This is a genomic window from Paenibacillus sp. 1-8 (genome assembly GCF_056316205.1).
This window is the reverse complement of the sequence record NZ_CM149995.1, coordinates 627,843-743,185: the sequence shown is the minus strand read 5'-3', so window position 1 is coordinate 743,185 and position 115,343 is coordinate 627,843. Positions and strand designations below refer to the sequence as shown.

General features: G+C 46.7%; 106 protein-coding genes, 1 tRNA gene, 5 pseudogenes and 2 CRISPR repeat arrays (1 of these 114 only partly in view). Of the genes and pseudogenes, 36 read left to right on the top strand and 76 right to left on the bottom strand.

What is annotated here, in order from left to right:
• On the bottom strand, nt 1–555 hold the 5' portion of the coding sequence (locus AC0WRU_RS03435; protein WP_476127222.1) for a recombinase family protein. 36 nt of this gene lie to the left of the window's left edge; 555 of the gene's 591 nt are visible here — the first part of the coding sequence; its start codon is at nt 553–555; its stop codon lies beyond the left edge, outside the window.
• A 505-nt stretch (nt 556–1,060) separates the two neighbouring features.
• On the opposite strand from AC0WRU_RS03435, the gene AC0WRU_RS03430 reads away from it, so the two are divergent.
• Both AC0WRU_RS03430 and AC0WRU_RS03425 read left to right on the top strand, forming a co-directional pair.
• Nucleotides 1,061–2,395: a flagellin N-terminal helical domain-containing protein gene (locus AC0WRU_RS03430; protein WP_476127221.1), complete on the top strand. Its 1,335-nt coding sequence runs from the start codon at nt 1,061–1,063 to the stop codon at nt 2,393–2,395.
• Nucleotides 2,396–2,754: 359 nt separating this feature from the next.
• On the top strand, nt 2,755–4,215 hold the full coding sequence (locus tag AC0WRU_RS03425; RefSeq protein WP_476127220.1) for a hypothetical protein: 1,461 nt from the start codon (nt 2,755–2,757) through the stop codon (nt 4,213–4,215).
• Between the two features lie 201 nt (nt 4,216–4,416).
• On the opposite strand, the gene AC0WRU_RS03420 is transcribed toward AC0WRU_RS03425, so the two are convergent.
• The gene (locus AC0WRU_RS03420) at nt 4,417–5,685 is read right to left on the bottom strand and encodes a hypothetical protein (RefSeq protein ID WP_476127219.1); all 1,269 of its coding nucleotides are present in this window, start codon (nt 5,683–5,685) and stop codon (nt 4,417–4,419) included.
• Nucleotides 5,686–6,030: 345 nt separating this feature from the next.
• On the bottom strand, nt 6,031–6,585 hold the full coding sequence (locus AC0WRU_RS03415) for an NUMOD4 motif-containing HNH endonuclease (protein WP_476127218.1): 555 nt from the start codon (nt 6,583–6,585) through the stop codon (nt 6,031–6,033).
• A 489-nt stretch (nt 6,586–7,074) separates the two neighbouring features.
• Between AC0WRU_RS03415 and AC0WRU_RS03410 the strand changes: the two genes are divergently transcribed.
• Nucleotides 7,075–8,907, top strand: coding sequence for a recombinase family protein (locus AC0WRU_RS03410; protein ID WP_476128551.1), 1,833 nt, complete (start codon nt 7,075–7,077; stop codon nt 8,905–8,907).
• 795 nt (nt 8,908–9,702) lie between these two features.
• Here the strand turns inward: AC0WRU_RS03410 and AC0WRU_RS03405 are convergent.
• The 6 genes from AC0WRU_RS03405 to AC0WRU_RS03380 form a co-directional block, all read right to left on the bottom strand.
• Nucleotides 9,703–10,104 (bottom strand): transposase, encoded by a 402-nt coding sequence (locus AC0WRU_RS03405; protein ID WP_476127217.1) that lies wholly within the window; start codon nt 10,102–10,104, stop codon nt 9,703–9,705.
• 309 nt (nt 10,105–10,413) lie between these two features.
• Complete coding sequence (locus AC0WRU_RS03400; protein ID WP_476127216.1) at nt 10,414–11,742, bottom strand: ABC transporter permease; 1,329 nt, start codon at nt 11,740–11,742, stop codon at nt 10,414–10,416.
• Nucleotides 11,735–12,637, bottom strand: coding sequence for an ABC transporter ATP-binding protein (locus tag AC0WRU_RS03395; RefSeq protein WP_444954370.1), 903 nt, complete (start codon nt 12,635–12,637; stop codon nt 11,735–11,737). The genes AC0WRU_RS03400 and AC0WRU_RS03395 overlap by 8 nt, the downstream gene beginning before the upstream one ends.
• Nucleotides 12,634–13,542 (bottom strand): ATP-binding cassette domain-containing protein, encoded by a 909-nt coding sequence (locus tag AC0WRU_RS03390; RefSeq protein WP_049827284.1) that lies wholly within the window; start codon nt 13,540–13,542, stop codon nt 12,634–12,636. The genes AC0WRU_RS03395 and AC0WRU_RS03390 overlap by 4 nt, the downstream gene beginning before the upstream one ends.
• Before the next feature lie 26 nt (nt 13,543–13,568).
• A complete protein-coding gene (locus AC0WRU_RS03385; RefSeq protein WP_025682738.1) occupies nt 13,569–13,970 on the bottom strand; it encodes a GntR family transcriptional regulator in 402 nt (133 codons plus the stop codon).
• A 41-nt stretch (nt 13,971–14,011) separates the two neighbouring features.
• Complete coding sequence (locus tag AC0WRU_RS03380) at nt 14,012–14,731, bottom strand: hypothetical protein (RefSeq protein ID WP_476127215.1); 720 nt, start codon at nt 14,729–14,731, stop codon at nt 14,012–14,014.
• Nucleotides 14,732–14,966: 235 nt separating this feature from the next.
• Between AC0WRU_RS03380 and AC0WRU_RS03375 the strand changes: the two genes are divergently transcribed.
• On the top strand, nt 14,967–15,194 hold the full coding sequence (locus AC0WRU_RS03375) for a DUF1858 domain-containing protein (RefSeq protein WP_476127214.1): 228 nt from the start codon (nt 14,967–14,969) through the stop codon (nt 15,192–15,194).
• Nucleotides 15,195–15,208: 14 nt separating this feature from the next.
• Complete coding sequence (locus AC0WRU_RS03370; protein ID WP_476127213.1) at nt 15,209–16,468, top strand: DUF438 domain-containing protein; 1,260 nt, start codon at nt 15,209–15,211, stop codon at nt 16,466–16,468.
• 116 nt (nt 16,469–16,584) lie between these two features.
• Here AC0WRU_RS03370 and AC0WRU_RS03365 read toward each other — a convergent pair whose 3' ends face one another.
• On the bottom strand, nt 16,585–17,094 hold the full coding sequence (locus AC0WRU_RS03365; RefSeq protein WP_476127211.1) for an N-acetyltransferase family protein: 510 nt from the start codon (nt 17,092–17,094) through the stop codon (nt 16,585–16,587).
• A gap of 145 nt (nt 17,095–17,239) precedes the next feature.
• Between AC0WRU_RS03365 and AC0WRU_RS03360 the strand changes: the two genes are divergently transcribed.
• Nucleotides 17,240–18,526, top strand: a complete 1,287-nt coding sequence (locus tag AC0WRU_RS03360) for a hypothetical protein (RefSeq protein WP_476127210.1) — start codon at nt 17,240–17,242, stop codon at nt 18,524–18,526.
• 70 nt (nt 18,527–18,596) lie between these two features.
• On the opposite strand, the gene map is transcribed toward AC0WRU_RS03360, so the two are convergent.
• Entirely contained in the window at nt 18,597–19,346 is a 750-nt protein-coding gene (gene map / locus AC0WRU_RS03355) for a type I methionyl aminopeptidase (RefSeq protein ID WP_025682732.1), read from the bottom strand.
• Nucleotides 19,347–19,485: 139 nt separating this feature from the next.
• Entirely contained in the window at nt 19,486–19,674 is a 189-nt protein-coding gene (locus AC0WRU_RS03350) for a hypothetical protein (RefSeq protein WP_007428354.1), read from the bottom strand.
• Between the two features lie 419 nt (nt 19,675–20,093).
• Between AC0WRU_RS03350 and AC0WRU_RS03345 the strand changes: the two genes are divergently transcribed.
• The 3 genes from AC0WRU_RS03345 to AC0WRU_RS03335 all read left to right on the top strand — a co-directional run bounded on the left by AC0WRU_RS03345 (nt 20,094) and on the right by AC0WRU_RS03335 (nt 22,292).
• Nucleotides 20,094–21,263, top strand: a complete 1,170-nt coding sequence (locus AC0WRU_RS03345; RefSeq protein ID WP_476127209.1) for an MGDG synthase family glycosyltransferase — start codon at nt 20,094–20,096, stop codon at nt 21,261–21,263.
• Nucleotides 21,264–21,293: 30 nt separating this feature from the next.
• A complete protein-coding gene (locus AC0WRU_RS03340) occupies nt 21,294–21,575 on the top strand; it encodes a transposase (RefSeq protein WP_476127208.1) in 282 nt (93 codons plus the stop codon).
• Between the two features lie 378 nt (nt 21,576–21,953).
• Entirely contained in the window at nt 21,954–22,292 is a 339-nt protein-coding gene (locus tag AC0WRU_RS03335) for a DUF4870 domain-containing protein (protein ID WP_025682727.1), read from the top strand.
• A gap of 147 nt (nt 22,293–22,439) precedes the next feature.
• On the opposite strand, the gene AC0WRU_RS03330 is transcribed toward AC0WRU_RS03335, so the two are convergent.
• Nucleotides 22,440–23,051, bottom strand: coding sequence for a hypothetical protein (locus AC0WRU_RS03330; RefSeq protein ID WP_476127207.1), 612 nt, complete (start codon nt 23,049–23,051; stop codon nt 22,440–22,442).
• A gap of 137 nt (nt 23,052–23,188) precedes the next feature.
• Here AC0WRU_RS03330 and AC0WRU_RS03325 point away from each other — a divergent pair, with 137 nt between their 5' ends.
• On the top strand, nt 23,189–23,509 hold the full coding sequence (locus tag AC0WRU_RS03325) for a hypothetical protein (RefSeq protein WP_476127206.1): 321 nt from the start codon (nt 23,189–23,191) through the stop codon (nt 23,507–23,509).
• Between the two features lie 40 nt (nt 23,510–23,549).
• Nucleotides 23,550–23,957, top strand: coding sequence for a hypothetical protein (locus tag AC0WRU_RS03320; RefSeq protein ID WP_476127205.1), 408 nt, complete (start codon nt 23,550–23,552; stop codon nt 23,955–23,957).
• Between the two features lie 88 nt (nt 23,958–24,045).
• On the opposite strand, the gene AC0WRU_RS03315 is transcribed toward AC0WRU_RS03320, so the two are convergent.
• Entirely contained in the window at nt 24,046–24,975 is a 930-nt protein-coding gene (locus tag AC0WRU_RS03315) for a sigma-70 family RNA polymerase sigma factor (protein WP_476127204.1), read from the bottom strand.
• A gap of 19 nt (nt 24,976–24,994) precedes the next feature.
• Nucleotides 24,995–25,438 (bottom strand): carboxymuconolactone decarboxylase family protein, encoded by a 444-nt coding sequence (locus AC0WRU_RS03310; RefSeq protein ID WP_476127203.1) that lies wholly within the window; start codon nt 25,436–25,438, stop codon nt 24,995–24,997.
• A 150-nt stretch (nt 25,439–25,588) separates the two neighbouring features.
• Between AC0WRU_RS03310 and mscL the strand changes: the two genes are divergently transcribed.
• Nucleotides 25,589–26,083, top strand: coding sequence for a large conductance mechanosensitive channel protein MscL (gene mscL / locus AC0WRU_RS03305; RefSeq protein WP_476127202.1), 495 nt, complete (start codon nt 25,589–25,591; stop codon nt 26,081–26,083).
• A gap of 107 nt (nt 26,084–26,190) precedes the next feature.
• On the opposite strand, the gene AC0WRU_RS03300 is transcribed toward mscL, so the two are convergent.
• Both AC0WRU_RS03300 and AC0WRU_RS03295 read right to left on the bottom strand, forming a co-directional pair.
• Nucleotides 26,191–26,892 carry a histidine phosphatase family protein gene (locus tag AC0WRU_RS03300; protein ID WP_025682723.1) on the bottom strand — a complete coding sequence of 234 codons (702 nt, stop codon included), beginning with the start codon at nt 26,890–26,892 and terminating at the stop codon, nt 26,191–26,193.
• A 48-nt stretch (nt 26,893–26,940) separates the two neighbouring features.
• Nucleotides 26,941–27,234, bottom strand: coding sequence for a hypothetical protein (locus tag AC0WRU_RS03295; RefSeq protein WP_025682722.1), 294 nt, complete (start codon nt 27,232–27,234; stop codon nt 26,941–26,943).
• Between the two features lie 172 nt (nt 27,235–27,406).
• On the opposite strand from AC0WRU_RS03295, the gene AC0WRU_RS03290 reads away from it, so the two are divergent.
• Entirely contained in the window at nt 27,407–28,039 is a 633-nt protein-coding gene (locus tag AC0WRU_RS03290; RefSeq protein WP_476127201.1) for an NUDIX hydrolase, read from the top strand.
• An 8-nt stretch (nt 28,040–28,047) separates the two neighbouring features.
• Here AC0WRU_RS03290 and AC0WRU_RS03285 read toward each other — a convergent pair whose 3' ends face one another.
• The gene (locus tag AC0WRU_RS03285; RefSeq protein ID WP_476128550.1) at nt 28,048–28,836 is read right to left on the bottom strand and encodes a TrmB family transcriptional regulator; all 789 of its coding nucleotides are present in this window, start codon (nt 28,834–28,836) and stop codon (nt 28,048–28,050) included.
• A 65-nt stretch (nt 28,837–28,901) separates the two neighbouring features.
• The gene (locus AC0WRU_RS03280; RefSeq protein ID WP_476128549.1) at nt 28,902–29,756 is read right to left on the bottom strand and encodes a zinc ribbon domain-containing protein; all 855 of its coding nucleotides are present in this window, start codon (nt 29,754–29,756) and stop codon (nt 28,902–28,904) included.
• A 309-nt stretch (nt 29,757–30,065) separates the two neighbouring features.
• On the opposite strand from AC0WRU_RS03280, the gene AC0WRU_RS03275 reads away from it, so the two are divergent.
• Both AC0WRU_RS03275 and AC0WRU_RS03270 read left to right on the top strand, forming a co-directional pair.
• Nucleotides 30,066–32,495, top strand: coding sequence for a UvrD-helicase domain-containing protein (locus AC0WRU_RS03275; protein WP_476127200.1), 2,430 nt, complete (start codon nt 30,066–30,068; stop codon nt 32,493–32,495).
• Nucleotides 32,496–32,784: 289 nt separating this feature from the next.
• Nucleotides 32,785–33,291: a hypothetical protein gene (locus AC0WRU_RS03270; RefSeq protein ID WP_476127199.1), complete on the top strand. Its 507-nt coding sequence runs from the start codon at nt 32,785–32,787 to the stop codon at nt 33,289–33,291.
• On the opposite strand, the gene AC0WRU_RS03265 is transcribed toward AC0WRU_RS03270, so the two are convergent.
• Genes AC0WRU_RS03265 through AC0WRU_RS03255 form a run of 3 tightly spaced genes read right to left on the bottom strand, consistent with a single transcriptional unit; the run spans nt 33,292 to nt 34,429 of the window.
• A complete protein-coding gene (locus AC0WRU_RS03265; RefSeq protein WP_476127198.1) occupies nt 33,292–33,717 on the bottom strand; it encodes an SDR family NAD(P)-dependent oxidoreductase in 426 nt (141 codons plus the stop codon). It abuts the gene before it with no gap.
• A complete protein-coding gene (locus tag AC0WRU_RS03260; RefSeq protein ID WP_476127197.1) occupies nt 33,711–33,962 on the bottom strand; it encodes an SDR family NAD(P)-dependent oxidoreductase in 252 nt (83 codons plus the stop codon). The genes AC0WRU_RS03265 and AC0WRU_RS03260 overlap by 7 nt, the downstream gene beginning before the upstream one ends.
• 5 nt (nt 33,963–33,967) lie before the next feature.
• Nucleotides 33,968–34,429 carry an S-ribosylhomocysteine lyase gene (locus AC0WRU_RS03255; RefSeq protein ID WP_476127195.1) on the bottom strand — a complete coding sequence of 154 codons (462 nt, stop codon included), beginning with the start codon at nt 34,427–34,429 and terminating at the stop codon, nt 33,968–33,970.
• Between the two features lie 276 nt (nt 34,430–34,705).
• Here AC0WRU_RS03255 and AC0WRU_RS03250 point away from each other — a divergent pair, with 276 nt between their 5' ends.
• Nucleotides 34,706–35,500, top strand: a complete 795-nt coding sequence (locus AC0WRU_RS03250; RefSeq protein WP_476127194.1) for a GTP pyrophosphokinase — start codon at nt 34,706–34,708, stop codon at nt 35,498–35,500.
• 166 nt (nt 35,501–35,666) lie between these two features.
• Here the strand turns inward: AC0WRU_RS03250 and thrS are convergent, their stop codons facing one another.
• Nucleotides 35,667–37,580: a threonine--tRNA ligase gene (gene thrS / locus AC0WRU_RS03245; RefSeq protein WP_476127193.1), complete on the bottom strand. Its 1,914-nt coding sequence runs from the start codon at nt 37,578–37,580 to the stop codon at nt 35,667–35,669.
• Between the two features lie 516 nt (nt 37,581–38,096).
• On the opposite strand from thrS, the gene AC0WRU_RS03240 reads away from it, so the two are divergent.
• A complete protein-coding gene (locus AC0WRU_RS03240; RefSeq protein ID WP_476127192.1) occupies nt 38,097–38,651 on the top strand; it encodes a TetR/AcrR family transcriptional regulator in 555 nt (184 codons plus the stop codon).
• 12 nt (nt 38,652–38,663) lie between these two features.
• The gene (locus AC0WRU_RS03235) at nt 38,664–39,098 is read left to right on the top strand and encodes a DUF3995 domain-containing protein (RefSeq protein WP_476127191.1); all 435 of its coding nucleotides are present in this window, start codon (nt 38,664–38,666) and stop codon (nt 39,096–39,098) included.
• 2 nt (nt 39,099–39,100) lie between these two features.
• Here the strand turns inward: AC0WRU_RS03235 and AC0WRU_RS03230 are convergent, their stop codons facing one another.
• Nucleotides 39,101–40,252: a glycosyltransferase family 2 protein gene (locus AC0WRU_RS03230; protein ID WP_476127190.1), complete on the bottom strand. Its 1,152-nt coding sequence runs from the start codon at nt 40,250–40,252 to the stop codon at nt 39,101–39,103.
• A 180-nt stretch (nt 40,253–40,432) separates the two neighbouring features.
• Complete coding sequence (locus AC0WRU_RS03225; protein ID WP_025685891.1) at nt 40,433–40,855, bottom strand: MarR family winged helix-turn-helix transcriptional regulator; 423 nt, start codon at nt 40,853–40,855, stop codon at nt 40,433–40,435.
• 164 nt (nt 40,856–41,019) lie between these two features.
• On the opposite strand from AC0WRU_RS03225, the gene AC0WRU_RS03220 reads away from it, so the two are divergent.
• Together AC0WRU_RS03220 and AC0WRU_RS03215 are read left to right on the top strand one after the other, a co-directional pair.
• A complete protein-coding gene (locus AC0WRU_RS03220) occupies nt 41,020–42,489 on the top strand; it encodes an MFS transporter (RefSeq protein ID WP_476127189.1) in 1,470 nt (489 codons plus the stop codon).
• Nucleotides 42,490–42,574: 85 nt separating this feature from the next.
• Nucleotides 42,575–43,075 carry an NAD(+) diphosphatase gene (locus AC0WRU_RS03215; protein ID WP_476127188.1) on the top strand — a complete coding sequence of 167 codons (501 nt, stop codon included), beginning with the start codon at nt 42,575–42,577 and terminating at the stop codon, nt 43,073–43,075.
• Nucleotides 43,076–43,181: 106 nt separating this feature from the next.
• Here the strand turns inward: AC0WRU_RS03215 and AC0WRU_RS03210 are convergent, their stop codons facing one another.
• The 9 genes from AC0WRU_RS03210 to AC0WRU_RS03170 form a co-directional block, all read right to left on the bottom strand.
• The gene (locus AC0WRU_RS03210; RefSeq protein ID WP_476127187.1) at nt 43,182–44,258 is read right to left on the bottom strand and encodes a Gfo/Idh/MocA family protein; all 1,077 of its coding nucleotides are present in this window, start codon (nt 44,256–44,258) and stop codon (nt 43,182–43,184) included.
• A 228-nt stretch (nt 44,259–44,486) separates the two neighbouring features.
• Entirely contained in the window at nt 44,487–44,900 is a 414-nt protein-coding gene (locus AC0WRU_RS03205) for a DUF350 domain-containing protein (RefSeq protein ID WP_476127186.1), read from the bottom strand.
• A gap of 152 nt (nt 44,901–45,052) precedes the next feature.
• Nucleotides 45,053–46,465, bottom strand: coding sequence for a glutathionylspermidine synthase family protein (locus tag AC0WRU_RS03200; protein ID WP_476127185.1), 1,413 nt, complete (start codon nt 46,463–46,465; stop codon nt 45,053–45,055).
• A gap of 1 nt (nt 46,466) precedes the next feature.
• A complete protein-coding gene (locus AC0WRU_RS03195; RefSeq protein WP_476128548.1) occupies nt 46,467–46,796 on the bottom strand; it encodes a hypothetical protein in 330 nt (109 codons plus the stop codon).
• Complete coding sequence (locus AC0WRU_RS03190) at nt 46,796–47,203, bottom strand: hypothetical protein (RefSeq protein ID WP_245233434.1); 408 nt, start codon at nt 47,201–47,203, stop codon at nt 46,796–46,798. The genes AC0WRU_RS03195 and AC0WRU_RS03190 overlap by 1 nt, the downstream gene beginning before the upstream one ends.
• Before the next feature lie 251 nt (nt 47,204–47,454).
• The gene (locus AC0WRU_RS03185; protein ID WP_476127184.1) at nt 47,455–48,369 is read right to left on the bottom strand and encodes a M15 family metallopeptidase; all 915 of its coding nucleotides are present in this window, start codon (nt 48,367–48,369) and stop codon (nt 47,455–47,457) included.
• A 146-nt stretch (nt 48,370–48,515) separates the two neighbouring features.
• On the bottom strand, nt 48,516–49,235 hold the full coding sequence (locus AC0WRU_RS03180; protein ID WP_476127182.1) for a phosphoribosylglycinamide synthetase: 720 nt from the start codon (nt 49,233–49,235) through the stop codon (nt 48,516–48,518).
• A 20-nt stretch (nt 49,236–49,255) separates the two neighbouring features.
• Complete coding sequence (locus tag AC0WRU_RS03175; protein WP_476127180.1) at nt 49,256–52,381, bottom strand: DEAD/DEAH box helicase; 3,126 nt, start codon at nt 52,379–52,381, stop codon at nt 49,256–49,258.
• Between the two features lie 179 nt (nt 52,382–52,560).
• Nucleotides 52,561–53,514 carry a helix-turn-helix transcriptional regulator gene (locus AC0WRU_RS03170; protein ID WP_476127179.1) on the bottom strand — a complete coding sequence of 318 codons (954 nt, stop codon included), beginning with the start codon at nt 53,512–53,514 and terminating at the stop codon, nt 52,561–52,563.
• 105 nt (nt 53,515–53,619) lie between these two features.
• Between AC0WRU_RS03170 and AC0WRU_RS03165 the strand changes: the two genes are divergently transcribed.
• Nucleotides 53,620–54,162, top strand: coding sequence for a dihydrofolate reductase family protein (locus tag AC0WRU_RS03165; RefSeq protein ID WP_476127177.1), 543 nt, complete (start codon nt 53,620–53,622; stop codon nt 54,160–54,162).
• Between the two features lie 280 nt (nt 54,163–54,442).
• Here AC0WRU_RS03165 and AC0WRU_RS03160 read toward each other — a convergent pair whose 3' ends face one another.
• From AC0WRU_RS03160 to AC0WRU_RS03150, 3 genes are all read right to left on the bottom strand, one after another.
• Entirely contained in the window at nt 54,443–55,741 is a 1,299-nt protein-coding gene (locus AC0WRU_RS03160) for an ABC transporter substrate-binding protein (RefSeq protein WP_476127176.1), read from the bottom strand.
• Between the two features lie 222 nt (nt 55,742–55,963).
• On the bottom strand, nt 55,964–56,800 hold the full coding sequence (locus tag AC0WRU_RS03155; protein WP_476127175.1) for a carbohydrate ABC transporter permease: 837 nt from the start codon (nt 56,798–56,800) through the stop codon (nt 55,964–55,966).
• Nucleotides 56,801–57,682, bottom strand: coding sequence for a carbohydrate ABC transporter permease (locus AC0WRU_RS03150; RefSeq protein WP_476127174.1), 882 nt, complete (start codon nt 57,680–57,682; stop codon nt 56,801–56,803). It lies immediately after the preceding gene.
• Between the two features lie 207 nt (nt 57,683–57,889).
• Here AC0WRU_RS03150 and AC0WRU_RS03145 point away from each other — a divergent pair, with 207 nt between their 5' ends.
• Nucleotides 57,890–59,704 carry a sensor histidine kinase gene (locus tag AC0WRU_RS03145; protein ID WP_476127173.1) on the top strand — a complete coding sequence of 605 codons (1,815 nt, stop codon included), beginning with the start codon at nt 57,890–57,892 and terminating at the stop codon, nt 59,702–59,704.
• Between the two features lie 6 nt (nt 59,705–59,710).
• The gene (locus AC0WRU_RS03140) at nt 59,711–61,372 is read left to right on the top strand and encodes a response regulator (RefSeq protein ID WP_476127172.1); all 1,662 of its coding nucleotides are present in this window, start codon (nt 59,711–59,713) and stop codon (nt 61,370–61,372) included.
• Here the strand turns inward: AC0WRU_RS03140 and AC0WRU_RS03135 are convergent.
• The 3 genes from AC0WRU_RS03135 to AC0WRU_RS03125 form a co-directional block, all read right to left on the bottom strand.
• Nucleotides 61,302–61,889, bottom strand: a complete 588-nt coding sequence (locus AC0WRU_RS03135) for a GNAT family N-acetyltransferase (RefSeq protein ID WP_476127171.1) — start codon at nt 61,887–61,889, stop codon at nt 61,302–61,304. The genes AC0WRU_RS03140 and AC0WRU_RS03135 overlap by 71 nt on opposite strands.
• Before the next feature lie 110 nt (nt 61,890–61,999).
• Nucleotides 62,000–63,124, bottom strand: a complete 1,125-nt coding sequence (locus tag AC0WRU_RS03130; protein WP_476127170.1) for an NADH-dependent flavin oxidoreductase — start codon at nt 63,122–63,124, stop codon at nt 62,000–62,002.
• A gap of 243 nt (nt 63,125–63,367) precedes the next feature.
• Complete coding sequence (locus tag AC0WRU_RS03125) at nt 63,368–64,315, bottom strand: bile acid:sodium symporter family protein (protein WP_476127169.1); 948 nt, start codon at nt 64,313–64,315, stop codon at nt 63,368–63,370.
• 210 nt (nt 64,316–64,525) lie between these two features.
• On the opposite strand from AC0WRU_RS03125, the pseudogene AC0WRU_RS03120 reads away from it, so the two are divergent.
• Nucleotides 64,526–65,280: pseudogene (locus AC0WRU_RS03120) on the top strand (tryptophan-rich sensory protein).
• Nucleotides 65,281–65,369: 89 nt separating this feature from the next.
• Here the strand turns inward: AC0WRU_RS03120 and AC0WRU_RS03115 are convergent.
• The 9 genes from AC0WRU_RS03115 to AC0WRU_RS03075 all read right to left on the bottom strand — a co-directional run bounded on the left by AC0WRU_RS03115 (nt 65,370) and on the right by AC0WRU_RS03075 (nt 75,953).
• Nucleotides 65,370–65,750: a RidA family protein gene (locus tag AC0WRU_RS03115; RefSeq protein WP_014279543.1), complete on the bottom strand. Its 381-nt coding sequence runs from the start codon at nt 65,748–65,750 to the stop codon at nt 65,370–65,372.
• A gap of 133 nt (nt 65,751–65,883) precedes the next feature.
• A complete protein-coding gene (locus tag AC0WRU_RS03110) occupies nt 65,884–66,603 on the bottom strand; it encodes an NAD(P)H-binding protein (RefSeq protein ID WP_476127168.1) in 720 nt (239 codons plus the stop codon).
• A gap of 55 nt (nt 66,604–66,658) precedes the next feature.
• Nucleotides 66,659–68,104 carry an ATP-binding protein gene (locus AC0WRU_RS03105; RefSeq protein WP_476127167.1) on the bottom strand — a complete coding sequence of 482 codons (1,446 nt, stop codon included), beginning with the start codon at nt 68,102–68,104 and terminating at the stop codon, nt 66,659–66,661.
• Nucleotides 68,105–68,278: 174 nt separating this feature from the next.
• On the bottom strand, nt 68,279–69,781 hold the full coding sequence (locus AC0WRU_RS03100) for an HD-GYP domain-containing protein (RefSeq protein ID WP_476127166.1): 1,503 nt from the start codon (nt 69,779–69,781) through the stop codon (nt 68,279–68,281).
• A gap of 730 nt (nt 69,782–70,511) precedes the next feature.
• A complete protein-coding gene (locus AC0WRU_RS03095; RefSeq protein ID WP_025682570.1) occupies nt 70,512–70,820 on the bottom strand; it encodes a LexA family transcriptional regulator in 309 nt (102 codons plus the stop codon).
• Nucleotides 70,821–71,201: 381 nt separating this feature from the next.
• Complete coding sequence (locus tag AC0WRU_RS03090; protein ID WP_049827271.1) at nt 71,202–71,492, bottom strand: hypothetical protein; 291 nt, start codon at nt 71,490–71,492, stop codon at nt 71,202–71,204.
• 161 nt (nt 71,493–71,653) lie between these two features.
• A complete protein-coding gene (locus AC0WRU_RS03085) occupies nt 71,654–73,657 on the bottom strand; it encodes a CoA-disulfide reductase (protein WP_476127165.1) in 2,004 nt (667 codons plus the stop codon).
• Nucleotides 73,658–73,886: 229 nt separating this feature from the next.
• The gene (locus tag AC0WRU_RS03080) at nt 73,887–75,179 is read right to left on the bottom strand and encodes a homocysteine synthase (RefSeq protein WP_476127164.1); all 1,293 of its coding nucleotides are present in this window, start codon (nt 75,177–75,179) and stop codon (nt 73,887–73,889) included.
• Between the two features lie 135 nt (nt 75,180–75,314).
• On the bottom strand, nt 75,315–75,953 hold the full coding sequence (locus AC0WRU_RS03075; protein WP_476127163.1) for a flavin reductase family protein: 639 nt from the start codon (nt 75,951–75,953) through the stop codon (nt 75,315–75,317).
• A gap of 98 nt (nt 75,954–76,051) precedes the next feature.
• Between AC0WRU_RS03075 and AC0WRU_RS03070 the strand changes: the two genes are divergently transcribed.
• Nucleotides 76,052–76,759 carry an ArsR/SmtB family transcription factor gene (locus AC0WRU_RS03070; RefSeq protein WP_476127162.1) on the top strand — a complete coding sequence of 236 codons (708 nt, stop codon included), beginning with the start codon at nt 76,052–76,054 and terminating at the stop codon, nt 76,757–76,759.
• 4 nt (nt 76,760–76,763) lie between these two features.
• On the opposite strand, the gene AC0WRU_RS03065 is transcribed toward AC0WRU_RS03070, so the two are convergent.
• Nucleotides 76,764–77,537: a hypothetical protein gene (locus AC0WRU_RS03065; protein ID WP_476127161.1), complete on the bottom strand. Its 774-nt coding sequence runs from the start codon at nt 77,535–77,537 to the stop codon at nt 76,764–76,766.
• A 362-nt stretch (nt 77,538–77,899) separates the two neighbouring features.
• Here AC0WRU_RS03065 and AC0WRU_RS03060 point away from each other — a divergent pair.
• A pseudogene (locus AC0WRU_RS03060) lies at nt 77,900–78,184 on the top strand (DUF2278 family protein); the annotation flags it as partial.
• A gap of 265 nt (nt 78,185–78,449) precedes the next feature.
• On the opposite strand, the gene AC0WRU_RS03055 reads toward AC0WRU_RS03060, so the two are convergent.
• On the bottom strand, nt 78,450–79,265 hold the full coding sequence (locus AC0WRU_RS03055; protein ID WP_149096021.1) for a DUF2935 domain-containing protein: 816 nt from the start codon (nt 79,263–79,265) through the stop codon (nt 78,450–78,452).
• Between the two features lie 280 nt (nt 79,266–79,545).
• Entirely contained in the window at nt 79,546–79,749 is a 204-nt protein-coding gene (locus tag AC0WRU_RS03050; RefSeq protein ID WP_476127160.1) for a hypothetical protein, read from the bottom strand.
• 357 nt (nt 79,750–80,106) lie between these two features.
• Here AC0WRU_RS03050 and AC0WRU_RS03045 point away from each other — a divergent pair, with 357 nt between their 5' ends.
• Nucleotides 80,107–81,141, top strand: a complete 1,035-nt coding sequence (locus AC0WRU_RS03045) for an SPRY domain-containing protein (protein WP_476127159.1) — start codon at nt 80,107–80,109, stop codon at nt 81,139–81,141.
• Between the two features lie 702 nt (nt 81,142–81,843).
• On the opposite strand, the gene AC0WRU_RS03040 is transcribed toward AC0WRU_RS03045, so the two are convergent.
• On the bottom strand, nt 81,844–82,788 hold the full coding sequence (locus AC0WRU_RS03040; RefSeq protein ID WP_076294990.1) for an MBL fold metallo-hydrolase: 945 nt from the start codon (nt 82,786–82,788) through the stop codon (nt 81,844–81,846).
• A gap of 231 nt (nt 82,789–83,019) precedes the next feature.
• On the opposite strand from AC0WRU_RS03040, the gene AC0WRU_RS03035 reads away from it, so the two are divergent.
• Nucleotides 83,020–83,427 carry a MerR family transcriptional regulator gene (locus AC0WRU_RS03035; protein ID WP_023987566.1) on the top strand — a complete coding sequence of 136 codons (408 nt, stop codon included), beginning with the start codon at nt 83,020–83,022 and terminating at the stop codon, nt 83,425–83,427.
• A 170-nt stretch (nt 83,428–83,597) separates the two neighbouring features.
• Here AC0WRU_RS03035 and AC0WRU_RS03030 read toward each other — a convergent pair whose 3' ends face one another.
• Nucleotides 83,598–84,821 carry an IS110 family RNA-guided transposase gene (locus tag AC0WRU_RS03030; RefSeq protein ID WP_025684813.1) on the bottom strand — a complete coding sequence of 408 codons (1,224 nt, stop codon included), beginning with the start codon at nt 84,819–84,821 and terminating at the stop codon, nt 83,598–83,600.
• Nucleotides 84,822–85,199: 378 nt separating this feature from the next.
• Nucleotides 85,200–85,427, bottom strand: a pseudogene (locus tag AC0WRU_RS03025) (hypothetical protein).
• Between the two features lie 96 nt (nt 85,428–85,523).
• Between AC0WRU_RS03025 and AC0WRU_RS03020 the strand changes: the two are divergent.
• Nucleotides 85,524–86,644, top strand: a protein-coding gene (locus AC0WRU_RS03020) for an IS3 family transposase (RefSeq protein WP_476125681.1) whose coding sequence is annotated in 2 segments (ribosomal slippage) — nt 85,524–85,773 and nt 85,773–86,644 — 1,122 coding nt in all. Because the reading frame shifts where the segments join, the coding sequence is not laid out codon by codon here.
• A gap of 193 nt (nt 86,645–86,837) precedes the next feature.
• On the opposite strand, the gene AC0WRU_RS03015 is transcribed toward AC0WRU_RS03020, so the two are convergent.
• The 12 genes and pseudogenes from AC0WRU_RS03015 to AC0WRU_RS02960 all read right to left on the bottom strand — a co-directional run bounded on the left by AC0WRU_RS03015 (nt 86,838) and on the right by AC0WRU_RS02960 (nt 93,869).
• Entirely contained in the window at nt 86,838–88,256 is a 1,419-nt protein-coding gene (locus AC0WRU_RS03015; RefSeq protein ID WP_476127158.1) for a transcriptional regulator, read from the bottom strand.
• Between the two features lie 111 nt (nt 88,257–88,367).
• Nucleotides 88,368–88,496, bottom strand: coding sequence for a hypothetical protein (locus AC0WRU_RS03010; RefSeq protein WP_476127157.1), 129 nt, complete (start codon nt 88,494–88,496; stop codon nt 88,368–88,370).
• Nucleotides 88,497–88,574: 78 nt separating this feature from the next.
• A complete protein-coding gene (locus tag AC0WRU_RS03005; RefSeq protein WP_476127156.1) occupies nt 88,575–88,964 on the bottom strand; it encodes a M15 family metallopeptidase in 390 nt (129 codons plus the stop codon).
• 201 nt (nt 88,965–89,165) lie between these two features.
• Nucleotides 89,166–89,675 carry a hypothetical protein gene (locus tag AC0WRU_RS03000; RefSeq protein ID WP_476127155.1) on the bottom strand — a complete coding sequence of 170 codons (510 nt, stop codon included), beginning with the start codon at nt 89,673–89,675 and terminating at the stop codon, nt 89,166–89,168.
• A 178-nt stretch (nt 89,676–89,853) separates the two neighbouring features.
• Nucleotides 89,854–90,344 (bottom strand): annotated as a pseudogene (locus AC0WRU_RS02995) (Mom family adenine methylcarbamoylation protein).
• Nucleotides 90,337–90,780, bottom strand: a complete 444-nt coding sequence (locus AC0WRU_RS02990; protein ID WP_476127153.1) for a phage terminase small subunit-related protein — start codon at nt 90,778–90,780, stop codon at nt 90,337–90,339. Before AC0WRU_RS02990 ends, AC0WRU_RS02995 begins: the two are co-directional and overlap by 8 nt.
• A 66-nt stretch (nt 90,781–90,846) precedes the next feature.
• Nucleotides 90,847–91,344 (bottom strand): hypothetical protein, encoded by a 498-nt coding sequence (locus AC0WRU_RS02985; protein WP_476127152.1) that lies wholly within the window; start codon nt 91,342–91,344, stop codon nt 90,847–90,849.
• A 155-nt stretch (nt 91,345–91,499) separates the two neighbouring features.
• Nucleotides 91,500–92,000, bottom strand: a complete 501-nt coding sequence (locus AC0WRU_RS02980) for a hypothetical protein (protein ID WP_476127151.1) — start codon at nt 91,998–92,000, stop codon at nt 91,500–91,502.
• 145 nt (nt 92,001–92,145) lie between these two features.
• Complete coding sequence (locus tag AC0WRU_RS02975) at nt 92,146–92,364, bottom strand: hypothetical protein (RefSeq protein WP_476127150.1); 219 nt, start codon at nt 92,362–92,364, stop codon at nt 92,146–92,148.
• Nucleotides 92,365–92,470: 106 nt separating this feature from the next.
• Nucleotides 92,471–93,091 (bottom strand): annotated as a pseudogene (locus AC0WRU_RS02970) (Mom family adenine methylcarbamoylation protein).
• A 284-nt stretch (nt 93,092–93,375) separates the two neighbouring features.
• A tRNA-Thr gene (locus AC0WRU_RS02965) sits at nt 93,376–93,447 on the bottom strand.
• 74 nt (nt 93,448–93,521) lie between these two features.
• Nucleotides 93,522–93,869, bottom strand: coding sequence for an MTH1187 family thiamine-binding protein (locus AC0WRU_RS02960; RefSeq protein ID WP_476127149.1), 348 nt, complete (start codon nt 93,867–93,869; stop codon nt 93,522–93,524).
• Between the two features lie 629 nt (nt 93,870–94,498).
• On the opposite strand from AC0WRU_RS02960, the gene AC0WRU_RS02955 reads away from it, so the two are divergent.
• The 4 genes from AC0WRU_RS02955 to AC0WRU_RS02940 all read left to right on the top strand — a co-directional run bounded on the left by AC0WRU_RS02955 (nt 94,499) and on the right by AC0WRU_RS02940 (nt 99,666).
• Nucleotides 94,499–96,832: a ribonucleoside-diphosphate reductase subunit alpha gene (locus tag AC0WRU_RS02955; protein ID WP_025682771.1), complete on the top strand. Its 2,334-nt coding sequence runs from the start codon at nt 94,499–94,501 to the stop codon at nt 96,830–96,832.
• A 21-nt stretch (nt 96,833–96,853) separates the two neighbouring features.
• Nucleotides 96,854–97,885, top strand: a complete 1,032-nt coding sequence (locus AC0WRU_RS02950) for a ribonucleotide-diphosphate reductase subunit beta (protein WP_025682772.1) — start codon at nt 96,854–96,856, stop codon at nt 97,883–97,885.
• A 278-nt stretch (nt 97,886–98,163) separates the two neighbouring features.
• Nucleotides 98,164–99,438, top strand: a complete 1,275-nt coding sequence (locus AC0WRU_RS02945; RefSeq protein WP_049827285.1) for an oligosaccharide MFS transporter — start codon at nt 98,164–98,166, stop codon at nt 99,436–99,438.
• A gap of 90 nt (nt 99,439–99,528) precedes the next feature.
• Complete coding sequence (locus tag AC0WRU_RS02940) at nt 99,529–99,666, top strand: hypothetical protein (protein ID WP_476127148.1); 138 nt, start codon at nt 99,529–99,531, stop codon at nt 99,664–99,666.
• 238 nt (nt 99,667–99,904) lie between these two features.
• On the opposite strand, the gene AC0WRU_RS02935 is transcribed toward AC0WRU_RS02940, so the two are convergent.
• Complete coding sequence (locus tag AC0WRU_RS02935) at nt 99,905–100,741, bottom strand: HAD hydrolase-like protein (RefSeq protein ID WP_476127147.1); 837 nt, start codon at nt 100,739–100,741, stop codon at nt 99,905–99,907.
• Between the two features lie 177 nt (nt 100,742–100,918).
• On the opposite strand from AC0WRU_RS02935, the gene AC0WRU_RS02930 reads away from it, so the two are divergent.
• Nucleotides 100,919–101,428, top strand: coding sequence for a hypothetical protein (locus AC0WRU_RS02930; protein WP_476127146.1), 510 nt, complete (start codon nt 100,919–100,921; stop codon nt 101,426–101,428).
• Here the strand turns inward: AC0WRU_RS02930 and AC0WRU_RS02925 are convergent.
• The 3 genes from AC0WRU_RS02925 to AC0WRU_RS02915 all read right to left on the bottom strand — a co-directional run bounded on the left by AC0WRU_RS02925 (nt 101,412) and on the right by AC0WRU_RS02915 (nt 104,361).
• Nucleotides 101,412–103,160 carry an NAD(P)H-hydrate dehydratase gene (locus AC0WRU_RS02925; protein WP_476127145.1) on the bottom strand — a complete coding sequence of 583 codons (1,749 nt, stop codon included), beginning with the start codon at nt 103,158–103,160 and terminating at the stop codon, nt 101,412–101,414. The two genes, AC0WRU_RS02930 and AC0WRU_RS02925, sit on opposite strands and share 17 nt — an antisense overlap.
• Before the next feature lie 32 nt (nt 103,161–103,192).
• Nucleotides 103,193–103,825: an NAD(P)-dependent oxidoreductase gene (locus AC0WRU_RS02920; protein WP_476127144.1), complete on the bottom strand. Its 633-nt coding sequence runs from the start codon at nt 103,823–103,825 to the stop codon at nt 103,193–103,195.
• Nucleotides 103,826–103,887: 62 nt separating this feature from the next.
• Entirely contained in the window at nt 103,888–104,361 is a 474-nt protein-coding gene (locus AC0WRU_RS02915; protein ID WP_476127143.1) for a GNAT family N-acetyltransferase, read from the bottom strand.
• Nucleotides 104,362–104,505: 144 nt separating this feature from the next.
• On the opposite strand from AC0WRU_RS02915, the gene AC0WRU_RS02910 reads away from it, so the two are divergent.
• Together AC0WRU_RS02910 and AC0WRU_RS02905 are read left to right on the top strand one after the other, a co-directional pair.
• Nucleotides 104,506–105,474 carry a flagellar export protein FliJ gene (locus AC0WRU_RS02910; RefSeq protein ID WP_476127142.1) on the top strand — a complete coding sequence of 323 codons (969 nt, stop codon included), beginning with the start codon at nt 104,506–104,508 and terminating at the stop codon, nt 105,472–105,474.
• 273 nt (nt 105,475–105,747) lie between these two features.
• On the top strand, nt 105,748–106,704 hold the full coding sequence (locus tag AC0WRU_RS02905) for an ArsR/SmtB family transcription factor (RefSeq protein ID WP_025685811.1): 957 nt from the start codon (nt 105,748–105,750) through the stop codon (nt 106,702–106,704).
• 121 nt (nt 106,705–106,825) lie between these two features.
• On the opposite strand, the gene AC0WRU_RS02900 is transcribed toward AC0WRU_RS02905, so the two are convergent.
• The 5 genes from AC0WRU_RS02900 to AC0WRU_RS02880 all read right to left on the bottom strand — a co-directional run bounded on the left by AC0WRU_RS02900 (nt 106,826) and on the right by AC0WRU_RS02880 (nt 114,067).
• The gene (locus AC0WRU_RS02900; protein ID WP_476127141.1) at nt 106,826–107,884 is read right to left on the bottom strand and encodes a lactonase family protein; all 1,059 of its coding nucleotides are present in this window, start codon (nt 107,882–107,884) and stop codon (nt 106,826–106,828) included.
• 222 nt (nt 107,885–108,106) lie between these two features.
• Nucleotides 108,107–109,306: an MFS transporter gene (locus AC0WRU_RS02895; RefSeq protein WP_149096034.1), complete on the bottom strand. Its 1,200-nt coding sequence runs from the start codon at nt 109,304–109,306 to the stop codon at nt 108,107–108,109.
• A 236-nt stretch (nt 109,307–109,542) separates the two neighbouring features.
• A CRISPR array of direct repeats spans nt 109,543–109,979; the repeat unit is 32 nt; unit sequence ATTTCAATCCACGCACTCATATAGAGTGCGAC.
• Nucleotides 109,980–110,358: 379 nt separating this feature from the next.
• Nucleotides 110,359–111,543, bottom strand: coding sequence for an aminotransferase class I/II-fold pyridoxal phosphate-dependent enzyme (locus AC0WRU_RS02890; protein ID WP_476127139.1), 1,185 nt, complete (start codon nt 111,541–111,543; stop codon nt 110,359–110,361).
• 1 nt (nt 111,544) lies between these two features.
• Complete coding sequence (locus AC0WRU_RS02885) at nt 111,545–112,474, bottom strand: D-alanine--D-alanine ligase (protein ID WP_476128547.1); 930 nt, start codon at nt 112,472–112,474, stop codon at nt 111,545–111,547.
• 108 nt (nt 112,475–112,582) lie between these two features.
• Nucleotides 112,583–114,067 (bottom strand): aminotransferase-like domain-containing protein, encoded by a 1,485-nt coding sequence (locus AC0WRU_RS02880; RefSeq protein WP_476127138.1) that lies wholly within the window; start codon nt 114,065–114,067, stop codon nt 112,583–112,585.
• A 256-nt stretch (nt 114,068–114,323) separates the two neighbouring features.
• A CRISPR array of direct repeats spans nt 114,324–115,106; the repeat unit is 32 nt; unit sequence ATTTCAATCCACGCACTCATATAGAGTGCGAC.
• Between the last annotated feature and the right edge of the window lie 237 nt (nt 115,107–115,343).

The window sequence follows — 115,343 nt, the reverse complement described above, 5'->3', positions numbered from 1 at the left end:
AGCTTTAGGTATGCCAGTGGAATTAATAATTTCGCTTACTGTCAGTCCATTTGTCTCACGTTCAGCGTACAAATTCAAAGCGCGTTTGATGATGCTGGCATCCTTTGCAGGACGACCCATGTGAGTTCCTTTAGCTTTAGCTCGTTCTCTGCCTTCAGTTGTGCGGTCTATTATTAAGTCTCTCTCAAATTGTGCAAATGAGCCTAACATGTTAAACATTAGAGACTGCATAGGACTAGCCTTCTCAACAGCTTCAAAGAGTAGATTATCCTTTAAGAACTTCACATTGATACCTCTAGCAAGTAAGTCATTCACAATGTTGTTCAAGTCAATGATTGAGCGTGCTAGACGGTCTATCTTGGTTACTACAAGCGTATCACCTTCCGACATTGCATTTAATAGTTCCTTCAGTGCAGAACGCTTCTCTGTAGATGTTCCAGTCACTTGCTCATGATAGATGTTAGCACATCCTGCTTCTTTAAGAAGTTGCTTCTGAGTCTCTAGTCCATTGTCCTGCCCAACTGTAGATGTTCTAGCGTATCCGTACATTGTCATTGTGTATGCCCTCATTCGTCTAAATGTTTAAAACTTTTATACCTTTTATTTTAGACTATCTTTTGGACAACCACAAGTTCAAATGTTTATTACTTTTAGACTACTTTTACATTATGGCAAAAGTCGAAACTTTTAGACTACTTTGTAAGATTGTTCGTTTTCAACTAAAAGAAAAACCTCCTCATGATAAAGGGGCTAATTGAACTATCGTTCTTCCGCTAGCGTAATATCTTACCTGTCATCTATGATAAGATTCACCGTACAGTACCTAAAACAAAGTATTATTTGAATAGAAAATTCACATTTCAATTTAATTAAAATGACCACTTCAATTATGAGGTGGTCATTCTGACATTCTGTTATATAAATCAATCCCCATCTTTTCTAATTTTATCAAATAGTTCGAACCCCACATTTCTTTATAACCTTCTGCTTCAGCTAAATTAGTTGTTGTATACTTCTTTAAGTGGTATAATTTATAAAACATCATTCAAGGAGAATTTTTGTGATTATCAACCATAATATTTCTTCATTAAATACATTACATAAATTAAATAAAAACAACAAAAAAATAGCATCATCTATGGAAAAATTAGCTTCTGGATTACGAATTAACAAAGCCAGTGATGATTCAGCAGGATTAGCCATAAGTGAAAAGATGAAAGCCCAAATAAGAGGACTACAACAAGCTGAACGTAATATACAAGACGGGATATCTCTAATTCAAACTGCTGAGGGTGGTCTTTCTGATATTCAAGACCCTAACCTACTAAGACTACGGGAGTTGGCTATTCAGTCTGCCAATGATACTTTGACCAATGAAGATAGACAACAAATACAAGAAGAGGTTCAACAAATTAAAGAGGGTATTAATGAGATTGCTAATAATACTAAATTTAATGAAACTAACTTATTGAATACAGAAGGCACAACCATAACTACAACAACTACAACAACTGTAACTAACTTGGTACCTCAAACTGTAAGTATATTATCCACAGGGGCTGTCTATTACACTGAATTTCTACAAAATCCAACTGGAACTGAAATTTTTGGTCTTGGATATTTGCCACAAACAACTGGAGATGGAAGAATTGTTTTTACCTTTACAAATCCACCATCCAATCCAGATGATATATACACTCCTATTGGTGCAGATTTAAAAGAGACTTTAAATAATATTAAGAATACTTTCGAGTCTATTAAGTCTGGTTCTAGCGGAACATCGGCACAACAGAATACGATACTCTCAAAGAATATGAAGCTTCAAATATATGAAAATCATTTGGTTCTCATTGCGGATTCAAATATGGCATCTACAATTGGTGGAGGTGCAGGAGGAACAATTAATGGAGGACATTATTTCGGGACGGGAACTACTGCGCATATTAATTACAATTCCGAAGTTACTACAACCATTACTAATACGACGACGACGACAACTCCAGAGAGTATATTATTACAAATCGGTGCTAACTCTGGAGAATCATACTCACTTCAACTTACTGATGCTAGAACAAATGCACTTGGAATTGATAATATTGATCTTTCAACAAGACAAGGTGCGGAATCTGCAATATCAAAGATAGATAAGGCAATTGAAAAAGTTTCATCTGAGCGTGGTAAATTCGGTTCTTCTCAAAACAGGTTAGAACATGCATTTAATAATGCTTCCAATTATGAAATAAATCTAACTGCTTCTGAATCTCGTATTCGCGATGTGGATATGGCTAAAGAAATGATGGAATTAACTAAGAATCAAATATTATCTCAAGCTTCACAAGCTATGTTGGCTCAAACAAACCAACAACCACAAAATGTTTTACAACTATTAAAATAAGCAAATATCATTAGATGATTCTGCTTATTTTAATTTTGATTAACTCAATAAAACTTTATCCCAACCAGAAGCCCTAGGAGTCATTTTTAGGGCTGTCTGACCTTTAAATTAACACGCTATTAGATAGGCATTCTTGCGTCCTACATGGCGCATAAGAAAAGCCCAAGGATGCTTTCCTTGGGCTTTCTTGCTCTAGACTTTTAGAGAAAAAAATATTAATAAAGAGTAAGGTTTTGTAATTAAATATGTCCCCTTCAAGATAGCTAGAGAAGTTATTTATTCAATGTAATCTTACTTCTTAGGAGAAAGCATGATACCTTTATCTTGTTAGGCAAACACTTTATACGGAGGTAGTACATATGAGATTACAAATTGAAAAATGGGTAGATGAAACTAAACCTTTTAAGGAATCAGACTCAGCCAATGAATTGCTTAAAGAATCTGTACGTTGCTATAAAATTGGAGCATATAAGTCTGCTTTTATAATGTCTTATCTTTCATTTAAAATAACAATAAGATATAGAATTTTGGAGTGCAGTTATGGAAATGAGGTCGTTAAATCTAATCCAAAATTTTGGGAAGACGAAATTATTACAAACCTAGATCATGATGAAAAATGGGAAAAGTATTTAAACGACATAATAGATGCTTCATGCGCAAAAGGTAATAAAAAAGATATTGCTATTCTTCATTTTAAAAATGATGAACAAACCAGAACAGACTATAATTACTGGAAAAACATAAGAAATGAGTGTACTCACGCAAAAGGACAGATAACAATTGATAGTTCAACAGTTGAAGGTTTTTGGAATTATATGATTGATAATTTAAGTAAGTTTTATGTCCTTGGAGGTGAGGAATATTTAATTAGAGAATTGAAAGATTTGTATCAGTTCTATAGATATTCAGATATTGTTAAGCCAGAAAGAGTAAGAAGTCTAGTATTTGATGTAAGTGTAGTATATAAAAATAATTCAGAAGAATTTTTCAAAAAGTTCTTTCAAAAAATAGGGAATATAGAAATTGAAAAGTTGGTTAATGATACTAACTTGAACTTTTGGAAGGATATATTGGAAACTGAATACGAAAATGTTAGAAATGGACTTGTTAAAGTAATTTCAAATACAGAACGTCATTTCTTCAAATTTTATTATTATTTCCCACAGTTATTCGATATGTCCATCGCGCTCAATCCGAAGTTTGTAGTAGAAAAATTAGTATACTGGCTTGACACTAATTATATTCACAACTTTTACAACATTGAAAAAGTATTTTGGAATGCTCTTGTGAAGGTTTTAGAGAAGTACAATGGAAATATAGAGATTATAAATAAAATAGTAACGAAGAATAATATTAAGCTTGTCAAGTTTTTTGAGCCAGATGAAAGAAGCATGAGAGTACTCAATAACAACAATGTTTTCAAACATTATATTCTTAATGTGTCAGGGTGGTTCTTTCAGACTAGTTCTGACTCACAATATGAAAATTTCAAAAAATACTCTTCATCTGATTTTGATGATGTAGAATGTTGCTTCAACTATTTAGAATGGGATATCGATCGCATAAAAGAAATTAATTACGCTCTTCAAAGTTTAAAAATAAGTATGGATAGCAGAATTAATCATTATGCAATAACTAATGGCACTAATTTTAAATTAAGATGCCAGCGGATAATTTGTAGTAACAAAGATAAAATTAAAAATGTACCGAATGTCGATTTAAATGATTACAATGAAGTCTTGAAGATACTAAACAGTTGTAGGAGTGACCAAGATAGTTTAGACACTCTTTCTAATTCGGAACAGAACGAGTCAAATTAGACTATCATGAATTTGCGAAATATTGATATCAAAGTCTGATGAGTGAATATACATATCAGAACCAGAAGCCCTAGGAGTCATTCTTAGGGCTGTTTGTTTAACTTCTTATCATGGTTCTGTATACAGAGTTCGTTCCTTATACAGTCGTTCTATCGTCTTACACTCGAATGTATCTTAACCGACCATTCAGAAAACATAACTTTATATAATTACATCCTCTATTCGATTCAAAACATCATCAAACATGATTACTTTTGGATAATCATTCCCCTGCAACCCTAGCTTTTCTTTTAGAATCTTATTTGCTTTGACTATTTTCAAGCAATACTTATCTATGATTTCTGACAGGCAACGCTTTAGTTGTTCCTGCTTATATCGTTGCTGTCCTTTAAAATACAGCTTGACTTCATTATGCACTTGCGTTTCAGTTGTATAGCCTTGCTCTTTGATTAGATGTAACATCGTTTTTTCAAATTGCTTTGAAACAATATCGTTCAACTCATTAATCTCTTTATTTTTGTCTTGTGGAAATACTCTATTCGCTTCATCTAGTCCGAAACTTCTATAAATTCCTTCATAGCTTATTGTTTTTGATGTCATTCCATTGTCGATGAATTTCTTGCATTTTGTATCAATCACGCTTAACAGGTCGTAGGAGTAGCTTGGAATGCCATAGACTGTACTATGATACTGGTATCCATTAGCTTTCTGCCATTGTCTAAGGTTCTGTAACAAGTCTTCTGGAATACTTTCATTATCCAATTTGAGAATCAATTCAAGTAAACAAAACAGTCCCATTCTTCTGCTTGCTGTATCTGGTGACATTCGCAGGTGCTTTGCTATCTTCCTTATTGAATGATAGAACATGATGTGAGGGTTATCTCCGTTGGGTAAATTCTCTTTAATCATGTCAAACAGGATATACAAGTCTTTAATATAAGGCTTGATTACTTTGTAAAAATGAGGATACATCTTATCTAATTCGTTAGATTTCAATAATCTTTTGTTTGCATCAATTGTTCGTTTCATTTGCTTTTGTACATCTGTTTCAGTCAATTCAATCTTGTAGACTTGCATGAGAAAGTCCTCTGCTTCAACAATGCTACATTTTAGAAGCTTCTCGACAATCGTATTGATCGTCCCTAAGAATGGATGACTTTCGCTGTGACATTTATACATGAATTGTTTACTTTTGCTCACGAAGATGCTTGAACTATAATCAACATCATCATGGAATATGTCACAGAAGGCACCGCTTGGTGCTACACCTAAGAACTTTCTTAGGTCTTGGCTTTTGAGATAGTCGTTTACTTCGTACATGTTATACAAACAGATACTCTGTGATTGTATTTTAGCTTGTAATGATTCGATATTCTTATCAAGAATGTCTTGAATATTGTTAGTGTTTTTAGAGAGATTATCAAGTGTTAATGGATATTGGTCGGACATATTAGGTACCTTTTCAGGCATATGTATCATCTCCTTGTTTCTCTAGTAACTTATTATTTAAATCCTAATCACATGAGAGTGATTATTTGAAGGTTGAAGTTGTTGTTTTTGTATATATTTCATAGCGTTAATGGATATTGGTCGGACATATTAAGTACCTTTTTGAGTATTTCATATTAGCATTATCTTCAATTTCCGCAAAGGGTCAATAAGAAAACAATTTAAGGGCTATTTTTCGATCTATCTCCAACAAATCTCGATTGCATTTATTAGAGCCTTAAAACAAAAAAATCTCAGACATTGAACTAGTTGTTCAAGTCTGAGATTAAAGATGGTTCTACGTCACATCGTTGCCAATGATTATTTTTAACCAACTCGCTCAAATTCCCACTTACTATTGTTTGTTCTTCTTCCTTGCAGATCGTTGTTGATAATGTTCATTTTTACTCCAAGTTTCCTAGACGCTTCTATCTGCGATTCAAATTCTTGTCTCTCGCCTGTGTCGACGTGAGTAGCTACAACTGGTTTGTTATTCTTCTTTATTAGTCCATTTGCGTACGCATGAGCGATATTTTCACTTCGTGTAACCCATTCTAGGTTCTCTAGTTTATTATCTAGCTTGTCACAATTGATGTGATTAACTTGTGGCTTATTATGTGGATTGGGAATAAACGCCATCGCCACTAAGCGATGAACATAAACTTTCTTTGTAGGTTGACCCTTCTTACATAAATCAAGTTTTTCATAACCATTACGGCATACATGGGTCTTCATAATTTTCTCTTTGCGCCCTGTATTGTTACCTAAACTTTTTACAACTCCGTAGTTAGACACAATATACAGTCCTTCATAACCTACAACGTCTTGCCATTCTTCATTTACCTTCTGAAACTGCTTCTCGTTTACTTCTTCAATTTTCATTATAAACCATCTCCTATTTTCCGAATTTGTCAAGGAGAGAACGACAAATAACCCTTGCCACGACTGGCAAAGGTTGAATTAATCGAATTGTCCTTCTCTTTAAAAAATGGTATGTACCGTTTTCCATTTCACTCTTTAAAGAGTTTATAAAGACATTTTTTATATGTTTTTGGCAAATTAGATAAATTTAAGTTATTTATAGGATACAACGCACTTCATTTTAGAACCACCTATAATTGATTCTAGGCAACTTCGCTCCTAATATAGATTTTAACCCTTTAGGATCATCCCTAAGTCGCTTAAAATCGATATTAGAGCGTCTGAAGTTGCATCATGATGTTTCAGTTACCCATCAATACTATTTAAATATGCTAAATTCCTTAAAACTTCATTTTTTAAACCTTTTACAACACAATCAGTCTTCTCATACTATTAAAAATTCAATATAATTCCTATTATATAATCATGTTTATATAAAATAAGGAGGGGATTGAAATTCTAAGAGCAACTTTTTATGCAAGGGTAAGTTCTGATAGTGAAGAACAAAAGAACTCGATTGTTTCACAGGTTCAATACTTTAGTGAGATGATACAGTCCAATAACTATCAACCTGCTCTTGATTGCGGGATTTTTTGTAAAAGAGATGGAACAGCAGAGAACACTAATGGATACTATGTTGATGAGGGGTTTTCTGGTGCCAAGTCTGTAAAGTACAGAAAGGCTTTCCTTCAAATGATAAGAGACGCAAAAGCAAGAAAGTTTGATATTATCCTAATCAAGAATATCAGTCGTTTTGGTCGTAACGTCCAAGAGATATTAAAATTCATTGGTGATTTACGTGAAGTTGGTGTAGGCGTTTTCTTTGAAGATGTGAATATTAATACTTTAAACAGAACAGATGATGTTAAAATAACGATATTTTCTGCTCTAGCAGAAGAAGAGTCAAGAGCAAAAAGCGATGCCGTTCAGTTTGGTAAGCTACAGGGATATAAGAAGGGTATTTGGGGTGGGCGTGAGCCTTACGGATACAACATAAAAAAAGGTAAGTTAGTTATCAATGAGCAAGAAGCAACAATTGTAAAAGAAGTTTTTGACCTATATTTGAATCAAAGCATGGGGCTAAGAAATATCGCTAAATCGTTAAATGAACGTGGTATTCCAACAAAGAGCGGAAAGACAATCTTTGACCAAAGCCTAATTTCTAAAATGCTTAAAAATACTGTCTATGTAGGTGAAATACGCCTTCACAGAACGCAAAAGATAGACATAAACCGAAACATTGTTAAAGCCATTCCAAAGAAAGATCAAATTGTAACACATGATGAATCATTACGAATCATTGACGATGAAATATTTAGACTTGTTCAGTTAGAGAAAGAAAACCGTCTTGAAAAATTTGGGGATTTCAAATACAAAGATGCCATTATTCAGAATGATGAAGGCGAAATAGTATTACAAAAGGTGCGAACTATGGAAAGAGGAAATAGTCGTCACTCAAACAAACATTTGTTCTCCAACCTATTAAAATGCGGTAATTGTGGAGGTAGCTTACGCAGAAAGGTACAGAAGAACAAAAAAAATACATTTATCTATTGGTTCTGCCGTAACAATGATACTTTTGGCAAATCGAAGTGTAAATTTAGAAACCTTCAACATGAAGAAAAACTTATTCAATTTGTTAAGAGTGAAATTACAAATTACAAGAACAGCCCAAAAACATTTAATTATCACCTTAATTCCATGCTACAGACTAGGTTTAACAAGACTAATCTTGAAGAAAATATCTCTGCAATAAAGACAACAATTGATTTAATCAAAGAAGATAGGGAAGTCAACTTCAACCTATTTGCAAGAAAGAAAATTAATGAAAATGAATATGATGAAAGAAGCGAAAGAATAACCGACAAGTTATATGATGCCGAATCAAAGTTAAATAAACTTTTATACATTGAAGATGAAATTCTGAAGACAAAACTAAGATTTGAAGAATTTGCAAAAGCCTTGAATGATGTTGACTTAGACAATTTGACAAATGCAATATTAAGAAAATTTATTGACCGAATAGTTGCAACCACATTTGATGAACCTTTTGAAGAAGGCGTTGACTTTGGAGACAAACATACTTTAACTATTGAATTTAATTTCATGGGTGAGAAGCTAAACGAAATACGATCAGAAAATTCCAAGCACAGATATGCCAACACCATTCAAGATAATTCAGATAAGCTAATAGAAGAAACATTAGAGGAATGGGTAAAGTATGCTAATCGTGAACCAAACATATCAGATTTTGCAGACCTTGAATATGATGAACCTGAATAATACTATTAACAGAAATAAAATTCACAAACGCTCTTCATAAAGTAACTCCCATTAATCTTAACTACAATTTCATCATAAAATTCAATATGTCCTGTCTCTACTATGTCGAGAAAAGTGACGGTAACAGGTAAGTTAAAGTTCAAGTATCTAATCAAATCATCATGTGGTATAGGTCTAATTTTTCGTTTCATTTTTTCTTTCTCCTATTGTCCTATTTTATAAACATGGCTTGACTCACGTAAAAGGCTTCAATATGTCTTACCTATTCACGGATTGATGTATTCTCCATCTGACTGTCTGAGGAGATGCGCACATAGCCTACCCATTTCTTGCCCTTCGTTTCTTTCATGTACATGCCTCCTGTTTTTTGTAACACCATACGACCTTATGGAAGGCAATTACAACCCTCTTTATCCTTTTCACTGCTCGTTTACCATGATCGTGGTAAAACATTTTTTCATTTATTTTTGAATGACACAGCTTCAGTGGTAGTAAAAAGGAGCGAAACAAAGCGAATGCTCTGTCTGCTCCTGTCTTTATCTTTACAACCTGTTTTTTCTGGCTCGATCTAGAATCTCCATCACTGGTCTAACGATCCGTCGCTTTTCTGCTTCTTCATGTCGATGAGCTTGCCGTTCTCCCGAATGAGTGCCGCAACATTCATCTAAACTTTGGTGATGGCATCTTCAATCGCTCTGATCTCGGCAGGATTCGGCTTTTCCTTCTGTTCCTCCTGTTGGATGCGCCATAACATACGTCGGATACCAGGCCTGTTGATTAACTAATTATTGGAATCTAGGAATGAAAGATATCCTTCATATTCAAGGTACATAGAAGGTATCTCCAATGAGCAGAAAGCTTATTTAGCAAGAGCAGGCGCGCAAAATGAACAAACTCCAGTGCTTCATGCTTGGGAACACGAAGGCCTACGCGATCATACATTGTTTTTAACAGTACGTATACGATAAGCGCTGAGAACAACGGTCCATACACCGCATTTTCGGTGGTTCCAAACAGCGTTGGAATGTTCAAATGTTGCTTGATCCAGCGAAAAAACAGTTCAATCTGCCAACGAGCTTTATACATCAAAGCTATTTCTTCAGCTGTGATGTGCATGAGATTCGTCACCACGCGGATGTCATGACCGTGCCCATCCTCAAAAACCACCACAACGATCCAAACGCTCGATTTTACCATAGGCGCGATCTTGAACCAGTGTGTAGGAGGGATCGTCGAGGATCGTCGAGGACTTCACCCAGGTTTATGTATGTATAGGATAGATTAGTGATTTTGTTTACAGAAAGCACCAAAGCTGTGTTCAATGAAAAAAGGTAGGTTCGCAATTGAACCCACCCATTCGAAGAAATTACCTGTTATACTCACGGCATCCCAAACACAATCAGTAGTACCGCAGTAACAACATAAGCATATTTTGATTGTTTTGGTTCGTCATATCTCTACGTTCATTTATTCGGACACCACACAAAATCACAAAAATTTTAAAAACTAAATCTTGTAGGCCTTCATAGCCTTTCTTAGCTCTTTGAACGAAGGACGTTTGCCGTACATTAAGACGCCAGTACGGTAGATCTTGGCGGCCAGCCAACCGAACAACAAAATGGAGGCGACCAGAATACCAAGTGACAGCCAGATTTCCATTAGGCTCGCCCGTTCCAGCCCGATTCGTAACAACATAACGGTCGGAGAAAAGAACGGAATGTAACCGGCGACCTTGACGAAAATCGTATCAGGTGCGGCGATATTGAAGATACCGATATAAAAGGCTGCTAGTGACAGCACGGTAATCGGCATGATCGCCTGTCCCAACTCTTCCGTACGGCTAACAATAGAGCCGACAGCGGCGAACAATACCGCGTACAGAAAGTAGCCGAGGATGTAAAATACCAGACCATAGCCCAGCACTGCGATATTCAGTTGCGACAGATCCAGCCCGGCCGAGCTGAGGATAACGTTGTTATGCGGCAGCATAAGGTTGGCACATACAACGGCTGCAAAAGCAGCAATTTGCAGCAGGCCGACCAGGAAGATGCCAATAATTTTCCCGAACATCTGGGTCAACGGTGAAACGCTTGTGATGAGAATCTCCATGATACGTGAGCTTTTTTCCGATGTCACCTCTGAAGCAATCATATTCCCCGTCATCATGGAGGAGGTGAAGAATAAAATCATCAGTACATAGACTAAACCATAGTTAATCATAGAGGTCGCTTTTTCCTTTGTCCCCACAGCTCCCCCTGTCTCAGACGGACTGTCTACTTCCCTGCTATCCACCATTACAGGTGTGCTTATTTCACGAATTTGATCGCTGGTCAAGGTATTCACACCGATCATAGCCTTGACCTTTGCCTCCTGAAGCCCCGTTTGCAGCAATGTGATTACAGCCGGGGACGGCTCTTTTTCAACAGATACGTACTCTACCTTGGGAAAAGTATCTCCCGCTGCGGTAGGCCGCGCAAACTCCACATAGCCTTGCAGCTCCCCGTCTTTTAATGCTTGCTGCATTGCCGGCGTTTGTACGTTGTCATAACGTACCCAACTGGCTGCCGGGTTGGACTGCTCTTTGGTGAATCTCTCCAGTTGATCCGCAATCTCTGTTCGATTCCCGGCAATCAGTGCCAGTCGATGTTGCTCGGCTGCGGATTTCCCGGAGCCTCCTGCACCACCTGCCCCTTCTCCCTTAAACAAAGAAATCAAATACGGCAGATTCATGCCAAGAGTAATAAGCAAGGCCAGTACCAGCGTCGTAATGATAAAAGATTTGGTTCTCGCCTTCTGACGAAACGTAAAGCCGATCACCGTCCCCAGTCTATTCATGGGAATCACCCACCTCTCTTATGAAAATCTCGTTCAGCGTAGGTTCCTTAATCTCAAAATGCTCCACATCCGTTTGCCCCAACGCCGTTTGTAAAATCAACTTTGCCGCATCCGGCTGCTCAATATGCAGCATCCAGCCGCGATCCATAGGCTCTACACGGCGCACGCCGGGCAGCTGTTCCAGTCCGTTCACTTCACCTGTAGTGATGAGACGAACTTTTTCGCGTGGGTAACGGCCCTTAATCTCCTGCACACTTCCCTGCACAACTGTATTTGAACGATGCAAAATCGTAATATGGCGACACAGTTCCTCCACATGCTCCATGCGGTGGGTCGAGAATAAAATCGCAGCTCCATCGTCCCGCAGCTCCTTTACTGTCTCCTTAAGCAGCTCGACGTTCACCGGATCAAGCCCGCTGAAGGCCTCATCCAAAATGAGCAGCGTCGGGCGATGCACAACGGCAGCAATAAAACCCATTTTCTGCTGATTCCCCTTGGATAGCTCCTCAATCCGCTTATCGTAATATTCAGGCACTCCAAAGCGCTCCAGCCAGTAACGTAGACTTTTGTCCGCCTCCTTGGCCGACATTCCGCGCAGCCTACCCAAATAGTTGATTTGCTCACTCACCTTCACCTTGGGGTACAACCCGCGCTCCTCGGGCAAATAGCCCATCGTCCGCTGAAGCTCCTTGCTGTAGGGCTTGCCCTCATATTGAATGCTTCCCCCGTCAGGGTAAATCAGGCCAAGCACCATGCGCATCGTTGTCGTTTTGCCTGCTCCATTGCCTCCCAGCAGTCCGTAAATCTCCCCAGCGTTCACATTCAGCGAAATTCCGTTTACTGCCGTATGGTTCCCATATTGCTTCACGACCTCTTCCAATTGCAGTATACTCATGATTGCTCTGCCCCTCTCTTCTGCATGTATGTCTCTGCATCATCTGATAGCTGTCCCGCAGACCAATGTAGTAAAATATCATCCAGCTCCAAACGCCGCACACGGATGGGACGAATGCCCGCTTGCTCCAATATAGCGCTGGTTTCTCCCGCTGCTAACGTTACAATTCGCTGCAATCCGCCTTCGCTCTCCGTCTCTACAACACCCGGAAGTTCCGATGCCTCCTCTGGCGTGCCTTCAAACCACATTTCCTTGCTATTTTCGAGCAAATGGTCTTTTTCCAGCTTGCCGAGCAGCCTGCCATCATGCATCAGGACAATATAATCCGCCAAACGCTTGATCTCGTCGATGATATGAGTCGCAATAATGACCGTCGTTTTGCCGTTCTCCATACAATCCCGCAGCTCCTCCAGCATGATCTTCCAGGCAAAAGGGTCTAAACCCGACGAAGGCTCATCCAGCAGCAACAAACGAGGGTGAGGCGCCAAGGCAGCAGCCAGCTCAAACTTACGGCGCTCCCCCTTGGACATACGCGATAATTTCGTATGCTGAGGGACCTGGAATCGTTCCATTAGACGCTGAAAGCGTGTTTCATCCCAGCCGGGATACCACAAGGCTCGAAAAGCCGCTGCTGCTTCTGCCGTTAATCGATCTTCCTCACGAGTCGGCTGCTCCGGCATATACCCAACCCATTGTCGCGTATCTGCCGGCATACCGTCCGGATACGCTTGACCGAACCAACGAATTTCACCGGAATCCGGGTGAATAAGCTGAGTCAGCAGATGAATCAATGTACTTTTCCCTGATCCGTTATGTCCAGCCAAAGCGACCACATATCCCGGTTCAATGGTTAGATTAATCGGTCCAATTTCCCGGTTACCTCGGGTTTTATAGACTTGGCTCATCTCAATAATCGGTGTTTCCACGGGCGTCACTCCTTCACTTGGACTTCATACCTTCTTTTCACCATGTCTGCGAAAAGCTCCAACAATTCTTGTTCTGTCATCTGCACAGCGATGCCTGTGTCAATCGCCGTTTCCAACGCCTCGGTCACTGCTTTAAGGCGGTAACCTGAGCGCTTATCGTCCTCGACCAGAGCTACGAAGGTGCCCGTCCCCTGTCGGGTACGAAGCAAGCCCTCGTTCTCCAAATCCTGATAGACCCGCCGGACGGTGATGACGCTGCAGCGGAGCGTCCCCGCAAACTCGCGAATGGAGGGAAGCAGCGTTCCCGCTGCAATCTGTCCCGTTACGATGAGTGAACGAAGCTGCTTTTCAATCTGCGCATACAGCGGTTCCGCGCTATTCTCATCAATTTGCACTGGTATATTCACCTGCTTCTCCCCCCTTTATAGTTATCTTTATACACATACTGCTAAGCTAAATCCCGTTTCATGAGCTTACGCTGTGTCGCCCGATAGGACACCCACATGCCCAGAGCTCCTGCCAGCAGCGCTCCCCACATTACCGGAGACAACAGCTGCCATTCCCTGCTGTAAAATGCCGTTATCAATACCAGATTGGCCCCACATACTCGAACTATAATCGTAACTATCCCACAAATTAGCATGATGACAATGGATAGCCAAAAGTAGGCTTTTCCTTTTTTCAGAAATTCCAAATGAATATAAATGGCTTGAATCAGCATTCCGTAGCCTATCCAGGTAAGTGCAAACGATACAAAGAAACCTGTACCGGCATATACCCGAAACGTAGCTGACAACGTAAACAAGAGAGTAAAAAATATCACACTATTCGCAACAAACGCCAAAAGCGCCTGTTGAATTCGACTCATAATCACCGCATTCATCGGTATAGGCAAGGTGCGGAAAAAGGCTAGCATATGCGTATAGGAATCTTCCTGAAGATATTTAAAGGCACGGCGGTTATAAATGAATCCGAGAAACGGAATCAACACCAGCATGATAAAATCGGCTGCTGGACTCAAGTCTCCACGTTCACCCCATTGCACACTTACAGCAAAACTCATGGTAAATCCCAAATACGCAATAAACAGCAATGTCCACAGCATGACATATGGATTGTTGCGAAAATCCTGCCGGGTAATCTTCCATGCCTGCTTGATGATTGTCATTTTCTTATCCTGATCCCTTCTGCACTGCCTGTAATGACGACCTCGTTCTCTCTTCATACGAAGTTATTATTACAATAATCAGTGTTATTACTGTATATATCTTTATACACAGTATATAAACTGTGAATTACAACTGTCAACACCTGAATGTAAATTGTGCGTACAATCACAAAAGCTCGTCAGGACCTATGCTACTCTGTAAATGATAAACGTTCTCAATCTAGGGGATGAACAAATGGATAAGATACTGCACTGGGATGAGTCAATATTCAACCTTGTTAACCGTTATCCCGAAGTGAAGGACATTATGGTAGAACTGGGTTTTCACGATATCGCCAAGCCTGGCATGTTACAAACCGCAGGTAGTTTCATGACACTGTCCAAAGGTATTGCATTGAAAAAAGTAGCTATGGAAACCGTGCAACGGACATTTTTGCAGCATGGTTTTACTATTCAAACATAAAGGAGCTAACCATCATGAGCGAGCTAATTAACAACCGCGAACATACAGCACAGGAATTCACAGAACGTCAGCAAATATTAAAGGAAATTATAAAAGAATTACATGCCGGGAAAAGCGTGGAGGAAGTCAAAGCCCGTTTTGCAGAGGCTGTTGGCGGAGTAAGCGTGGCGGAAATTTCGGCTATGGAGCATGCATTGATGACCGAGGAGGGAATTCCCGTATCGGAAGTGCAGCGTCTTTGTTCCGTGCATACATCGATATTCAAGGGTTCCATTGAGGATATTCATCGTCCTTCAAGACCGGAGGAACAACCGGGACATCCCGTTCATACCTTCAAGCTGGAAAATCGGGAGATCGAACGACTAGTCAACTTTCAATTGTCATTGCACGCGGACCAATTTCAAAGGGATGACAGTCCCAAAATCATCTACAAGCTACTGGAAGATTTAAGTCTGCTGCTCGATCTCGATAAGCACTATAGCCGCAAAGAAAATTTGGTCTTTCCTTATCTAGAACGCTATGGGATTTTTGGTCCAACCAAGGTCATGTGGGGTGTGGACGACAGCATTCGTGCCGCGATCAAGGAGGCGAAGAGTCTGCTCGCCGAATATAACGGAGATCGTGAACAGATTGGGAAGGCGCTTGCCCATATCATGAGCGAAGTGAACGAAATGATATTCAAGGAAGAGAATATTTTGCTGCCGATGGCGCTGGATAAACTGACAGAGGATGAGTGGCTGAAAATAGCCCGGGAAAGCGAGGAAATCGGATTCTGCCTGACCGCTCCCGAGCGGGAATGGATACCTGAGCGGGCAGAGGAGCCTGTGGAAATGGATGAGCAACAGGAAGGAACATCAGGAACTCCCCAAGGCTTTGTGCGATTCGAGACGGGGATTGTGTCTGTGCAACAATTGGAACTGCTGTTGAATCATCTGCCCGTCGATCTGACCTTTATAGATGAAAATGATGTTGTTCGTTATTTCTCCCATGGTAAGGAACGGGTCTTCGCCCGCACGAAGGCCGTCATTGGTCGTACCGTACAGAATTGCCATCCGCCACAAAGCGTGCATGTCGTCGAGAAGCTGCTGGAGGATTTTAAAGCCGGGCGCAAGGATGCTGAGGATTTTTGGATACCGATAAAGGATAAATTCGTCTATATTCGCTACTTTGCAATCCGCGATTCAGAGGGACGCTACCTAGGGACACTGGAATTCACACAAAATATCGCGCCTATTCGTGCCCTGGAAGGACAAAAACGGATTTTATCCGAGTAATCATTATCCGCTACAAAAAGATTGCTCGCCGTATTCCTGTCGCCTCCAGCTAACATCAAAGGAGTCTTCCTCCACTTTACATGTAGAGAAAGACTCCTTTCCATTTGTACAGTCCGCTATTTATTTTCCCGCCCGTAAGCCACCATGTTCAGGTTTTTCTCACCCATTTTTATAAGATGCTGCTCTACTACAAGCTTGGCTCCCAGTTGCTCATAAAAATAGCGAGCCGGATTATCTGCTAACACCCAGACGATGACAGAGTGAATGTTCATACTGCTTAAATATTGAAGAAGACGCATGAATAATTGCTTTCCCCATCCTAGACTATGGTATTCTTTTAACACATAAATAGCAGTTACCTCTCCCTCATACGGGGGATATTCACCTGACTTTTCCGACCCTCCACTCACAAATCCGCTGATTTCCCCCTTCTCATTTTCAACCACATATACCTGATGATCATCTTCACTGGATATATTCGATTTCCACAACTCTGTTCTTTGCTCGTAGGAAAGTCGTTCCAGAACCTCTGCGGGTATGATATTTTTGTAGGTGGTTCTCCAGCAATCCACATGCACCTTGGCGATGCCTGCCGCATCTGATATCGTCGCTTCTCTGATCATCATGTTGGCCCCACTTCCATTTCCAATATTATGCTTTCTATTATACCGACGAGCCCAGTCTTGATCTATAATAAGAATTACCATTGTTTATGGAAGCTCGATGCAATGGCAATCTCTTTGCTCATCATTCATTACTGGAGGATTTGACTTGAATAAAATCATTTCATTCTACGTTCCGCTTGGCATCTCATCATTGATTGCGGCGCTGACTCATGTCATCGTCAATGCCGTGCTCGCACGCTCGGAGCATCCTTCGTTCACATTGAGTAGCTATGCGGTGGCAGTCAGCCTGTGCCTGCTGCTGGAAACTCCGTTAACTGCCGTACGACAGATGACCACGAAATTCGGATATGACCGCAAATCTGTTCGTTCCATCGGTATTTTATGTGCGTGTGTAGCGGCGGCTGTACTGGTTATCGGCTGGAGTATTGGTCTTACACCTGCTGGAAATCTGGTCTTTCAATATGTATTTGGCGTATCTCCGGCATTGATCGAACCCACCAAGAGTGTGTTTCAGGTGCTTACTTTACTGTACATATTAGTAGCCGTCCGCAACATCTATCAGGGGCTTATTATTAACAAGCACCGAACGGCCTGGATGACGTTCAGCTCGTCCATTCGTATTGTCGCGATGCTAATCGCATCCTGGTTTCTAATTCGTGCAGGCTGGACGAATGACGGACGTATTGGTGCTGCCATCTTTATTGCAGGTATCTTCATTGAACTGGTCGTTACCTTTTTGGAAGGCCGCGTTTTGAAAAAAAAGCTGCCGCCCGACAACGGCGAGCAAACCATCCACCGTGCAAGCCATCTGCTTCCTTTTTATCTCCCCTTGCTATATTCGGCGCTGGTGCTGGTTGTTCTGAATCCGTCCATACAGGCTGCGCTGAACAATACAACCGATCCATTATTGGCCGTAGCCTCCTTCTCTGTGGCTCTGCAAATCCTGAATCTGTTCGTCTGGTTTTGCAGTTCCCTGCATCAGATCGTCATTCAATTCTATACGAGCAAGCGTCGGGAGGTGCTGATATTTTTGAGCGTTCTGTCCGCACTGTCGCCGTTATTATTGCTGCTGCTGTCCTTTGAATTTGCAGGTGACCCTATTTTACGGAATGTGTTGGGACTGGAAGGGGAGCTACTGGTGGAAACGAGAGGATTGCTTCGCATACTTTCAATCTATGTTGCATTTTATCCATGGGTAGAATATTTCATCGGACGGTCGATATTGATCGGCAATACCAAACCTATTTTCATCGGCAGGCTGTTCTCCGTTTCTTTTGCGATTCTCGCGCTCATTTTATGCATCTCCTTTTTTCCGGGACTGGACGGACAGGTGGCAGGAATCGTTATGGCTGTTTCCTCACCCGTCGAATTAGGTATCTATCTGTGGCTATACCGGAAAATCTCTCTGAACACGATGAACGTGTCATCCTGAATAAAAAGCCTGCCAAGAGAGCCCCTTGCCCATGCCAGGCAAATTGGACTCCCTATGGCTGTACCGATCTTTATGCGGTCAAAATGTACGGGCCGTTCTTCGTGATCGCAATCGTGTGCTCATATTGTGCGCCCCAACTGCCGTCCGCCGAGGTGATGGTCCAGCCATCATCCCCCCACAATACAGCCCCCTCCGTTCCGAGGGTAAATACCGGCTCGATGGTAATCACCATCCCTTCGCGCAGCGGTAACCCCGTCCCGGCACGGCCATAGTGCAAAACATCCGGCGGCTCGTGCATCTGACGACCAATACCGTGCCCGATCAAGGGCTTCACGATGCCGTACCGCCGCCAGCCTGCCGCTTTTTCCACGGCGTGCCCAATGTCCCCCAGCGTCCTGCCCGGACGGGTGACTTCGATTCCGCGCACCAGTGCCTTATGCGTTTGCCGTAGCAGCCTCGCTACTGGGCGACTGACGTTACCTACTGCATAGGTCCAGCCCCGGTCGGCCAGCCAGCCGTCCTTATTGACGACAATGTCGATGGTCACAATGTCCCCGTCATGAAGTATCCGCTCCGAGGGAAAGCCGTGGCATACCACCTCGTTGACCGAAGCACAGGTGGCATAAGGAAAGCCCTTATAGCCTTTTTGCTCAGGCGTAGCTCCGCGCTTGCTCAAAAATTGCTCTACCCACGCATCAATTTCCAGCGTGGTCATTCCCGGAAGGATACGGCTCTCCAACGCACGATGGCAATCTGCCAAAATACGTCCGGCCTCCCTCATATAGCCGATTTCCTCCGGTGTCCGTATGGCTATCTCCAGTGGAATCCGCCTCCTTTACTCATACAATTTCACTAAATCTATCCCATTGTATGCAGAGCGGACACAAAAAAACCGTCTCCTCTGTGGATAGACGGTTTATAAAAGTCGTATTCCTATGTTTTGCGGGTCATTGAACCCTTTAAGATACTGAAGAATTTATGCGACCGAGTTCGTTTTCCACCACCATGGTCAACTCTTCCTCATACCCTCCTGTAATCCGGTATTTTCGCACATATTCCTTTACAAATTTTTTGGGATCCTTAGGCCGGAAAATTCGAGTCATTTCCCGCAGACTTTCCTTAACTTCATTGTGACCTTTCGTTGCCATGTAACTCCCTCCCAAAACGTTGAAAATAAGTGCTCCGTTGAAGAGAATGCCGAAAAGTATTGATGTCCTTATGCAGTGAAGTAGTATGTCTAATGCAGCTTAGGTCGGGAATGCCTTATGTAAGGCATGTACCTGACACTATTATTAACCGAATTTCTATTGGCTGAATCACTTCCCCATTATAACATATTCAGGTACAGCTTTCAGCTTTCCAGCAATTTTACATATATTTTACCCAAATTTTACGTTACACGTCATATCTGGATATCCCTTTTGACTGGTGCAGGACAGTATACTCTATTTATCGGCTTTTGGAGTGTATGTGTTTGGGGTAAAATAAATAAAATACAAGGAGAATGGATGGGAATGTTCCTGAAATGAGCTACATGTGCTTATTGAATAATAGGGGGCTAGACATAATGGAAGCCGCAGCACCAAAAATTTTAATATTGTATGCCAGCTACGGAGAAGGCCATGTGCAGGCCGCCCGGGCGATTATGGACAGTTTGCGAAGGCTCGGACGCTGCGAGGTTCAGTTACTCGACCTGATGGCTGAATCCCATCCCTGGTTGAACGGTTTAACCAAATTTGTCTATATGCAAAGCTTCAAAACCATTCCCGAGCTTTACGGTTGGGTCTATAACATAACCCGTGGAATGCAGGCAAAATCGGCCTTTGGCAGTGTGTTGCATTCCTTTGGGATGCGCCAGCTCGCGCTCACTCTGGAAAAGGAGATGCCTGAACTTGTCATACATACGTTCCCGCAGCTCGCTCTCCCGGCGTTACGTCGCAAATTGGGGTTGAAGCTGCCCATTGTGAACGTGGTTACAGACTTTGACCTGCACGGGCGCTGGCTGCATCCTGATATCGATCGCTACTATGTGGCAACCGAGGATATACAACAGGAAGCCGCACAGCGGGGAATCCCTCCCGAACGGATTGTCGCCACAGGGATTCCGATTCATGCTTCGTTTTATAAAAGGTTTGCCGAAGATACTGATCCAGAAGATGCTGATGTGGTTGAGGATTATCCAATTCCTCCGTCAGATCCGGGAACTACAACACTGCTTATCATGGCAGGTGCCTATGGCGTAATGTCCGGCATATTGGACATTTGTCGGCAATTAAGCTGTCTCCCGCAGCTGCGGCTACTGATCGTCTGCGGACGTAATCCGCAGCTAAAAGCCGAGTTGGATGCGCTGTATGCAGATCATCCCGGTATCCGCATCTTTGGATTCATCGACTATGTTCCCGCACTCATGCGTGCAAGCGATATGGTCATTACCAAGCCCGGCGGCATCACACTCTCGGAAAGCATCGCCTCTGGATTACCCATCCTTGTGTTCAAGCCTGTACCCGGTCAGGAGCTGAATAACGCCCTGTATCTGGAGCAAAAAGGAGCCGCTCGCATTGCCCGTAATACGCAAGAGCTAATTCAACTTTGCGTCGACCTGATCTCCAATCCCTCTCTCGCTATAGGAATGAAACAATCGATTGAGCAACTGCGCAAACCTCATCCGGCAGACCGAATTGCCGAGGATATTTTGCACCAGCTTGTGGATAAAACCCCTTCCATACGGACAAATTAACGAAGAATAAGCCAGACGGAGGGGATACCAATGGAACGCAAAGGAAAGGATTTGCTCCCGCTAACGGGTGAGAAGGTAGAAGTAGGCGGTATTTATGTCGATGAGGACGGACATGAGCAGCATTTACATCGGGGACAGCATTTTCCCTCTGATGTTGTTTTAGGCGATTCCGAGTGGAAAATGACCGAATACGCCTTTGACAATCATCATGACGGACGTACCGATGAACGACTTGTCCCCAAAAAGGATGACGAGGATAAAAAGGGTAAAATTACACATCCACGCCGTCGTTTACAACGCGGAGATCGTTAACACGGGGAAGAAAGGATCTGAATGAAATATCCACAGATAAGTATATCCTGTTGATATATTGTGCACAACTTGTGCATAAAGCGTGGGTATATTCTATGTTGTCTACAACTTGTGCACAAATTGTGTATAACAACTGTTTGTTTTGTGGATAAATATTATGAATCAGTGGATAAATTACGTACAACATGTGCAAAAACTGTGTATAACGTTGAAAAGGGCTGAGCGAAACCTACTCGTTCAGCTTTTTTCGTGTTTTTATTCACATGCTCGGCTTGAACTTTTTCTACCGAAGTTTGGCATAACCTTAATTCCTGTCCTCATACCCTGTATAGTACGGAGCTTGTGTATGAAAAACTTATAAAGGGGGATTCGCCTTACATGTCAGTCTATAAGTCTTCCACAGGAATGGATGAAAATATAGCGGCTGTCCTGTGCTACCTGTTTGCCTTCATTGGTGCACTGGCCTTTGTGTTGCTGGAAAAGAAAAGCAGATTCGTCCTGTTTCACGCGCTGCAATCTATTTTTCTGTTCGTAGCCCTCATGATCGGGCATGTGCTTGCAGGACTCATTCCGCTACTCGGCCCGCTGCTCGCTTCCCTGCTGACGCTGGCAGGCATCGCCTTATGGATCGTCCTGATCATTCATGCTGGACAAGGCAAGTGGCTCAAGCTTCCCTGGGTGGGCGATCTGGCCCTCCATCAAGCCCGGCAGTTGTGAGAGAAACCAAGTAATACCTTTTACAAATTGTTTGCATAACCCCTTCATCACACGAACCACGTAACACAAACAGCCGTGTCTCGGATAAGTCCAGATTTCGGCTGTTTCATTTAAAAACAACTATTAAATAGCTTAGGACAAGCTACTTCATTCAACCAGCCCCTGAACCATAACCAAGACTTCTTGACATTCCACTCTTTGTTTTATAATTTTTTTGATTTCCATACTTTTTAAAACATTGTTAATTGCAGCTTCTTTGCTCCCATTATTAAAGTAATATAATGCTAATTGATAGCAGAGATCTGAGCATCTACTCAGGTTAAAGCGTTCTTCATAATACTCGCTTCTTAGATATTCACGATCTTTTAATAATTGAATTTCATCTGAAAATTCTAATAACACGTCATCTATGGAAATTTGGTGTTTATTAGCTGCATCTACAATGGTTATTAAACCCGGTAAAATCTCTTGTATGTGTTTATCCTTAAGAAAGGAAGTATATGAAGGTAGTATTTCAGCGTTTCCTAACAACAAATGAAGAGTGTAACGGTTTGCCTCAGCCCACATGGTAAATTTAGCAACCTCTTTTTCTCCCACTTCACCTAAATTTTCAAACCAGCTTAGATCAGCGTAATTAGCAATAAGATCTAATGCTTTTTGGTACTTTCCCTGATTTTCCAGAGATACAGATGGCATAAGAAAACTATAACCGTAATAAACAACTAAATGACGTTCCGTTTGTAAAGGCTCATATTCCATCTTCTTTCTAGATTCAATCAATAAATTGAGAATAGATAAATAAATATGAATAATTTTTACATGGATATATTTACAATAACCATATTTTAAAATAATATATTATCTGTAGATAAAGAATGAGCAAAAGGAGAGTAAAAATGAATCCAATCAAAAACAAGTTATTTAAAACTATACTAACTGTCGCAATTGGTTTCTCTACTTTAGCTCCTACATACGCTTTCGCCTCAGAAAAAGAAGAGACTCCGCAATCCAAAGTCACTAGCACTGTACCCTTGACTAATGTAATTGACAACAACCCTCAATCTACTCAAGGAACTATAGAAACACAGGGGCTAAAGAAGGATGCCCTTGTTTTTGCACTTAGACATGGAGGTAAAGCCCTCGATGATCTTTTGGACTTTTTAGGCGTAAGCTCAAAAGAAGCCAAATATGTCCTTCAACAATCCATTAAAGAATAGGTGATATCTCCTGAAAAATACAGATGAGATGATTCAATTATTGAAATACCAAATAAAATTGATGAAAATGTTTATTGATGGGGATACATATCCCTATTTTATGTATTTACTTGATCATGATATTCATGAAGAACAATCTAGCATAATAAATGACATTCTAATTGTTTTAAATCATAGAATGAAGTCAGATTTAAGAGAATATATTAATGAAAATAGCGAGATGATCAAGAAATTAACGAGCAAGCTCAAACATTTTAATATCTCTAAAGAAAGTTTATTTTCAGAAAATCCACCCACTTTTAACGAATTCAAGGAATATACAGATCAAATTATGCCTGAACATGTTAATGCAAAGTACCTGCTAATCAGTCTTGAAAGACAATCCATGTTTAAAGACCTATCGACATTCTTACTTACTGATGCAGAAGATCATTTGTCCACTAATTAGCAAAAGGATCTGCCATTATTTAGCGGGCAGATCCTTTTTATTGAAATTATAATAGCCACAGACTACATAGCTTGTCGGCTTTTTCTGCTCATACACGAATATGCCTCAGCTTGTCCGGATTGATCATTAAGTAAAAATCCTGAATATGCTCCCCGTCCGGTGTCAGACTGATGCATAAGACCTCCCTCACTGTGCCTTCCTTCAGGAATACGAGCTGTACCTCACCATTGATGACGGCGCGGACCAGCTCTCTCTCCCGTAGTACGGTTAATACCCGGCGAGAGGTCAGCAGGGCGAGAACGCCTTTGCGCACGACCATGGGTCTCATCACCGTATGCACATTGCCTCCGCCATCTGCCACAAATGCGGGCTGTTCAGCTAGTAGCTCTAGCATAGCAGTCACATCGTAGGCGAGAAAGGCGGCTGTAAAAAGTTCCAGTACCTTTATTCTGGAAGGACTCATTATATTGCTGCTTACCGGACCGGTATGGGCAGATTCCTCGGAGGCGAGAAGACGGCGGGAGCGACTGAACAGTTGACGGCAGTTACTCTCTGTCTTTCCCAGTAATTCCGCGATCTCTTTATAATCATATTGAAAAGCTTCCCTGAGTACAAAAACAGCCCGTTCCATCGGCTTGAGCTGCTCCAGCAGAACCAGAAAAGCGTAAGATATCATATCTTTACGCTCCAACCAATCCGCTGGAAGATCTGAGCTCTCACCAAGCGGCTCCGGCAGCCACTGTCCAACATACGTCTCCCTTTGCTTACGGGCAGAATTCAGCAGATTCAGACACCGATTCATCGTCATTTTGGCTACATAGGCTTTGGGATTCTGTAAGTCATCCAGGGGCTTTTTCTTCAACTCGACAAAGCAGTCTTGAACTACATCCTCGGCATCCGTCACCGTCCCAAGCATTCGATAAGCAATGGCAAAAGAATATTTACGATATCTTTGATATAGCTCCTCCAGACTTAACGCTGCCGATTCTTGTCCAATTCCGTATTCTTTGCCAGTCAAAGTATGGCCTCCTGTTCGATTAAAGACTACCCGGATACATCCCCGTCGCAATAGCAATCCGGTTCCAACTGTTAATAACGTTAACCGCCATAATTAAATCCACATATTCTTCCTCACTAAAATGTTCTCTAACCCGATTATACAAATCCGTAGATACCCCTTGTTCAGAAATGCGGGCAACCGCTTCAGCTAATTCAAGCATAGCACGTTCTTTTTCCGTGAACAAAGGAACTTCCCGCCATAGGGCCAACTGCAAAATGTGATCACCATAATCCCCCAGTTTCAATAGATCCTTGGCATGCATGTCCAAACAATAAGAACACCCATTGATCTGGGATACTCTGATTTTCAGTAGTTCGTACAGCACCTTGTCTGTAAAACGTCCGAAAATATATTTTTCCATCTCCATCATCGCCTTAAACGTACTTGGACTCACTGCTCTGTAATTCAATCTTAAACTCACGATCATCGCCTCCATTATTGGTTTACACCTAGAAGACAAGTGAACATGTGATTTTGTGACAACATGCAATACATCAATTTGGAATTGCCCTCCACTGGCATAGCATGTATTATAAATAAATGATTTTATGAAAAGTAGGTGAGCACTCACATGAGCGGAAAAGGTTTCATTAATGAGTTTAAAGAATTCGCTGTACGGGGTAACGTGATCGATCTCGCGGTCGGTGTTATCATCGGTGGAGCGTTTGGCAAGATTGTCACTTCTGTAGTCAACGATATTATTATGCCTCCGATTGGTAAGCTTCTGGGCGGCATGAATTTTCCGGACTTATACGTAGCTTTAAGAACTGCCGAGCCTTTGAATGCTGACGGTACACGCATGACTTTGGCACAGGCCAAAGAAGCGGGAATCGCAGTTCTTGCCTATGGTCAGTTCATTAACGTCCTGCTGGACTTTATGATCGTGGCCTTCTGCGTATTCCTGCTGGTCAAAGGGATTAATATGCTCAAGCGTAAAGAGGAGGAAAAACCCCCTCAGGAAAAAACGACCAAGGAGTGCCCACACTGCCTGTCGGAAATTCCCAAGGCTGCAACCCGCTGTGCACACTGCACTTCCAAGCTGGAAGGGTACGTAGAAGCACGCTAACTGGTTGCAGCCGGGAAACGTCGGTCAAGAACCACACATATGACTACAAAAAGCGGCTTAGACGATGCAACGTCTAAGCCGCTTTGATTATAGTATTGAAGGCTTGATCAGCTAAAATTGGTGATGATGCCGCGGGGTCTGACGGGTAAGCCCTCTGCGTATAGATGGGAGACGTCACCGAAGCCGATGCAACGGGGAGTCGCCCACTCCTTGGAACGCTCATCAAACAAGATCGTGGTTACGGAGCTAGGCGGCATCCAGAAACCGGACCAGACCAGGGCCAGTGGCAGCTCCAACAGATGGGCAAGCCAGGTCAGTCCGAAGCCGCCATGGCAAAATACGGCCACCCGGTCCTCAGTATGCTTCAAAATCCGATATTTACCCCCAACCCGCTCAAAGCCTTGACGCTTCAAGAATTCATCGGAATGAAGCTTTAGCTGCTCGAACGTTTCAGGACTTTGCGTTCCCTGATAATAGGAAATCTCCTTCCAGGAGTCATGAGTTGGCAGAGGCACCTCGGAGCGAATCACTTCACCGGGTAAATCCCAATGAGAGAGACGGCCGTAGGGAGTTTCCTCCAGCTTCAAGCCCAACTCCTGCGTCCAGTGCTCTACTTCATGATTCATCCCGAGAGACTCGGCGGTGTAACGCATCGTATCCAGCGCACGCCCCATAGGAGAAGCATAAATACGGTCCAGTCCGTGACTGGACAGCCTTTTGGCCAATGCCTGAGCCTCTAAGTGCCCTTCCGGAGTTATGGTATTGTTCGGATAATCAGGATCTGCGTGCCGAATGATATACAATCTCATATTTCTTTTCTCCGTTCCTATGAAATGACAACAGGATAGCTTGATCCCTTAATGCTTATTCAGCAAGGTTTCCAGGATCGCACGTAAATCCCGGTCTTCCTGATAGACTTCCTCACCCGTATCCAGCTCAATAACCCGGATATATGTATAATTCGCTCTGGCATCGACTGGCTTGAAAATCAGTTCCTCCGGATTGTCCGGACGGACATCATAACCCATATTTTTAAACATATCCGTGATTTGCTCGATACCCGGCTTGCCTCCGCTTTCCAGCATAATCAGTCCGCGCAGCTCCTTGGGCTCTTCCGGATGCATGACCCGAAAATGTACGATACATTCCATTAAAATCGCTCCTTTCGATCTTATACCTATTTTATGGCGTAAATCTCCATGTTCCCAGCATACCCCAAACCCCATTTCACATTCCATAACCGCCTTCATATCGTCAGGACGGAAAACACGTTATACTGTAAAATAGACCTTTAACATCTGCTTATAATGAGGAGGAACCACGATGACTAGCGAGCTTCTGGACATCTATGACAATGAAGATAAGCCCCTTGGCACAGCTGCCCGCCAAGATGCACACGCCAAGGGATACTGGCACCATACCTTTCACTGCTGGCTGGCACGAGACACCTCAACAGGCCGCCGCTTGCTCTTTCAACAGCGCCAGGATACGAAGGACACCTTCCCCGGCTACTACGATATTACGGCAGCGGGCCATTTAACGGCAGGTGAAGATGTATCTCAGGCAGCGCGTGAGCTGGAGGAAGAACTCGGCATTCACGTTCCTTTTGCCTCATTGACACCGCTGATGACCGTTCGGCATGAGAGCAAAGGAACCGCACAGGGCATATCTTTTTGGGACCGCGAGGTCAGCTCGGTGTTTGGTTTACTGTCGAACCAGCCATTGGAGAACTATTGTCTCCAGCAAGAAGAAGTGGCCGGGCTGTACGATGCAGACCTCGAACAAGCACTTGCCCTCTTTGAAGGACGCATTCCTTTTCTCGAAGCCAATGGCATATCCTCGGGGCCGAACCCCGAACAGCATCGCCGCCTGATCACATCGGATCAATTCGTGCCTCATAAGGCCGGATACATTACATCTATATGCCAGGCTCTGATGGAACTTCCTGCTTTATAATTCTTATTTTATTCTCCAGCCGACATATATTTACCGATAATGCCCTCATACCGCCAGCCATACCGGGTCGACAGCTCGCTGCCCATGTCATGCTCCAGCTCATATAGAATCAGATCCTGGGCAAAATGATTCAGCAGCAGTCCTGTCATCACCGGGTGCTCGGTAATGAGCGCCTGTGTCGGGTAATTCTCTCCCCGCATGCCCAGCATGCACCAGCGCCGATCAATGACAAAAGAAAATTTGCGTCCCGCCGGCTCCTGTCCAGCCTCCTGAGACGCACGCGGCAGCCACGGTCCAAGCACACTTTCTCCGTTATCGCAGGACCATAGCAGACGTACACCCCGTTTTTCGGCTTTTTCCAGCTCTGTCCGCAGCAGTTCAGCTTCCTCACGCCACAAATCCAGCACAATCTCATGCTCCGCTCGTTCCAGCTCACGTGTCAGGCTTTCCAGCACATTCCGGTCGCCTTCCGCGTTATAAAAGGTCGGCTTGGTCGGCTCTGCTCTGGGCATTTCCTTCTCAACCGCACGCAGGGACTCCTGCAACTGCCCTTCAATCATCCGGGTCAGCTCACCCGACGGTAGCATACTGTAACGCACAGGTTCTCCCGCACTCGCCCTGAGATACCCCTGCCCGGCCAGACGCTGCAAAGCTGCGTATACGTTGGAGCGTGATGCACCCAGACGCTTGGCGACTTCATAGCCGGAGGCCGCATTTTGCCTCGATAGCTCGACCATAACCTTGGCTTCCATTTCCGTAAATCCCAGATTCCGCAGATGATGCAGCAAACGCTCCATATGTTCTGTTCCCCCTATGCTGCCCGGCGTTCTGTCCATGTCCTGCGGCAGCCTGTTCGGCTGCGTCAAATCTGTTCAGCTCCGCAACGCGGGCACCACTTGGAGCCTTTGGGCAGCTCGGCTGTGCAAATTTGGCATTTCACATTCTCGCGTACCTGCGCAGCCGGAGTTGCCGGCTTCTCTGCCTCGGAGTTGTTGGCCTTCCAGTACCGAATGCGCTCGTCCAATTCCTCCTGACGCTCCCGTTCACGTTCCAGCTCCTCCAGACGGCGATGCTCTTGCTCCAGCTCTTCCTGACGACGACGCTCCCACTCTTCATCGAATACCGCTTTTTCTTCCGGTGTAAAATCGGACACCGTATAGTTGCGTTCCAAGCTGGATGGTTCGTGTGTTTCATGCAGCTCATCCTGCTCCAATTCATGCCGATCATACGGCTCATGTTCTTCATAATTATTGTAGGCAGGCTCAGCACTCTTGGCTGGCTCCTCGTGCTTGCGCAGATCAAACGAATATACGCCTGTTGGCGCCTCTTCGCGCACGGCAGCCACTTGCTTGGAAGCAGCCTGTCCCTCATTCAGCTTACGTCCACATTTCGGGCAAAAGTTCGCATCCAACGGCACAACAGCTCCACAGGTGCATAAATGAGCATTTTTCAGCTCTGCAATTCTACCGCGCAGCTCGTCAATTTCATCCTGTAGCTCATCACAAGCGGTAGATAGCTGTGTCATTTCCTTTTCTGCCACCGACATATCGGATGCCCGGTAGCCTTCATAAAAAATTTGACCCATTCGCAAAAAATGAACATCCATTTCCTGCTGAATCGCTGTAATTTGTGAATTTATTTTACTAATCTCGACAGCATGCTGTGCCTTTTCTGTAGCGCGATTAGCGCCTTCCTTAATACGTTGAATCAGCTTCATCGTGATTTCCTCCCTATATCCAGCCGGATTTCCCCGTACCGTGCATATATCCAAGTTTTTTTCTGTTGGCAAGCCTCGAACTCCTGTATAATGGAATGCGGTCATATCGCCTTTTGAAAGGATGCAAGCATCCGCGGCAACGTTCTGACATTCTAACAATCTGTTCAGACCCGCATGCGTTTCAGCATATATTTCAGTCTATTGTCTTGTTCGCAAGGTCAGCTCATGCTGACTAGAACTCTATCATACCAAAAACTACCCCCATTTGTGAAAATGGAAGATTTTATAATCGAAAGGGGTTTCAGGATCATGGACCCAAATCCTGCTTTTTACCCCCGTCCTATCGGGGTTCCTTATTCAACGTCGAGCCCGCAGGCCCGCCGTGCTTCTATGGATACCAGCACAACGCTGGTATCTGACAGTGACCGCGACTCGGCTTATTTTCGCGCTTTGGAGAACGCGGGCATTCACTTGAACCGCCCGCAAATCCAGGCGGTCCGTCATGGTAAAGGTCCCCTACTGACACTAGCCGGGGCAGGCTGCGGCAAAACCACCGTGCTGGCCGCCCGTGCTGGCTACCTGATGGCGCTGCGGGATGTCCCTGCATCGTCTATCCTGCTCGTGACCTTCACCAGCAAGGCGGCTGCCGAAATGAAGCTGCGCATCGCAGGACTACCCGGTGTGCGCCCGGCTGCCGCACGTGCCGTCCAAGCACGTACCTTCCACTCGTTCGCTTTGGCGATGCTGCGGCATCGCGGCGTGCAGGATGAAGTATTCGGCGAAACGCAGGCGCAGCACACCGTTATGAAAATGATGCTGCGCCAGCTCGGGCTTAGCGAGGCGTTCCAGCCTGAAAGCCTGCTGTCCGCCCTCTCCGCATGGAAGGCGGAAGGGCGCAGCGCGGACGAGCTGCCGGAAACCGTACGCGAGGAATCGGATGCCAAGCGTGCCATGCTCGCTTATGAAGCTTGGAAACAGGAGCGCAATAAAATGGATTTTGACGATATTCTGCTGCGTGCCTCCGTTCTGCTGCGTGACCCGGATGTGCTTCAACCGCTTCAGCGGCGTTTTTCCCACATCATGGTCGATGAGTTTCAGGATACGAATGCCCTGCAATATGAAATGGTGCAGCGATTGGCTGCCCGTCACCGCAATCTGATGGTCGTCGGTGATGATGACCAGACGATCTATACCTTTAACGGGGCGCGTCAGGAATCCATTCTGGAGTTTGACAAGGTTTATAAGGATGCGAAGGTCATTACCCTGGATATTAATTACCGCAGCGATGCGCGGATCTTGGGGCTGGGCTCCAACATTGTCGCCAAAAACGTCCACCGACGCTCCAAGCGCCTTTCGGCTGCCGGACGTGAGGGCCTGCCCCCACAGTTTGCCACGCCATCCGGGCCGGAGGAAGAAGCGGCGCATATTGTTACACATCTGCTCGGACAGGTAGAGGAAGGTCAGCTTCGCTACCGGGATATCGCTATTTTGCACCGGACAGCCAGCGGAAGCCGTTCTATTTTTGAGCAATTAATCATGCGGGATGTACCGTTTATTCAGTATGGAGCCGGGGCGGTATTTTATGATCAATCCCTGATTCGCCCCTTGATGGATCACCTGCGTCTGTCGCTGAACCCTCGACGGATGGAATCCATTCCGAGTACCCTTGGGCCGCTGTATGTTTCCCGTGAAGCGGGGATGGAATGGATTATGCGCGAGGAAAAGCAGCAGGCTAAAAAATATCCGTTAATCCATCTCAGCCGCTGGGATCGGCTGCGCGACTTTCAGCGTGAACAGGTGAAGGAGCGTATCCGGCTGATTCGCAGCCTCACTACGATGAAGCCGACCTATGCCATTCAGGAAATGCGGCGCGTTTTCTATGATAAATATTTGGAAAGCGGCGATACGGGCGCGTGGACTCATTATAAGGAAACGATGCAGGAAAGTCTGGAGGAGCTGGAAACGGCGGCGAAGCGGTTTGACACGGTGGAGGCGTTCGTCAGCTTTGCGGACGAGCTTTCCGAGCGCCACCGTCAGATGGAATCGCTGCGCAGAGAGGAAGACAGCGATGCTGTCCGCCTTATGACGATCCACCGAGCCAAGGGACTGGAGTTCCCTTGCGTCTACTGGATCGGCGCAAGCGAAGGCATCCTGCCGCACAGCTCCGCGTTGCACAGCGAGCTGCCAGAGGATCGGCGGGCAGGCGCAGCCCCCGCAGCGGCCGTAGATAACGACGCGGCGCTGGAGGAAGAGCGCCGCCTCGCCTACGTGGCCGTCACCCGGGCGAAGGAGCTGCTGTACATCACCTCCCCCGCCTCCAACCACGGCAAGCCTGCCGCCGTGTCGCGCTTCTTGCTGGAAGCCTACGGGGTCACTCCCCCCGAGGCTTCCAAGCCGGAAACGCGGCGCACCAGCTTCGGCCAGCCGAAGGGTGCGCCCGGGCAAGGTAGCCGCGCCAGCAGCGGAACGAACGCGTCCGGCACGGCTACCCGCGTGAGCAGCAGGCCCGGACCGGGCAGTGGGCCAGCGCGGACGGCCTCGTCGGTGGCAAGTACACGGGAGGAGCCACGCATCAGCGTGCCCGTGTGGAAATGCACCGACGACGCCTGCAAGGCGTGGATGCGGCGCGATACGACAGGCGTCCGCCGAACGGCTTCGGCTGGAGCAGGCACGCCGCCGGTGTGCCCGCTCTGCTCATCCCCGATGACAGAGGGGACGCGCAGCATCCCAGCTAGATAAACACGAGGCAAATAGCCTATGCCGTTAAGGCAAGCGGTGATGGACGTAAAGTTTACTCTATGGTTGCCTTGCGATAATCTCAGAATAAAGTAGAGGGCGCTCGCTAGCTTCCTCTTCACCTTAAAGATGCCGCACATGCTGGGACATACAATAGAACGAAGGCATCATTCGATTGATGTCTTCGTTTTTTTACATAATTTTAAAAATAGAGTAAATTATTATAAAGGCATTGCAACTTTCTTCAACATAGGATTCATTATAGAAAGAGAAAGGATGTGTTAATCTAAATATGAACAAACCTGCTCAAATTATTTCTATTCTTATACTTTCTGCAAGTGTAAGTGTGTTTGCTGGTTGTGGAAAGCAGGAAACAACAGGTACCTCCATCAATGAAACAGTACCGACAACCTCAGAATCGGTCGTAAAAGAAGGACCAGATCAATCAGCTGCCCTGCAAAGCTTGGACGAAATCAAATGGAATGAAGTTAAAGACCCTCTGATTGGGGATGCCATGATAACAAAACTCAAATCGGCAATAGCCGCCTTCGTATCAAAAGATTTGGATCAATTCCATGCTGCGCTCGCTCCAAACGTTGGAACAGCTCACGATTATCTCTTCGATCATCCGGTGAAGTTTACTGGTATTGCCGAAGCTGTAAAAGAAAATGATCGGATATTGGTACCTGTTATAGGCGAACGGCTTAATAAAGAAGAAGGATACTCACCTGATATACGGTATACCTTCTATTTTGAAAAAAATAGAAATGGAGTATGGAAAATTGTTTCAATTGATTAATTAATTTTCATTCCATGCCAAGCAAAAAGGTGAGGATAAATTACTTACTCCACGTGGACTATACAAAACACGAATGACGCCCCCCTCAATCCGTTCTCGATGCTTCATCGGCGTTTCTACAATGCCGGGACACATCGCATTAACCAAAATATTTTGGGGCGCAAGCTCAATCTCCATAACCTTGGTTAATCCGAGAACCGCGTGCTTGGAGGCGCAATCCCCCCCCATCGCCTGATATCCATTTTTTCCAGCCTGCGAAGCGATTTGAATAATTCGTCCCGGCTTATGAGCGTTCACCATTTCTTTGGCAAACCGTTTGGACGTCACATATAATCCGGTTGAATTAATGGAAAATACCTTCTCCCAGTCTGCTAGCTCGCTATCAATGACATAGTCCATCGTGGAAGTGCGCGCACAGTTTACCAATATGTCAGGGACTCCCGTTTCACTGAACAGTACATTGCACATCTCTCAATATCGTCCGGCTTGGAAATGTCCAAATGAGTTTCAACCAACTGCGGATTGACCACTGGATACGGCTCTTCATAAGAAATATCAGCAGAAATCACTTTAGCCCCGCTTTTAATGAGTAGCTCCACAATTCCCTTACCTATACCTGACTTGCCGCCTGTCACTACCGCTGTCTGATGAGATAAGTCGATCGAAATCATAAATTTTAAAATACTCTTTCGAAAGGATCTCGGCTAATGCCAGCTTCCAATACAATTTTCACAAATTCCTGTGCTGAAAAAAGGGAGTGGTCCTTGTAGTTCCCGCATTCCAAAGGCGTAACAGCCGGAACCTCCGTGGTTTCCAGAATTCTTTTCAAGGTTTTTTCCAAAGCGACTGCAATTTCTTCAGGCTCATGTTCGTTCCATAGAATCAAATAGAACCCGGTTCTGCATCCCATCGGAGAAATATCAATAATCCCTTTAATTTCATCTCTTAAATACGTCGCCAACAAGTGTTCCAGCGTATGTACAGCGGCTGTTGGAATTGCATCTTCATTCGGCTGTAAAAATCTCAAGTCATACTTTTGAACTGTGCTTCCTTTTTCGTCATGCTCTACTCCGGCTGCTCTTACATAAGGAGCCTTTACAATCGTGTGATCTAATTGAAAACTTTCTACTTTTGCCATTTCACTCAACCTCTTTTTCTGTAATTTATATTTTTAATCTAATGACGGATACTCTACATTCGTGCTATTTTTTAAAAATTAAATGCTCCAAATCAGCATTTTGTAATTATACATCGGATTACTAGGTTTTACCACGAAAATTCTTGTTCCTATTTCTCCTTTCTTTGACCGTCTCTCCTTTGCCTCTAGGTTTTGACATAGTGTACAATATATACGGTAATGCATATTTACGAAATAGATCGAGGACATCGTAAGCCTCATTGAGGAGAATGCCCTGTGAATGAACCGGATTGGAAGCACTTGAATGCTGTCCCTTTGCCCTTACAGGAATTTCAGCTACAGCTGGAGCAAAACGGAGTTAACACCAAGCAACTGGAGGAATGGAGAAAAATCCCGGTCCTTTATCAGCTGGCTCTGGAGGAATTAAAGAACAAAATCAAGCTGATTCAGACGGAATGGAAGCTGTTGGACGGCTTTAGCCCGATTGAGCATATCAAGACCCGAATCAAAGAGCCTCACAGCATCGTGGAAAAGGTTCGGCGCAAAGGGTATGAAGTCACTCTCGATAATATATTGCGTGAAATTCATGATATCGCGGGAATGCGGGTCGTGTGTGCTTTTGTTAAAGATATTTACCGCCTGATGGATCATCTGCGTACACGGGAAGACATCCGTATTCTGGAGGTCAAGGACTATATTGACCAACCCAAGCCCAACGGCTATCAGAGCCTGCATGTCATTGTAGAAGTTCCCCTGATTCTGTTTGAAGGTACGCGCTGGATCAAGGCTGAAATTCAGCTTCGCACACTGGCCATGGATTTCTGGGCCAGTATGGAGCATATTTTGTACTATAAGTTCGATAAGAAAGTGCCTGAGCATGTCGTCAATGGGCTGTCCGAGGCTGCGCGTGCAACCTATGAGTTGGATCAGAAAATGCTAAAGCTGCGCGGCGAAATCTTGTCGCTCAGCGAGGATCAGGAAGAATCGTCTGTGCAACCGCCTGCGGCTTCAGCTCCAAAGACGCACGCTCCGCCCCCAGATCACGCCGTATCCCGGCCGCAGACCTGCTAGGGATTCACTACTATCTGGTAACTTGATTATTCGGTCAGGGCGACAACAGCCTTGGCTTAGCTCTGATAAAACCTATGTATTCAGTAATGAATGTACAAAAAAGAGCCATCAAAACCACGTTCATCATGGTTTTGATGGCTCTTTTGCTCATTTTTCCAATCGAATATTACTGCTTCTCACGGATCTCTGTGCTGATTTTCTCAACGATGTCCGCAATACTGAGTGATCCCAGATCGCCTTCGCCCCGTTTACGAACCGCTACAGTACCGGATGTTTTTTCATTTTCCCCGATAACGAACATATATGGAACCTTCTCCAATTGTGCCTCGCGGATTTTATAACCAAGCTTCTCATTACGAGTATCCACTTCGACGCGCAGACCTGCTTTCAGCAACGCATCCCGTATCTCATTGGCAGTCTCGATATAGTTCTCGGATACCGGCAGCAGCTTCGCATGTACAGGGGCCAGCCACATTGGGAATGCACCTGTAAAATGCTCAGTCAGGATGCCCATGAAGCGGTCAATCGAACCGTAGATGGCACGGTGAATAACGACTGGACGGTGCTTCTGGTTGTCCTCGCCCACATAAGTGAGTTCGAATTTCTCAGGCATTTGGAAGTCCAATTGGATCGTTCCGCACTGCCAGCTGCGTTTGAGCGCATCGAGAATGTGGAAGTCAATTTTCGGACCATAAAATGCTCCATCTCCCGCATTGATACGATAGCTGATACCCAGGTGATCCAGCACGTTTTGCAGAGCTTGTTCCGCTTGATCCCACAGCGCTGGCTCGCCCATAAAGTCATCTGGACGTGTGGACAGCTCCACTGTGAAGTCAAAGCCAAACACACTATACATTTCGTTAATCAGCTTGATTACATCTGTAATCTCTTGCTCAATCTGACTTGGAGTAACGAAAATATGCGCATCATCCTGACAGAATGTACGAACACGCATCATACCGTTCAATGCACCGGACAGCTCATGGCGATGCACTTGTCCAAATTCGGAAATCCGAATCGGCAGATCGCGGTAAGAATGAAGCTCATTTTTAAACACAAGCATATGCCCCGGGCAGTTCATCGGTTTCAAAGCAAATGTAGTTTCATCGACTTCGGAGAAGTACATGTTTTCCTTGTAATGCTCATAGTGTCCTGATTGCTCCCACAGACGGTTGTTCATCATCAGCGGTGTGCGTACTTCCTCATAGCCATGCAGGCGTTGTATTTCGCGCGAGTAATCCTCCAGCGCAGTACGGACAACCATACCTTTAGGCAGGTAGAACGGCATACCCGGTGCTTCCTCGGAGAACATGAACAGCTCCAGCTCTTTACCCAGCTTGCGATGGTCGCGTTTTTTCGCTTCTTCCAGCAAGTGTAGATGCTCGTCTAGCTGTGCTTTTTTCGGAAATGCAGTTCCGTAGATACGTTGCAGCATCTTGTTGTTGGAATCACCTCTCCAGTATGCGCCTGCTACACTCAGCAGTTTAAAAGCTTTAATGCGGCCTGTAGATGGCAAATGCGGCCCGCGACACAGGTCAAAAAATTCGCCCTGATCGTAGATCGTAATTTCCGCATCCTCTGGCAAATCACGAATCAGCTCCAGCTTCAACGGATCTTCCAGCTCTCCGAAAATACGAGTTGCTTCCTCACGGCTAACGACACGACGTGTAATCGGCAGATTTTCCTGTGCAATCTTCGTCATTTCCTTCTCGATCTTCGCCAAATCGTCAACGGACAACGGGTTTTCGATATCAATGTCATAGTAGAAGCCGCTGTCAATGACCGGGCCAATACCAAGCTTCACGTTTTTCTCGCCATAAATGCGTTTAAGGGCTTGTGCCAGCAAATGCGCTGTGCTGTGACGATAAATTTCCAGACCGTCCGCACTATCCAGCGTAATAATTTCAAGGTCGCTGTCCTGATCCAAAACGGTGTTCAGATCCACAGCCTTCCCATTCACTTTACCTGCGACTGCGTTCTTTTTCAGCCCGGAGCTGATCGAACCCGCCACGTCTGCGATCGTTACGCCCTGCTCGTACTCGCGTACGGCTCCATCCGGTAATTTCACTTGAATACTCACGATTAAAGCCTCCATTCAAATTGTAGGTTGCGTGCTATATATCAAAATTGAACGCAAAAAAAACGCCTCTCTCCCTCAAGGGACGAGTGCGTTCAGCTCGTGGTTCCACCCTAGTTCGGCCCGCTCCTGTGTGTACATTCATGTTCATTAAAACATGCTCATGCACGACAATGCGTGACCCTCCATTGGTATCCGTTAACGGGGATAAATCGGTAGGCGCTTACTGATGTCACTGTCACATTGCACAGCTACATGTTCAACGTCACGGCTACAAAGGGGTAACTTCACATGCGGTTGCCGGAAAAGCTCTCAGCCTCGTCTTTTCTCTCTGAACGGCCCTTCAAGGAAATCATGTCTTTGGTCAATGCCTTGAATATCACTATATGCTACAGCATTATAGATCAAATCCGCAGGTATTTCAAGTGGGCGTTTATGTACATCTATTTACATCACCCGAAAAGCTCTGTAATATAATATTCATCTAGACGATACCGTACAGAAAAAAATGAGGGAAAGATGCCTAAAATTATTGTCACAGAAGAGCAATGGATTCAGAAAGGAATCGAACGGTTTGAACAGGGCGGCATTGAGCAGCTCGTTATTGAAAAAATGGCCATTTCCTTAGGATGCAGCAAAAGCAGTTTTTATTGGTATTTTAGCAATCGCAGCAGCTATATTAGACAGATTGTTGAGACGTGGAAGGAACAGACAACACAACAGGTTATTGCATCGTCCATTGTCCATGCTACCGCAGACGAACGAATCAGAGACGTGCTGACTCGGATGTTCGGGACGACGAAACGAGGAGATTTCTTGTTTTATCTACGGAAACTGTCATTGAAGGATGATACGTATCACTCCATTCTGGATGAAGTGGAACAGATGAGAATTGAGTTTATGCAGCAGTTATTTATCCAAAAAGGGATGCAGCCAGAGAAAGCCTTTCGGACATCATGGATGTTGTACCATTATTACTTAGGGTGGTATGAACGCCACAAACAAGAGACGTTCAATGACGAAACGGTTCAGCAACATGTTCACATGATTTGGACGGAGTGGATTTCAATTTAAGGAGGATGTCACATGTTGGAGTTACTTACATGGGCAGTTGGCGGAATTCTTTTGGTACTGAGCGGCATGCATATATATTGGGCAGTTGGCGGGAAAAGAGGATCTAAGGCAGCGATCCCGAGCACAGGAACGGCTTTGCTCTTTGAGCCCTCTAAAACAGGTACAACGATTGTAGCCATTTTATTAGCTGTAGCAGCCTGGTTCGTCTTTGAACTGGGGGGAGTTAGGCGATTATTGTTTTTCGATTCCTTCTATTCCTACGGAGCAGGCTTGTTGTCGTGTTTGTTTATTTTACGTTCTATAGGTGATTTCAAATGGGTAGGGTTCTTCAAGAGAAAGAAAGGAACCGTTTTTGCAAAATGGGACAGTGTGCTCTATTCCCCCCTTTGTTTCCTTTTGGGAACAGCCATTTTAATGATTATGTTCTTGCGTGTTGACATCCAGTAATGCTACTCCACCAGCTTTTCAGACTTTAACACCATGTCTCGTAAAACCTGAGCGACTCGACTTTTTCGGCCCTCTGCATTCTTTTTTATCCATCGTAAAGATTTTTTATACGCATCGGTATGGTTTGGTTGAACGAACTGCTTGGCTGCCATTCGTAATGTTCTCCTCAACATCAGGGCTGACGAACGTGTTTTCTTGGATCGGCTTCCCCTGCGCAGTACCCGCAGCGTATTTTTGTAAGCCTCCAAATCCTGGGATGGAGGTACAAGGGCGAATAAATTTAGCGAGGAGTCATTGAATCCATAGGTTTCAAACATGATTTTCAGATTTTCCGTATTTAAAATGTTTCCTCTGAGGTAGGTTGGATGCTCCTGGTGATATCCGACCACCTCTTGGATGCAATAAAAAGGGATCTTCAATCGATGCAGCCTGTAGCCAAGATCCCAGTCTTCGAGTCCATAGAGTACAAATCGTTCATTGAAACCTCCAATACGAGTCAAATAGCTGCGTCTGATGGATACACAACGAGTAACTAGTAACATCCAGGGAGCTACATCCGTTTTGGCGAATTGCTTTTTGACATTGGGAGGAACTCTTGAGGGGATAATAACTTTTGACAATGCATCCGTTTGATGAAGGATATCTTCTGGCGTTATTAGCGGAATAATTTCATTCGCTGCTTCAAAATCCGCACTCCATAAGTTGGATTGTGTAAGTGCATTACGACATTGTTCCTTTTCCTCTGGGGAAAAGTCAGGGTAATAATGGGTATAAGCATCATCCCACGAGTGAGGGAAGCCTGAAAGCACGGCTTGGGGATATTTGCGGTGATAACGGCTCACAACTCTAATGAATTCAGGTAACAACAAAAAATCAGCATCGCAGAAGATGATATATAGCCCTTTCGCATGGCGCAGCCCCAAATTTCTAATGGCAGATCTACCACGTTGTTCCTTATGGAATACATATTGAAGTGCATAGGATGCCTGGAAGCCCTCGACCATTTCCTTTGTCCCGTCCGTAGAACCGTCATCAGCTACAATCACTTCGAATAAATGCTTCGGATACGTTTGTGTTTCAAATGAAGCGAGCGTGAGTAACAACTGCTGGGCTCGATTATAGGTTGGAATGATGATACTGTAGCGGATTGCCAATGTAATCCCCCCGACCATTTTTTTAGAAAACCCTTAAATAACATGAATGATAACAATATATTCAATGGCTTTAGCGTGGTCTGGTCAAACACCCTCTAAGGTTCGAAACAGGCTTGATCTTATTGGAGATGTATTTTTAAGCCGTACGGGGGGAACGGCCCATGATCTCACTGTATACCTTTATTCGCCCGAGTCTATACTAATCTTTTGCAGTAGGGTGATAAGAAGGTCTTCTTCCTCATCAGATAAATTATGGACGAGATCAGCATTAAACTCATCCATAATTCCTTGCAAAACAGGAGAAAATTCTAATGCCTTGACCGTTGGAGACAAAAGATAGGAACGGCGGTCATTCGGGTCCGGTTTCCGCTCAATGTAACCCGATTCCTCCAACTGTTTTACAGAGCGCGCAGTGGTTGCTTTGTCAAATTTGAGTTCATTCGTCAACTGTTCCTGTGTAATGCCCGGACGCTGCAAAATGAGCTTTAAAAAGCTGTGCTGACCACCACTGCCGATCCCATAAGGAGACAGTTTCTTGGACAGTATTTTTTGATTTCGCCGGTACAGGTGGGAAATCAGCTTTCCAATTGGTTTTTTTCTCATTAATTACACCCCAGTAGCTTAAAATGGAAAATTCGCAGGTAGAACCCAAGCAAATTCTACAACAATATGGTTGCGTACGCAACAAATTTACTATACACTAGAACTATTCATTTAGTTGCGCGTGCAACCAAACAATCATCGTCAACGATAAAGAGGTGCTTATCATGAGTTCAACTGCTACAACCGCCGCAACGTATCAGGAAAATACCGAAATTCAGAAGAAACGTTGGATGATTTTGATTGTATTGAATCTGTTTACGTTTATGTCCACGCTGGATGGAAGCATCGTTAATATTGCTCTCCCGGTGTTATCCCGTACGTTAAACTTACCCGTAGCACAGATTGAATGGGTTACAACTGCCTATTTGATGGCTATATGTACAGCTATTTTATTTTTTGGCAAGCTTGGAGATATGGTCGGCAAAATTAAAATATTCAAGATCGGCACGATCGTGTTCATCCTCGGCTCACTGCTGTGCGGTCTTAGTCATTCGTTGCCCATGCTGCTGATCTCCCGAATTATTCAGGCACTCGGAGCATCCATGACTATGGCCAACAGCCAAGGGATCGTCACGGATATCTTCCCTTCGACTGAACGGGGCAAAGCACTCGGCCTAATCGGAACCTTCGTTTCCCTCGGCAGTATCGCGGGACCCAGCTTGGGCGGCATTATCGTCTCTTCACTGGGCTGGCAATATATCTTCTGGGTCAATGTACCGATTGGTCTGGTGGCCGTTTTTCTCGGCTGGAAGCTGCTTCCAAAGGATCTGATCAAGGTGAAAGACAAGATCGACGTTCCCGGCAGTCTGGTGTTTGCGGTTTTTATCCTCGCTTTGTTCGCCGGATTGCTGCTGGGACAGCAGGTCGGATATGGAGACAGCCACATCGTTGCTCTGCTGGTGATTGCCGTGATTGCTTTTGCGGTGTTCCTTTGGGTGGAAATTCGCCGTCCACAGCCATTGTTGCAGCTCGCTTTATTCAAGAATCCGTTGTTCTCGCTCAGTATTCTGTGCGCTTTTCTCGTATTCGCTGCTAACTTCTGCTTTAATATCATTTCGCCTTTCTATGCGCAGAATATGCTGAACCTGTCGCCTTTTTATGCCGGGTTCCTGTTGATGCTGTTTCCAATCTCCATGGTTATCGTTGCCCCTCTCAGCGGTGCGCTTTCAGATAAAATCGGGTCTGAACTGCTCACCTTTGCCGGACTGGTAGTCATGGTAGTCGCCCAGATTGGCTTGGCTCGTCTCCATGCAGGCAGTCCCGTTCCGTTCGTGGGTCTGTGGATCGCTATGCTGGGTATCGGCAGTGGTTTATTCCAATCGCCGAACAACTCGCTGATCATGTCCAAGGTGCCCCGCACGCAGCTCGGCTCAGCCGGAAGCGTCAATTCACTGGTCCGTAATGTCGGTATGGTGGTAGGGATTACCTTAGCCACGTCGATCCTCTTTTATACCATGAGTAAAGAGGCCGGTTATCGGGTCACCGGATTGGTTCCGGGTCATCCGGAAATTTTTCTGGCAGGGATGCATGTGGTCTTTATGACTTCCGCGTCCATTTGTCTGGTGGCGGCACTGCTGACAGGCTGGCGGCTGATCGGGTCCAGACGGGCAAAGGTACAGGAGAAAAAGAAATAACGGATGTCAGAAGAACATAAACGCTCATAGACAGAACGGTTATGGTGGAAAACAATTTGAAAATGTGATATAAGGTGGCGCTTAGATGAAGTATTGCTATGAATGTGGAACAAAACTAATGGTGAAGGAGTGTGAAGGCGAAGGCCCTATTCCCTATTGCAATACATGTCAGGTCTTTCGGTTCCCGATATTCAGCACTGCAATTAGCACCGCTGTAATCAATCGGCAGAGAAATAGAGTGCTGCTCATACAGCAGTACAATATCAAGGATTTTATTTTGCTGGCTGGTTATGTGAACAAGGGCGAATCCGCCGAACAGACATTGGTGCGTGAGGTTATGGAAGAAGTGGGATTGCAAGTGGATGAGTATAAATATATGCGCAGCGAGTATTTTGACCGAACCCATACACTGATGCTGAATTTTGTATCCATTGTGAACGATGATAAGCTGGATGTTCTCAGCGCAGAGGTGGATCAAGCACGTTGGTTTACGCTGGATGAAGCCAAGCAGGTTATTTTGAAAAACAGCTTAGCCGAAGCCTTCCTGCTGAACATTATACAAAAGATTGAAGCCGGATTCATTTGAAGTGATTACAAGCGGCGGTACCGACGTCGGCACAGGTTAGCGCTGCCGTGGGATCGTCTCTTTTTTTGCTACAGATGAGGTCTATATTAGGGTTATTCGTATTGCCTTACACTTCTACAAGACGTCCGTTTTCTTTCCACGATTGCAGTATTTTCTCAAGCACCCACTGGTTTTTGTAACCATCCTCAAATACCGGAGCACGATCCACAGATTTCCCCCTTGCCAGTTCAACAAAGTCTCTATAGGCCGTATGATCATAGATTGCAGGGACAGCCCAAGTCTCGTATTCGGCATCCGGATGTTCCGGGTCACGCAGCACGATGCGTACATTTTCCGGGTTGTTAAGGCTGGCATGCAGCGTACCGAGTTCGCCATAGATATCGACTTCGATATCATGACGTTTGCCGATGGCATTTTTGTGCGTGATAAATGTCCCGACGGTATTATCGCCTACGATGCCATGGAAAGCAGCGAAGTCTTCCACATCCACTTTTACAGGCAGACCTGTGACCGGATCAGGCCGTTCGGGTGTGATCGTATGCAGCAGAGCTGCGACACTTTTAAATTCACCGACCAGAAAACGGGCCAGATCAATAATATGTGAGGCCGTATCACCTACCACTCCAGAACCTGCCTTGGCTAAATTATGGCGCCATGTATACGGATGCTGACGGTAAGGAGAGAAGCTATCCATCAGATAACGGAATTGAATGTTGTAGATTTTGCCCAGCTTTTGCTCATCCAGCAGTTGCTTGGTATATTGGAAGGCCGCACCGTAGCGATGCTTATAGTGAACCAGCAAAGGCACCGGATTCGCTGTATATAGCTTTTTCAACTGATCCGCTTCCTCCCATGTGAGAGTCAATGGTTTTTCTGCCAGTACAGCTTTGTGTTCTTCCAGCGCAATACGAATAATGTCAAAATGCACATCATTGGGTGTCAGTGACAGAATCGCATCTACCTCTGAGTCACGGATTAATGCTTCATAATGGGGGTACTGCTTGGAAGCAGGCAGCTCCAATTGCTCACCGATCAGGTGAAGGCGATTTTCATCCACATCACTAACGGCGACAATGGAAACCCCCGAGATGGTTTGTAGTGATCTAATGTGATATTCAGCGATACGGCCAAGACCGATGACACCCATATGAATGGGTTTGGTTGGGGAGATGGAGGTATTCATGTGTTCAGGCTTCCCTTCTCTTCAAATGGTTTAATATCTACAACAAATTCCTTTTTGCTATGCAGTATCACCCATAGCTTTGTAGAATAGTCTCGACAAAAGCGATCGTCGTAATCTTCAATTCAACAGACCGATGGCGGACAGTGAATTGTGTTTTCCCATACAAAAAAGGATCTGCATCCCGTTATCCGGTTTTGCAGATCCTTTGTATACCTTTTCTATATCGAGCTACATTAAAAATGTACCTACGACAAAAGCTACCCCGACAATGATCGAGCGCAGCAGTTGCGCCAGAGCCACATTGCCTTTGGCAATTTCCTCACTTACCTTGGTACGCGGTGTCACCAGATCAAAAATAATATACACCAGACACAGCACCACAATGCCCACAGCCGACCAAATCAGCATATCGAGCCATGAATGACTGCTGTAGGACACCATCCCCACAATAATACACAGACCTAGCAGCTTTGCCCCCATATAGATGCCTGCCGCCTCATTGCCGCGTGCAATTTCTTGATTATCGTTATAACGTGTCAGCAAGCTGAACACAAAATACCCTACGATTAAGATGGCAAACAGGATAAGCAGGCCGATGCCTACATTGCCCAATGCGTTGCCCAAGCTGATATGTGAGTCCAATCTTCTTCCTCCTTATGGATATTTATCAATGTGAATAGATATGTTCGAATAGATAAGCTGAGCTTAAAAGTTACCTATCGTGCCACTGCGCAGACGGATGGTGCTTCGCTTGTACAGCACCATCCGCCTACTCCGTTTTTATATTCATTTTTTCAAGTTCGACTTATATAGTTGTTAGCAGGGGGATTAGGAGATGCGGCGGGAATGGCGGCGGCGCAATAATAGGCCATATCGCCAGTTACCTTTTCCCCAATTCGGGGCAGAATGCCCGCAAAACGTCCGCCAATCACGAATACGCCTGTCAGCACGTAGCCGCGATACAGTCCTTCTTCGGTCTGCACCTCCGCGTCCTGCATCGGCCATAGCTGCTGATAAATCTTGGGCTGAGCTTCGTAATAGGCGGCAATATGTGCGGCCTCCTCCTGCTCTGGAGCTTCTTCAACCTCTACTATGACTTTGGCATCCGCCATTTCCACTTCGGTTTTGATATGCTCGATCAGGTGCGTCCCTTTGCCCTCCCGTCCCCATATACCCTTGGCTACATAAGGCTCTCCGGTCTGTATAAACAACGATGGTTCAAAATACGTGGGCAGCAGGTAGGTTCGTATGATCTCCAGCTCCCGGTCGTCGAACAGACGGAACCCGCAGAACTCGGGCGTCTGCTCATTGCGCTCATACAGTGACCATATGGTAGCGGTGAATCCCTTGCTCTGGGTAATGATATGCTGCGGCGGATTGATCAGTCCTATTTTCCCGTCCGCCACCATATCCATCAGCGCCTGCCCCACCTCCAGTCCTGTATCGTCCTCACGGTCTTCAATCAGATATTCCAGCGGATACAGGCGATAGAGAATGTGTATCTGCTCTCCCCGATGGTACAATCCTTCATTCGGAATAATCTCCAATTCTTCCAAGGGCGCATATGCCACTTCAAACCCGGCTTGTTCACACAAACGCATGATATATTTCGTATTCGTCTGATCCTCGATATGCCAGTCATAGCAGGTGAAATAGACCTTCATCCCTAATCCTTTGCCGCTATAAAAATGAATCAAATCCGTCATCGCGGACTGGATCGCCTCATCCATACCAGTCGACGGTCCATATAGCGCAGCAGTATCGTCCCCGGATGCTTTCAATCCTCTCAACAGCTCCAGCAGCTTTCCTTCGAGGTAGGCCACCTCGGGAATTCCAGTGGGGGTATCGGTGTTGTTCTCAATACACTTGATACCTGCTTCACTCACAATCCAGTCCTGACGGGTAATACCGTCCGGCGCAGCCTCCATACGCGCAGCACGCAGCAGACCCGGATGAATCCCCAGCCGTTCCACCAGATACTCATCTGGCATATAACGCTGGACGAATTGCTGTACCTTGCGATAAATGCTATGTACCGCCTCAGAAGCAGCCTGAAGCTCTGCCAGCTCTGTTTCCTGATAAAGCGTTAGCGCAGGTAGGCAATAGGGTTTGCCATACATACGATGGTACGGAATCCTGAGACTGATTTCACCTTTAAAAAGCTCGTCATGCTCATAGGGCAGTTGCTGAATGGTACGCATATTCATCTTAGCCCCCGGAATAAGATCCGCTACGCGAGCCGCTGCTGCCAAAACCGCTGTACGAGCTGGAGGACTTGCTCTTGCGGTAAGAGCTGGAAGAATGGCTGCTGTTATAGGAGGATGTTCCATAATAATAAGTCGAGCCGCCATAGGAATAACCGCTGCTGCCAGAATCCCGGCACGCTGTCTGCTCCGATACGGGAAGCTCATCGCAGTCATAATACTCATCGTCACCGCAACCCGTCAGAGCGGCTGGTACAGCCAGCATCAGGGCAAAGGCCGCCATCCGTGCACGAGAGCCGGGTCTGGATTTCACTTGCTCCCAAGAGTGCTCCATCACAGATCGACCTCCTTCACAAACAGATGCACCTTTTTCAGCTGCGGGTCCAGTACCGAATAAATAAACTCATACGTTTTGCCGCCCAGCACCGTATAATGGTCGAGCAAGCGTTGAGCAAGCTCCAGGGTAAATACCGAGCCTTCCCGTTGTTCCATCCTGCGAAATGCAGGTTCATGCCATTCCCAGTAAAACGCGCTGAACGAGGAAGCATAGCCGCCCTCACCTGCCAGCACGAGGTCCGTGATCGACGTACCGTAAGGCTTCGCACCTTCTCCTGTAAACTCGGTCACATAGACGGAATGTTCTGTATGATCCTCGCTCTCATTCGAGATATGCGCCCACAATCTGCCGTCGAGCCGTGTGGCATCTACAAGCTTGCGCAGAAACAGCTCATCTCCCGACACGGATTCCCGTATCAGGCTACGCAGTTCCTTTTGACTGTCTTCCGACCATTCGCGATACGTTAATGAATAATAAATGATGATTCCCTTCCCTTCCCTTCCTGCACGCTTCTGTGATGAGGCTGCTTGCGTTACGAATCAAAGCGCTGCTGTTGTCGTTCACTATACGAAATTCTACCGTGAAAAGGTTCATTTTGGAAGAAAAACACACCAAAAAGCCGCAATCCCCGGGATTACGGCTTTGTTCTCAGCTACTACAGCTTGATATTCTTCTCGTCAAAATATTCCTCCAGCGTCATTCCCTGCTTGGCTACATCCTCCGCAATGTCTACTCCCACATAACGGATATGCCAAGGCTCGTATACATAGCCGGTCGTATCTTCCTTGCCCTTCATATAACGAATAATAAATCCGTATTCCGGCGCATGCTTCTCCAGCCACTCGCCTTCCTTGGAGGCTCCGAAGGATTGCTCGAGCACATTGCCTACGCTTGGACTGGATACATCAATCGCCAATCCTGTCTGGTGCTCGCTTGTACCCGGTACAGCACTGACTTTCGAGGCGTATTCCTGCCCCTTTGTCTTCACATTGTTGTTAAAAATGGAAACCTGACGCTTATAGGAACGGTATCCCGATACAGCACGCAGCTCAATGCCGTCCTTCTTCGCACCGTCAAACAACTTCTCCAGCGCTTCTGCTGCTTCCTTACGCATATGCCGCTTCTCATGTGGACCTTCGAAGGAAAAAGGCACCTTCGGCTCCACCAGATCATCCGGGGCATAGCCTACAGGCAAGCTGCGCTTTTTGTTCACCACGACTGTATCAGACGTCGCGTTAGTGACGATCGCCGTACCACCATCTTCCTCCACCGTGGCTTGCAGCGCACTCCCGCTTCGCAGCGTCATCACGGGATCTGCCTGTTCGCTTCCTGTACCCGCCGGGGCTTGTCCAGTACCCGATTCAGTGCTACTATTGCTCGCATTATTCGACTGGGTAGCAGGCTGCACGTTCTCCTGCGTCGTCGGGGATGATTTCAGCGGCTGGCTTTCCTGTCCGCCCGAACCTCCCTGTTGGCACGCCGCCAACAACAGCCCCGGCAGAATCAGTCCCGGGATAAGCGCCTTGGTCCAGCGCTGAGGGGTTCGTTTCTGTTGCATATGTTGTTTCATGCGGGTATCTCCTCCAATATTACACTTGATGCATGGCTTGCTATAGTTTTCGTTTTCCTATTGTAACTAAACTTTCGACACTCTTCGAAGCTGTTATCCGGTTCGATGAAGCTGAATAGGCGCGAAAAAGAAAGGATAGCCCCTAATTATTGCGGAGTATGACGTTTTTTCGAAATTGTGACCCGGGCGCGCTCGGCTACACGCTCACGTATGAGCTTCAACGCCTCTTCCACACGGGGCAGTCCCGGCAGTAATGCCGTAATATCCGCTTCATTCACTGGAGCAAGCTTCTGCGGCAGGCGAATCTCAATAGCATGAAAGCCCGCGCCTGGACGGTGCAATGCTCCTTCGACGGCAGATTCAGCAATCCATTCGCTGATCGCCGCCGATCCGCTACGTGCGCCCTCTGACCGCGAGGTCGGCTCAAGCGCGGGAGATGCCCCCTGCACATGGGACAGTTCACCTGCCCAAGCGCTGAATACGAATTCCAGCAGCGCTTCGCGCGTCATGCCGATCAGCTCCAGACCGAGCAGCGGATCGCTTCCCAGCCCGACCTGGAGAGCCTTCCTGGCTTCTTCGGCGGCACCAACGCCGTCCTCCAGGCTGGATGTAGCCGTATCGGCTGCTGCCTGAACGACTTCATCCAGCGAGGGGCAGGCTTCCCCCTGCATAAAACGGTAAATGTCCCAAGGCTCCGCCTTTAGCTGCTCCAGCCATGCCGTTCGCTGTTCCGGGTTCAATACAGGCACGGAGCCCGTCCAGCGGACAGCCTGAGCAGTCGCCGAACCGTTTTTCGTTCCGTACCCCTCTACATCTGCCTCCCATTGACCGTCAGTTACCCGCAGCTTCACTCGCGGCCTTGTCATCGTCTTCATCCTTTCTGTGCTTACTCAATCCATATATCGTTTTGCAGCGCAATCAGACCGCGTAATTCATCGTCAGACATTTCCGTCAGCCAATGCTCACCAGAGCCGACAACCTGCTCGGAAAGCGCCTTTTTGCTCTCGATCAGCTCGTCGATCCGTTCCTCCAGCGTACCTTGGCAAATCAGCTTATGCACCTGCACGTTTCGGCTTTGACCGATGCGGAATACTCGGTCCGTCGCCTGATTTTCCACCGCAGGATTCCACCAGCGGTCATAGTGAATAACATGACTGGCACGCGTCAGATTCAAGCCGACGCCGCCTGCCCGCAAGGAAAGCACGAATATATTCGGCCCTTCCCCCTGCTGGAAATTGTGGACGATTTCGTCCCGTCTGGTTTTCGCCAGCCCCCCATGCAGGAAATACGGTTCTTCCCCGAAAATCCGGGCCAGCCGTGCTACCAGCAGCTCTCCCATAGACACATATTGGGTGAAAATCAGAGCGGATTCTCCATTCTCCCGAATAGTTTCCACCAGCTCCAGCAGCCGTTCCATTTTCCCCGAATTTTCGGTTTTTCCTGTGTCAGCGCGGCCCGGAATGATCAGACCCGGATGGTCACAAATTTGCTTCAGCTTGGTCAGCGAAGACAGGACAAGCCCCTTGCGGGCGATACCGATCTGCCCGTCTAGTGTCCCCATGAGTTGATCCACCACGCCGCGATACAATCCAGCCTGCTCCGGTGTCAGCACACAATATGATTTCAGTTCCAGCTTCTCCGGCAAATCCTTGCGTATATCCGGGTCGCTTTTGAGTCGACGCAGCATGAACGGCGAGACGAGACGAGACAGCTCGCGCAGCGCGGCCCCTCTTTCCTCTCCCGCGATACTGTAACGCTGACGGAACGAAGAAGAAGTGCCGAGATAACCCGGATTCAGAAATTGAAAAATGGACCACAGCTCACTCAGCCGGTTCTCCACTGGGGTACCCGTCATGGCAATCCGATGCGGTGCCGACAGCTTCATCACGCTCTGTGCCTGCTTTGTCCGTGCATTTTTAATATATTGCGCTTCATCCAGCACGATGGAGGACCAATAGACCGCAGATAAGTCACTGCCGTCCCGGCCCGCCAAATGGTAGGTCGTGAGGACGATATCATACTCGCGGACGCTTTCTTGAAATGTCTCCCCATGAAGTCGCTGGTTGCCGTGATGAATATACAGTGATAAATCCGGCGAAAAACGCTTCAACTCCCGCTGCCAGTTACCGAGCAGCGAGGTCGGACAGACGATCAGCGCCGGACGCTGATCCGCGGCCCCGATGCCGCCATCGAGCAGGCAGGTAATCACCTGAATTGTTTTACCGAGTCCCATGTCGTCTGCAAGGCAGACGCCGAAGCCCAACCCGCGCATGGCAGCCAGCCATTGGAAGCCGCGCTCCTGATAAGGACGTAATGCGCCATGCAGCGTCTTCGGTACAGGGCGCGGCTCCACAGAACGAAGCACGCCGCCCTCAACGAGAGAGGCCAGCAACCCGGCGGATTCCGCGCCGAAGATGGACAGGCCCTTCCATGAGGCCTCGCCTGCACCTTCATTTTCTGCGGCCAGATGCATCCACTCGGACAAGGTCATTTCACCGTCTTCGCCGCGCTTGATAAAACGCAGCACCTGACGTATTTCCTTCGGATCGACCTCAATCCATTCGCCTCCCAAACGTACATACGGCAAATTGGCCGCGACGATGCTTTCCAATTCCTCCACCGTCAAGGTCGTATCGCCCAGCACAGCCTCGGCATCAAAGGAAATCATACGGTTAATGCCGACCGTCGATGTGTCGGCAATCACGCCTTCCGGCGGTGCGCCTCGCTCCGCCGAACGCATTTTGAGCCGCAGGCCTGCGCGGCGGCGGCCCTCCCGGCTCCAGCGTGAAGGCATTTGCACGGTGGTGCCGTTCTTTTGCAGAGCGGGCACGGCTTCCGTCAGGAAGCGAAAGAACATCTCTGGCTCCAGCGTGAGGCCCTCGGGATAAGGGCGACTTAACGCTTCTTGCAGTATCGGCGCCGCTTCGGCCGCCTGTCCAAGCCGCAGCAGCAGCTGTGCCTGCACTTGGCGATACACGATGGTTCCACGCACCAGATCGCGCTCGGGATGCGCCCACAGCGCCAAAGCAGGCAGTCGCAACCCCGGCTCGGCATCACTTTCCACCCAAAAGGTAATACGCCATTCCTTCACATTCTCTTCCAGTGAAGGCTCCAGACGAAGGCACAGACGAACCTGCCCTTCGATCGGCTCCTGATCCTTCCGTTCCGTGACTGGCATTGCGCTTCCTTCAAGAGAGGACGCTTGAAGAACCAGTTCCTCCATCTCTGCGGGCGTTCCCTGAATCGCCACCGGGCGGGAACCTGTCAGCAGACTGTTCCACCACAGCTCCGCCAGCGGCGATCCTCCGCGCCGATACTCTGCGCGATAACGACCCAGCTCACGGTCTGATGCTGCCAACACCGCGGTCGTTTCCGCATGGATGACCGCACACAGGAAGGAATACAGCACGATCCCCGCTGCATCCTCCCGTGTTTCCGGCTCCTTGCCCGCGAAGACGGCGGGAGCCGCCATGCAGACGGCAGGCATCGCAGCAGCCAGCTCATGAAAGCGGCGAACGTCCTCTTCCAGACGCAGCCGGGGAATCCACACCCCAACCGCCGCCTCCGGGCCACGACGACGCGGTCCCGATGGACGCGCCTCTGTAAGCGATGGCGCAATTTCGCCCCGCTGCATCAGCTCCAGGGCAAAATAAGCGGCCTTTTGCCAATATTGCATTTCCTCGCCCAGCGTAACGCCCGATGCCGCACAGCCCTTCTCGTCCATGCGGGTCAGCAGCGCCATCGTCTCGCGCGGTTCCAGTGCCAAACCCTCCAATGTGCGCCCCAGCATGGAACGTCTTTTGCCACCTCTGCCCGCGGTTTCCACACGAGCAGTGTTCGGTATCCGTACCTCAGCAAGACGCAACGCAGCCTGCCGAAACGGCCGAAGGTCTCCCTTTAGCGTCAGCCTGCGGATCACACTGCTCCACGCATCAATACGTGGTTCCGACGTCTCACCAGAAAAGCAAAAAAACACATCTCCGAGCCATATTCCATAAAGCGGTTGATTCATATCTGTCTCCCGTCCAGCCTTTTGAATTATTACTCTTCATCATATACGAAAACGGGCTCTTTTCAAAACTTTATCGCAAAAATAAATGGAAACTCATAAGTTAATAACCTTTAATATTCATGTGGTTAACTATAAATATTCATGTGGTTAACTATAAATAAGAGACTCCATCTATAGGATCAATTATCTTTTTCTTCATCATCCGCATTATCATCTTTTAGATAAGGATTCAGGCTGTCTTGCAGCTGTTGCTTGACTCGCATACGCAGCTCTTTCGGGTATACAACCTCGGCCTCCGGCCCGTATTTTAACAGAAGTCGGGATACATATTTAAATTCTTCAGACGGAATATATCCCTGCCATTCCTGACCCTGCCCTTCCTGATGGGAGACATTCTGGAAGAGGGGATCTGATTCCGCCAGCCGGGCACCAAACGCGGTAAACTTTATTTTTGACGGAATTCCCGTACGAGAATCATCCGAAGCCATCCATTCCCGAAGTGTGGGAAGGCTGGGTAAGGTTTGTTCCAGCATCGTCATTGCGATTACCCGATCTGAACGGTACAGGATAATCCGGTCTTTGCTATGCGCTGGCATGTACCAGTATCCGTGATCAAAATATAGCCCAACCGGATATACTTCAGTCCACTTTTCCCCGGAAGCGGAGCGGTAATGCATCTTCACCTGGCGCTTATTCAACGCAGCCTCCAAAATGAGCGAGGTGTAGGGCGACTCTGCGTGAGTAGGCATCATGCGAAAAGAGATATAATCCTTCAATTGATCAATGCTGTCCCGTACATCCTGTGGAAGCCCGGCATAATAATGCTCGGATACATGCCTCCGAACCGATCCAAAAGGAATATCCGGAATGTCTTCCAGCAGTTGCAGCATGAGAAAAAGACCGAGGGCCTCGTCGCGGGCAAGATGAAGAGGCGGAAGAAGTCGATTGGGAAGCGCCCGGTACCCGCCATGAGGACCGGTTTCGGTATAAAGGGGTAACCCGGTCTGCTGCAAATAGTCAAGATCTCTTTGTATCGTCCTGACGGAGACGTCAAAACGCTCGGCAAGCTCACGTGCCGTATATTTTTTTCGGGAATCCAGTATCCTCATAAGAGCAATTCGGCGTTCGTTCATAAGGTACTCCTTGTTATCAAAATTTAAATGTATACGTCTGTTTAACTACGACAAAGTATGTCATAAATACATTGTAGCATAGGAGATAGAAAGGAGCGATGAACTATGAAGGATACAAAGCCACGCAACAAAATCGTGCTGTATATTGCCATGAGTCTCGACGGGTATATAGCGCTACCGGATGGCTCGGTGGACTGGCTGTATGATGTCAAAGGGGATGGCGGGGACAATGGATATGCAGACTTTTACGACACCGTAGGCACGGTGCTGATGGGCAGGTTAACGTATGAGGAGGTATTGAAGCTTTCAGATGATTTCCCTTATGCCGGCAAGCCGTGTTATGTACTCACCCGGTCATTAACAGAGCAACAGCAAGCCCCACATGTTACATTTACGGACGAAGCCCTGACTGAACTGGTTCCGCGTCTACAAGAACAATCGGAAGGTGCGGTATGGCTAGTCGGTGGAGGCCAGTTAGTTCAGGCCTTCATGCAAGCGGGACTGCTGGAGAAAGCTATCATTGCGATTATTCCTAAGGTACTCGGACGAGGAATACCGTTATTTCCAGAAGGAACGCTGCCAAGTACGTTTGAACTCAAAGAAATAGAACGCCGCGGGGACATTGCTCTGCTCCACTATCATATATAAGCCGAACTTGAAAAATGAACATAAAAACGGAGTAGGCGGAATGGTGCTGTACAAGCGAAGCGGTCGCTTTTGTCCCCGGATTTCTACCCTTATAAAGGACAATATTCAAGAAATCCGGGGGCGGTGGCGATGGGAAGCACCATCCGTCTGCGCAGTGGCACGATAGGCAGCTTTTAAGTGCAGCTTTTATATATATAATTTTGTTTACAGAAAAGCCTTCGTATTTCAGGATCATGCAATCTCCCTGACATACGAAGGCTTTATCACGTGCTTTTAATCATTATTTGGTCTTCAAATTATCCCACGTGCTCTGGAAATCCTCGAACAGCTTCCCGGCATCCGATTTACCCGCCACATAGGCTTGCATCTGACTGCCGAATTCCTGCTGCGCTCCTTCGGGATAGCGGCTAAAGAACCAGCCCAGCAGCTTGTTTTCCTTACTGTATTTCACCACTTCGGCACCCAATTGGCCCATATCGGCCTCTGACCCTTTTATGCTCTTGAACGCCGGAATGAATTTGAATTCCTTGGTGATATACTTTTTACCCTGCTCGGATGTCACCATCCAGTTTAAAAACTCCTTCGCCTCGGCTTTGACAGATGAATTTTTGTTAACCACCCAGTTGTTGGCGACTCCTACAAACATCTTATCTCCGGCTGCGACGTCTTCACCAATCGGCATAGGCAGAATTCCCAGATTCAGCTTCGGATTAATCCCGTCAATTTGTACCTGGGTCCAGTTCCCTTGCTGCATCATGGCGGCCTTGCCAGTAGCAAAATTCGTGACCTGAGTATTGTAATCGGTTGTCAGCGGTTTGGAGTTGCCATACTTGAGTGTCAGATCGAACAACTTAATCCACTCTGCGAATACAGCGTTGCCCGGGATTTTGGTCGTTCCATCATTCAGTCCCTTCACAAAGGCTGACGGGTCCGGCTGATTGGCAAATGCCACGTTCAGCAAATGATTCCCCAGCACCCAAAACTCCTGATATCCATTAGAAAAAGGGGTAATGCCTGCGGCTTGGAGCTTTTGGGCAGCCGCTTCCAGCTCGGACAGCGTTTTGGGTGTCTCCGTAATACCCGCCTTCTTGAACAAATCCTTGTTATAAATGAAGCCGTAGCCCTCCAGATTCATCGGCTGACCGTACAGCTTGCCGTCCTTGCTCATCGGCTCCTTGGCGACATCGACCACATCACCGACCCAAGGCTGATCAGACAAGTCCTCCAAATATTCCAGCCACGTATCCAGCTCGCGGTAGCCTCCCACGTTAAAAATATCTGGCTGCTCCCCGGAGGCAAACTTCGCCTTCAAGGCCGCCCCGTAGTCGCTACCTCCGCCCACTGTCTGAATATCGAGCTTGATTCCCGGATGGGACGCTTCATATTCCGCCTTCATGCGATTGAGCGCTTCTGCAATTTCCACCTTGAACTGAAAAATATGAATGGTCTTTTCCTTGGCTTCCTCTTTTCCTGCATTTTGTTCACCACCGCTACTGTTACAACCTGCCAGAACAAGTGCAAAAGCAGCGAGAAGCAGAATCAGAGCTTGGGCTTTCTTTTTAAAAGTATGCGTTTTCATAATCATGTTCCTTTCTATTCTAAATTCATATCAGATGAACTCGAAAAATTCATATGGAAACGGAGCAAACGGAATGGTGCTGAACAAGCGATAGCGCTCGCCTTTGTCTCTAGATTCCCACCTTTATTCGTTTATTCAGGGGAATCTGGAGACAACAGCGATGGTAAGCACCATCCGTTTGCGGAGTGGCACACCGTGTACAATTTCAGCTCATCGCCACACTCAGCCCTTGACTGAGCCAGCCATAATACCTTGAATAATATATTTTTGCATAGCCAGAAAGAATACGATTACTGGCAAGATGCCTAGTACCAGTGCAGGCAATGCCAAATCCCACTGCTTGGTGTATTGCCCGAAAAAGGCATAGGTCGCAATTGGAATCGTTCGCAGCTCCGCCTTTTGCAGCACAAGAGAAGGCAGCAGATAGTCATTCCAAATCCAGAGCGTATTCAAAATAATAACCGTTACCATCATCGGCAGCATCAACGGATATACAATGCGGAAAAACACACCGTAAGGCGTACAGCCGTCTACCGTAGCCGCCTCCTCCACCTCAACCGGTACGCCTTTAACAAACCCGTGAAAGAGAAAGATGGACATAGGCGCCCCGAATCCCAAATAACAGATAACCAGACCGCCGATGCTGTTCATTAAATCCAGCGTACTGACCACCTTGACCAAAGGAATCATCACAGATTGAAAAGGAATGACCATGGCAGCCACGAACAGGCTGAACAACACTCGATTATAACGCGTCGGATGCCGGACCATTCGGTAAGCAGCCATTGAACTGATCAGTACGAGCAGCAAATTACTGACCACCGTAACCACGAATGAATTCCATAAAGCTTCAGGAAAACGCGTAATGCTCCATGCTCTGGCGTAGTTGCTCCATACAAAGGTTTGTGGCCAGGCCGCAGAATCGGTGAGCAGGTCACCAAAGCTTTTGACCGAATTGACGAATAAAAAATAAAACGGGACGAGGAATAACAATGCGACGAGGATCATCACCAGCTCGGTCACCCATGTTCCGGCGTGGTAACGCTTGCTTGTTTCCATTTACGCCTCCACCTCCCGGCTTTTCGTCAAACGCACCTGAAGGCTCGTAACAAGCGCAACAATGATAAAGAATATGAGTGCCTTGGCCGTTCCCAGCCCATAACGATTATTCACAAACGCCTCATTATAAATATTGAGTGCGACCGACTCCGTGGAACCGAAGGGACCCCCTTTGGTCAGTGACAAATTAAGATCGAACATTTTAAACGACCACGAGATCGCCAGGAAAAGACATACCGTAACGGCAGGCATGATCAAAGGCAGTATAATCGTCCGCAATATTTGCATCCGGCTCGCTCCGTCAATTTCGGCTGCCTCCAGCATATCCCGGGGCACATTGGTCAGGGAAGAGATGTAGATAACCATCAAATATCCGGCGGTTTGCCAGATAAACACGATCACAATACCCCAGAAAGCCGTGATCTCATCTCCCAGCCAGGGCAGATTGAAGAAGGACAAGTCCGTACTCTCTCCAATCGCTGCAAATCCTTTGACGAAAATAAACTGCCAGATAAATCCCAGCAACAGCCCTCCAATCACATTGGGCATGAAAAAAATAGTCCTCAGCATATTTTTTGTTTTCAGCGGCTTGGTTAAAAAATACGCCAGCAGAAAACCAATCATATTCGCAGCCACCACTCCAATCACCGTAAAACGGATCGTAAACCAGAACGCTGTCCTAAACTTGTCATCATCCAGTAAAATGTGACTGAAATTATCCAATCCGACCCACTTCGCCTGATTAGCAACTCCATTCCACTCTGTAAAAGAATAGTACATTCCCAGCATGAAAGGGATTACAATAATGATAACGAAAAATAACGTCGACGGCCCTACGAAGATCCATTGCTGGAGCCATTGCGACGATTTGGCACGGTTCAAGCCGATCCCCCCTTTGTTGTCTGTTGGTGTCTGGAGCGCTCCTTACGGCTTCCTCATCAAGCAGCATGGACGCTTCGACCATTCGATTTGCGGTTCACATGTTCATTATGTCGAATAAACGCTCTGGAGAACACGCAAGATTGTGAACCATTCAGGGGGAAAATATTGACCTCCGGCTTGCCTTGAATCGTGAAAGGAGCTATCCGCATGAAATTCCACAGCATTCGTTCCCGCTTGATCTGGTTTCTGTTAATTGCGGTCACTCTGCCGCTGCTGCTGTCGATGACCATGACCTTCATTCTTACCAAGCAATCCTTGCGAGAGCAGGCCACACAAGAAAATGAACGGCTTATTTTTCAGGGAATTACGAATCTGGATAACTATTTACAGGGATTGAACCGCGCGTCCATTGGAGTCTATAATGATCCTCATTTCCTGCGCAACCTGGCTAAAATTCCGAATGATTACCGGGCCGTCGCCGAAATTTACACCACGCTGCAAACGATGATGAATGCTTCGTCAGGCATCGACCAGGTGTATTTGCACTCTTTTGAGGCCAGGCAATCTACGCTGATTACCAGCACGGTCCCTCTACGGGAATTCCGGCTGGCACCCTTTCCCGGCTCTATTCATTACGGCTCTTCCGGATTGTTCATCCAGCCTTCACATATGAAGCATTTGTACGGCTTTTCTGCGGTTTCCTATGCGGAGCACGACACACAGCGACAGGTATTCACACTCCATCGGGCGATTCGGAACATTCCTTCCTCAGAGACGCTTGGGGTACTTGCTATGGATGTTCGTCTGGAGCCGCTGCGCAGCATTTGCCGTCAATTGTACGATGCAGATACAGAGGAGCTGTTTTTGGTCGACCAGAACGGAACGATCATATATAGTGGACAGGAAGAGGCGATTGGAACACACTGGAAGGAATCCGACCTGCTTAATCGAATTTCTAAGGAAGGCGAGCACGGAGTCATTGAAGACGATACGGCATTGCAGGTGTATGGCAAGCTGGATGCCAGCCTGTCAGGCTGGACGCTCGTTAAGAAAATTCCTAATCGCACGCTTTATTTACGAGCCACCCGCCTAACCCAGATCAATGCAATCATTACAGGCGCAGCGTTGCTGCTCGTCATTGTCGCCACCTTGTGGATTTCCATCAAAATCACAGAGCCCGTCAAGCGACTGACCCTCTACATAAACCAGATTCAGTCCGGTCAACTGGATGTAGATATTCGGGCCATGAGCAATGATGAGATCGGAGTGCTGTCACGCCGCTTCAGACAGATGATGGATACGATCAACAACCTCATTTTACGGGAATACAAGCTCGAACTGGCGAACAAGACACATCAATTGAAAGCGCTTCAAGCACAGATTAATCCTCATTTTTTATACAATACGCTACAATCTATCGGAACGCTGGCTCTACAGCATGAGGTGCCGCGAATCTATTCCCTGCTCTCTTCCCTTGCCAAAATGCTGCGCTATAACATGCGGGATCATACGGTCGTTACACTCAAGGAAGAGGCCGAGCACGTAAAGCAATATCTTGATTTGCAAAAAGAACGCTTTGGCGAGCAACTAGAGATCACTTACCAGTGGGAAGATAGAGTCCTGGATGACCAGGTGCCCAAAATGATTCTCCAGCCATTAGTGGAAAATTACTTTAAACACGGTGCTGATCCGCGGCTGGGACATGGTGAAATTCGAATTGCAGGCTGCCGGATTCGGGAAGGAATCGTGAAGATTACAGTGGAAAATAACGGAACATCTATTCCACAGGCTGAGTTGGAGCAGCTCCAGCATATGCTGAAACGTCCGCTGAAAGCTTACGAGGAACCGGACACCAGCGAGCAGGACTCCATTGGTCTTCAGAATGTTCTATTGCGTATTCAGCTTCACTCAGAGGATGGTTCTAATACCCTGTGCGTAGACAATATTCTGCCTCATGGCGTTCGTTATACACTCGAAATTCGTACCGAAGCTCATACCGGAATTCATATTAAGGGAGAGTGACCTGTCATGAAAGTGCTGATTGTGGATGATGAAAAGCATGTGCGCCATGCCATTCGGATGCTTGTACATTGGGAGGCTTGCGGCGTGACCGAGGTCATTGAAGCCGAGTCGGGCGATCAGGCGATTGAGGTCATCACCGCCTTTTCGCCACCTGTTGTACTCACGGATATGCGGATGCCCGGCAAGGACGGGGTGGCCCTGATGGAGTGGATTCAGGTGAATTCCCCCGCGACCAGAGTCGTGGTGGTCAGCGGCTATGACGATTTTGAGCTGGTCCGGCAGGTCATCCGTCGGGGAGGCATGGACTATATTCTCAAGCCTGTGGACCCGGTGGAGATTAACGAGGCTTTAACCAAAGCCACTCAAGCCTGGCAGACAGCGGAGCAAGACAGGAACAGGCACACGATGCAGGCCATTGAGGTGAACCGGATGAGGCCGCACTATGCCGACAAGCTCCTGACCGAGCTGGTGTCCGGCACGGCGAATACCCATCTTTCCATCACGCCTTTACGTGAGGAACTGCATCTTCCTGCGGCTATTCATATGTGCAATGCAGCGGTGATGAGCACCACTCAACTGGATGCCGATATACTGGACAAATACAAAACGCGGCACACGCTTCTGGGCTTTTCCCTGATTAACATCTGCAACGAGTTTCTCGGGAATTCCCAAACCGGGATTGCGTTCCGTCATCTGGAGCGTATGGACGAAATTATTCTGCTGTATTGGGGCGAACCGTCCCGCTGGCCGCTGCTCTTGCAGGATATCCACACTGGGATAAGAACGGCGTTGCGGTGCTATATGCACATCGGAATCGGCTCTTTCGGTGCCTTTCCCGTGGCGGCGGCCACAGCCTATCAGGAAGCGCGGCAAGCATTGTGGAAACGGGATGTGCTGCAAGCCGCCGACTGGCTGCACCATAGCTCTCTTGTACGGCAAGCTGTGCGTCTTCCCCAGCTTCCCGAGATGGAGGAGGAGCTTCGGCTTAGTGCGCTCAGTTGCAACGCCCGTCGTGTAGCTGCGGCGGCTAGCCGCTGGATAGCAGCCGTAGCCGAGCTGCCTTCGGTTACGGCTGAGCAACTGGTCGGCTGGAATCAGGAGCTGGACTGGATGCTGGCCCGCTGGCTGAACGACAGACCCGGCGATGCGGCAGGGGAGGAACTGGCAGACGAGCACAGCTCCATCCCTGCCCTGCCGATTGATAACCGTGGCTTGCTATCCCTGAGTCTATGGCAGAAACAGGTCGAGAACCGACTGCTGGCAGCCGGTCAGGCCCTTACACCAAGCCATAGCCCAAGCAATCCTGTTATCCGTGATATCGCCCGCTATCTGGATGCTCACTACGACGAGGACATTTCCCTACAGGATATGGCGAGCCGTTTTTACCTCAGTCGGGAATATATTTCTCGTAAATTCAAGCAGGAATACGGCGTTAATCTGTCCGAGTATCTATGTCGAATCAGGATGGATAAAGCGAAGCTGCTACTTTTAAATAACAAGCTCCGCCTTCATCATATTGCCGGTATGGTTGGTTATCAGGACGAAAAATATTTTGGCAAGGTATTCAAAAAACTGGAGGGCGTCACGCCCGGCGAGTTCAGAAGGCGCCATTCTGTAGATCCTCAGCCGTTAACGCATACAGCACATGATCTTCCCAGACACCATTAATCTTCAAATAGTTTAGAGCCAGCCCTTCCCGGCGAAATCCGGCCTTTTCCATCACTCGATTGGATGGCGTATTTCTCGGCATAACCCCGGCCTGTATACGGTGCAATCCCAATTCATTGATGGCGTAACGTACAATATCATTTACTGCTGAGGTGGCGTAGCCTTGTCCGTGATGTGCAGGATCTACGAAGTACCCCAGATTCGCATTTTGAAAAGGGCCTCTGGCTACGCCCGATAGCTCCATTCTGCCGATCAGCTTGTCATTTTCCGGCAAATAAAGTCCAAACGTATATCCCTGCCCGGCTTGCGCAGCCTCAAGGCCGATGGAAATCAGGCGGGCCTGTTCTTCCAGTGTAAAGTAAATTTCGGGCCGTTCCGGCTCAAACGGCTTAAAAAAATCAAAATTTTCGCGTCTAATCTCCAATAATCGTTCTGCATCACTTACTTGCAAAAGCCGAATCTGTAGCCCCGGATGGGTGGAAGCGATCAAACTTGCGCTATTGGATTCATTTAACATTGTCATTGCCCTTCTTTCTCTGTTTTTCGTATGCAGGTATCTACAAGGCAGAAAAATACCCCGGGTGCATGGAAGCAACCCAGGGTACCCTCATCCATTTCATTCGAGATTTAGTCCGTAACAGGCAACCAGCCAGGAATTGTCGTCAGCGCCCCCCACAGGTAGTCAGGGATAACCAACTCCTGTTGAGCTTGCTTGGACAATGTCGTGCGGATCGTATCTTCAGTGCCGTGTTGCACCTTCTGAACCCATTGCGGTTCCATCAAGAGCGGACGTCCCAGTGAAACCAGCGGTACACCTGTCTCCAGTGCGCCGAGAGCTTCGTCAGGCGTATTCAGCGAGCCGACGCCCATGACAGGCACACGGTCGCCCACCTTTTCATGAATGATAACGGTACGGGATTGTTCTGCACTACGATCACGAATGGACCCGCCGAAGAAATGATTGACGGAAATGTGCAGGTAATCCAGCCCTTGATCCGCCAAGCGGTCTACGAGCACCAGCGTATCGTCCAATGTAATGCCCGGCGTATGTCCTTCCTCGGGAGATAAGCGATATCCGAAAATGAACGGCCGCTTCGCATGCTCTGCGATCACTTTCTTCACTTCATGAACAATCGCCAGCGGGAAGGTCAAGCGTTTCTCAAGGCTGCCTCCCCACTCATCGGTACGAAGATTGGAATGCGGGGAGAAGAACTGCTGCACCAGATATCCATTCGCTCCGTGAAGCTCCACACCGTCATAGCCCGCTTCAATTGCGCGGCGAGTAGCTTCGCCATAGGCACGGATAACGCGGTGAATATCGTCGGTAGTCATTTCACGCGGCACAGGTGCGCCTTCTTTTTCCTCAGCCACCGCGCTTGCGCTGATCGGCTGTCCGTCCGGTATCTGATCCGGTGGGCACAAACGACCGCCATGATAAATTTGCAGAATCGCTTTTGCACCCTCCTGATGAATCGTGTCAGCTAGACGGCTCAGGCTCGGAATCATTTCATCCTTGTCCGCACCAAACTCATTTACAAAGCCTTTACCATCTGGAGTCACGTACACGCAAGCTGTAATGACCGCACCTACACCGCCGGAACGTTCACGGTAGTAAGCCAGCTCCTGGTCACTGACTTCACCATTTTCATGAGACGCAAAGTTAGTCATCGGTGCCATCGTAATACGGTTTTTCAACGTAACGCCGGATGGCAGGGTAAAAGCTTCAAATAACGGTTTATATTTCGGATTCATTTCGGTACTCTCTCCTTTTATGTAAGTCAGATCAAAACGAATATGGGCTGTTACCATGCTGCCGAATACGAATTCAAGGCAACTTTACTCTTATGAAGCATGTGTAATATTGCTTACTTAAATACAGTGGTTATAATAACCACAGTATAATGATCTGCTCATATAAAGTCAAATTGTACCTTCTGATCCTCCCTAGACCATTCGGTGAGCCTGTACAATTGCAAGTGCCTGACAGCGTTTTAGCTATCTCCCTGCTGTGCTGTCCTTCTCTTCCCGATGGGAAAACCAGGTCGCAAGCAGCGAGCCGGAAATGTTGTGCCACACGCTGAAAATCGCACTCGGCACAGCGGCAATCGGATTAAAATGAGCCGCTGCCAGCGCAGCGCCCAGCCCGGAATTTTGCATCCCTGTTTCCAGCGTAACGGCTTTGCGTTTGGACAGATTCATTCCGAACAGCTTGGCAAACCAATACCCGAGCAGGAATCCGATGCCGTTATGCAAAATCACCACAGCAAAAATAATCGGGCCGGTTTCCAAAATCTTGCCTCTGCTGCCTGCGACTACAATAGCCACGATTAGCACAATAGCCAGCGTCGATACGAGCGGCAGTGCCTTGACACTTGCTTCAGCCTGTTTACGGAACAGCGATTTGACGATAACCCCCAGCACAATCGGTACAATAACTACGACGAGAATATCCATAATCAGCGACTTTGCATCAATATTCATCCACCGTCCAGCAAGCAGGCTGATCATGGCCGGGGTTGCCAGTGGCGCGATCAGCGTCGACACCGAAGCAATGGATACCCCCAGCGCCACGTCACCTTTAGATAAAAGGGTCATCACGTTGGACGCGGTGCCGCTCGGGCAACACCCTACCAAAATAACACCAACAGCAATATCTGGCGGTAGCTGCAATACCAGCGCTAACGCAAAAGCTAAAAACGGCATGATCAGATAATGCCCGACTACACCAATAGCCACATCAACCGGACGCCGGAATACTTCACGAAAATCAGCCGAGGACAGCGTCAACCCCATACCGAACATCACGATGCCCAGGAATAACTGTATGTATTCTTTCAGTCCTGTAAACGCCGCAGGAAAGAAAAATCCCAGACATGCAAATAAAAGTACCCAGATCGAAAAGGTTCCTCCTACGAACTTTCCTGCTTTTTCCAAACCATTCATCCCTCTTGTCTCCTCACTTCTAGTGGTTAAAATTTTTATCATCGACTACATATGACTGCATATACATACACCTTTTCAATAAAATATTTGTAGCATGAAGCTTTTTCCGGCAAGGACATATTTGGCAGCAATATGGGTATATTCATAGTAAAAGATTGTGACCAGTCGGTCATTCCACGGTTCATCATTCATTGAGGAGGAGATGCCCCTATGTCACGAAGCCATCCATTGAAATGGTGGAATATCATTGCGTTTATCGCTGTCATCGTCGTTAACATTCTGGCTTCCACACTTCCCATCGGCGGAAGAAGCACTGCTGCCGTATCCAATATGTATCCTACCCTGCTGACACCTGCGGGTTATGCCTTTTCCATCTGGTCGGTTATTTACTTGCTGCTTGCCTGCTTTATTGTGTATCAGGCCACATCGGCAGGACAAACCAAGACGACCGTTCAGTCTATCGGGATTTTCTTTATTTTAAGCTGTATCTTTAACATCATCTGGATTTTCTTGTGGCAGTATCTATATGTAGAGTTGTGTGTGATCGTCATTATCCTGTACTTGCTCTCTCTGGCTGTCGTGTATGTACGCACCCGTACGCCGCAACCAACCCTCGGGGAAATGTGGTTCGTCAAGCTGCCGTTCAGTCTAAACCTTGGCTGGGTATCCGTCGCTACCATCATCAATATCGCGGTGGCACTGGAAAAGAACGAGTGGACGGCTGGGGAATCAGCGATACCACATGGGCGATCATCGTCCTGTTCATTGGCACCATGCTTGCTATCATGGTCAGCTTTCCATATCGTGACAGCATTTATCCACTTGTGTTCGTGTGGGCTTATGTCGCCATCGCCATCAAGCATCCGAACAATGAAAACGTGCGGTTGGCTGCATTCATTCTGGCCGCGATCATTCTGGTGTACTCGCTGTGGCTGTTCTTTGCCCGTAACCGGGACCGGGACTAGAGGAATACCATCACACATACCGCACGCATAAAAGAACTTCCATTTCCACATCAAGTATGGGTTTTGGAAGTTCTTTTGTATTCCTTAGCCTATTCGCCTTTCAAGGCGATAACTTCAATCTCCACCAGTGCATCCTTCGGCAGACGAGCTACCTCCACCGCACTACGAGCTGGATACGGTTGTTCGAAGAAAGAGCTGTATACTTCATTTACGCTGACAAAGTCGTTCATATCTTTCAGGAATACGGTCGCTTTCACGACTTGGTTCAGGCTGCTTCCAGCCGCTTCCAGAATAGCTTGTACGTTGCTCAGGGACAGACGAGCCTGCTCCTGTACATCTTTTCCGAACTCACCTGTTGCCGGATTCAGTCCAAGCTGTCCTGAGGTGTAAATAAAACCGCCCGCCTCTACAGCTTGGCTATAGGGTCCGATAGCGCCGGGCGCTTTTTCAGTAGCAATTGTTTTTTTCATATGGATTGAATGCTCCTTTCTGATACTGGTTCTCCATATTATAGCACGGGAAGTCCAAAGCCACTATTCCGCATTAATGGATTACAGCATAACGGGTCCCCCCAAGACACCCTGTTATGGTTGTGCTTTAATTTTACACATTTTTATCGGCACCCGTTTCTGTGCCGGGTTCATCCTCACCGGGTGTCAGCTCAGCTCCGATGACCCGAATGATATCATTCGGATAAATATGTACGCCGCTCGCATGCGCGAGAGCAATTCGTACCATAGCCCGCGCGATCATCGAAGCCGGGATGGCGCGACAGGAAGCCAGTTTACCCGTCATCACGCGATCCAGCGCCTTCATGACGACAGCAGCCGCGGCTTCGCCAAAACGACGTTCCGGCCTCGTGCCCAAAATCAGCGACGGACGAAACAAATGCAACGCAGGCAAGCCAATAGCGGCAAGCGCCTCCTCAGCCTCGCCCTTTGTACGGTTGTAAAACACGCGCGAATCCGGGTCCGCTCCCATCGAGGAGATAGCGAGCATCTGCACCGCACCGGCCTCTTTGCCCAACCGGGCGGTCAGAACCGGATAGTCCAGATCCACCTGACGAAACAGCTCCTTGGAGCCAGCCTTTTTCATCGTCGTCCCAAGGCAGCAAAAAACATCATTAACCCCTTCGAAGGCGGACGCCGCTTCCTGCGGTTGCTCCCAGTCGATGAGTGCCTGCTCCAGCTTGGGATGCTTGATTTCCAGCGGACGTCTGCCCACAACCATGACGCGGCTGTATTCCTTTTGCACCAACAGCTCCCGTACAACATAACCCCCGACAAGCCCCGTTGCACCCACAACGACCGCTTTACGCTCCACGATAGACCTCCTTATGCCTGTAGCCTGTAGCGCACCTGCTCCTGCACTTGTATTACTAGGTTAATTTAAACGGCTGTTCGCCCGCCTCCCTGCTTACAGACGGACACATGGGCAGATACAGGGAAAAGGTGCTTCCCTTGCCCTCCTCACTCTCCAGACGTATAAAACCGCCCAACAAGCGGGATAAATCACGGCTGATCGACAGTCCCAGCCCGGTTCCTCCATATTTGCGGTTAATGGAACCGTTCGCCTGCTGGAATGCCTCAAAAATAACATGCTGCTGGAGCTTGGAAATACCGATGCCCGTATCTTTTACCGCGATTACAACCCAATCTCCCTCCTGCCCCTTTCGTTCCAGATGCTGACTGCTGATTTCCAGCAATACACGTCCCTCATGAGTGAACTTAAAGGCATTAGATAACAGGTTGCGCAAAATTTGCTGTACACGTTTGGGATCGGATCGAATTTCATCCGGTATATCGCCATGCTCGTTCAAGCAGAATTCAAGCTTCTTGTCCTTGGCAGTGACTTCAAAATGCATCATCATCACCTGCGCAATCTCGCGCACGCTGACCGACTCACTGACGATTTCCATCCGCCCCGCCTCGACTTTGGACAAGTCCAGAATGTCATTGATCAACTGGAGTAAATCATGCCCCGAGGCATAGATCAGCTCGCTGTACTGGTAAAGCTCGTCCTCATCCAGCTCTTTTCCCTGCTCGTTGATGATCTGAGCCAGATTAATAATGCTATTAAGTGGTGTGCGCAGCTCATGCGACATCGTTGCCATAAAATCCGATTTATATTGGGAAGCCACCATTAACTGTCTGGCCCGTTCTTCCAAAATGATTTTCGTCTTCTGTAACTCATCGCGTTGTTCCGATAATAGCTGATTCGCCTGCTTAATCTGATAATTACGCATCTGCTCCATCTGAAAATCACGTAAAATCAGCGCAAATAAAAAGCTGAGTACAATCCCAATAGGCAAAGTGAGAGGAACAACCTCCGCCACATAATAGCGCCATGGAATGACGCCTAAAAAGGCAATATTCAACGTATTTACGATATTAACCGCTAAAATAGTCACCGCTGCCTTAATAATCAGGCGGCACGTAGAACGGCGCATCCAATAGTTCAATCCGGCGCACAGCACGCCCAGGATGCTCATATTCAGAAAGCCGACCCACGCCGCCATATTCACACCGAAGGTAAATCTCGTAAGCCCGATCGCTACCCCGATAATAATAAGCGTATAGGAGCGGGGATACACCAACGCCGCGATAATCAACGGAACAAAGCGCAGGTCAAAAATAACCGTCTCACTAAAGTTAAAACCAAAGCAAGAGCTAACCCATCCACCAAATACCACCAGCAGTACCGAACTGATATATTTAAATCGCGAAGAGGTACGACTCAATCCATATTTATAAATTACGTTCGCCACATAGGCAACGGCAATCAGCATCCCCAGATTCATTAGAAACATCATTGAAAATTGCATGGACTCACACTCCCATTGCGCGAAAAATTGGATGCCAGGCCTATGCCGACCGCTTTTGCTTTTCTCGTATATCATAACATGAAGCTTCAGCTTTCGACATGTCAAAAGATGCGTACATCCCTATAAAAAAAAGCGAACCGCAACGGCTCGCTCTGGTGGATATGCAGTATAGGGTCAACTCATGATGCCTTTGTTCCGGCGCCATTCTTCGACAAATAATTCAGCAAAGTAAGGGTCCCACTGGGTCCCTTTTCCCTCTTCCAATATCATAACCGCTTTTTCTTTCTGCATACCCTTCCGGTATGGGCGGTCAGACGTCATCGCATCATACGCATCCGCTACCGCAATGATCCGGCCAAATAGCGGAATATCTTCCCCACGGAGCTGGTCTGGATATCCTTTGCCATCATAACGTTCATGGTGCGAACGCACGCCGGGCAAATAAGGGGCCATGGCATATGCTGGCTCCACCTGGCGGAGAATACTTTCTCCCATAACCGGGTGCATTTTAATCTGGTCAAATTCCTCGTCCGTCAGTTTACCATCCTTGAGCAGCACGGCATCGGCCACACCGATTTTACCGATATCATGCAGCAAGGCTGTTTTGCGCAGTAAATCGAGGTCCGTCTCGTTCAAACCTCCCTTTCGCCCAATGATCACCGAATATTCAGCCACACGCAAAGAATGCCCTGCGGTATAGGTATCTCTCGCATCCAGCGCTGCCGCCAAGGTGGCAAAATAGCTTTCCAATAGCTGACTGTTTTTGTCTTCCCGTTCCTTCAATCCCTCGACCATGATATTAAAGCCTTCAATCAGCTTCGCAAACTCGTCAGAGTACAAATCGCTAGCCTTATCGTTCAGGCAGCCTTCCTTCACTTCGTTCATCTTTTCCAGCAAATGGTGAATCGGCCGCTCAATCTCACGGGTTAACAGCCATCCTCCCAAATAAGCGAAGGCCACACCAAATAGTAAAATCGTGCCCGCCCATACCCAATAGGAGCTGGAAAGCGTCTCACCCAAATGTTCCAGCCGAATCTGCGTAGCCAGGCAAAACAAAAATAGCGGAAAAGCACCAATCAACGTTGCACTCAGCTGAAATTTGTGCCGGAGCGATAGTAATACCCGTCCCCGAAGCGATAGGTTAATTCCATATTTCTGATAAGTTCGGTCTCCAATTTCCACCAGCAACGGACGAATCGCCCTCATCGTCAGGAAAAATTCAATCATCGCGTGCATCGAAGCAACCAGACAAGCCCCTATACAGGCAATTCCCACATAATAGAAGGGCAGGGTGAGCTGTCTGGTATGAATCATCCATATGGCCATACCAGCCGCCGGGATGGAAAAACCGAGCAAATGCGGTCCCATAATACGTAACACAGACAGATTAGGCAGACGGTGAATCCGTATATACATCGCTTCTACATCCTCGAACGTCGTCCGCTTATCCAGAAAAAAGTGACGAACTGGTCCCAGATGCATCCTAAATACCAGCGTTTCGCAAGCAATCATAATAATACTGGAAAAAGCAATGATCTTCATAAGACCTAAAAATTCATAATGGGCTATATTTAACGTGGAAAATACAAAAATCGCGCCTACCAACAGAACAGCTATAAACGAACCTATAATATAGTTCAGGATAACATGCTGAATAAAATGCTTATAGATTGGCAAAATGCTACCCCTCTTTTCATCCGCACACTCACAAAACATCTTGTTTATTCAATATCGGAGTCCGGTCGGCAAAAGTTAACCTTCTTGCTTGAGCAATTTGCATAAATCCTATAGCGAATTTTAATCAACCATATATAGATTGAGAAATTGCAGCCTTGCATTTCAGAGTCGTTCTTGCTATACTATTAAAGTATGTATTAAACCCCATAGGATTCCGCGCAACAAGCTATTACTCCTAATCACCGCATGGAGCTTCTCCAAATTTTATGTATAACCCTAATGTAGAATTTTGAGCTTTTGCCGAAGATTTTCACATTCACACTGGCGCGGTCATCGGAGCCGCAAGGACGAAAGAGAGGTAGGGCTTTTGTCGTTTGGAAAATGAGCAGTGGAATCGGACTGCCCCTTATGAACATGCTGACCATATTATGAAAGGTAGCAGGGGTTGAATATATATTATGCCGTCGAACCATGAAGTTCGAGCAGGCAGTGCAGTTCACGCAAGCTGCACCCATCCTCCGGATGATCCCCGGGGGATTTTTAATGTACATAGGTATCTGTTAAGCACCATCGAAAGCATCTATAAACAAAAAAATGACCCCGCCAATACATCGGCAGGGCCTATAGCTTGATCAAAAAGGGGTTAATAGGGTCATTATAGTCCCCCTTTCTTAAAACTAAATGATATGCACCTTAAAAACTCATTAATTTTCCAGCTTGGTGTTCTACCCTAATAATTCGTCCAGTATTCCGTGCCGCCCTGCGGCGTGGTTGGCATAGTTGATCGCCCTGTTTCCGGGCGTGTGCCCCTTTCCGTCGAAGGCCGCTCCCACCCTTCCAGCAAGACCACATGCTGAGTACTGGAGTTATTTTCCCATGTAATATAACGCTCCTGTTCCATATGCCGCAAAGCGGCTGTAATCTCGCTGTCCCTTTTCCCCGTTTTGACGGTCAATTCCGTCATCGTCGGCATATGGCGATGCTGGGCAAAATAGTTATACAAAATCCGTAACAGCTTTCGTTCCAAATCAGGCAACATCGTCTTCCCCCCACTATAAAGAACATATGTTCCCATTATAACACATAAAAATGCACCCTCCTACTGGAAGGTGCATTACTAATCCTGTAAACCTCTTTTTGGAGCTCAGCTTTATTTTTTTCCAAACGCTCCACAACAGGTATCTTCTTGAGGTAAATCGGTACATGCTAATCAAATATGGTTAATACCAAATAAGAGACAGACCAAGGAGGGTATCGAATATGAAATTTCTATTGATCGTCATCATCGTCGTGCTGGTTGTTGTATTGTTCATGAGAAGACGCAGATAAACGAAGACATCCCGTATTGTTGAAAAAAGGATACAAAAAGGGCTTTCGGCAAAAGACCGAAAACCCTTTTTCATCTGAGGCTAAGGCTGAATTACGCCTTGTTTTTCTTGCTATATTTAATGAAAGCAATCACAATCGTCACAGCATATAGTATTCCGCTGACTACCCAGGTTGTTAAAAAAGCCATGCCCAAACCGACATTAGCCCCCATCGTCGGGTGCTGCATTGCAGTAAATACCGAGCCCTGCATCATAAATATTGTACAAAATAAAACAACAGGCGCCAGAATAATTGTGCTTGCCGTCTTACGAGTGCCTGAGACCGCAATTACGCTCAGCGCAGCAATCACCAAAATCACCCAATATATAATCGCTTCCCACATCAAAGTGCTCACCGTCCGATCTTTTTTCTATCCATTCGTAAACGTCCCTTCTATTGTAACAGACGTCACACAGTGAACCAAGCCATAATTTGAAATAAAAAGGGGTAAACCCTGCCGGACAGGATCGGCGCTGTCCTTCTGTATTATTTTACCATCACTAACTATTGGCTGTTAGCAGCAGGTGTTTTGCCAGAACCTTTGCGCACTATAGCCTTAACCTTGTCATGGGATACCCCCAAAGATTCCAGCGTATTCCCGGATTTGAGGCACCACGCCTCAATATCTCTCGCAAAACCGAAATCGGTTGCGGTAACCTCCAGCTTTTGTCCTTCTTCCAGTGCCTTAACAGCTTCATATACCTTGAGAATAGGACCCGGACATTGCAATCCACAGGCATCCAGCAGGGTTAGCTCTGTGTCGGGGTTTACGGCTTCTTCCGCAACTCTCGAAGGAACACCAGACCCGTCTTTAGCTTCCTCCTTCAATTCGCCCCCTGTAGGCAGATCATAATCAGAATCCCGTTCAGCCATAACTGAATACGTTTTGTAGCCACCATCAACGTTTCTCACCTGATAACCGTATTGGGTCAGCATTCGGGCCGCAATATAGCCCCGCAGGCCGACCTGGCAGGATACCGCGATCTCCAGATCACGAGGGATTTCTGACATCCGTTCTCTCAGCTCTGGCAAAGGAATATGGATAGAACCCGGAATGACTCCTGCCTGCAGCTCCACCTCATCCCTGACATCAATAATGACACCACCGTTGTGGTAAAAGTCATCGACTTCATGCCATTGTATCGTTTGAACCAGCCCATCCATGATATTCGAAGCCACATAACCAGCCATATTGACAGGATCTTTGGCCGAAGAATAAGGGGGAGCATAGGCAAGTTCGATATCAGCCAGCTCACGCACCTCCAAATGCCCACGCATGGCCGTCGCAATCACATCAATCCTTTTGTCTACTCCATCGGCTCCAATGGCCTGTGCCCCGTATATCATTCCCGTCTCCGGGTTAAAGAGCAGCTTCATGGAAATTGGCGATGCCCCGGGATAATAACCCGCATGCGAACTGGGATGAATATGAACAGCCTTATAGGGAACTCCCAGCCGTAGCAATGTTTTTTCGTTATTGCCTGTCGATGCTGCTGTCAAGGCAAAGGTCTTAATCACGGACGTGCCGAGCGCGCCATCATAAGAAATGGCCTGACCGTTCATATGATCCGCCACCAAGCGCCCCTGCCGATTGGCTCCCCAGGCCAGCGATACCATGGTCGCAAACCCGTGATTGCGGTCTTTGACCTGAATGGCGTCTCCTACCGCATAAATGGCCGGATCACTGGTTTGCAGTTGGGCGTTCACCTGAATAGCCCCGCGAAAACCAAGCTCCAATCCGCTTTGCTTGGCCAGTTCATTTTCGGGAACAACACCAATCGCCAGAATAACCAAATCCGTCTGAAGCACACCTCCCGAAGCTAAAAGGAGCCGTGTGCCCTGATCTGCAAAAGCCGCAACCCCTTCCTTTAAGCGCACCTCCACTCCGTTCAGCTTCATATGCTGTTCTACCAGTTTAGCCATTTCAGGATCTAGCGGATTAAGCAATTGTTCTCCCTGGTCGATAATCGTTACCGCAAGTCCACGCTCCCGCAGATTCTCAGCCATTTCCAGCCCAATAAATCCACCGCCGATTACAGTAGCATGTCGCGGTTTCTTTTCATCTACATATGCCTTAATCACGTCCGTATCAGGAATATTTCTTAGCGTAAATAGATTAGTAGCTTCGTTTAATCCGGGAATATCCGGTATCATCGGCTTGGCCCCTGGGGACAAAACCACCAAGTCGTACGGTTGCTCCCCCATTGTTCCTGTCATTACATCACGGAAGCGGATGAGCTTCTGCTCCCGGTCTATTTCTGTTACTTCGGTAAATACCCGTACATCTATATTAAAACGGTCTCGAATCCCTTGAGGTGTCTGGAGGAACAGCTTCTCCCGCGCACGGATCGTCTCGCCAATATAGTAAGGAAGTCCACAGTTTGCAAAAGAAACATGCTCTCCGCGTTCAAACATTATAATCTCGTCTTCCTCATTCCATCTACGCAATCTTGCCGCCGCAGAAGCTCCACCTGCTACCCCGCCAATAATAACTATTTTTCTGCTCATTTCTTCCTCTCCTCATATACCCTATGGGGTATAATATATACCTGTGTGGGTATATTGTCAACGCTATTTCTTCATGACATGGACGCAAAAAAGGCGGAGGTTGCCCCCCGCCTGATTAACCACAGACCGTAAACCAATCTGGGTTGGAAAAACCACTTACGGAATCCTGCACAAATGCTCTGTCATACTCGCCTTAACATGCCAACGCCGCTGGCCTCTGCTCACTTAACTACTGCTGGCTGGCCGCGATCGCCTGCTCCAAATCGTACAAAATATCGTCTATCGCTTCCGTCCCGACGGACAAACGCAACAGCTCTGGCTTGACTCCAGCAGCAACCTGTTCCTCCTCATTCAACTGTTGATGGGTTGTGCTCGCCGGATGAATGATCAGAGATTTGGAATCGCCCACATTCGCCAAATGGGAAAATAGCTTCACATTTTCAATCAGCTTGCTTCCCGCCTGACTGCCGCCTTTAATGCCGAAGGTCAGGATCGCCCCTTGCCCTTTCGGCAAGTATTTTTGGGCTAATTCGTAGGATGGATGGCTTGGCAATCCGGTGTAGCTGACCCATTCCACATCCTTGTGGCTTTCGAGATATTGCGCTACCTTCAAAGCATTCTGGCTATGTCTTTCCAGCCGCAGATGGAGTGTCTCCAGGCCCTGAAGCAGCAGCCATGAGTTGAACGGTGAAATAGCTGCTCCCAGGTCACGCAACAGTTGTACCCGCGCCTTGATAATATATGCAATAGGCCCTACCGCCTCGGTGTACACAACCCCGTGATAGCTCGGGTCCACCTCGGTCAGTCCAGGGAAACGGCCACTTGCTTTCCAGTCAAACTTGCCACTGTCCACGATCACCCCACCGATGGACGTACCGTGTCCGCCAATAAACTTCGTTGCAGAATGCACGACAATATCCGCTCCATATTCGATAGGACGCAATAAGTACGGGCTTGGGAACGTGTTATCCACAATCAACGGAATACCGTATTCATGCGCAATCGCTGCCACAGCTTCCACATCCAGCACATTGCCCTGCGGATTGCCAATCGTCTCGGCAAATAACGCCTTCGTTTTATCCGTAATGGCTTTGCGGAAGTTCTCCGGGTCATCCGAATCCACAAAATGCACCTTAATGCCCAGCTTCGGCAGCGTCGTGGAAAACAAATTATATGTACCGCCATACAGACTGGATGCCGACACAATTTCATCCCCTGCTCCCGCAATGTTCAGGATGGAAAAGGAAATGGCCGCTGCTCCCGAAGCCGTTGCCAACGCGCCAGCCCCTCCCTCCAGAGCTGCGATCCGCTGCTCGAACACATCCGTGGTCGGATTCATCATACGCGTATAAATGTTACCGAACTCTTTTAGCGAAAACAAATCAGCCGCATGCTCGGCATCCCGAAATCCAAACGAGGTGGTTTGATATAACGGAACGGCGCGGGCAAAGGTAGTAGGATCAATTTGTTGTCCGGCATGGACAGCGAGAGTTTCGAATGACAGCTTGCGTTCTTCTGACATGGTTTTTTCCTCCCTTGTTATACGTGCTGTAATGCGCAATCATGGATGATTTTTCAATCATTCTCGCATAAAAAGAACGATTTGGGAAGATAATTCTCATTATTCAGGTAGGAAATTATTAAATTTTCTAGAACATCAGGTTTCAGACCGGAAGGTTTTACCCAACTGCTCACCAAGGCCGAAATAATGACGGAAGTTATAGATGAGTGGGCTCCACTTTGTCGGATCAATGTGGTTATCACCGAGGATCATATCCTGATGAACATGCACCTGTACAGCTTGGGTTTCGACGATTGCAAAATAAGGAGAATGATCAGGAATCCGTACCTCCTTCACCTTGGCTTCGATTTGAATAGGACATTCCCTAATTCGAGCAGGCTTGACCACATTAGAGTCAATCGAAGTTAGTCCGCTAATCTCATACTTATCTTTCTGATAGGTAAAGCCATTTTGTTGCTTATCCTCGGGTACGGGATTTTTGCCCGTGTAGGGGGCCAACCGCTCCACATGCTCCCATAAGGCAGGTCCCGGAACGTTAATCACACATGCGGGATGCCGCTTCATATTTTCAAATGCTTTTCCGCCTATACCAATGCCTAATACCACACAATCCCCTAATGCCCATGAGGAGGAAATGGGACTAATATTGGTCGTTCCATCCTCATTCAGCGTGTTAAGTAATACCACAGGGGTTCCGTAATATAAAATGCTAGGGTTAATCGTTTTAACGTCTGGGCTGTGATTCATCTGATTTATTTGATTCATTTGGTCCATTATCCCTTCTCCTTCTGTTCAGATCTCCCTCCTTATTGTAGAATATAAATATTTCAATCTTCATCGAAGTATGGAATACAAAGGGGGATAACCACACAATGAGTGCCAAATCAAATGTAGCTATGATCGCTTCTCTCGTCAGCGAGCCTTCCCGCGCAGCCATCTTAACCGCCTTATTAGACGGCAGATTTCATACTGCAAGCGAGCTGGCCCATATGGCAGGCATCAAACCGCAAACCGCCAGCTTCCATTTGGCTAAAATGACCGAGGCTCAAGTCGTTACTGTGGAGAAACAAGGGCGCCACCGTTACTATGGCATTCAAAACCCCGAAGTTGCCCGGGTGATGGAGTCATTTTTATCCATAGCCCCGCCTGTTCCAATCAAGTCATTCAAACATGCCTCCGAAGACGAGGCCATACGTCAAGCAAGAACTTGCTACGATCATCTGGCAGGTCATCTAGGCGTACAGCTAACAGCTTCTCTCATTCAAAAAGATTACATTTCGGATGAGCGGGACAGGTTCTCTGTTACCGAAAAAGGGAGGGCGTTCTTTGCAGACTTCCAGATTGACCTTGAAGCAACGAAAAAAAAGCGCCGCTCCTTCTCGCATAAATGCATGGATTGGAGTGAACGACGCCACCATCTGGCTGGAGCCTTGGGGAACGCTCTTTTGGACAGATTATTCGAATTAAACTGGATTCAACGTCTGCCCAAAACCCGAGCGATCCACATTACAATAGACGGTGAAAGAGGTTTTAAAGAGGTGTTTTCGATAGAAATCATGAAGGATAACTCTGAATTGTAGTCCTTTACTGAGCGTATATCCGCTTACGTTGCTCTTCCACAAGCTGAGCCAGTTCAGGAGTAGCATATCCGGCAGGGTAGAAGGCTTTAGATTTGATATGATAGGCAAGATTTCTCGTTGATCCGTCTTTCATTTCAATCTGGAGATAGTAGCTATTCCCGGCCAAACTGTTGGTCTGCTTGTACATTTGGTCAAATGGAACGTAGTTCAGTTTAGGATAGGCTTCGGCAAATGTGGCAGTCGCCTGGGGTGTGAAATCTTTCAACTTGGTCCCGTCATTGCCGCTGACAAAGCGAACGACTGCTATTTTTCCCGAGATATCCAGCAAATCATTAATAGTCTTGGCGGAAGGGTTATGCGTCGCTTCATACAATATATCCCCAGCAAATAATCTGGCAGATTGGGCGTATCCTTTCACTTCATAGAGTTCTGTACCGATCTCCAGCAAAGTAGCATCCCCGTCCTTCATTACATAACCCGGGCAAGCATAATCTGCCATGCGATATAAAATTGCGCCAACTTTCTCCCCTTTGTGCAAGTTACTATTGTCGTTCTCATAGCTCGCCCTATAGGTAACGCCATTCCATTTTGCTAAAGATGCGTAATCAATAGTTACATTTGAACACTCTTTTTCGTGCTTATCCGATGGCCCCACTTGTGTGGATTCTACAGACGATTTTTCATGTTCCTCGTCCTTCGCTGGTGTACAGCCGGATAATAGTAACACTACGGTACAAGCTACTGCTATAGTTCGTCTAAACAACGTGAAGCTGTTCATTGATCATCCCCCCTGAATACTCAGACGGGTTCACATCCCGAATAGTTACTAACCACTGGACTGAGACAGCCATTGCAGCACACGGGAAGCACAAACAAAAGGTGTTTCCCTTCCCAGTAAATTTGGACAAAACTGGATTAAATAATAAATACAAATATAAGACACGCTAGAAAATGTAAAAAAATTAATCGCAAGGAGACTATAACAATGCCCATTAAATATGGCGTGCTAAAAGCAATTCCTAAAAAATCAAAATTAGGAAAACATAATCAGCATCTAGAAGTGCTCAAGAAGTATCGCATAGCAAAGAAAAGTTCAGATTAGCAATTAATATCCAATCACAAGCTTGACCGTCAGAAGTTCTTTATTTGATTGGCAAAAATTTTAATTCCTCGCAAATTACCCATCTGCAAGGTATGACAGAAGGCTTCACTGGAATCAATAAAAACAATCGGGAGATTGCATTGGATTATGTCAGGGGCGCTCTGTTTGATCCTAAACAAATGACACCACTCCCAAATATTAAACCTGGTCCCGACAACGATTTGTACGAAAAGTTAACAGACTATGTTCAAAAAGCCATTGATGAAGAAGCCGTTATATATGCTTATGTTCTTGGCTTTTCAATCTCAGTCATGGTGTACTAACGATGATACAGGTTATACACTTAAAGTATGTAGCCACGAGGAACATGAACAGCAAAACACTGTACATTCATAGTTGAAATTACGAATCGACGACAATATAAAACGATATCTACAAAGTAGATCGAGTGAGCATCCTTAAAAAAGATGCCCACTTCCCTCAGAAAATTTCATTTCCTGAAAACCTATGCATTCAAAAGGCCCCGTTGTTAAATGCCGACCTCTCATAACGTTTTAATTATTTATGCTACATAGCAGCGATTGCATATCAGTGCATGATTTCTTTCTTGTTCACCTTAACACCTGATAAAGATTGATCAAACATATCGAGTATAAAAAGGAACCTCTCAGCTTCACGAAATACATGATCGGCTAATAGAGGATGGATAATGCTCTTTATTCGGCACTCGTCGATTAAATCACGCGCTGTTTTCTTAAAATCACGCAAGGACTTAACAGAGACACGGTTTTCATCCACAAATTGACTTAGGAGTGGAGCGGTTTGTGACTGTGGCCGCATATGACTTAAATCAATCGCTTGAAACATCAGCGTATCGAAATCATTACTAAACTCTCTAGCTTGTTCAACCAGTTTACGTTCGGATGGATCAAGCAAATGGCCTATAAATTTTGCGTGATCGGCCATGATTTTTAGGAAAAATACATTTTCATCGATAATTGCATCGGGTAATGGTTCGAGCTTCCCTGAATTGAGTTCCTCTAAACGGTTTCTGAAATAATTCGCTTCCCGGCTCACATGATCTACCAGTAAAGGGAAATTGGTTTGTCCGGGAAGCTTGCATTGCAATATAAGGCCCAATACCATTCTCTTAAACGCCCAAATATTAGTCGCCGCATTCCGGACCTCCGTATTAAACTCTTTGATTGTGTGGGGGTCTGTATCGATATTAAAACCGTGTGATCTTCTCTCAATATCCTCAAAAATAGCGTAAAACTGATTGGCTTCTGTAATGAGTTGAGTATCTTCAGCTCTAAAACCTAACCCCAGAAAAAATGAATGCTCCTTCATGATCCTGGACCAAAATCGTATCTCATCTAATGAGCGTGCAACGAATGCATCCAAGCATATCCCTCCTCTATGTGAGCAAAAAAGCACTTACTTAGTCATATGGAATATGCCTTGTCATTATGTATATCGAATCCCACGTCTAATACTAATCTAATTCCGAGGTTGCCCTGTTGAGACTCGTATCCCTGTTCCCTTATGTAAGAGAAATATTCAGTAGTTCATCTAAAAGCTTCTCGCATAAAGAAAAACCCTACTGATACAAAATAACCCCATATTGGCTATAAACCGGCGGAGTTATTAGATCATCATCCTGGGTCTTCTCCTGATACAAGGTCTATTCGAAATTCAAGCTGTTCTCGCATAAAAATTTTACCCACTGTCTTAACTGATTCTGCTTAATCTCCTCTACTACTCCTCCATAATCCTCAAATGCCACACGTAATTCCTCATCAATGGATACAACGTATACATGCGCCTGGACCAAAGCAGTTCCAAACAGCTCCCTGTCTGTCTTCAATACTTTATATGTGTGTTTCACAACGATCACCTCAAATATTCCATTCTGTGAACCATATATGGATTCCTTCTGCCATAAACAATTTCTGTGTATGTTCCCCTGTTCCTTTCGAGATTCAATTAGATCTCTCCTTGGACTACTGTGATCCAATAGAGCATCAAGTGTCGTACCCTCGACCCACAGCATACAGAAAAATACAACCTAGTTTCATCCAATCAAATGACTAATGCCTTATACTTTCGACGACTTATGTTCCCCCGAAACAAATTAAAATTCCATAATAATACTCATATTTGAATATATATCATTTAATGTTTGGACAATTATCCCAATCTAATTCTATAATTCAGTTGTCACTACATATATTAGGAGGAAGTCATGAAAAATATCATATTCAAAAAACTAGGAACTATGATGTTAGCTCTACTCATTGGGGTTTCGGTGTTTTCATTGTTCCCTGCCGTTACAAAAGCTGAGACTACAAATGTAACTTGGAAAAACGGGTCTGTAGTAACTTCTCTTGGGAACGTAGGAGAAAGCGACAAAGCGACAGTTGGAAAAACAAAAGGAAAATGGTATTGGGAAGTGAAGGTTAGCTACAGTATTTCATTAGTAGGAATAACAGGTGAATCAGGCCCGAAATATCAAGCATACTACGGTTATAGTGGTCAAATTATAAATAACATTACATCAGACATACGAACCGCTTATGGCCCTACATTTGCTAAAAATGATGTTATCGGCATTGCTTTGGATTTAGATAACGATAGAATTGTTTGGTACAAGAATGGTATTTCTCTGGGAGCTAATTCCGTTAAACCTTCAGAACTAGAAGGATCACAGGTTTTCCCGATGGTTATGAATGGAACTGGTGGGATAATGAATTACGAAGCTAATTTTGGAGCAAGTGATTTTAAATATTCTGTACCAGAAGGCTTTTTACCTTATCAAGCTACGGGCGGATCTACAACACCTGATCCGTCTACAACACCTGATCCATCTACAAAGCCTGATCCATCTACAAAGCCTGATCCATCTACAACACCTGATCCATCTACAAAGCCTGATCCATCTACAAAGCCTGATCCATCTACAAAGCCTGATCCATCTACAAAGCCTGATCCATCTACAAAGCCTGATCCGTCGGATACAGATGGCACCTCCCAACCAACTGGTGACCGTGCAATTCTGACTGTAACGATGGACAATGGATTGAATAAGGAATTTGATCTGAGTAAAAAAGAACTGAGTGCCTTCATCGCTTGGTATGATGCTAAAGATGCTGGCAGAGGAGTTTCATTCTTTGCCATTGATAAGCACAATAATAACAAAGGTCCATTTAGCAATCGCAAAGACTACGTAATATTCAACAAAATCCTTACTTTCGAAGTAAGCGAATACTCAACTAAATAAACAGCAAGAAGGACTCTATCTGGCTATATGCCTTTGGAGTCCTATTTTACATTCACTAGACTAAAGGGTAGAAGATTGTCCAAAATCACGAATAAGCGCGGCTTCCAAAAAGCTTGGAAGCCGCGCTGTGCTTGAGTTTCATAGAATGCTGGTGAAGGGAATTGAATCCCCGGCCTACGCATTACGAGTGCGTTCCGGTACAGTTCCCGTTAGTACCCACATACCCCCAAAGTCTGTAATTATTGAATTACGTTCGCCCTAAGGCTCCTGAAATATTTATAAATAATCCGAAGCCGTTAGAAGTTTTGTTAGAAGAAAATAATTGAGGCAATAATACGAGACTGACGCCTAATGTTCACTAAATTATCCTTCTCCGTCTCCTACGAGCATAATGATTTTTTGATTGCGATCCCAGCCCTCCAGATGACGATATCCCGTAGTGTAGAATTATTCGCCCCCCTAAATATAGTTACCTTGCTCTAAAGCAAGCAACCTAACTTCTATGTCCTCTGTACATTTCCCCGTCTCTATCTCCAGCTCCTTAATAGAGGCAGACAACTGAAAGCTTGTAGACTGAACGGCGACGTTAAGCTAACGGGCAGACTGCCAATTACGTTTGAAAATACCCAAACGTGCTGCCGGGTTGACATTCAGAACTGGCCTTGTGAATCTGGTGGAGTTAAAGGGAGTGCTAGTTGTGTCTCATCTATTATTTTGAACAAGCATTGTATTGAAGAGCCAGCGAAAATTCCATCTGAAATACTGAGCTAGATGCCAATCTTCATAGCCATTTAATACACCTTCATTTAACCAGTAAGACTCTGGTTTTCCGCTCGTCGCAGCTTCAGACACATAAGCGATCGTTTTTTCTAAAAAGCGAATGACATCTAGGATTTTATCTGGAGTGGACACATCTCCATGCCCGGGAATGACAGTATCTACCTTCAGATCTCTTTGAATGCGTCTAAGGATGCGTATCCAAGCGTATGGATTACCGTATGGCATGACCGGAATCGTCTTGTTGGTTATTAAATCACCAGCAATCAAGGTTCGTTCTTCAGGCACGTAAATAACGGCATCGCTTAAAGAATGTCCGCCTCCGTAGGATAAAACTTCGACAGTGCGTTTTGCTCCTTTTATAACTAGTTTATCGTCAAAAGTTATCGTGGGTATCACTCTACGGAGGGAAGGGATAGCATCATACAGGGCTCTCTGCACGGAAAGATCATAGCCGATTTCGGTTAACATGTGCGGATTTTTTTCTTGTGAACGTACTTGATGTAGGCTATTTATTAACTTCTGAATGTTTTGTTGCATTAGATCAATATTCACTTTACCCATTTCAGATAGCAAATCTCTTGTCCAAACGGTAGATATAAAATCACTTTCCATGAATTCCTGATTGCCGTTGACATGATCTCCATGGAAATGAGTATTGATCACATATTTAATTGGTTTATTCGTTAATTGTTCTGCGGTTTGACGTAACAAAGCACCAGAATGCGGTAGGTTGGTTGTGTCCACAACAACGGTCAAATCCCCAATGTCAATAATTGCCGCATTCCCCAGCGAACCACTACCAGGTACCGAAATAGCACCCCAGATACCTTCCGCTGCTTGTTGAATCGTGAAATATTTGTTGTTCATTGTTTATGCCTCCATCAAAATAAGTTTGACACCATTTCCTTTTATCTTTAGGTTTTTTTATGTTTCATGTATATCAATTAGCAACTTTAGCTTACAAGTTAGAGTCAACTAGAAATCAAGCACAAATTTTTGAAATGAAGTTAGAGGTGCAAATATCGACTTCGAGTTGACTTAAAGATGTATAATAGTTTTAAATTTTGGTTTAGAAAAAAGGAGTGACATAAAAAAACAATGCTTACTATAAGTCAAGTATCAGAAAGAACGGGGCTAACTCCTTATACGATTCGCTATTATGAAAAAATTGGAGTGCTACAGGAACCAAATCGAAGAAATGGAAGGACACGCATTTATACCGAAAGTGAGGTTTCATATATACAATGTTTAATTAGATTAAAAAAATTGGGATTGTCGCTTGAGGAGATTACGGAATTTACTCGTGACGGATGTGTACTGGATAAAATTCAAAAAGGGGAAGAAGTTGCTAATTTTACTCCTGCCTTACACATAAGGATAGAAATTCTTGAAAAGCATCTGGTGGAACTGGAATCCAAGCGGCAGGAACTTGAGTGCATGATTTCCCTTGCCAACGAGAAGATAGCCCTGTACCAAAAACTTACGAAAGACGATATAGTAATGTAGAAGACTTGGTTCACCACCAGCATATACGATGGCAACAGAATTGATTGAACTACTATGAAAATTTATTGCACCAAAGTGTGGAAAAAGGCAGCATTAAAGAAGACGCAGCTCGTTCGTTTTTTTTAAAAGGGGAGAGCGCCTGAATAGCTTTTTATTGTAGCTTATATAGATCAGGAGCCTTCTGGTTTAGTGATGGTAATGGAGTAGCCTAGCCCTTCAAGTCTGCGTAAAGCATGTCGCACAATGGACTGTTCCCTTTGCTTATTGAAGTAGTCTTCCCCTAGATCAACATACATTTCTTTACGAGTTAGAAGGTAATAGGAGATTCTCAACATGGCATGAGCGACTACAATTCCTGCTCGTTTCCTTCCTTTTCGCGCTGCTGTACGCCTATACAGTGCGCCAAGGTAATTCTTAGATCCTTTTACGGAATGAGCAGCTTCGGTTAAGCCTGATCTCAAATATTTATTGCCCTTTTTGGTTTTAGCCGATTTCCTTTTGCCCGCACTTTCGTTATGGCCAGGAACAAGTCCTGCCCAGGAACACATATGAGCTGCGCTTGGAAACTGGTTTTTAATATCTGTACCGATTTCAGCCAGGATTTGTTCGGCCATTCGTATTGATATGCCTGGAATTGAGTCTAATCGTTCGATATCTTCTTGGTAAGGATTTACTCGCCGTGCAACTTCTTGATCCAGCATATCAATTTGTTGAGTTAGAAAGTCGATGTGAGTTAGAATGGTTTTTATCATTAGGCGTTGGTGGGGACTTACGTATCCTTGGAGGGCAAGTTCGAGTTCATCTTTTTTTCGTTTTAGTGTTCGAAGGGCCATGTTGGCCAGTTGCCCAGGATCATCTATACCTTCAGCAATCGCATAAAGCATTTTTTTAGAGGAAACTCCCATAATATCTGAGACAACGGAACCAAGCTTAATATTAGCTCCCTCTAATACTTTTTGGATTCGATTATGCTGTCTGGCACGTTCTTCGATGATACTCCGGCGATAACGAACAAGCTCTCTTAACTCACGTTGATTACGGTCTGGAATGAAACTGGCTTTAATCAGTCCGTGGCGAAGGAGTTGGCAAATCCATTCTGCATCTTTAACATCGGTTTTGCGTCCAGGCACAGCTTTCATATGCTGGGCATTAACAACCAGAAATTCGATCTCTTCAGCCTCAATTAAATTTACAATAGGTTTCCAATAAACACTTGTGCTTTCCATGGCGACATGAGTACAGCTGTGCTCCTTAATCCAGTCCACTAACTTAAGAAGAAATACAGTTTTAGTTGAAAATGTTTGAATCTCCTTTCCTTCAGGTGTCATGATGCATGCAGTAATATTGTCTTTATGGACATCCATACCGCACGCCCGTTCAATAATTACATCCATGCCATTCAACCTTCCTACGGCATCATGATTGGAGACTGGTGCAACAACCAGAATAGGATTAATCTACTATGAGTGCTTCCCAGTGGGAGCAACATTCAGTGGTGCACCGTGGTCGTTGGAGTCAGACTAACGGATGGGCTCTAATCGCACCATAGTTCATCGACCTTCCTCTCCCAGCCGTACTTCCAGTATAAAATACCAAGCAAAAATTTTCATTCTCTGTGGTGCAGCGCTGATTTTGCGCTACATGATTGGCTAACGGGAAACGTTAGTTCAATGAAATAGCGATAGTCTAGGGCTTTATTTTCCCATCCTAGGCTACCATTGTTTCTTTTGTTGTAGTTATCAACGAACATTTAAAAAGTAGACTCATACCAGTTACCCAGTTGAGCCCTTTACATCTACTCTAAATTCAAACTGATTCCTCATGAAAAAGGTTCCGTTAATCTTAACCGACTCCGGTGTAATATTCTCCACTGCTCCACCGTAATCCACAATATCTATCAAACCCTCGCCCAACGGCTAAACCACATATACTCTTGCCTGGCTTAATGCAGCAGCAAATAGTTCTAAATCCGATTCTAACACTTTATATGTATGCTTCATGCTGATCACCTCAAATTGGATCGGCTACACTAAGTTGGACAGAAAAAATAAGGGCTTGTAGAATAAACCTATCATGTTAAGGAGCGAATCTCTACAATGCCAAAACAACAACGACGTACCTTTACAGCAGAATTCAAAAAACAAATGGTAGGACTCTATGAAAATGGGAAATCCAGAGCAGCCCTTGTGGAGGAATATGGCCTCACAGCCTCAGCTTTAGATCGCTGGATCAAACAAGCTCAGGCGACGGGTTCCTTCAAAGAGAAGGACAATCGCTCATCAGAAGAAAATGAGCTGATCGCTTTGCAAAAAGAGAACCAGCGTCTGAAAATGGAAGTGGATATTTTAAAGCAAGCCGCGCTGATCATGGGACGAAAGTAGCTATCATCCAGAATAATCGTGATAAATACTCGGTATCAGCAATGTGTGACGTCCTGCAAATCGCAAGAAGTACATTTTATTATGACGCCCAAGAACGAGCCACTGAAGACGATGTCACCGAAGCTATTGTGGATATCTTTCACAAGAATCGAAAAGCCTACGGCACACGCAAGATCAAAGTGAAGCTCCATGAGCGTGGGTTGATCGTCTCCAGACGTCGCATTGGCCGCATCATGAAAGAGCAAGGGCTCGTTTCCACCTACACGGTGGCACAATATAAGCCCCATAAAACCGCTTGTAATGAAGCGGCTCCAGCTAATATACTGAACCGCGAGTTCAATCAAACGGAAAGCAAACGTGTGGTGGTCAGTGATCTAACCTATGTCAAAGTCCGGAACGAGTGGCACTATATTTGTGTGCTCCTCGATCTGTTCAATCGAGAAATTATTGGCCATAGTGTTGGTCCCCATAAGGATGCAGCACTGGTTTCCCGCGCCTTTGCGACCGTGAAAGGCGATCTGAGTCAGATTCAGTGGTTTCATACCGACCGTGGCAGCGAGTTTAAAAATCAAAAGATGGATGAGCTTTTAGAGACATTTGAAATCGGTCGATCACTGAGTAAGAAAGGCTGTCCGTATGACAATGCCGTGGCCGAAGCCACTTATAAAATCATGAAAACAGAGTTCGTGAACCAGATGAACTTTCAGAGCCTTCGTCATCTGGAACTGGAATTATATGATTATGTCAACTGGTTTAACAAACATCGTATTCATGGAACTTTAGGCTATATGACGCCTATTCAGTATCGCCTTGCTGCCCTTAAAAAAGTTGTTTGATTTACTGTTGACAATCCAAATAGCTATTCGTTGAATGGTATGTTAATTCCTTCAACAAAGCAAATCCCCGCCGACCAGTTAAGGTTAGCGGGGATTGTTGTTCCTATCCGTTTAAGCACCTCCAACGACATCGTGAAGCTGAATACTATGGTGCTGGTCATAAGCATTAGGCCCATTCGCGATAAACAGAAAACTAGCTGCGACGATCAGAAGAACCATTTTTCTCAACATTGTTTATCCACACCCTCTCAATGAAATTGAAAAACTCTGCCTTGGTTTCAGGAACCGCATGATCCAGAAAGTGTAAAAACAAACCCATACAATTTATAAAATAATCCTTATTATTTAGTGTATGATAACTTACCATTGCATACATCAAATGTTTAAAACCATCACTATGCATCCCTCGATACAAATAGTAATAAGCTAACTCGTATCCAAGACGTGCAAACTGTTCTGGTATCACTTGTTGGGTATACATATCAGCAGATGGGTTCTGTTGAGCAAAAAAATCAATATTCCTTTTAAACCTCCGAAGTATATCATCAACATCTATGTTATATTGGTTAGCCGCCATCATAACATTCAACAGTTTAGTAACCATTTCTTTATCGGCTTTATTGGTTGATGCAGCAATGTATTCAACATAATCGTGCAGAACACTTATATCTCCCGACAAAAGCTTAAATACGTAAGTATTAACTTCTGCCCAATGTTGAAACAAACCGATCCAGTGTAGGGTATCCTCGTCCGTCTCTTTGACCCAATCTAAATTAGCGTAGGCGTATGTATATTGTAGAGCTTGTTGATAATCGCCTTGGGCTTCACAAATACCTGCACACAACAAATCGGCATAGGTGATGTACACAAACAAGGGACGACTTAGTTTCTCAGTAGACTCATTGCACTCTCGCTTCTTCTGTTGATGTTTCATTAGATATTGAATTTCCGCTTTATCTCTCATTTTTTTTGCCATTTCATCAACCTTGTCCCATTGACGCAAAGACCTGTACACGTTCGCCAAGTCCTTCAATGCGTCAAGCTGGTCTATTTCATCCAGGCGCTCAACAAAAGCTTCAAATATCGTAGCTGCATTGAGATTTTGGCGTTGATCATCTCCAACCTGAATTGTGAATATACGATAATGGCAGATTGCCAAACGTTCCGAATGTTGGTATTTTTCCGCTTCTGCTACACCTTCATAGAGTAGTAATGCAGCGACATGTCGTCCTTGTGCTAATAGCGCCTCTGCAATGTCAAACAGTTTGGGCGAATAGAGTAGATTGTCCATGATGGCTTCCGCCACTCGACGAATCGAGTCAAACTTGTCCAACTCCGCACAGCGATACAAAAATGGCTCGATCCGCCTCATATTCGGGGGAATGTCGATGATGTAGTTTTCTATAAATAAGTCGTAAAAGTAGCCTTCCGGTAAACCCATAGCCTCAGTAATTAGGTCAAGCTGGTTAACAGACATAGACTTATTCCCCGTCACAATAGCACTTACTATTCCCCTATTCATGCCAGCAATATGCCCGAATTGCGTTAGGCTCAAACCCTCTTGTTTTAGGTATCTGTCTAATTCCGCCCGAATCGTAGGTGTATGTTTCATGCCATAGCCACCTTCCGCATAAATATTCCATAATTTTTAAAAACATACTTCATTTTTCACCAAAATTAACCATATGTCAATATACTATGCAACTAATTTTTCATATGAATTTTACGCATAATTCGCATTAACGGTAATCATTTGTGGAATGTTCACTGTTTTCTTGACCAATTGAACCACAGCGATTACGATTACTGCCAACGTTGAAGCAAAGGCTAAAACCTGATTCATGATTTCCATAATTACTTATCTCCATTCGCACTGAACACTCCTGCTCGATCAAGCATCGTGACCAGTCTGTAAAAGTCGTAGCTGCCATCATTCGCTGTGTCCCACTCCAACAGCCTTGGCGTTGATACAGGCTTGCTCTGCCCACGTTGGAACCTTCGTGAGTTTATTTGAAGATTCGAGCACGATCACACGTTTCTGTAGCGCATTAAACGCTGCTTTTTCTTCTGCTGTCATTTCCTCTTCCTCCATATTCAATTTGTTCAATCTGACCAGCACAGCATTAAGCTGCGTCTGAGTTGGGCGCTTGCCCGCCCGGAATTGAGCTGTCGTGATTCCGAAGACCATCTGTAGATGGGGCATATCTTTAAAGCTGCGCCAATCGCCGCCCCACTCAAGTCCGAGTTTCTTGGCTTCTTCGACGACTTCACTCCAATCAGGCAATGAGTCCTTATCGTCGTCCCGCCGCTCTCCAGCCACATCTGTTTTGCCTTGTCCCGCTCAGGACTTCGTTCTCTGGCCATTACATCACCACCACCCCCAACGAATGGTAAATACAATTTTTTGAATAATTTGATATAGTCAATTTTTTTCAAGCTATGACGTGACCTTGAGGTACAAAAAAGAAAGCTCCAAACCGGATAAAGGTTGGAGCTTTCTTGGTTTCGTATCTCGCGCAGTTTAGAGGTCCCCAGGCATTGAAGCAGCGACTCCCCACACGTGTCCATCAACTTTATAATCGCCACCACGCCACTGCAGTGTGTAGCTTCCAGAACGCAAACCGTCTGAGTAACCTTCATCAGTACTTCTCCAAGTAACTTGGTCATGAGGTGCGATTGTCAGACCAGTTATATACTCTCTATTTGATTCGATGTGCGATAAACTTACCTTGACTGTATGGTCAGAATAATTCTTCATACGAAGTTTAACATGACCATATCCTTTAGGGACCTCAAAGGAAGTTCCTACAGTCGCACTTCCGCTTGCCCCGGCGTCAATAGTATTTCCGACTCTTTGAGGAGTTACTACATGATCACCGGTAGTTGTTGTACCAGCATCTTGGGTCGCAGTAGTGGATGTATTTGCAGAATCAGTTACATCTGAATCCGCAAAGATCGCACTGGGCACGGCGATAGCTCCTCCTAACAAACCTAAAGATAAGGCTGACGCAATTAAATGTTTTTTCTTCATTGATTATTCCTCCTAATATTTGTATAAAACCACCACCCCATTCTACTAAAAGATTCCATGTTTTTAATTTTTATTACAATAAAATCATAATATTGTTTATTAATTCCATCTTTATGAATTAATTAATGAAAATACAATACAGATTTGCAACTCGTCCTTCTGAAGCTTAATATCCAATTCAATGAGACGGTCCAAGTCCTGCACCGTCTGCATTTTTATATTTCCAGCCTGCAGGTCTTTGAGTCTTCTTCCCCTTGATGATGAAATAATGTTCACCGTCGGTCTTGCCCTCGTAAATCCAATTGGTGGCCTGATAGATCCCACCATGATGGTTTTGCTCAACGTCGGCATAACTGACGATCAGTTCAACATTGGGGACCGCTCTTTCAAAAACCGAATGGCTTTGCCAAGGATCTCCGATACAAACGATTGATGCTTCGTTAAGGCAACCCGCGTCAACTCACAACATTCACGCTGCGTCAACCCGTATGGGGAACCAATGTGATCCGTGGCGCCCCTGCTGAAAATGACAACCCCGATAAACTGACCGTCTTCCCATGCGCCCACCTTCACCGACTTGCCAGCGGGCAAGCTGCGGCTGTAGTGGAAATTCTCACAGGCAAACTTTGTAGCTGCATGCGTCGCCCAATCTATCTTTAAATCAATCATGTTCAAATTCCTCACCGCAATGCGGACAAGTCACCAGTTTGGAACTCAATACCCCCAGATCGCCCTGGTCTTCGGCAGTATCCGCTTCGAAATTTGGGATCTCAATATCACCAAGCATTTGTTTCAGGTCCACGTCGTCGAACCCTGACAAGGAAATGTCCACGCCGTCCTGTTGCATATCAGCGAGCAACTTCGTGAGGGCATCCTCATCCCAATCACCTGAAACCTTGTTCAAAGCGATGTTTAACAGCTTTTCCTGCTGATCGTCCAGATCGACAACGGAAACGGCCAGCTCCATATGACCCAGCTCATATTTTCGGACCTGAGTCTCGCCAACAGAAAGAGCGGCGGCGATGTCTTTTAGCTTCATCGCTCCGCCGCTCTCCAGCCACATCTGTTTTGCCTTGTCCCGCTCAGGACTCCGTTCTCTCGCCATGTTACACAATCACCACCCCCAACAAAAAAAGCGAGCCTCATTGGCTCGCTTTCCCAGCAATTATATTTAAAAATTCGTATTAGTACTAGTCCGAACTCCGAGCTTTCCAGACATGGAACCAGAACCACTACTTAAACTAACATAAAATTTCCCTGTGGACCATGCCTTGCTTGAATTTAATATTTCATCGAATGTTTTACCAGGTCTTACTGTTCCACTGTACTTTTCCGGACCAGATGCACTTCCCTGATTCACAGTAAAAGTTATAGTAGTGTCTCCTGTGTTTCTCAAGTACAATCTTACATATCCATATCCTCCTTTAACGTCAAAATCAGCAGAATCATTAAATCCAGCTACTGGACGATCGACAATTTGTCCATCAGTAGCTTGTGAAGTAATGACATGGTCACTAATAGTTGATTTACCAGCATTTTTGGTCGCAATACTGGATGTATTTGCAGAATCAGCCGCATCTGAACTTGCACAGATCACACTCGGCACAACAACAGCCCCCAACAAACTAATAGATAAGGCTGATGAAAAAAATATTTTTTTCTTTTTCACAACATTTCTCCTTTGAGTTATAAACGAAGCAAGGAAAGCTTCAAACCGAATGGCCTGAAGCTCTCCTTGCTTCGTTGCAGTATAAGTAAAAACTTCTCCAATCAAGCGAGCTACCAGTTAGCTTTTCTTATACAAAACTTTATGGCTTGGTTTAGTTAAAGTTCATCCGGGCTATTGGCTGATATAGCCCATGCTGAGGCGTCTACATAAGCTCCGCTAGCATGCCACTGTATTTCATAGTCTCCTGAGCGCATTCCGTTTGGAAACCCATTCGTGCTATACCAATTAAATGTTTCACCAGCACCCACATACTTGGTAAGTAAATAATCTCCACTATTGACATGCTTTAAGGTAAAAGTAAGCGTCGTTTGGCTGTTGTTACTTACACGAAGCTTAACATGACCATATCCAGGAGATATGGAGAACTCTGTTAATGGCGACTTGCCGTCAAGGTTCACATTAAAAAGATCCTTTCTCTTAAAAAGACCCACGTCATGATTACCAGGTGTTTTCACCTCATCATGGGTCCCGTAAGTCGATGTATTTGCGGAATTAGTTACAGCATCTGAATCCGCAAAGATCGCACTAGGCACGGCAATAGCCCCTCCTAGTAAACCTAAAGATAAGGCTGACGCAACTAAATGTTTCTTCTTCATCGATTATTCCTCCTATATTTGTATATTTAACTACCACCTCAGTCTACTAAAAGATTCCATGTTTTTAATTTTACTTACAATAAAATCATAATGTTGTTTATTAAATCCATTTTTATGAATTAATTAGTGAAAATACAATACGGATTTACAACTCGTCCTTCTGAAGCTTAATATCTAATTCAATGAGCCGATCCAGATCCTGAACCGTCTGCATTTTTATATTTCCAGCCTGCAGGTCTTTGACCCATTGTGCGATTCCGGCTTTAACGATTTTGCGGTACTGCGACTTGCTTTCAAGGATACCTTCTATGATTTCGATCTCGCGATGTAATGATGCGTTGTATTGTTCGTCTGCTGTTCCCATTGTCGTATCCCTCGGCTTTCCTATATACTGGAATGCGAGATAGCGGATGACTCGAAAATGCCACGCGTGGCGCGCCGCTATCTCAGCCGGGGGATACCCTGGATGATCAGGAGGACGTTAGCGCGTCCTCCTTTTTATTTGGATACGGTTTGTGCAGATGCTGTATCTTCCGTCGAATCTTCTTGTTTAACGGCATCAGGTACTTGTGCTTACCTGCTGTATAATATAGTTCAGCATTGGAATCAAGATTGTTCCTGATCCATTCAATCCGTTGACTGCCGGTACCGTATTTGGAATGTATTGATTTGGGATGAGTCTTCTTCCCCTTGATGATGAAATAATGTTTCACCGTCGGTCTTGCCCTCGTAAATCCAATTGGTGGCCTGATAGATCCCACCATGATGGTTTTGCTCAACGTCGGCATAACTGACGATCAGTTCAACATTGGGGACTGCTCTTTCAAAAACCGAATGGCTTTGCCAAGGATCTCCGATACAAACGATTGATGCTTCGTTAAGGCAACCCGCGTCAACTCACAACATTCACGCTGCGTCAACCCGTATGGGGAACCAATGTGATTCGTGGCGCCCCTGCTGAAAATGACAACCCCGATAAACTGACCGTCTTCCCATGCGCCCACCTTCACCGACTTGCCAGCGGGCAAGCTGCGGCTGTAGTGGAAATTCTCACAGGCAAACTTTGTAGCTGCATGCGTCGCCCAATCTATCTTTTCTTCAAACCAAAAATCCTTTCAAAGGCAATAAAAAAGCCACCCAAATGAGTGACTTGTGTCTGCCTATGTATTTACAGCACCAAAGCAACACAGGTGCTTATTTAAAACCCGAAAAAAAACAGCGATACACCTATTCCCGCAAGCGGGATGCAAAACGCTGCGCTGTTGCATAAGAGCTAGACTAAAGGTTAGAAGAATGTTAGAAGATTGTCCAAAATCACAAAAAAGCGCGGCCTCCAAAAAGCTTGGAAGCCGCGCTGTACTTGAGTTTCATAGAATGCTGGTGAAGGGAATTGAACCCCCGGCCTACGCATTACGAGTGCGTTGCTCTACCCCTGAGCTACACCAGCAGGTCAGTATATACTGACAACAAAAACTATTATACTCTTACTTACATAAAAATCAATCACTTACATCAACTTTTTCAACTAGGATTTGGATTTAGTTCGGTAACATTTCCTGTCGCGGTGCCAGATAGCTTTTCTGCGACGGAACGGAGCTTTTGGCGGCTGGAGGAAGGCTTGTCGCGGCGGTCGTCGATTTTAACCGAGGTGGAGACACGCTTTGCTCCTGACAGGAATGGCGCTTCGTGCAGCGCAGCGATAGCAGTGAAAACATCGTCCAGCGTACCTTCAATAATCGTGCTCATGGAGGTAAGTTCGTAAGCAATTCCTTTTTGCGTCTTTAACACTTTCTGCATCTGTGCAACATAGTCGCTCAGGCTGGTACTGCCCGTTCCAATCGGGATTACGGTTACTTCTGCAATAGCCATCGCCAAGTTCCTCCTTTAAAATCGTCACTTCTTTAAAAATCTAAAACCTCAGTCCGATAAAGCGAGCAACCTTATTTCACAAAAAAAGTTCATATGTATACTGCTTGTTTCTTCGAAAGCCTTCCTTACACTCCATTGTACCGTTCGCACGACCTCAATTCAAATACAACCCGCGGCTTCTTTGCATTTTTCGCGTTTCCATTCCTTTTCCTTTACGTATGGCTTCAATTGTTGCTATAATACTCCTTGCGCTTATTTGAAATTTTAAGTTTCTCAACACAACATGTTGGGTTAAATATTTATAAGACGTCTAAATGTAGTGATGTAGCCGATAAATTGTAGGGGAACCTTTTTTATACCCGTTCATTGGTAAGCGCATCGCTATTTCTATGTTATTAGATTACATACAGCCCCAAAATGCTGTCTGAACCAAGCAAGCAACCCGGGAATTTTCATCCAAAACCCGGAACTGCACACCTGCAAATACACGGATGCTTCGCCTGTCTTCTAACCGCCGGGCAAGCTGCCTCATCGCTTTATCATCATTTCTTTTCAGCGTCGTTTTTCATTTTCACTGTCATTTATTTTCAAGTTTATCTCCCAAGTCAGGAAAGCGAGGAATTAATCCCATGCCACAACTCGTAACGAAACCAAACAACCGCCAGTTGGCTTTTGATGAAATACGTATTTCTGTTTATGCCGACCGTGTACTGAGCGGGCTGGACAAGCTGGATAAAGATCGCCTCATTCGCGGTGTAACCAGTAAGCTGCGCCGGGACGAAGTCACGGGCGACGAAATCAGCAACGCGTTTGCGATGGCTGCGCTTGAACTGGTCAGCAAGGAAGAACCGGACTGGAAATTCGCCGCTTCTCGTGCTTTACTCACCTCCTTATATAAAAAAGCGGCCACTCACCGCCGTTACAAATCCTATGCGGACGAGCCTTACGGCGCTTTTTATCCGCTGATTACCGATTTGGTCCAAAAAGGAATTTACCGTCAAGAACTGCTCGACTACTACACCAAGGAGCAAATTGACGAGCTGGGTGCATCCATTTTGCCGAAAAATGACCTGCTGTTCGATTACATCGGGCTGTTGACGCTGTCCGAGCGCTATTTGGCGAACGATTTTGACGGACGCGTAATGGAGTTGCCGCAGGAACGCTACATGATCATCGCGATGTACCTGATGCACAAGGAGCCTGCCGACAAGCGTATGGAACTGGTGAAGGAAGCTTACTGGGCGATGAGCAACATGTACATGACGGCAGCTACACCAACCATGTCCAATGCCGGAAAAAAGGTGGCCGGGCAGCTCTCCAGCTGCTTTATCGACACCGTAGACGACTCGCTGGAAGGCATTTTCGACTCCAATACCGATGTAGCCCGTCTCAGCAAAATGGGCGGCGGCATTGGCGTATACCTCGGTAAAGTACGGGCACGTGGCTCCGACATCCGTGGACACAAAAATACAAGCTCCGGCGTGATCCCGTGGATTCGCCAGCTGAACAATACAGCGGTCAGCGTAGACCAACTGGGTACACGTAAAGGCGCGATTGCCGTCTATCTGGACGTATTCCACAAAGACATTCTCGCGTTCCTCGATCTGAAACTGAACAACGGTGACGAGCGGATGCGTGCACATGACGTGTTCCACGGCGTATGTCTGCCTGATCTGTTCATGGAGCGGGTCGAAGCACGTGGCGAATGGAATCTGTTCTGCCCGCATGAAGTGAAGAAGGTCATGGGCTGGAAGGATGACAACGGCCGTCCACTGGGGCTGGAGGATTTTTACGATGAAGCCTTTGGTACAGGCTCCTTCCGCGAGAAGTATGAGGAAGCATCACAGCATCCGATCCTTTCTCGCATTACGGTGCCTGCCATCGACATTATGAAGCGCCTGATGAAATCGCAGTTGGAAACAGGTACGCCGTACATGTTCTACCGCGATACGGTAAACCGTGCGAACCCGAACCGCGCCCACGGTATGGTATATTCCTCCAACCTGTGTACGGAAATTATGCAAAACCAATCGGCGACCGTGGTGGAAAAAGAAGAGTTAGTCACCAAGGACGGACAAACACGCATTGTCATTTCCAAAATTCCTGGCGACTTTGTTGTATGCAACCTGAACTCCATCCATCTGGCTCGCGCCGTTCCGGCAGGTGTGCTGGATCGTCTCGTACCGATTCAGGTACGTATGCTGGATAACGTTATTGATATCAACAACATTGAGGTGCTGCAAGCACAATATACGAACAGTCAATATCGCGCAGTCGGTCTGGGTACGTTCGGACTCCATCATCTGCTCGCACTCGAAGGTATCCGTTGGGAATCCGATGAAGCGGTAACCTATAACGATCATTTGTACGAAAAAATTAACTATCTGGCTGTAAAATCGAGCATGGAGCTGGCGAAGGAAAAAGGCCGTTATGCCAAATTTGAAGGCTCTGACTGGTCTACCGGGCATTATTTCACATCGCGTGGCTATACGGACGGTACCCGTGAAGGCAAATTTGTCACCACGTCCGAGTGGAGTGAGCTTGCCGAAGAAGTCAAACAAAACGGTGTCCGCAACGCATGGCTGTTCGCCATTGCGCCTAACGGTTCCACGTCCATCATTGCAGGTTCTACGGCCAGCATTGATCCATTGTATGAGCTGCTTTCCTATGAAGAGAAAACAACCTACAAGATCGCTAACCCTGCACCTGACTTAAACGAAAAAACGATCTGGTACTACAAAACGGCTTTCCTGCTGGATCAGCATGCTTCGATCAACATGGCTTCTGCCCGTCAGCGTCATATTGATCAAGGCCAAAGCTTTAACCTGTATGTGCGCCCGGATATCAAAGCTACTGAATTTCTGGAACTGCACATCCATGCCTGGAAATCAGGTATGAAATCAACCTATTATGTACGCAGTCGCGCACTGACGATTGAAGAATGCGATAGCTGTGCATCCTAAAATAAAAGGAGAGAATCTCCCATGCAGTTACAAAAGATTTTTAACACGGAAGCACCTAACCGCTCTACCCGCATTATTGAAGGCGAAAACTCCGGCATTCTGAACTGGAACGATATTCGGATGCCGCATATGTACAAGCTGTATAAGGTGCTGCTGCTGAACCACTGGATTCCAGATGAAATCCCGATGTCCAAGGACGCGTCCCAATTTCCTACGCTGGATGCCGAAGAACAGCGCACGTTCAAAATCAACATCGGCCTGCTGGCCGTGCTGGATTCCATGCAAACGATGTTTGTCGGGGATGTAAAACGCTACTTTACCGATTCTTCACTGGAAGCTGTGTCGGCCATTATCGGGCAGCAGGAAGTCGTGCATAACCAGTCCTACTCCTACGTGCTGTCCTCTCTGGTATCGGATCAGGAGCAGAAGGAAATTTTTGAATACTGGAAAAATGATCCTGTACTGCTGGAGCGCAACACGTTCATCTCAGACATTTATCAGGAGTTCCGTGATGAACAGAACCCGCAAACCTTTTTCCAGGCGATGGTAGCCGATTTGATTCTGGAAGGTATTTTCTTTTACAGTACGTTCGCTTTCTTCTATAACTTGGCCCGTGACCAGAAGATGATGGCAACCAGCCAAATGATCTCGTATATCCAGCGGGATGAAAATCAGCATTGCTACTTTTTTGCCGAAGTGTTCAAGCAATTGTTGTCTGATTTCCCTGAGCTGGACACGAAAGAAAATACGGATTATGTATACCGCATGATCGACCGTGCGGTCGAGCTGGAAACAAACTGGGCGCATTACACACTCAAAGAGGTTCGCGGCATTGACTTGAACGAGCTGGGCGATTATATCAAATACATGGCGAACATGCGTCTGAGACTGCTCGGTATGGACAAAGCCTACGAAGGTGTAGACGTAAACTGTATGCCTTGGATCAAGCCGTTCTCAGATGAAGCGCTGAATGCGACCAAAACTGATTTCTTTGAAGCAAAATCACGCAATTACGGCAAGGTCGGAGACGACAACGGATTTGACGATTTGTAATTAACCAGATACAGCCTTAACTCGGTATTTACCGGGCTAGATCTTTTAATTAATTCCCTATACTCACCCGATTACACAAAACAGCCTAACAACGTATATACGTCGTTAGGCTGTTTTGTGTTTCTACAGAATCCAGCAACTGATTGCGAAAAGCACAGGAAATCTTGGAAAAGTGCCCTATGGATTCAATGGAATAATCCTTACAATTAATAGTAAGGACAATGCATAATCACGTTTGCAATACATTGAGCGGCTACACTTTGAAGGGGTGCTTGAACATGATGAATTTGGCAAAACGCAACTATTGGTCTCTTAGTATTTTTAACTTCGCTTATCTGTTTACATGGTCTGCGGCCATGTCTTTTTTTGTCATTTGGCTGGGGCAAAGCCTGGGGATTTCAGAAACCTACACGGGGTTTCTATACGCGGCTAATTCAATCGTCGCCTTGGTCATGCAGCCCCTGTTCGGTTACTTATCCGACAAGCTGGGCTTGAGAAAACATCTGCTGTACATACTCTTTACGATCCTTTTACTCGTCGGACCCTTTTTTATCTATGTGTACGGTCCATTGCTTCAAACGCAGTTCGTCATTGGTGCCATTGTCGGTGCGCTATTTATCGGCCTGGTGTTTAATGCAGGTAACGGTGTCGTCGATTCGTATATGGACAAAGTTTCGCGCAAATACGGCTTTGAATACGGACGGGTTCGTATGTGGGGTTCACTCGGGTGGGCGGCGGCTACTTTTGTTGCAGGACGGGTCATCAATATCAATGTAAATCTGACCTTCTGGATTGCCTCCGTATCCGCCGTTGTTGCTATGATCTGTATCTTCCTGACCAAAGTCGAAATTTCCGGACAGGAGCAGCAGAAAACAGAATCGTTGAAGCTAATGGATGTGCTGCATCTCGTACGTACCACAAAGTTCTGGTTTCTTATGCTATTTATGGTGGGTGTGACCCAAATTTACGAGGTATATGACCAGCAGTTTGCCACATATTTCGTATCGCAGTTCAGTTCCAAAGCGGAAGGAAATCAATTCCTTGGCGATTTGAGCGCCGTGCAGGTTTTCCTGGAATTTGTGTTCTTGTTTGTTACCCCTTGGTTTGTGAACAAAACGACCGCCAAATGGGCATTGATTATTGCCGGGGCGATTATGTCGTTGCGTATTATCGGTTCTTCGCTGCCATTCGGTGCCATATGGGTGGCTGCGATGAAGATGATTCACTCCCTGGAGAAACCGCTTATTCTGGTGGCCATCTTCAAGTACATTACCGTTAACTTTGACCAGCGGTTGTCCTCCACCATGTACCTGCTGTATTTGTTTATGGGCTCCTTGGTGGTTTCCGTTTTCTCGCCAATTGTCGGACATATGTATGAAGTTATGAATTTCCCAATTACTTATGTAATTCTGGGTTCCATTGCAGGTCTGTTCACCATCATTTCCTGCTTTACACTGACAGCAGACAAGAAGAATGGGGAGCGGTATTTGGAGGAACGTCGCAAGCAGGACCTGAAAAGAGCAGTTAAAAAAGCTGAAACAGTTCATTCGTAATCTAATGGTGACATCGACCTCCAAATCATAAGGTTTATCCGCAAGGCTGCATTTGCTAAAAATACACTGGAGCAAGTAGCCGATGTCTCTATGAGCCAAGCGGCAGACAGCCAGCGCGGCGCAGCAGACTGCCGGAATGATGGAAGATGTATCGGCAAGCTCCCAAAAGCAGGCCATAGCGGTAAAGAATTATCCGAGATATCACGTAATCTGACCCATTCCGGGTGAAGACCAACGAACAATAGATATTTATTTAATCACTACTTATTTTTTAAAAGGGAATGAACCTAACGCCGTTTGTGGCAAGGTCATCCCCTTTTTTTAGTTTCAGCCGAATCTTCGAGATACAATTTTAAAATAGTCGCATGCCCCGAAGCTGAGAGGTTCACCTTCGTCCGGCGTGGCGCATACATATAACCTAGAACCGTGTAATCCAGTCCATAGCTCCACAGTATATCAATGCTACTCACGACGGAGGCATCAATGCTGTTTTTACTTGCTTTGTATAGGAAGGATAGCCGCCCGTATGCTGGAGCATTTCGATTTCACGCAAAATACGCGGCAAGTCAGCGACCGAGTTCATGACGATGTGGGCTCCTGCCCTTTTTAATCCGTATACGTTCTGTCTGCGTCGTTCCTCAGCCACTCTGTCGTCGGATTCACGGTTAGTTGCTTGCGGCGAGGTCAGCGCACCTTCGCTATGATTCAGCACACCTATTGTCCACACACCAGCATTCCTGCCCTCTTGCATATCTGCTGCCGTATCTCCTATTTTTACAATATCGCTAAGCGGAAAAACCTGTAAGCGGTGCGCAATCTCATAGATCATCCATGGATAAGGACGCCCTTGTGAAACTTCACAGGGAGCTACTGTGCAATCCAGTGCATATGGGGACTGTGTAGGCGTAAAAACGTTACCCAGCATCTCCATCGGGCAAGATGCGGTAGCGCCTGACTGAATCCGCCGATCCTGCAACTCATTCAGCGCTTTATCCATACCGAAAGTGGGTTCAGCTCCCTGGATCAAGGAACGAAGAACAGGGACAAGCTCAAGGTAAATATGCTCAATATCCGCCCTCCCGGGGTGCGTACCGAAGCAATCCAGCCATTTTTTCCGAACCTCTGAAAGTGCCAGCACATTCGCAATATGATCACGGATCGATAATCCTCGCCCTTGAGATGCCTGTTCTTCGGTTACCTGTACACCCTTCCATCTGAAAATATCGCGTATTCCCTGGATTAAGCCCCGTCCTCCGGGGTCCAACAATGTACTTTCGAGATTAAAAATAACCGCTTGTATCATGCAATCCCCGCCTCTCCGTAACGCGGCTATCCGCTGTCATTATTTCTTAGGACCATGATACACAGCTAACGTAAACTGAAATGCCATAAAGCGTCAGCGGAGTGTAATTGAAAATAAATTCCTTGATTGGTTGTGGATTACTGATTGTGATGAAGTGTACTGAGGAGGAATCGCAACATGAGACATCCATGGAATGAATATAATCCCAAGATGCCTTGGCGAATGGAGCTAGGTTGTTATGCGCTGAACAAACTGGCTTGCGGAGGACTGGTGTTCGGCCTGTTATGGGCCTATTGCTATATAGCAGAGGCAATTACGGGGATTCCTGTAACCATCGCAGGTAATAGCGGTGAGCTGACTGCGCAGCTATGGGCATATGGTTTTGCCCTACCAGCCGCTCTTGTCGCCGATGCGCTGCACGATCTCTTGCCCTGGCTGCGAAAGCCGGAGCGGCTCACCCTGTACCTTGCCGCAGGATTCAGTATCTTCCTCCTGCTCGGTTCTTTTATATCGCCCGAAGGAACGGGAGTCTCATGGAGTAACGGCATCGCGGGTACAGTGATCACATTACTATATTACCGGGGAAGGCATTATGCAGGAAGACCCTGGCTGAGCCGTGAATTTGGGGTACAGATCATCTTGGCCTTCCTCCTGCCCTTACTATTATGGACTATAGGGCTTCAATAATGTCACCCGCAATGACCGAGGCGGCATGCTGGCGATGACGCGCTGCTGCTTCTCCAGCCGAACCATGCAGGTACACGCCAAAGGCTGCTGCCTGCGAAGCACTCAAGCCCTGCGCCAGCAAGCCTGCAATGATGCCTGTCAGCACATCACCTGCACCGCCTGTCGCCATCCCGGCGTGGCCTGTCGTGTTGACATAGGCCGTTCCGTCCGGGCACGCAATGACGGTACGCGCTCCCTTGAGCACCAGCGTCACCCCGCGTGTTTGGGCGTACTGCCGGGCATGGGCGATGCGGTCACGCTGCACCTCGGCCGTCGATATGCCCAGCAGACGGGCCATCTCGCCGGGGTGCGGCGTCAGTACAACCGCCGCGCTTCTCGGCTTCCAGGCATCAAGCTCTGGCCCCGCCGCAGCGAGGATGTTCAGAGCGTCCGCATCGAGTACGAGCGGGCCGCCGTATTCTTCCCACAGGCGGCGCAGCCAGCCGGTGTCTCCCGCGAAGCGGCCGAGGCCGGGGCCGACGGCCAGCACATCGCGCGCCTGCGCAAGCTGAAGCAGCTCGTCCGCAGAGTCGGCGTTCCACTCGCCGTCTCCACCTGCGGCTGCGGCAGCGAGCATCAGCTCCGGCGCGGCTCCGATGAGGCGCGGCAGCAGCGCTTCGGGCACCGCCCACGTGACAAGGCCGCTGCCGATGCGCAGGGCGGCACGTGCGGCCAGCAGGCCCGCGCCGCTCATGCGCAGGCTTCCCGCGGCGACGAGGACGTGGCCGTAGGTGCCCTTGTGCCCGTCCGGCACGCGGCTGCGGCTCACGTCCACGCCCAGCGCTTCGCGCAGCGTGTTGCGGGTCAGGAGCCGTAGCTGCACGCCGCGCTCACGGGCAAGCCCGGGCGGGATGCCGATGTAGCGCACCACTACATCGCCTGCATTCCCCGCGCCCGGGTATTGGACGAGCCCACGCTTCAGGTAGGCGAGGCATACGGTGACGCGTGCGCGAATGCAAGGCTCGTGCAGCGCACCTGTGTCGGCATCGAGGCCGCTAGGCACATCTACCGACACAAGCGGCACGCCGCTGGCATTGGCCTCGCGAATCAGCGAGGCGTAGGGTTCGCGCAGCGGGCCTTGTGTGCCCGTGCCCAGCAGGGCATCTACGATGCCGGAGGCGCCGCGCAGGTCAAGGGCATCCCGGCCGTAGACCAGGGTCGGGATGTGCAGAGCCGCGATGGTATCGCGTTGCACCGCCGCTTCGCCGCGCAGCGAGTCCGGCGACTCAGCGTACACAACGGTGACGCGCAGGGCCGCATCCGTCAGATGACGGGCCGCCACCAGTCCGTCGCCGCCGTTGTTGCCTTTGCCTACGAGAATATACCAATGCTCCCGTGCCCGCATGGCATGTCGCCCATGGCTCCAAGGCTCCGTCTGAATAACACCACCATGTCCCGGCGTATCCCCAGGCCCTGAGTGGGCGACCCGTTCACCATAGGCTGGACCTTCATCATATCCCTGTTTGGCAGCATCCTGCCCCACTATATATCTGCGTTCCGTACCGTATGCTGAATCCACGTGGCTTTCCAAGAAGCTCTTATGGCTCCATCCACTTTCTACAGCGCAGAGCTTCAACACCTCGTCAGCTACCGCGCGCCCGGCATTTTCCATCAAGGTAAGGGCAGGGATGCCCAGCTTGTCAATCGTATACCGATCCAGTTGCCGCATTTCCTCGGCGGTCACAATATACATGCTTCTTCGCCTCCCGTAGTGCCATCCCTTTTTTAATACCCGACCGTAAAACGGGAATTCACAAATTCCCCTTCCACCAGTTCATCAATCAGGGCAACTGCATAATCCTCAACCGAGATGCGGCTGTGACCCAATTCATCAACGACCACATGGTCCAAGCCAATGCGAAACTGTCCTGTACGCCGTCCCAGCTCAATGATTGCGGCAGGACTGCAATATGTCCAGTCCACATCCGCAGCACGATACAGCTCCAGTGCATCGGCATGTGCGGCTGCCAGTGGCTTGACTTCCTCTGGAAACTCGGCGGTATCCATCAGACGTTCACCGTTTTCCGTTTTCAGGCTGCCTGCTCCGCCGACTACCAGTATGCGCTCTGCGCCGGAACGCCGGGTTCCTTCCAATAAAGAACGGGTTGCTTCGAGCAATTCTTCCTCGGCTCCAAACTTGGGACCGTAGGCGCTAATAATGGCATCATGTCCTTTCGCCACGGCTGTTACGGAATTGGGATTCAAAATATCCGCTTGAACGACCGTCAAATATTCACTTTGCTCCGTCACACGCTGCGGATCACGCACCGCCGCCGTCACCTGATACTTGCGCTTGATGGCCTCCTTCACCAATGCTTGACCAATGGTTCCTGTTGCTCCAAAAATAATGACTTTCATATGTCCTTGCCTTCTTCCTGTCTATTATTTCCTTACTATTACTTATCCGCTTCGGTCCTTGCTCAAACCCCGCCCGGCTGCCGCCAGTACATCCCTTCCGATCCAGGGCTGGTCAATTGAAAGCCAAATTGCGCATACAAGCGGTCGGCTGGCTTGTCTGCGATCAGCGTCGCAAAGCTACCCGCTGGAACCTCACGTTCCAAATAGGCCATAATCTCTTCCATAAGCTTACGCCCGTACCCTTTTCCCTGATGGGAGGGCTTGACTGCAATATCCGTCACCAAAAAGAAAACACCGCCGTCACCGCTCACCCGGCCCATGCCGATCAATTCCTGCCCGATCCGTAGCGTCACGGCAAACAGGCTGTTCGGCAGGCCCTTGGTTGCAGCTTCTTCTGTAATCTGCGTCAGACCCGCCTCCTTCCGCAGTGTCCGATACTCTTCAACGGATGGAACGACGTACCCCACGCGAAGCTGCCCGTCCGGGGGATTCGACCTTCTATGATGTTCTGCGGTATTCTCGACATGCTCGTTCATACTGAATCTCCCCTCCCTGCTTATCATCTTGTCTATTTTACCAAAAAATACTCCATATATCTCTGTCAGACGTGACCAAGCCCTTGAAATGCCTGTGTGGTCTGTGCAATAGTGTAGAAAGAACAATGGAAGGAGGGATTGCGGGTGTCCCCGACGGACTTCGCGGCATTGGCCGCATATATCTCACCCGGTCTGATTGCCGTCCTGCTGGCATTGTCTTTGCTGGTATGGCTGTATGTTCACAGCGCAGCCCAGCTTCGAAATTCGCGTCAGCAGCGGTTGAATGAATTACAGGAATCGCTACGTATCTACGGACGGTTGGCAGGCTATCTCCAAACCTCCACTCAAAACGGCATAAGCAGCAGTGAAACGCGCCAGCATCAGAATGGACTGATTCATGCCCTTCAGGAAGCGAAGGCTGCTCCCTATTTAACCCCTCACCTTCAGGAACAGGTTCAGGCATCTCTAAGAGAATGTGACGCATTCCGCAGGGAATTGCTTCTCAAATCATTGGAGCGCGAAATGAACAAACTGATCGACGAACGTCGACTTGTTCTGCTGGAATCGCATGCTCCGGGCTGGGGTACGGCTTTATGGAAGCTGCTGCGTCCCGCTGCTGGGCCTTTGGCGCTGGCGGGTATAGTGTGGCTAATCTCACGGCTGATTGTGGAACTTATGTCGTATAGTACAATCTATAATAGTCTGCCCGAAGCTGTCTCATCTGCATCCTGGCTCATATGGTGTACATGGATGAGATTTGCTTCCGGCTTGATCGCCCTGCTGTACGTATATCGGTTGATGACCCTGCGCAGACAAAATGATCTGGATGTGACGGCATCCCATTTCCCGACAAGCCTGTTGTCCATGGTGATCGCCGCCGTTGCCCTGTTTCAATGGATCGGACCGGAGGCTTCTCCCTACATACTGGCTGTGCAGCTTGCCCTGTTTCTGATCGGCTTCCGACTCACTCGGGGCCGCTCACGAAGTGATCGCCCTTATGTCGGTCATCCCGGCTTGATGAAGGCCGATCCTTCTCAACATCAGGAAATGCACACGGCAGACAAAGACAGAACGTCCGACTCTTCTTTGGCGGAGGAGCATAGCCGTTCCTAAACGTCAAGCGAAGCAGGATCATATATAGCATGAACGTTCAACCGCATACCCTCGCAGGACATCCCGACAGACACCGAATGGTTTTTATGGGGTGTCCTGTTTTTTGAACAATTTTAGGCTTTTTGATGGGTTAAGCTTGTGCCGACAATCAAGGAAAGGGTATATTGTTTATATAAATGTAAATCATATCGTTTTTTATGTATGAATATTGAAAAAAATCCATATATGTTAAACTATCATCAATTGTTGATGTGCGTTAGAATTGGAGGAACTATGCAACTGGACATTTCTGAAAAATCACTTCCCGTATATGAAGCGCTGGCCAGCGAGGTACGGCTGAACATGATTGTTCTGCTTGCGGAGAAGCCTATGAATATACGCGAGCTGGCGGAAGCACTGGGACTAAGCAGTGCCATCATGACCATGCATGTTAAAAAGCTGGAGAGAGCGTCCATTATTTCGACCAAAATGCTGCCTGGACGCGGTGGCGTTCAGAAAGTATGCTCACTGGCTACGGACAAAATTGAAATAGCCATGCCCCGCTATCAGCAGGATGTACGGCAATTTCATCAGACGGAGATTTCCGTCGGGCACTTTACGGATTTTGAAATTCAGCCGACCTGCGGGCTGGCCACCGTCGAGAAAATTATCGGAGAATTCGACGAGCCTCGTTCATTTCTGGACCCTGAGCGCTTCAATTCCAAAATTCTGTGGTTTAGCCAAGGATATATGGATTATAAAGTACCGAATTTCCTCCTGTCCAGCCAAAAGGCCGAGGAACTGGAAATTTCGATGGAGCTATCGTCTGAGGCCCCTTTTACCAATGACAACTGGCCTTCGGACATTACCTTTTTCCTGAACGATGTGAATCTGGGGACTTGGACCAGCCCGGGAGATTTCGGCGATAACCGGGGAAAATACACACCTGCATGGTGGCCTGATTTTATCAACCAATATGGTCTGCTCAAAAGACTTCGCGTTACGTCTGAGGGTACCTTTATGGACGGCAAGCAAATATCCAATGTGACCTTAAGCCAGGTGCTGATTGATCAGAAGCAATGGAAATTCCGCATTGCCATTCTGGATGATGCCAAGCATGTTGGAGGGGTTACCCTGTTCGGTACTGGCTTCGGTAACTACAATCAGGACATTCTGTTCCGCTTGTACTACAAGCCTGCGGAAAACCATACGAAAACAGCAACGGTAGAAGCTGGCAACAGCAGCAAATAAACTTTCAGACCATTTCCTTCTCAGACCCTAAAACACGGCGCTTTGCCCCATGCGTTCATGGCAAGCAAAGCGCCGTGTTTTTATTTTTTCATCTTGTTCTAACGTGCCTTTTTGCCATACGCTATGACTGCCGCACAGGTTCAATGCATACGGGTGAAGGAACTTCCAGCACATATCCTGTTCGAGTCAAGCGTCCGTCATCGCCGTGAATAGCAAAGGATACGATATTATTCCCGTCCTGATTCGCGACAACCAGATACCCGGACAGGATGTTGAAGTTACGCGGCGTGCTGCCAAAGGTCTCCACCCATTCAACCGTCTCCAGCTTGCCGCTGTCCAGATCGACATGGTAAAGCACGATGCTGTTATGCCCCCGGTTTGACACGTACAGATAGCGTCCACAAGGCGTAATCCGAATGTCCGCAGCTGTATTTTCCACATCTATGATGCCTTCCGGCAGTGTGGACAAGCTTTGAAGCAATTGAAGCTCCCCGTTGCGTTCGTTGTAGCTAAATACAGCGACAGTATTGTTCAGCTCGTTAGCCACAAAGGCATAGGGACGCGAAGGATGAAAGACCAGATGACGCGGGCCGGAACCGGGCGGCAGGTCTGCCTCACGATGGGTCACCAGTTTCCCGTCTTCTGTCAAACGGTATACCACAATCTGATCCAACCCCAGATCACATATCATTGCATACTGTCCTGAAGGATCAGGAATAATCGAATGCGGATGTGCCGCATCCTGACGGTCCTGACGAATACCTGAGCCGGTATGTTGAACCTGCCCCGACATTTCCCCCAACCCGCCAGCTTCCGTCACCGGGAATACCACAGCATTACCGCCTGAATAATTGGAAGCCATTACATACCGTCCATCCGCTGTCACCGAAACATAGCAAGTATGCGCCCCTTCTGTCCCTTTTCGATCCAATGGGTGCAACTCTCCCGTCTGCGCATGTACCTGATACGCGTACAACTCACCTTCCTCTGTTTCACTGGCGGCATATAGCTTCGTTCCATCCGGGTGCAGTGCCAGAAATGAAGGCCGCTCGATTCCTTCCACGCCTCCAATGATGCGCAAATCACCGTTTTCCACATGTAAAGCGCATACATAAATACCTCTATCATCGCGAGACGCATAAGTTCCTGTATAAAATAATTGTTCATTCCGCTCTTCCATCGGCTCTCGTCTCCTTTGGGCTGTTGCCCATATTTTATCGAGCTGTATTTCATTCCTGCGTCTTCTTCATAAACTCATCATGCATTATTACCCAAGATTCAGTCGTTTCATTAACGATTTCGCTATGTATACAAAAAATAGTCTCCTTCGGCGCGATCTGTGGTTCACAAGAACAAATCACATTTCACGCCAAAAGAGACTATGTTTACAGGAAAAATAACATTAAACCGCTGTCGTTTGCGTACCTTTGCTGTTCCATTTTACAGCCAGCCCCAAACTAAGGATGAGAATGACCGCCCCAAAAATGTACGGCAAATTGATATTCACCTCAAACAGCGTACCCGCCAGCGCAGGTCCCAAAATATTACCGATACTCATATAGGCATTGTTCATCCCGGCTGCAACCCCCTGCTCGTCCCCGGCCATTTTGGATAAAGCCGTATTAATGGCTGGTCGCAGCAGCGACGTGGCGGTAAAGAAGATGAGCGATACCCCGAGTACATAATAAAAGTTGCCAGAGAGTAGCATAAGCACAAGAGAAATCGCGGAAAACAGAAAGGAGCCGATAATGACACCTTTTTCGCCAAAACGATTCAACAACGGACTGATCACAACCGCCTGAATCACCGTTCCGACCAGCGCGCCTACCGTAATAATGATGGCAATGTCACGCTCATTGTAATGAAACTTGCCTGTCACGAAGAAAGGAAACATCGTTTCAAAATGCGTCAGCCCAAAGGTTAGGGTGAAAATCATAATCAACAGCATGAAGTACGGCTTGCGAAAAGAAAGTGCAAACTGCTTAATGACATTGTCGCGCTTGACTTTGACATTCCGGAATTTCAACTGCTTCTCCATCGACAAGGTTTCAGGCAGCAATATCAACGAAATCAGCGCAGCTACACCCGATACCCCAGCCGCAACGTACAAAGGCGTGCGAATCGAGATATCTGCCAGCAAGCCACCCACGCCAGGACCGATAACAAACCCAAGAGACATGGCCGCGCCCAACAAACCCATTCCCCGACCGCGATTGTGTACCGTCGTAATGTCGGCGATATAAGCCATCATTGGAGGAATCATAAAGGCAGCCCCTGCGCCTCCGAGCAAACGGGATATATACAGCATCATCAACGAATGCCCAATGGCAAATAATACTGAAGAAATCGTCATGATCACCAAACCGATAATGATCATTTTTTTGCGTCCGTATTTATCGGACCATTCACCAGCCAACGGTGAAAACAGAAACTGGGTCAAGCCGAACACGGCAACCAGGTAGCCTCCCGTTTCACCAGTGCCTCCCAGGGAGCCCATGAATTTGGGGAGGATCGGAATGATGAGGCCAATTCCCAGCATGGCAATAAACATATTAATCATCAAAATGACCAACGGCCCCATTTTCAATTGTGATTCTGACATGTTGCGTTTTGTCCTCCTAAGGTTATTTATTTCGCCTACGAAAATCTTATTTTGCAACTATTAGTTCAAAACTCTTCACTATATTAATAGACCCACGAGCAAATAACAATCATAAATCACACTAAGCAGCTTGCATTTGGCATCGTGGAGTACGTAGATAACTCTTCTGCATATATTATATACAAACATGCGTTCTATATTCAATACACAAAAAAAGGCACTGCCAGTATAACATTAGCAGAATCCACGCACTCATATAGAGTGCGACGAAGAACGGGCACAAGCAACGGCATTATTCATTATATTTCAATCCACGCACTCATATAGAGTGCGACAATGGTGGTTCCCATGGAATTTCCACAGACCAAAATTTCAATCCACGCACTCATATAGAGTGCGACTACTCCGGCTACAGCCAATTTCGCCGTAAAGAGATCGATTTCAATCCACGCACTCATATAGAGTGCGACCAGGTCATCCTTGTCTAAATGTAAAGAAAGACGATTGTATTTCAATCCACACACTCATATAGAGTGCGACTTATATCAAGATGTTGAATCGCATAAACGTCGTCAAATTTCAATCCACGCACTCATATAGAGTGCGACTCAGCCATTTCAAAAAGTAACGGGATGTACATTATTTCAATCCACGCACTCATATAGAGTGCGACAGCGAAAATGGGTCAAATCTCCCCCTATTTAAGTAATATTCTAGCGTTATTTCAGCCAAAACACATCTATTATTACCTCATCCCCCTTGCGATCGTTTACAACTTGTTCACATTCGACAGAATTTCGACAAAATCTGAGGTGCGAATCTCTCGGGGAATTCATGTGAGCTTCACATTCGCACCTGGACAGACTCGCTTTTTGGCTTAGCAGCAAATTCCTGCCTGAAATTATTTCACCTCTTCCAATTCTGCCACCTGTGAAAGAGGAAGCGCACATTCGAATATATTAATTCATCGATAGCGCATTTAAAAGCAGGGTCCCAACACCAAAGCTGAACGTTCCAGCTTTAACTCGGAATTGAGTTATTAACCCTGTTCATCATACCGGCTGCATTACCTGCATAAACCTTCCCATCCGTTCCAACGCCTTCTCCAAATCGACGTGCGAGGTTGCATATGAGCAGCGAATAAAGCCCTCTCCGCCTGATCCGAATACATGTCCTGGTACTACCGCCACCTTCGCTTCCTTCAGCATACGAAGTGCAAACTGCTCAGATGACATACCTGTAGAAGTAATTGAAGGGAAGGCATAAAAAGCCCCCTCAGGTTTGTGACAGGCAAGCCCGATTGCATTCAAGCCGGCCACAAACAGCTTGCGGCGTTCGTTGTAGCTCGCCATCATCTCATCCTTGGCAGCCAAACCATGACGCAATGATTCGAGCGCGGCAATCTGTGCGATGGTGGGCGCACACATGGCTGTGTACTGGTGGATTTTCAGCATGCCGGCTATCAGTTCACGTGGACCGCACGCATAGCCTACCCGCCAGCCTGTCATCGCAAATGCTTTGGAAAAACCGCTAATGACAACCGTACGCTCCTTCATGCCCGGCAAGGAGGCGATACTGACATGCTTTCTCCCGTAAGTCAGCTCCGCATACACTTCATCCGAAATGACGACCAGATTATGTTTGATAATGAGCTCTGTCATCGGCAGCCAATCCTGCTCCGTCATAACTGTTCCAGTCGGATTACAGGGATAATTGATCATTAAAACCTTTGAATGGGGTGTAATTGCCGCTTGCAGCGCTTGCGGGGTCAGCTTGAATTGCTCCTCTGACGTAGCGGCCACCTCTACAATTTTACCGCCATGCAGATGGGTAATGGGTTCATAGGCAATATAGCTTGGTGCCGGAATCAGCACCTCGTCATCTGGATCGATCACTGCTCGCAGCGCCAGATCGACGGCTTCACTGCTTCCCACCGTTACGATCATTTCCTGCTCAGGGTCATAGGAAAGCGCGAAGCTGCCGGAAAAATAAGCAGAGATCTCCTCTCGCAGCTCTATCAAGCCGGCATTCGAAGTATATTTCGTCTGCCCTTCACGCAATGCCTGAATGCAAGCTTCACGTACCTTTTCCGGTGTAACGAAATCAGGCTCTCCGACCCCAAGGGCGATTGTATCTCCTCCTGCTGCATTCAGATCAAAAAAAGTGCGAATTCCCGATGGCCGAATATCCCGTACACGCGAGGATACAAACCGCCCTGTACCCTTTTCACTAAACATATTACTCCATCTCCCATTCCTGTTTCCGCTCATGGAGCGAGCTAGAAATAATATGGTCCAGCAGCTGTGTAAAGGTTATACCCGCAGCTGCGGCACTTTTCGGAAGCAGGCTGTTGGCGGTCATACCCGGTAATGTATTCACTTCCAGCACGTAAGGCCTATCCTGACACAAAATCATATCGACCCTTGCATAGACCTTGCATTGCAGCAGCCGGTAGCTGGCCAGTGCCGCCTCGCGCACACGCTGCTCAATAACGGGAGGAAGCTCGATCACCTTCTCCTCAGCGCCGCCGACCTCATACTTGGCTTTGTAGTCGAACCACTTCGAACGAGCGGAGCTAATGCTAATAATCGGCAATACCTCGCCGTCCACGATCGAGCAGGTAATCTCGGTCCCTTTATAATAGGGCTCAATCAAGATCGCTTGATCCAAGCTGCAAGCCTCCTGAACAGCTGGTAGCAGCTCCTTCTCATTTTGTACAAGCTGGATGCCAATGCTGGATCCCCCCGTATTCGGCTTCACAATAACCGGGTAGCCCAAACGCTCCACCACCTGCGGATCATAATCGTCCATCCCCTGCCAACAAAGGCCTGCAGGCGTATGCACACCCGCTGCCTTCAGCAGCGTCTTGGACAACTGCTTATTCATGCATAAGCTGCTAGCCAGGACACTGCTGCCTGTGTAGGGAATGCCCAGCGTCTCCAGCGCTCCCTGCACCGTGCCGTCCTCGCCATACTGACCATGTAGTGCCAGCAGCGCGATATCGATGCCAGCCTGCTGGACCTGCGTGATTAAATCCACTCGCTGCTTGATCACCATTGGAACCACTTCATAACGGCTGCGATCCAAATGATTGATCATCTCTTGACCTGTCTGCAGAGAAATCTCACGCTCAGAGGAAATACCGCCCATAATAACACCAATTTTCATCATGACACCTCATTTTTCTTCAAAATCTTTATGTGTTTACGGATTGTTCTTTTGATCGCTGGTGCTTCTCCAGAACAATATTCCGTCTCTGTAGCTCTTTTCTAACCATTATGCTTTAAGAAAGTTAAGCGTCTGTTTGCCGATTATTTGAATACCCCGTTCGATATTTTCATCTGTTACTCGTGAAAACCCAAGCCGCAATGTATTCGTCCCTTCGCCTTCTCGAATAAAAAACTTGTCTCCCGGTGTGAAAATGACGCCCTGTTCTGTGCAAGCTTCTAGCAGCTGGCGTGTATTTACGCCTGTCGGGAAGGTAAGGAACAAATGCAAGCCCCCGTCACCAGACACCTGCGCCTCAGGAAGATATACTTCACAGCATGTCTTTGTCAGCTCATATTTGCGCTTATACTCTGTACGTGCTTTTTTTACATGTTTATCGAAATTTCCGTTAAGCATATATTGGTATAAAATCGATTGATCGATTGTTGAGGTATGAATGGTGCGCGCACGCTTAATGCTTTCCAGAGTGTCAATCAGTGCTCGGTCTCCAAGCACCCAGCCTACTCGCAAGCCAGGGAACAGCACCTTGGAGAAGCTGCCAATATAGATTACTCCGTTCCCTTGCCCTGCTGTCGCTATTAAGGGCGCAACATGCGCTCCCGAGTAGCGTAGCTCCTCATTGAATCCATCCTCGATCACCGGAATCTGATAGCGCATCATTAATTTCATAACAGCGCTGCGCTTTGCTGGCGACATGACGATGCCTGTCGGATTATGATAGGAAGGAGTCAAATAAGCCAAATCGAAGCTATTGGTCTGCAGTACCTCCTCTAGCCGCTCCACATCAATACCGTCACGCTCCATCGGAATGCCGGTAATCTCAAATCCTTGCAACTTCAAATTTTTGATCGCTGTGTGATGGGTCGGATTTTCACAAATTGCTGCTCCGCGGCGTGCAGAAGGGCGTAAAGCCGACAGCACAATGTCAAAGCCTTCTGTAAACCCGCCTGTAATCAGCATATCCTTGCCAATTATATCGACGCCCTTGTTCTCCATATAATGCATCAGGTAATCAATCAGCGGCTTGTAGCCCTTGGCATAGCCGTAGTTGAGCAGCACCTGCCCTTCGATTGCCATCCGATCCATAAAAGCTCGCCTTACATCCCCCAGATCAAACAGCTGCTCATCCGGAGCGATGCTTGTGAACGAGATGGTTCCCTTTTGGGCACGAATGCCCTGCTTCATCATATCCAGATCAACAGCCGATACAGCATACTCGTTCATTCTTGCCTTCCAGTCTATCTCCCAGGTGGCAGAGCCGTCAGATCCTCCGTTATCTACGGCCGACTGGCCCACCATGGCGGCCACATAACTACCCTTTCCGGGAATGGCATACGTAAATCCATCATCCTCCAAGCCTTCATAGGCTACAATGACTGTATTGCGGCTCACCTTAAGCAGAACGCTCATTTCTCGTGTGGAAGGCAGCTTCTGATCCGCCTGAAGCGCCCCTTTTATAATTAAACGATTGACATATTCTTTTACTTGTATCGAGACCGGGCGGTCACTGACGAGCTTAAAATCCTGGAACATCCTTCATCGCCTCCCCCTATAATGATGGCATACAAGACGAGTGAAAAAAAAGAACCACCGCACTGGATTTTTCATCCTTCGGTGGTTCTTACGTATTTTATCCCCTGTACGCCCTCATATTCTTGCCTCATTCCCCGGCATCATTGCCTCTCATCGCGCCCATTGCGAGCATTGTACATATCACCAAGCATCGTGAAGCTGATGAAAGTAATAGTCAACATCTTTGTCATCCAGGCTGTCGATCAGCGTATGTATCTTTTCAATCCACGCACTCACATGGAGTGCGACGGAACGTAGATGGCAGCCCTTGGATCAAGGCCCCTCTATTTCAATCCACGCACTCATATAGAGTGCGACCGGGCGTACTGTCGGGACCTGCCGTCGGGCTTGACCCATTTCAATCCACGCACTCATATAGAGTGCGACTTCTTGTTCGCTCCCGCCATCCTTCGGCTTTAACCGATTTCAATCCACGCACTCATATAGAGTGCGACCGGTATATTGCATGATCACTTTTTCATCATCTGAATTTCAATCCACGCACTCATATAGAGTGCGACCATACCTTTGAGGGGAGTTATTACACAACAGGCCCACTATTTCAATCCACGCACTCATATAGAGTACGACGATAGTGAGCTGGACATGTTGATTCAGATCCACGAGATTTCAATCCACGCACTCATATAGAGTGCGACTCTGGATCTCCAGAAAACCCCAAGTAATCCGAAACAATTTCAATCCACGCACTCATATAGAGTGCGACTAGGGCGCTGGTGGGACCGAAGCTCGTGGGACGAATGATTTCAATCCACGCACTCATATAGAGTGCGACTGATGCTAGTAAAAACGGAGGTGCATTATGAGAGTAATTTCAATCCACGCACTCATATAGAGTGCGACCTGGAAAGCGCCATGAAGGCGCTGGGCTATCCAATTATTTCAATCCACGCACTCATATAGAGTGCGACGTGGCCCGTATAGTCCCAGCAATCGGGTCTACAGAGATTTCAATCCACGCACTCATATAGAGTGCGACAGCGAAAATGCAGTAATTCATACCTTAATGATATAAATTCCATACATTTTAGCAAAGAACGATGCCAAAAAGGCTTGAATCAACCATTGACTTCTACTGAAGAAAACTGATTTAATGTTTTTCGACAAATTTCGAGGTGCGAAGGATTCGGGGTTTTTATGTGAGCTTCACATTCGCACCTCACCATAAGAGCAGATTACTCATTTTATTTCCCCTTATACATATACCATAAATGAG

Bases quoted from the DNA above. Each gene is read 5' to 3' on its own strand.
- AC0WRU_RS03425 (WP_476127220.1), top strand. From the start codon at position 2,755: ATGAGATTACAAATTGAAAAATGGGTAGATGAAACTAAACCTTTTAAG.
- AC0WRU_RS03420 (WP_476127219.1), bottom strand. From the start codon at position 5,685: ATGCCTGAAAAGGTACCTAATATGTCCGACCAATATCCATTAACACTT.
- AC0WRU_RS03415 (WP_476127218.1), bottom strand. From the start codon at position 6,585: ATGAAAATTGAAGAAGTAAACGAGAAGCAGTTTCAGAAGGTAAATGAA.
- AC0WRU_RS03405 (WP_476127217.1), bottom strand. From the start codon at position 10,104: ATGGTAAAATCGAGCGTTTGGATCGTTGTGGTGGTTTTTGAGGATGGG.
- AC0WRU_RS03400 (WP_476127216.1), bottom strand. From the start codon at position 11,742: ATGAATAGACTGGGGACGGTGATCGGCTTTACGTTTCGTCAGAAGGCG.
- AC0WRU_RS03395 (WP_444954370.1), bottom strand. From the start codon at position 12,637: ATGAGTATACTGCAATTGGAAGAGGTCGTGAAGCAATATGGGAACCAT.
- AC0WRU_RS03390 (WP_049827284.1), bottom strand. From the start codon at position 13,542: ATGAGCCAAGTCTATAAAACCCGAGGTAACCGGGAAATTGGACCGATT.
- AC0WRU_RS03380 (WP_476127215.1), bottom strand. From the start codon at position 14,731: ATGACAATCATCAAGCAGGCATGGAAGATTACCCGGCAGGATTTTCGC.
- AC0WRU_RS03375 (WP_476127214.1), top strand. From the start codon at position 14,967: ATGGATAAGATACTGCACTGGGATGAGTCAATATTCAACCTTGTTAAC.
- AC0WRU_RS03370 (WP_476127213.1), top strand. From the start codon at position 15,209: ATGAGCGAGCTAATTAACAACCGCGAACATACAGCACAGGAATTCACA.
- AC0WRU_RS03365 (WP_476127211.1), bottom strand. From the start codon at position 17,094: ATGATGATCAGAGAAGCGACGATATCAGATGCGGCAGGCATCGCCAAG.
- AC0WRU_RS03350 (WP_007428354.1), bottom strand. From the start codon at position 19,674: ATGGCAACGAAAGGTCACAATGAAGTTAAGGAAAGTCTGCGGGAAATG.
- AC0WRU_RS03345 (WP_476127209.1), top strand. From the start codon at position 20,094: ATGGAAGCCGCAGCACCAAAAATTTTAATATTGTATGCCAGCTACGGA.
- AC0WRU_RS03340 (WP_476127208.1), top strand. From the start codon at position 21,294: ATGGAACGCAAAGGAAAGGATTTGCTCCCGCTAACGGGTGAGAAGGTA.
- AC0WRU_RS03335 (WP_025682727.1), top strand. From the start codon at position 21,954: ATGTCAGTCTATAAGTCTTCCACAGGAATGGATGAAAATATAGCGGCT.
- AC0WRU_RS03330 (WP_476127207.1), bottom strand. From the start codon at position 23,051: ATGGAATATGAGCCTTTACAAACGGAACGTCATTTAGTTGTTTATTAC.
- AC0WRU_RS03325 (WP_476127206.1), top strand. From the start codon at position 23,189: ATGAATCCAATCAAAAACAAGTTATTTAAAACTATACTAACTGTCGCA.
- mscL (WP_476127202.1), top strand. From the start codon at position 25,589: ATGAGCGGAAAAGGTTTCATTAATGAGTTTAAAGAATTCGCTGTACGG.
- AC0WRU_RS03300 (WP_025682723.1), bottom strand. From the start codon at position 26,892: ATGAGATTGTATATCATTCGGCACGCAGATCCTGATTATCCGAACAAT.
- AC0WRU_RS03295 (WP_025682722.1), bottom strand. From the start codon at position 27,234: ATGGAATGTATCGTACATTTTCGGGTCATGCATCCGGAAGAGCCCAAG.
- AC0WRU_RS03290 (WP_476127201.1), top strand. From the start codon at position 27,407: ATGACTAGCGAGCTTCTGGACATCTATGACAATGAAGATAAGCCCCTT.
- AC0WRU_RS03285 (WP_476128550.1), bottom strand. From the start codon at position 28,836: ATGGAGCGTTTGCTGCATCATCTGCGGAATCTGGGATTTACGGAAATG.
- AC0WRU_RS03280 (WP_476128549.1), bottom strand. From the start codon at position 29,756: ATGAAGCTGATTCAACGTATTAAGGAAGGCGCTAATCGCGCTACAGAA.
- AC0WRU_RS03275 (WP_476127200.1), top strand. From the start codon at position 30,066: ATGGACCCAAATCCTGCTTTTTACCCCCGTCCTATCGGGGTTCCTTAT.
- AC0WRU_RS03270 (WP_476127199.1), top strand. From the start codon at position 32,785: ATGAACAAACCTGCTCAAATTATTTCTATTCTTATACTTTCTGCAAGT.
- AC0WRU_RS03260 (WP_476127197.1), bottom strand. From the start codon at position 33,962: ATGATTTCGATCGACTTATCTCATCAGACAGCGGTAGTGACAGGCGGC.
- AC0WRU_RS03255 (WP_476127195.1), bottom strand. From the start codon at position 34,429: ATGGCAAAAGTAGAAAGTTTTCAATTAGATCACACGATTGTAAAGGCT.
- AC0WRU_RS03240 (WP_476127192.1), top strand. From the start codon at position 38,097: ATGCCTAAAATTATTGTCACAGAAGAGCAATGGATTCAGAAAGGAATC.
- AC0WRU_RS03235 (WP_476127191.1), top strand. From the start codon at position 38,664: ATGTTGGAGTTACTTACATGGGCAGTTGGCGGAATTCTTTTGGTACTG.
- AC0WRU_RS03225 (WP_025685891.1), bottom strand. From the start codon at position 40,855: ATGAGAAAAAAACCAATTGGAAAGCTGATTTCCCACCTGTACCGGCGA.
- AC0WRU_RS03220 (WP_476127189.1), top strand. From the start codon at position 41,020: ATGAGTTCAACTGCTACAACCGCCGCAACGTATCAGGAAAATACCGAA.
- AC0WRU_RS03215 (WP_476127188.1), top strand. From the start codon at position 42,575: ATGAAGTATTGCTATGAATGTGGAACAAAACTAATGGTGAAGGAGTGT.
- AC0WRU_RS03210 (WP_476127187.1), bottom strand. From the start codon at position 44,258: ATGAATACCTCCATCTCCCCAACCAAACCCATTCATATGGGTGTCATC.
- AC0WRU_RS03200 (WP_476127185.1), bottom strand. From the start codon at position 46,465: ATGAATATGCGTACCATTCAGCAACTGCCCTATGAGCATGACGAGCTT.
- AC0WRU_RS03195 (WP_476128548.1), bottom strand. From the start codon at position 46,796: ATGGAGCACTCTTGGGAGCAAGTGAAATCCAGACCCGGCTCTCGTGCA.
- AC0WRU_RS03185 (WP_476127184.1), bottom strand. From the start codon at position 48,369: ATGAAACAACATATGCAACAGAAACGAACCCCTCAGCGCTGGACCAAG.
- AC0WRU_RS03180 (WP_476127182.1), bottom strand. From the start codon at position 49,235: ATGACAAGGCCGCGAGTGAAGCTGCGGGTAACTGACGGTCAATGGGAG.
- AC0WRU_RS03175 (WP_476127180.1), bottom strand. From the start codon at position 52,381: ATGAATCAACCGCTTTATGGAATATGGCTCGGAGATGTGTTTTTTTGC.
- AC0WRU_RS03170 (WP_476127179.1), bottom strand. From the start codon at position 53,514: ATGAACGAACGCCGAATTGCTCTTATGAGGATACTGGATTCCCGAAAA.
- AC0WRU_RS03165 (WP_476127177.1), top strand. From the start codon at position 53,620: ATGAAGGATACAAAGCCACGCAACAAAATCGTGCTGTATATTGCCATG.
- AC0WRU_RS03160 (WP_476127176.1), bottom strand. From the start codon at position 55,741: ATGAAAACGCATACTTTTAAAAAGAAAGCCCAAGCTCTGATTCTGCTT.
- AC0WRU_RS03155 (WP_476127175.1), bottom strand. From the start codon at position 56,800: ATGGAAACAAGCAAGCGTTACCACGCCGGAACATGGGTGACCGAGCTG.
- AC0WRU_RS03145 (WP_476127173.1), top strand. From the start codon at position 57,890: ATGAAATTCCACAGCATTCGTTCCCGCTTGATCTGGTTTCTGTTAATT.
- AC0WRU_RS03140 (WP_476127172.1), top strand. From the start codon at position 59,711: ATGAAAGTGCTGATTGTGGATGATGAAAAGCATGTGCGCCATGCCATT.
- AC0WRU_RS03135 (WP_476127171.1), bottom strand. From the start codon at position 61,889: ATGTTAAATGAATCCAATAGCGCAAGTTTGATCGCTTCCACCCATCCG.
- AC0WRU_RS03130 (WP_476127170.1), bottom strand. From the start codon at position 63,124: ATGAATCCGAAATATAAACCGTTATTTGAAGCTTTTACCCTGCCATCC.
- AC0WRU_RS03125 (WP_476127169.1), bottom strand. From the start codon at position 64,315: ATGAATGGTTTGGAAAAAGCAGGAAAGTTCGTAGGAGGAACCTTTTCG.
- AC0WRU_RS03115 (WP_014279543.1), bottom strand. From the start codon at position 65,750: ATGAAAAAAACAATTGCTACTGAAAAAGCGCCCGGCGCTATCGGACCC.
- AC0WRU_RS03105 (WP_476127167.1), bottom strand. From the start codon at position 68,104: ATGCAATTTTCAATGATGTTTCTAATGAATCTGGGGATGCTGATTGCC.
- AC0WRU_RS03095 (WP_025682570.1), bottom strand. From the start codon at position 70,820: ATGTTGCCTGATTTGGAACGAAAGCTGTTACGGATTTTGTATAACTAT.
- AC0WRU_RS03090 (WP_049827271.1), bottom strand. From the start codon at position 71,492: ATGTGGGAAGCGATTATATATTGGGTGATTTTGGTGATTGCTGCGCTG.
- AC0WRU_RS03085 (WP_476127165.1), bottom strand. From the start codon at position 73,657: ATGAGCAGAAAAATAGTTATTATTGGCGGGGTAGCAGGTGGAGCTTCT.
- AC0WRU_RS03080 (WP_476127164.1), bottom strand. From the start codon at position 75,179: ATGTCAGAAGAACGCAAGCTGTCATTCGAAACTCTCGCTGTCCATGCC.
- AC0WRU_RS03075 (WP_476127163.1), bottom strand. From the start codon at position 75,953: ATGGACCAAATGAATCAAATAAATCAGATGAATCACAGCCCAGACGTT.
- AC0WRU_RS03070 (WP_476127162.1), top strand. From the start codon at position 76,052: ATGAGTGCCAAATCAAATGTAGCTATGATCGCTTCTCTCGTCAGCGAG.
- AC0WRU_RS03065 (WP_476127161.1), bottom strand. From the start codon at position 77,537: ATGAACAGCTTCACGTTGTTTAGACGAACTATAGCAGTAGCTTGTACC.
- AC0WRU_RS03045 (WP_476127159.1), top strand. From the start codon at position 80,107: ATGAAAAATATCATATTCAAAAAACTAGGAACTATGATGTTAGCTCTA.
- AC0WRU_RS03040 (WP_076294990.1), bottom strand. From the start codon at position 82,788: ATGAACAACAAATATTTCACGATTCAACAAGCAGCGGAAGGTATCTGG.
- AC0WRU_RS03035 (WP_023987566.1), top strand. From the start codon at position 83,020: ATGCTTACTATAAGTCAAGTATCAGAAAGAACGGGGCTAACTCCTTAT.
- AC0WRU_RS03030 (WP_025684813.1), bottom strand. From the start codon at position 84,821: ATGGATGTAATTATTGAACGGGCGTGCGGTATGGATGTCCATAAAGAC.
- AC0WRU_RS03015 (WP_476127158.1), bottom strand. From the start codon at position 88,256: ATGAAACATACACCTACGATTCGGGCGGAATTAGACAGATACCTAAAA.
- AC0WRU_RS03010 (WP_476127157.1), bottom strand. From the start codon at position 88,496: ATGGAAATCATGAATCAGGTTTTAGCCTTTGCTTCAACGTTGGCAGTA.
- AC0WRU_RS03000 (WP_476127155.1), bottom strand. From the start codon at position 89,675: ATGAAGAAAAAACATTTAATTGCGTCAGCCTTATCTTTAGGTTTGTTA.
- AC0WRU_RS02990 (WP_476127153.1), bottom strand. From the start codon at position 90,780: ATGGCGAGAGAACGGAGTCCTGAGCGGGACAAGGCAAAACAGATGTGG.
- AC0WRU_RS02980 (WP_476127151.1), bottom strand. From the start codon at position 92,000: ATGAAGAAGAAACATTTAGTTGCGTCAGCCTTATCTTTAGGTTTACTA.
- AC0WRU_RS02975 (WP_476127150.1), bottom strand. From the start codon at position 92,364: ATGGGAACAGCAGACGAACAATACAACGCATCATTACATCGCGAGATC.
- AC0WRU_RS02960 (WP_476127149.1), bottom strand. From the start codon at position 93,869: ATGGCTATTGCAGAAGTAACCGTAATCCCGATTGGAACGGGCAGTACC.
- AC0WRU_RS02955 (WP_025682771.1), top strand. From the start codon at position 94,499: ATGCCACAACTCGTAACGAAACCAAACAACCGCCAGTTGGCTTTTGAT.
- AC0WRU_RS02950 (WP_025682772.1), top strand. From the start codon at position 96,854: ATGCAGTTACAAAAGATTTTTAACACGGAAGCACCTAACCGCTCTACC.
- AC0WRU_RS02945 (WP_049827285.1), top strand. From the start codon at position 98,164: ATGATGAATTTGGCAAAACGCAACTATTGGTCTCTTAGTATTTTTAAC.
- AC0WRU_RS02940 (WP_476127148.1), top strand. From the start codon at position 99,529: ATGAGCCAAGCGGCAGACAGCCAGCGCGGCGCAGCAGACTGCCGGAAT.
- AC0WRU_RS02935 (WP_476127147.1), bottom strand. From the start codon at position 100,741: ATGATACAAGCGGTTATTTTTAATCTCGAAAGTACATTGTTGGACCCC.
- AC0WRU_RS02930 (WP_476127146.1), top strand. From the start codon at position 100,919: ATGAGACATCCATGGAATGAATATAATCCCAAGATGCCTTGGCGAATG.
- AC0WRU_RS02925 (WP_476127145.1), bottom strand. From the start codon at position 103,160: ATGTATATTGTGACCGCCGAGGAAATGCGGCAACTGGATCGGTATACG.
- AC0WRU_RS02920 (WP_476127144.1), bottom strand. From the start codon at position 103,825: ATGAAAGTCATTATTTTTGGAGCAACAGGAACCATTGGTCAAGCATTG.
- AC0WRU_RS02915 (WP_476127143.1), bottom strand. From the start codon at position 104,361: ATGAACGAGCATGTCGAGAATACCGCAGAACATCATAGAAGGTCGAAT.
- AC0WRU_RS02905 (WP_025685811.1), top strand. From the start codon at position 105,748: ATGCAACTGGACATTTCTGAAAAATCACTTCCCGTATATGAAGCGCTG.
- AC0WRU_RS02900 (WP_476127141.1), bottom strand. From the start codon at position 107,884: ATGGAAGAGCGGAATGAACAATTATTTTATACAGGAACTTATGCGTCT.
- AC0WRU_RS02895 (WP_149096034.1), bottom strand. From the start codon at position 109,306: ATGTCAGAATCACAATTGAAAATGGGGCCGTTGGTCATTTTGATGATT.
- AC0WRU_RS02890 (WP_476127139.1), bottom strand. From the start codon at position 111,543: ATGTTTAGTGAAAAGGGTACAGGGCGGTTTGTATCCTCGCGTGTACGG.
- AC0WRU_RS02885 (WP_476128547.1), bottom strand. From the start codon at position 112,474: ATGAAAATTGGTGTTATTATGGGCGGTATTTCCTCTGAGCGTGAGATT.
- AC0WRU_RS02880 (WP_476127138.1), bottom strand. From the start codon at position 114,067: ATGTTCCAGGATTTTAAGCTCGTCAGTGACCGCCCGGTCTCGATACAA.